This window comes from Desulfofundulus sp. JL263-se (assembly GCF_056316025.1).
On record NZ_CM149993.1, the window covers coordinates 2,395,172 to 2,510,514 of the forward strand.

The following is a 115,343-nucleotide window of genomic DNA, read 5'->3' on the forward strand; positions in this document are numbered from 1 at the left end:
ACAGCGGTGTACCTTGCTCTATTTGCAGGCCGTAAGCGGAAATATGTTCCGGCTCCAGGGAAAGAATTGATTCCAGGCACATCAGCCAGTTTTCCGTAGACTGTCCCGGGATACCGAAAATAAGGTCTACACCAATATTCTTGAATCCCGCTTCCCGGGCCAGCAAAAAAGACTCTTCCGCCTGCCGGAAGGAATGTATCCTGCCCAGTAATAAAAGTTCATCTTCCCGGCAGGACTGGACCCCCAGGCTCAACCTGTTTACCCCTAAATTGATAAGGCAGCTTAACAAATAATCATTTACAGTGCCCGGATTTGCCTCCACGGTTATTTCCGCCCCGTCTTCCGTGTTGAAATACTTAAAGCAGCTCTGCACGATTTTTTCCAGGTAGGCGGCAGGCAAACAGGTGGGGGTTCCACCGCCGATATAAACGGTATTTATCTTACGACCCCGTACCGGCGGCGAGGAAGCTCTGATTTCCATCTCCCGTATAAGCCCTTCCAGGTATGCTGATACATCCTCATACCGGTAAGGATAGGAAATAAAATCACAATATTTACATTTTTTTAAGCAAAAAGGCACGTGAATATATAGCCCGGTCAGCAAGCTTCTCCCTCTTTTTTCTACTTATTTTATCCACACTTTCAATATTTTTTAAAGCACCCTACTTAACAACCTAAATAAAAACAACTATTGCGTTAAAGCAACAGTTGTTTTACATCACTCCTCATCTATACTTAATACGGCCATAAAGGCTTCCTGGGGAATTTCCACGTTACCCACCTGTTTCAGGCGCTTCTTGCCTTCCTTTTGCTTTTCCAGCAACTTGCGCTTGCGGGTTACGTCTCCGCCGTAACATTTGGCCAGCACGTCCTTACGGCGAGCTTTTACTGTTTCCCTGGCAATTACTTTATTGCCAATGGCAGCCTGTATGGGAATATCGAACAGGTGCCTGGGAATCAACTCCCGCAGCTTTGATACAAGAGCCCTGCCCCGCTGGTAAGCCTTATCCCTGTGTACTATACAGGACAGAGCGTCCATGGGCTCACCATTGACAAGCACGTCCAATTTGACAAGCTTTGATTCCCGGTAACCGGCCATCTCGTAATCCAGAGAAGCATACCCCCGGGTACGGGATTTAAGCTGGTCGAAAAAGTCGTAAATGATTTCACTCAAGGGAAGTTCATAAGTCAACACAACCCGGTTAACCCCGAGATATTCCATATTTTTAAAAGTCCCCCGGCGGTCCTGGCAAAGTTCCATAACCGGGCCCACAAAATCATTGGGTACCATTATGGTTGCTCGTACAAAGGGTTCCTCCAGCCTTTCAATTTTATTTGGCGGCGGCAGGTGAGTGGGGTTTTCAATATACAAAACTTCACCGCCTGTAGTATGCACTTTATAAACAACACTGGGAGCGGTGGTAATTAAATTTAAGCCGTATTCCCTCTCCAGGCGCTCCTGTATAATTTCCATGTGCAGTAATCCCAAAAAACCGCACCTGAACCCGAATCCCAGGGCCTCGGAAGTCTCCGGCTCATATATCAAGGATGCATCGTTCAACTGTAACCGGTCCAGGGCATCCCGCAAATCTTCATAATCTACGGTATCCACGGGATACAATCCACAATAAACCATCGGCGTAGCCCTGCGATAGCCGGGTAGGGGCTCGGAAGCGGGCCTCTTAGCATCGGTAATGGTATCACCCACCCGGGTATCCTTAACATTCTTCATACTTGCCGCCACATAACCCACTTCCCCGGCATACAACTCATCGGCAGGTTTGGCCTCGGGCAAAAAGACTCCCACTTCATTAACCTCAAACTCCTTGCCCGTCTGCATCATTTTTATTTTCATACCGTTTTTCAGCGTTCCCTCTACCACCCGCACGTAGGCAATAACACCCTTGTAACTGTCATAATGGGAATCGAAAATCAATGCCCTTAGGGGAGCAGTGTCATCTCCGGAAGGCGGTGGGATCTTCTTAACAATTTGTTCCAATATTTCTTCTACACCTACACCCGTTTTAGCGGAAGCCAAAACGGCGTCGGAACAGTCAAGTCCAATTACATCCTCTATTTCTCTCTTTACCCTTTCCGGCTCGGCAGCAGGAAGATCTATTTTATTAATTACCGGAATAATCTCCAGGTCATGGTCCAGGGCCATGTATACATTGGCCAGGGTCTGAGCCTCAATACCCTGGGCCGCATCAACCACCAACAGGGCCCCTTCACAGGCGGCAAGGCTGCGGGATACCTCGTAGGTGAAGTCCACGTGTCCGGGGGTGTCGATAAGATTCAAAACATAGTCCCGCCCGTCCTTTGCCCGGTAGTTCAGGCGAACCGCCTGCATTTTTATGGTAATCCCCCGCTCGCGCTCCAGGTCCATCTGGTCCAGTACCTGGTCCGACATCTCCCTTTCCGTCAGCGCCCCCGTATATTCCAAAAGCCTGTCTGCCAGGGTTGATTTACCGTGGTCTATATGGGCAATGATACAAAAATTACGTATCCGCTCTTGCCGTCTTTCCATTGTGTCACCCCCTGTTTGGAGTCAACTCATAATATTATAACACCCGTACATTGAACATGAGAAGAACATTAAAATTTGGCAAAGAAAAGCCTTCCCCACCGGGAAGGTATACCTGTTACCGCTGCCGTTATTGCCCGTCAAGGATCGTCATTGCTTATGTACCGGTGATAATCTTCAATTAACCGACGGTAAACATCACCGGCAATTTCTTTTAAATCAATTCGCTTAAGGCCGCTCAGTTCTTTTCTAAGTGTATCAATTTCAAGCCGGGTTAACGAAAAATTTTCACCCATGAAACTCAGTTTATCGCCTTGTTCATCCACGGTAATTATTTTCAGGGGCTCTTCCGGGTCCACCAGGCGATTATAATTAATTAATGTTGTTTGCAGGCCGTAATTCAACATGCCGAGAAAAAGGCCCAGGCTAATTATTACGGCTGCTTTTGTGGCAGGCATTTTCCATCCCTCCACCCTCCAGCATTCCTATAAATCCCAATTTTTATTCCTTCTGCTCTTCTCCCCAGAGCTCCAGTACCATTGGCCCCAGGACTTCTCCCAGCAATTGAGCCGAGCGTACGGCTTCCCCGGTGGAATTACTAACACTTCCTATTTCCAGTAAAAGGGCCCGGGGATGTAAAAATTGGTTATACCTACCGTCCTTTACCCTGACCCCCAGACACAATCCCGGATATTTTTTATCTATTTCCGCTGTCAGCTTTTTGGCAAATTCGTAATTTTTGCGCCAGCCAGGGAAAGGGGCCCTGGCATCTGAGCCTACAATTATTAACACAGGGGCAACAATTTCACCGTTGATATCAACAATACTCTCCTTCCGGGGCTTTCCTGCATCCCGGTGAATATCAAATACCGCTATAATATTAGGATTTTCATCCAGTAACCGTTTCAAGGTTTCTTTGGATTTTGCATAGGAATAGCTGTAAACATCATCGTGGATGGCATCGGAACGCGCCACCCGAACACCGAATTTTTTTTCCAGCACTTCTTCCAGGGCAGCGGCGGCCTGCACAACCCCACCCCTTTTTCCCTGCAGCCGCTCTACGCCGTCAGTAAGGGCATAGGTTTCACCGGTATGGGTATTATATATGGCCACCAGGCAGTCTTTCGATAACTTCGGCTCTTTTGCCTCCTGCCGCCCAGGGGCGGACGGGGGTGGCAGAACCCTCTTCTTTATAGCCGGAACGGCGGCAGTGGTTTCTTTTATCGCCAGGGCGGGTAATTCCTTTTCTAACAATGCCAGCGGGTTCGGCCTGTCCAATCCTAAAGTAGCAAAAAATTTATGCACTAACAGGTTAGTCAATGGCATTGATGAATAGCTACCAGCCGCTTGAGAGTGATTTAAAAGAGGCACTGTGGAACACATTAAGTTTAAGGCATATTGGCCTTTATCACCCAAAATGTAATGGGATAATTTCTGGGCAGTAACGCCAACATTTACAAATCTTATTAGATGATATCCGCCCACAAAGAGGAAAAATACGAGCAAAAAAAAGACCAAGCCCTGTTTTCGGCCGGCACCGCGCCTCGAAAAGCGCCTTCGGTAATAATACGGAGCAGGATACATAGTCTCTCCCCCAGCAAACTGGTTTGTACATCCTATGCCCCCTTAGCTCCAATTATGAAAAATAATAAGCCCTACCTCGAGGCAGGGCTTCAGATCACCGTACAACTGTAGGTACTATTGCATCTATTACGCCAATTACAAAGGCGGAGATAAGCGCTCCTACAAGGCTGACACTGAGCAGCGAAGGGATAACAAATTGAGCAAGATATATTACCACGGCACCGGTAATGAAACCCACCAGTCCCCTGCCCTGGGGCGATATTTTGTCGCCCAACAGGGTTTCGGCAAGGTAACCTATAACGGCAATAACCACAGCTGCAATCAGTGCGCCCACAAAACCTCCTCGAACCACAAATCCGGGAGCAAGCCAACTTACCAGCATCAATACAAGTGCGGAAACAACGAACCTTACGGCCACTCCAACCCAGTGTAGCAAAAAATTCACCCCCTCCCTTGATAATGTATTTTTAGAATAAACCAAAAAAACCGCCGATATACCGACGGCTCTTGCTTTTTTTTTCAGTGCATGGTAAAATGCACCCTGTTGAGGAGGTGATTTGTTATGCCCAATACCAGGTCCGCTGCAAAACGAGTCCGTGTTACCGCAAGGCGTACTGCGCGAAACAGGAGAATTAAATCCATGGTAAAAACAGCTATTCGCCGTTTTAAAGAAGCTCTCGAGTCCAATGATAAAGAACTGGCCCTGGAAAAATTTAAACGGGCGCAGGCGGTTATCGACAAGGCAGTTACCAAAGGCGTTTTGCACAAAAATAATGCAGCCCGCAAAAAATCTCGCCTGGCAAAGAAACTTAAAGAACTCGCCGGTTAATAAAGAGCCACCCTTGGAGGGTGGTTTTACTATTTAGTACAAAAGTCCATTAGGAGTATTTCAATTGCAGAATAGAAATCCTGCTTGCCCGTTTTAACCTGTTCGTCAACCTGTAACATTCCCCTGAGCAGTCCTATTAATTCTCCCTGTTGAAAATTTTTACTTTGGGCAAGGGCCTTTTTACAAACAAAAGCCGGTACACCCATTCGTTTACTTATCTCCGCACCGGAATACCCGGCTTCGGACAATTCTCTTGCCTGAATTATCAGGCGTACCTGACGGGCCAGCATACCAAGGATGGCTTGGGGAGACTCCTTGCGCAGTAAGAGATAACGGATCCCTTCCAAAGCATCGGTATACTTCTGATTCCCCAGGGCATCCACCACCGCAAATATATTTTCCTCTCCCCTGTCGGCCACCACAAAGCGAACATCTTCCTCTCCGATTAACTGGCGGGAACCAGTATAATCAATTAATTTATTCATTTCATTATAAATATCATGCATCTTTCGCCCGCAGCGATTAAGCAATAACTCCACACCTTGCCGGGAAATCTTTTTCCCCTTTCGCCCGGCCAGCTGGTTTATCCACTTGGCCAGGTCCGTATTTTTAAGCAGCGAAAATTCTATCGCCTCTCCGCTTCGGACTAATTCCTTGAAAATCTTTCTCCGGCGGTCTACGGGCTCTCCGGTTTCAAAAATAAGACAGGTGGTATTAAGGGGGGAAGAAAAATAAATAATCAAGGGCGAGCCTTTTGGGGTGAATTTTTCACCGCCCCCTGGGGAAGGTTTAAAAAAACGGGCCCGCTTGACCACCACTAGGCGCTTTTCTCCCATGACGGGCGGGGCGGAAGCCGCAGCCACAACATCTTCCTCGGACACTTCCAGCCCGTCCAGCAGGTCAAAATTAAATTCAGCCGCTTCCGGTGCTATCAACGTTTTTTTATATTGGTATATCGCCTGCTCGCGCAAATATGATTCAGGCCCGAAAAAAAGGTTTACAGGAGCAATTTTTCCTTTTTTAAGGTTATCCAAAAGCTGCAGATAATATTTCAAAATTTACCCTCTCCGTGAACATTAAAGTTTTTCCTTTACCGATGAAACCTTTGAGTCCATGGAAATTTCCTTGTCCCGGCGGTCGTCAATCCGGATGGTGGTCAGCACCCTGCCGATTCCCTCACTAAAGGGCTGCTCGTGCATTCGCCTCACCACCTGAAGCAAACGGTCCAGGTTCCCTTCCAAAATGGTGCCCATGGGTGTAAGCTGGTATTTGACATCCTTTTCCTCTTCCAGCACCTTGAGGCACCCGGCCACATAATTACTGAGGCCCGGTGAAGAAGTCCCTATGGGTACTATACTTACTTCAATCACTGCCACGGTTTTCGCCCTCCTTTGTTTTTATAGTGTATCACTTTTTTTCTCCCGGTGCCAACTTTGCAAAGGGCAAAATTAAAGGGCAGGTTTCTGAAAAACCTGCCCCAATACTAAACTCTATCTCAGCACCTCAAAGCACCTGCGGTAAATCCACCCCTACCCTTTCAAACGTGCCATTTTATGAAAAACCACCCCATACTGCGGTCAAGGCTTTGAAGTTGGGTAATGTAAAGAAGGGCAAGGGGTAGAACAGGATAACTTTTTTGCAAAAATCTTTAGGCAGGGTTAGCATTTTTCTTTCTACAAGTGATACATTCGGAATTCCTTTGCACGTTCACACTGTAAAACTGCATGGCAAGACCATCATAGGTTAAAATTCTACCGGTTAACAATTCCCCCAGCCCCAGCAGGTATTTAACGACTTCGGTGGCCAGTATGGAACCTATCACCCCCGGCACTGCTCCCAGGACCCCTTCCTCCGCAGTGGTTGGGGCATCACTGCCCGGCTCTTCGGGGAATACGCAGCGCAGGCACGGAGATGATCCGGGTATAATGGTCATGGCCTGTCCCACAAAGCCCAGCACCCCTCCATACATATAGGGAATCCCACAGCGCACGCACGCCTCGTTAATAAGAAAGCGGACAGAAAAGTTATCGGTGCCGTCCACCACGGCCTGGTATTCTTTAACTATATCCAGGTAATTATTTTCATTAAACTTTTCCTGGTAGGTTATTATCTTTACATCGGGATTAAGGACACTGAGTTTTTCTTTGGCCGAAATAACTTTCGGCCTTCCCAGGTCACTGGTGGTGTGAAGAACTTGGCGCTGCAGGTTAGAATATTCCACAGTATCGAAATCAACCAGCCCCAGGGTCCCCACCCCGGCGGCAGCAAGGTAATAGGTAATGGGAGAGCCCAGCCCGCCGGCACCTACCACCAGCACCCTGGAATTCAACAATTTTTGCTGTCCCTCGATTCCAACCCCTTTTAGCAGGATATTTCTGCTATAACGTTTCAACTGTTTTTCGTTTAACAAGTAAATAACCTCCTGTTATGTAGAGCGGTGGGTTTTTAGAGCCCACCGCCGTTAACAGTTTACTTTAGAAATAATTTTTCCAGCAGGTCGGCCACCCCGCTGAAATCTCCGGAATTAAAGCAGGGTACCCCTTCTCCCGCCCCTGCTTCGCCCACCAGAGCTATCAGTTCCTCCCTGGGAGCTGCGGGCTCCCGGCTAATTTCCCGGCGGCGCACCTCGACTTTGGGCTTGTTTTCCGACTTAAATCCTTCTGTGATAATTATGTCCATTTCCAGCATAAGGCGAGCAATTTCATCCAATCCCTCGCTGCATTCCCATTTTTTGAACAAAACAAACCCCGAGGTCCCGGCCAGGGCCACAGCATCTGCACCGGCCCGGGCATGTCTCCAAGTATCCTTGCCCGGCCGGTCCAAGTTAATATCTCCATGGTGATGTTTTACAGTGCCCACCCGGTAACCCCTGCGTTTAAGTTCCCGCACCAGCTGTTCCAAAAAAGTTGTTTTACCGGAATTTGACCACCCCACAATGGAGACCACTGGCGGGATATTTGGAGTCTGCAACCTATTCCACCACCTGAATTTCATCGCCCACCTTTATTGGGCCGCCTTTAAGTACCTTTATAAATATACCTTCCCTGGGCATTACACAATCCCCGGCCTGCTTGTAAATGGCACACCGCTCATGGCATTCCTTGCCGATTTGTGTAACTTCACCCAAGCACCGGGAACCCAACTTTAACTTTGTGCCAACAGGCAGGGAAAGCAGGTCAATGCCCTCCGTGGTTATATTTTCGGCAAAGTCGCCGGGGCCCACATCCAGTCCCTTTTCAATCATTTTTTGAATACTTTCCATGGCCAGAAGGCTCACCTGGCGGTGCCAGTTTCCTGCATGGGCGTCACCTTCCAGTCCCCAGCCGGGAACAAGAACGCCCGACCCCACATTTTTTTTACGCATTCCCTTTTTGGGGCTGATGCATACCGCTTTAATTATTCCCAAGGCTCCTCACCCTCCCTGCGATACTCCCCGCTTTTTCCGCCCGTTTTTCGAACCAGGCGAATGTTATTAATTACCATACCTTTATCCACCGACTTGCACATGTCATATATGGTAAGGGCAGTCACGGAAACTGCCGTCAATGCCTCCATTTCCACCCCGGTCTTGCCGGTTGTGCGCACCCGGCTCTCTATTTCAACGGCATCAGGTTCCCGAAACTTAAAGTCGATATTAACCCCCGTTAAAACAATGGGGTGGGTCATGGGAATGAGGTGTCCCGTCTCCTTTGCCGCCATTATACCGGCAATCCTGGCCACATTTAAGACGTCACCTTTCTCCATTTGACCTTTCTTAATCAACTCCAGGGTTTCCGGCTTCATCAGCACTTCTCCCCTTGCCACGGCTTCCCTTAAGGTTTCTCCCTTGGCACTAATGTCAATCATCCGCGCCCTTCCCCGGTCGTCAAAATGACTCAACTGAGGAAAACCTGGCATTCCGCCGCTCATTTTACTGCTGCCGCTCAAGTTATCAGCCTCCGATTTGCGACATTAATTTCATTTTATCTTTCCATCCACCGGCCATATTATGTCTATCCGGCTTTTTCTTGACCGCCTGGACAAAAAGCCTGCTGAGTTCCAGTAAGGAGGCACCACCTCTTAAGGGCCCCTTTATATCTATTTCCCTCTCACTGTACAAGCACGGGCGAAGCCTTCCGGTAGCCGTAAGCCGCAAGCGGTTGCAAGTGGCACAAAAATGGTCGCTTATGGCGGTTATAAATCCCACGGTACCGGGAGCACCAGGAAATCGGTAGTACCGGGCCGGGCCGGCGCCGGCTGGTTTATTGACTGCCTGAAGTTTTCCCAGGCCGGCCTCAATACGGGCACCGATTTCACCCGCACTGACAAAGCGCTCCCTGGCCCAGGGATCCGACTGTCCAATGGGCATTAGCTCAATAAAACGAATATGCAGCGGGTAGTCCAGGGCCAGTTTGGCCAGGTCCAATACTTCATCGTCGTTGAATCCCCTGACAACCACGGTATTTATCTTTACCGGGTGCAGACCAAGCCTTAAGGCGACATCAATACCCCTTTTAACATCCTCCAACCTTCCAAGCCTGGTAATTTCCCTGTAACGCCTTGGATTCAGGGTATCCAGGCTTATATTCACTCTTTTCAGCCCCGCATCCTTTAATTCCTTCCCCATCTGTTCCAATAATATGCCATTGGTGGTGAGGGCAATGTCATCTATATTATCAATGGCGGCTATGGACTTGACCAGCTTGGTCAACCCTTTGCGAACCAGCGGTTCGCCGCCCGTAAGCCGTATTTTTCGAATCCCGATACCTGCTGCTGCCTTAACCAGGGTTTCAATTTCTTCTATAGTTAAAATTTCCTGGTGGGGTACATGCTTGACCCCCTCCGGGGGCATACAGTAAACACAGCGTAAATTACAACGGTCCGTTACGGATATTCTAAGGTAATTAATGTCCCGTTTAAATGCATCCTGCATATTTATTTCACCTTCTTTAAATTGGCCGGGCCACAACCTTTATGCTTTTCCATGCATAACGAATGTCAAAAAATTAATCCCGAAAAACATTTTTTAAATGACTTTTTCACGGCTGATTGGATGTCATCACGGAAACACCGGTAACACTCCACCAGTCTTACTGCCTCGGGAGTCAAAACAGTTCCCCCTCCGCTTTCCCCACCCGCGCGGCTTACAACCAAAGATACTCCCCATTGTTTTTCAAAAGACCTGATCTTTCCCCACGCCGCGCGATAAGACATGTTCATGGAGTAAGCAGCCCGGGCTATGGAACCATATTTGGCGATAAGGCACAATAGTTCAAACAGCCCGTCACCAAAAGTTATACCACTCTTTTCCAGCCATATTTTGAAACCGGCCTTTACATCCTTAAATATACCTGTACCATCATCTGCCGCGGCTGAAAGAGCGCGCTGCAACTTTTCACCTCCGATGCTCCCTGGATATTAACCGCCTCCCACCGGAGGAAACATGGATACGCGGTCGCCTTCTTGAAGGGTATATTCCAAATCCCGGTGCTGGCCGTTAACTAAAACAGTAAATACATGTTCCTCGGGAATCCCCAGTTTAGCCAGAAGCTTTCTTAAATTTGCACCTTCTTCAATATCTACGAAAAAGGGTTCGCCAAACCGCTTTTGCTCCAGGAATTTTTCCAATCCACTGAAAACCCGTACTTCAACCCGCACAACGTCCACCCCGCACATACTTTTTAAAAAACGGTTGCACGCTGCGGAAACCCGCAGCATGCAACCACTTAATTATTAGAAATTAAATACTTGGTCCAGTTCCTCATCTTTAACGTCAAACTTAGTATCATGGGGCTCAAGCTCTTCAGTGGAGAAGAACTCTGGTAAACGGTCATCAGCCTTGGTAAAGCCCGCTTTTTTGTTAAACTCCCGCTCCACCTTGAGCACCTGCTGTCCCAGTGCCGTTACATCGTCAACGGTTAACTGGGTGCCGTACTGGGCGTTAATCATATCCACTATGGTGGGCAGTCCCTCGGGATTATCCAGAACCGCGAAAGCTACAAACAGGCACAGACCGGTACTGTCAATAGCCGCCGTAGCCACCTGCAAGTTACGGGAAAGCTCCACCTGGCCTTCAGTTCCCAGCGGGTTTACATAACCGCCAACCTTCAAAATGTTGGCCGTTACGGCATACCCGGCCGTATGGTCAGCGCCCATGGGAGTGGTAGCGTAGGTAACGCCATTACCTTTGCAGGCCCGCGGGTCGTAGGCGGGAATACCTTGGCCCTTAACGGCAGGCACCCGGGTTACACCAAACACTTTACCGGCATTGGCGGCACCGCTGCCGATAATCCGGCCCAGGGGAGTTCCCTTTTCCACTTCTTCCAGGGCCTTGATGGCGGCCTCAGCGTCACCGAAGGGAATTACTCCGGCTTCCATTAATACACCCAGGGTACAACCTGTCTCAATGGTATCCAGGCCCACATCGTTGCAGATGTAGTTCAACTTGGCAATAACATCCAGGTCGCCGATTTCCAGGTTGGGCCCGAAAGCCCAGGCAGTTTCGTACTCAATGGGGGCACACACCTTGCCGTCCGGCATGGGATAAACGTTGGAGCAGCGCATTACGCAGCCGGGGTGGCAGGCGTGGGTTGCCTTCCCGCCACGCTGGTTAGCAACTTCAGCCAGCTTTTCACCGCTTACCTCACTGGCCTTGTCAAACCGGCCTATACTGAAGTTACGGGTAGGTAATGCACCTGCTTCATTAATGATATTCATTAGTACATTAGTTCCATAGGACGGGAGTCCTTGTCCACATACCGGGTGATCCAACAGGATTTTGGAAAATTTCTTTGCTGCAGCCTTGAAGGCTTCGGGATCCTTGACGGGAGCATCAAAGGTTTTATCACAGTCAACCACAATGGCTTTAAGTCCCTTGGACCCCATTACAGCGCCAAGCCCGCCCCTGCCGGCATAACGGCTGCTGTTTCCTTCACTATCGTTATTTGTTACACCGGCGGCAGGCATCAACATTTCACCGGCAGGGCCGATAGTAACAACCGCCACTTTCTCACCGTAACGCTCGCGGCAGATTTTAGTTACTTCATAGGTTCCCTTACCGGCGAGGTCGTCAGCAGAGGTTAATTCCGCCCCTTCCTTGAAAACTTTCAGCATAAAAGTTTTCTTTTCCCTGGGCTTACCCTCAATTATAATGGCCTTGATGCCGAGGCTGGCCAGCTTTTGTGACGTAATGCCGCCGGCATTAGCTTCTTTGATACCGCCGGTCAGCGGGCTCTTGCCGCCCACGGAAAGGCGTCCGGAAGAAGGCGCGTTGGTCCCGGACAAAAGCCCCGGGGCAATAACCAGTTTGTTTAGCTCTCCCAGCGGCTCACAGGTGGGGGGTACTTCATCGGCCACAATCTGGGAGGTTAAAGCCCGGCCACCCAAGGCAGTATATTTCTCCGGTACTTCTTCAAATTTTACTTCCTGAGTTGTCATGTTGACCCGCAAAATTTTTGACATTATCCTAACCCTCCTTAAATTACCTTACAAGTATCCAATGTCCCCCTTACTGTATTAAATTACTATAAAAATTTCATTTTTCCTTTTATTTTGAAGTGCAAAATTTATACCAATACTTGAAGGGAATAATGAACCCGTTATGTACTGCATTGACACATCGCCAGTGTTCCGAAACGAGGCAACTGTTCTATTGCAGGACAGGCCTTTATCGGGTAAGCCTAACAGAAATGGGGAGAGAGACCCCCCTCTCCCCGCATACATGAACCCAAAGATACTTATAAGGCCTGGCGGTAAATCTCCTTGACATCCTCAAGGGTAGCCGCCCGCGGATTCGTAAGACTACAGGCATCTTTCATAGCATTTTCCGCCATTACTTCGATGTCTTCTTCTTTGACTCCCAATTCCCTTAGTCCAGTGGGAATACCCACGTCCGCGGAAAGCTGCTTAATGGCTTCTATCGCCACATCAGCAGCAGCCCGGACGCTGAGCCCTTCGGTATTTTCACCCATGAACCTCGCTATATCGGCAAAGCGCTCGGGACAGGCGATAATATTGAATCTGGACACATGGGGAAGCAATATGGCGTTGCAAACCCCGTGAGGAAGGTTATAAAACCCGCCCAGCTGGTGGGCCATGGCATGTACATAACCCAGGCTGGCGTTATTGAAGGCCATACCGGCCAGGAATTCAGCATAAGCCATCTTATCCCGGGCCTCGATATTCTGGCCGTTGGCCACTGCATTACGCAGATTTTGAGAGATAAGCTTAATGGCCATGATGGCGGCGGAATCGGTTACCGGAGTTGAAGCGGTGGAAACGTATGCTTCTATGGCATGGGTAAGAGCATCCATGCCCGTTGCGGCCGTTAATGCCGGGGGCATACCCACCATTAAAAGGGGGTCATTGATTGCCACGTTAGGAGTTACTCTCCAGTCAACTATGGCCATCTTAACTTTGCGGTCGGTGTCGGTGATAATACAGAATCGGGTCATTTCACTAGCCGTTCCTGCAGTGGTATTAACTGCTATAAAAGGAGGCATGGGCTTGGTGGATTTATCGATTCCCTCATAATCCCGGATGTTTCCCCCGTTAGTGGCCACGATTCCAATACCCTTGGCGCAATCGTGAGAACTACCGCCACCCAGGGAAATTATCATGTCACATTCATTTTCCTGGAAAACCTTCAAGCCGTCGTGAACGTTCTTGTCAGTGGGATTAGGCTCCGCACCGGCATAAACTATAACCTTGGCTCCCACTGCTTCTACCTTTGCCTTAATGTCGTCCGCCATACCGCTTTCAGCTAAAAAGGCATCCGTTACCAGTAAAATCCTGCTGCCGCCGAGAACCTTTACCTGGTTGCCAATCTCGTTAGCTGCTTCTATTCCCATGAGGTTAACCGTAGGGATATAATAACCATAAACCTGCTCACGTACCGCCATTAATTATAACCTCCTTAATGTTATAATTTTTTGTAAGGCTGTTTGATTTGGAAGGGAAAGAAAAGGCTGAACTTTCCCTTCATTTTTGTTTATTTGACTATTTTGAAAAGCAATTGCCGTGCCATAATGCCCAAACCCTATATTTATAGGAGGTTAACTGAATGCTGGCAACAAATGTTAAAAAATATCCTTAAATATTTGGACAAAAAATTCATAAAAGTGCGTTTTATCGTGCAAATATAACACATACACCTGTTCCACACCGGAACAAGTGCACCACATGGGAACAAAAAAAGCGCGAAGCACCTATGCACAGCAGGGAACACCGGCAATAAAAAACGCCGGTTTTCTAACCGGCTTAGACTGCCTTTTAAAGCGCCCTTACTTGTTGGGATTGATCCCATAATCTTTCATTTTCCGATAAAGGGTATTACGGCCTATTCCCAGGGACCGGGCGGCATTACTAACATTCCCCCGGTAATACTCAAGGGTTTCTTTTATAACTTTTTTCTCCACTTCCTCCATGGACGGAGGAGACAGACCGGGAAGTCCCCTTTGGCTCATCGACTCTCTAATCTTAGATTCCAGCTGTTTTGCAAGCCGGTACGCAGTTAATATTTCCTCGTCGGAAAGCTCGTTAAGGTATTTTTGCTTGCTCAACATTTCTTCAAGCCAGTAAACAACGTCCCTGTAATTGGATCTGAACCCTCCGGCGGGTATTCCCACCATGTTAATGCTATCATCAGTTTTTCTTACCTCGTTTATTATCTTTTCCGAAAGACATCCCGGCACAATTATATTTCCCTCGGTAAGGACCATAGCCTGGTCAATGGTATTTATCAATTCCCTTATATTCCCTGGCCAGGAATACATCTTAAGTATCTGCATGGCCTCGGGAGATACCTGAAACTGCCTCTCCTCTCCAGCCCGTTTCAAAAAATAGTTAACCAACATGGGAATATCTTCTTTTCTTTCCCTTAAAGGGGGGATTTCCAGACTGACCACATTCAGACGATAAAACAGGTCCTCACGAAATTTTTTTTCTTCTACGGCCTGCTGCAAATCCACGTTGGTGGCAGCAATTATCCTGACATCGGTGGAAATGGGCCTTTCTCCGCCAACCCTGAAAAATTCACCGGTTTCCAAGACCCGGAGTAGTTTCACTTGAATGGCAAGACTGGCCTCTCCTATCTCGTCGAGGAAAAGGGTTCCCCCGTCGGCTATTTCAAATATACCCTTGCGCTGGCTGGATGCCCCGGTAAAAGCCCCCTTCTCGTGACCAAAAAGCTCACTTTCTAGGAGACTTTCCTGGAGAGCACCGCAGTTGATGGGAATAAAAGCATTTTGTGAGCGCTGACTGCAATGGTGAATAAACCTAGCCAGAACTTCTTTGCCGGTGCCGGTTTCCCCCTGGATAAGCACATTAATATTCTTTTTTGCTATCTTGTAGGCTACCATAGCCAGCCTCTTCATCTTTGGGGTTGCCCCTACTTGAAAACCCACCCGGGCTGCTATATCCATCCACTCGGGCCGGCTCCCTTTACCTCCCGAAGCCTGGTGCCTGAATTGCAGGGCCTTTTCAATTAAATCCTCCAGCTGGTCAATATCCTCGAAGGGCTTTTCAATATAATCAAAGGCACCCAGATGTATGGCCTTAACCGCCGTTCGAGTGGTACTATAGCCAGTCATTATTATAACTTCGCAAAAGGGCTGGACCGCCTTAATCTGTTGCAGTAGTTCCAGGCCGTCGGTATCAGGTAATTTTAGATCAACCATGGCAACGTGAAATTCTTCATCATCAATAAGGACAGCGGCCTCCCTGCCGTTGCAGGCCACGCGGACCTTATACCCTTTTCGTTCCAAAAGCCTTCTAAAAAAATTTCCGATTTCGTGTTCATCATCAATTATTAAAATTCTGTACAAATTATCCACCTACTACCACTTCCCTTTTTAACTTTCCGCAGGTAAGATAAGGGAAAAACTGCTGCCTTCTCCGACCTTGCTTTGAACACTGATGGTGCCACCGTGAGCCTCGGCAATACCCAGGCTTACAGAAAGGCCCAGGCCGGTACCTTTGCTGGCTTCCTTGGTTGTAAAAAAAGGATTGAAAATCTTTCCCATATTCTCCGGGGCAATACCTTCCCCGTTATCCACAACTGTTGCATATACGGCCCTTTTACCCTTTAATTCGGTAATACCGGTATATATTTGGATTTTCTTCTCTCCTTCCTTCCCTTCTAATGCATCCCTGGCATTGAGCAAGAAATTAATCAGGACCTGATCCAGTTGGTGCCCATTAGCACGTACGGTAGGCAACCCGGATTCCAGTTCCATTTTCAGCTCCACGTTATTTCTGTTAATTTGATATTTTATAATGCTTAAAACCCTTTTAACCACTTCATTGATGTTTATAGAAGATCTGGGCCTCTCATCCTGCCTGGCAAAGGTAAGCAAATTCTGAATGATTTTTTTACAGCGCAATCCGCAATTAACTATATCTTTAACATAATCGATCTTAGGGTCGCCTTCCTCCAAATCCCGTAATAACATTTGGGCATTGCCAAGTATGGCCGTCATAGGGCTGTTCAGCTCGTGGGCCACTCCCGCAGCCATTTCTCCAATGGCCGCCAGTTTGGCCGACTGCATCAGCTGGGCCTCCATTTTAACGTTTTCCGTAACGTCTTTAATGTGATGAATTACAGCATAAATTTCACCTTTTTCATTAAAAACAGGGTAATAAAACACATCGTAGACCATACCCGTGGGAAGCTGCATACGCTTGTAAGCCGCCTCCCGGGCTGCGCAAACTTCATCCATTAAGCAAGGCCGGCACTTGGTTTCCCGGTTCCACAGGAGGCGGTAACATTTTTTCTCGCCGGCATATTCCTTAACTCCACCGGGAAGCTTATCCAAACGGTCATTACAACGCAAAATATTACAATTCAAATCTATAAGGAAAAAGGGGTCGGTAACTGCTCTGAAGGTCTCCTCCCATTCCTTTTTACCTCGCAGCACCTGTTCATACAACCTGGCATTCTCTATACAAATAGCCAGTTGCCCGGCCAGTTGACGGATAAATTTAATCTCATCATCACCATAAACGTTTTTGTTTTTACTGCCCATGATCAGCACGCCGATAACGTTCCCCTTTACTACCATGGGAGTTACAACCATGGACGTGATATTCATTTTCTTTATGGGCGGGTAGGTCAATTCGCTTCCGTCACCTTCCAAATGATATACTTTGATATCCTTTTGCCTAACCGCTTCCCAGAAGAGAGATTTTTGCGATACGGGCTCTCCTATACAAGCACAGCCCGGAATCATGGCCGTCATGTACAGGTTGTCTCTTTTTAGCAATGCCAGGCCCCAGAAGTCACAATGTATGGCCTGGGGCAGCTTTTCGTGAACCCGGGTAATAACGTCTTCCAGAGACATATCGATATTGATATCCTGTACAATTTGGTAAATTATCTCGAGACGGTGATTCTGCTTGACAACTTCTTCGCTTCTCTTCTTTGCCTCCAGGTAATAGTTGAGCTTGGAAGAATTTACTCCCGTCAAATTTTCTATTAACCTTATCTTTTCATTAAAAAGCCTTTCCGACACGCAAATCCCCCCGACACTTAAAGCGCTTGCCTAAAAATTTCAGCGATATCCTTCTCACTGGCATCCCGCGGGTTTGTTACGATACAAGCGTCATTAAGAGCATTTTTACTTAATCTCTCTACCAATTCCTCCTTAAGGCCCATAGCAGCAAGGCCGTGAGTAATCCCAATGTCCCGCACAAGCCGGCGAACAGCCTTTATGGCCTTTTCCGCACCTTCCCATTTGCTCAAGCCGGTAATATCTTCGCCAAAAAATTCCGCAATCCGGCAATACTTGTCGGCACAGGCTATAAGGTTGAATTCCATAACATAGGGCAACAAAATGGCATTTGTTTCTCCGTGATGCAGATCCAAAAGACCGTCCACCTGGTGGGTCATGGCGTGGGTCGCCCCCAGAATGGCGTTGGAAAAGGCCAGCCCGGCCTGCAGGCTGGCCATGGCCATGGCCGATTTGGCCTCTATATCCGTACTGCATGCCACCGACTCTCGCAAGTTATTAGCTATTAAACGAATAGCATTCTGAGCCTGCACATCCGTCAGCGGGGTAGCCGCCAGAGAAACAAAGGACTCTATAGCGTGACTCAAAGCGTCCACACCAGTTGCCGCAGTCAGCCGGGCATCCTTGGTTTGCAATAAATAGGGATCAATAATGGCAATATCGGGGATCAGGGATTTCGAAATAATGGCCATTTTTATTTTTCGTTTTCGGTCAACTATAATAGCAAACTGGGATACCTCGGATCCCGAACCGGCTGTGGTGGGGACCATCAACATGGGCGGCAGGGGCTTTGTAATTTTGTTTACCCCTTCAAAATCCTGAACATTACCTTTATTGGTAGCAAGCATGGCCACCGCCTTGGCAACGTCTATGGGACTGCCGCCGCCAACGGCCATAACGGCATCACAGCCGGATTCAAGGTATCGTTCCGCGCCTTTCGTCACTTCATTATCTTTGGGATTGCTGGTAATATCGTGCCATACTTCGTATTCCAGCCCGGCTTGACCAATATAAAAAAGCGCTCTTTCCACCCACCCGGCATCCATAACTCCCTGGTCGCTGACCACAAAAACCTTTTTAGCCCCCAGGCGCAGGGCACTCTCACCCACCTGGTTAAGAGCACCCAATCCAAAAATTATTTCCGGCGCTACAAACTTGTTTATAATCATACCAACACCTCAATGGATTTCTTACTATTGTTTAATTTTCACCTTAAATATTTTAGCAAAAATCTTGCCCGGGACGGGGAAGTAAGTTATTGTATTAAGTATACATTTTGCCTGCACCCAAAAAACGTTAAAATTTAACTAAGGATTACCTGCGGAAGAAGAAGTTATTAAGCCGTCATTATAAAGCAAGGAGTGATTATGCTTGTCCAGCCAAAGGGATATGAAAAAGAAAAACCGAATAATTGTAACCGTCCTGGGCCCGGACAAGGTCGGTATAATTGCCGGGGTAGCCCAAATACTGGCCGAAAATAACATTAACATACTGGATATCAGCCAAACCATACTGCAGGAATTTCTGGCCATGGTACTTATTGCCGATATGGAAAAAAGCAAGATAGATTTACTGACCCTTAAGAAAGAGTTAAACACCCTTGGTAAAAAAATCGGCGTTCGCATTGACGCCCAGCATGAAGACGCCTTCAGGTACATGCACAGAATCTAGGAGGAATTTATGCCATGCTGACCATGCAAGAAATAATGGAAACCATAAAAATGGTTCAGGAAGAAAAATTGGATATCCGAACCATTACCATGGGAATAAGCCTCCGGGATTGTTCAGACCCCGATCCTCGGAAGGCCTGCCAAAAAATTTACGATAAAATAACCCGCCTCGCCCAAAACCTGGTGCCGGTGGGTGAAGATATAGCCAGGGAATTCGGCATTCCCATCGTTAACAAGCGCATTTCCGTTACTCCCATTTCTCTGGTGGCCGAATGCGCCCAAGCTGGTGATTATTTCATGTATGCCCGGACACTGGACCGGGCGGCCGAAGAAGTAGGAGTCAACTTCATAGGAGGGTTTTCCGCCCTGGTGCACAAGGGCATGACCGGGGGGGACCGCAAGCTCATCCAATCCATCCCCCGGACCCTGGCTGAAACGGAGCGGGTCTGCGCTTCCGTAAACGTAGCCACCACCAAGGCCGGAATCAACATGGACGCGGTATACCTTATGGGGAAGATCATAAAGGATACGGCACATAGAACCCGGGACAAGGACGGGGTGGGCTGCGCCAAATTGGTTATCTTTGCCAACGTCCCCGAAGACAACCCCTTCATGGCCGGGGCGTTCCACGGCGTAGGAGAACCGGAATCGGTCATTAACGTGGGAATTAGCGGGCCGGGGGTGGTTAAAAGTGCAGTAGAAAAGATTAAAGGGGCCGATTTCGGCACTCTGGCCGAAACCGTTAAAAAAACCGCCTTTAAAATAACCCGCATGGGAGAACTGGTGGGCCGCACGGCAGCATCCCGGCTGGGGGTTCCTTTTGGCATTGTAGACATTTCCCTGGCGCCCACGCCGGCAATGGGAGACAGCGTGGCCGAAATACTGGAAGCAATGGGCCTGGAGCGCTGTGGAACCCATGGAACCACCGCTGCGCTGGCCCTTTTGAATGATGCGGTTAAAAAGGGAGGGGCCATGGCCTCTTCTTACGTAGGCGGGCTCTCCGGAGCCTTTATTCCGGTAAGCGAAGATGCCGGCATGATCAGGGCCGTGGAGGAAGGGGTCCTGGGCCTGGATAAACTTGAAGCCATGACCTGTGTATGCTCCGTGGGCCTGGATATGATTGCCGTGCCCGGTGATACCAGTGCGGAAACCATTGCAGCCATTCTGGCCGACGAAGTGGCCATAGGAGTAATCAACCAAAAAACCACCGCCGTGCGCATCATACCGGCCCCCGGCAAAAAAGTGGGAGATTATGTGGAATTCGGCGGCCTTTTGGGAAGGGCCCCGGTAATGCCGACCCACCCCTTTTCCGCGGACAATTTTGTGCGCCGGGGGGGAAGAATTCCGGCCCCCATTCACAGTTTAAGCAATTAATATATTCACTCGCCCTTGGCAAGGGTAATTACTGCCACTTCAGGGCGGCACATAAAGCGAACCGGTATCCCGCTGGCACCCAGCCCCCTGTTTATATACAAGTACGTACCTTCCCGGAAAAACAGGCCGGCATCGTAATAAGGAAATTTCCCCTGGCCGGGTATATAAAGGGCGCCCACCCACGGCAGGCGTATCTGCCCGCCGTGGGTATGGCCGGCAAGTACCAGGTCCACCCCCCTCCCGGCAACCCGCTTAAATATCCGGGGGTAATGAGATAACATTATTACCGGCCCTTTCACCCGTATCTTATTCCAATCCTTTCTCTTCGTTTTTCCGTCTACACCTACACCTATGACAGTAATGGAACTGTCTCCCACAGTGTAACTAACCTCCAGGCCTTCACCCATTACAATAACATTTCTATCTCTAAGCATCTTTTTCAGTTCCGGGTACATTCCACTGGCCTTTTCATGGTTTCCGGGAACAAAATAAACCGGCGCTAAATCGCCGGCTCTCTCTATCAATTCCATTCCCGGCTCTACTTCCTTCCTGCGGGCGTCCATCAAGTCGCCGGTAAAGGCAACCATGTCCACCCGTGCATCTTCCAAAAGCTTAAAAATCCCTGCTTGACCCTTACCAAACCGGGCACCGTGTAAATCACTGAGATGCAAAATAGAAAAACCCTCCAAAGAAGGAGGTAAGTTTTTAAGGGGTATGGTGACTCTCGTCAATTCCGGAACAAAGGAATACCACATGAAATACCCCACTCCCAAAAGCAATATTACAAATTTAGCGGCACTTACCATAATTTTTTTACCCACCATCTTAGTTATAGTATTCACATCAGCCGTCAATGTTGACTACCTATTTTTTGTTGTTTATACATAAAAATTAAAAAGCACACCGGGGAACACCCCCAATGTGCTTTTAAAATCTATTCTCTGATTTGACCTTCCCCGAAAATGATATATTTGACGGTTGTTAACTCCTTGAGTCCCATGGGCCCCCGGGCGTGCAGCTTCTGCGTGCTTATTCCTATTTCAGCGCCGAATCCGAACATGCCCCCGTCGGTAAACCTGGTGGAGGCATTTATATATACGGCTGCGGCGTCAATTTCCCGCAGGAACCTGCGCCCGTTATGATAGCTGTCGGTAATAATGGTCTCGGAGTGTTTTGTACCGTACTTGTAGATGTGATCTATGGCCTCGTCCAGGCTGTCCACCACCTTGACGGCTATAATCAGGTCCAGGAATTCCGCAGCGTAGTCTTCTTCCGTAGCCGGGTTCACCCATGGAACCACCTTGCGGGTTTCCTCGCATCCCCGGATTTCCACACCGGCCTCCCTGAGCTTTTCCAAAACCTCCGGCAGAAACCGTGCCGCCACGTCCTTGTGCACCAGCAAGGATTCAATGGCATTACATACCCCGGGGCGCTGGCACTTGGCGTTAAATACGACTTCCCGGGCCATGTCCAGGTTAGCTTCGCTGTCCACATAAACGTGGCAGTTACCCACCCCGGTTTCAATAACGGGCACGGTGGCATTCTGAACCACCGTTTGAATAAGCCCGGCTCCCCCCCGGGGAATCAAGACGTCCAGGTACTCGTTCAATTTTAGCATTACATTAACCGCAGCCCGGTCGGTATTTTCAATAAGCTGAATGGCGCCTTTGGGTATCCCGGCCTTCTCGGCGGCCCTGGCAATTACACCAGCAACGGCGCGGTTGGAATTTATGGCCTCGGAGCCGCCCCTCAACACCACGGCATTGCCGGCCTTCAGGCAGAGGCCGGCAGCATCAACGGTGACGTTGGGCCTGGCCTCGTAAATGATGCCCACCACGCCCAGGGGAACCCTCATACGTCCTATTTGCAGCCCATTGGGCCTTGTCCACATGGCCTCCACTTCACCCACCGGATCGGGGAGGGAGCTAACCATTTCCAGGCCCCGGGCCATTTCCTCCACCCGCTCCGGCGTCAAGAGCAGGCGGTCGATAAGTGCCCGGGACAGCCCTTTTTCCTTACCGGCCTCAACATCCCTGGCATTTTCCTTAAGTATGTAGTCCCTTTCTTCCCGCAGGGCGGCGGCTATGGCCAGAAGCGCCTTATTCTTTACATCCGTGGAAAGATAAGACAGTTTCCTGGCGGCCTCCTTGGCCTCTTTGGCTTTGCTGATAACTTCCTTTTCCAATTCCATTGGATTACCCCCCAACTATATATCCAGTACCAGGTTATTGCGGTGTATTACCTCATCAAAATCCTTGTAGCCCAATACACCGGCAATTTCACTGGTTTGCAGCCCCTTAATGGCATCCACTTCCCGCGCGGAATAATTGACAATACCCCGGGCTATTTCTTTATCCCCGTATATAACACTTACGGTGCTGCCCACGCCGAAGTCGCCCTCAACCTTAATCACACCCGATGGAAGAAGGCTTTTTCCGTTTTCCAGCAAGGCCCGGGCGGCCCCCCGGTCAATGAAAATTTTCCCCCGAATGGCAGAACCATAAGCAATCCAGCGCTTTTTATTCCTCAACCTCACCGAAGGCCAAAATGCCGTGCCCAGGGGCTCCCCGGCAAGAATTCTCCTGAGCACGTCCTCCTCCCCGGCCCGAGCGATAATTGTTACCATACCCGAGTGCATGGCAATTCGCGCTGCCTGCAGCTTGGTAACCATGCCCCCGGTGCCCAGGTTGGTGCCGACGCCGCCGGCCAAAGCCTCAATTTCAGGGGTTATTTCCGTTACCTCGGGTATAAGCCGGGCATCCTTATCCGTTCTGGGATCACCGGTAAATAATCCTTCAATGTCGGAAAGCAAAATGAGCAAATCGGCATCCAGCAAACCGGCCACCAAAGCAGCCAGGTTGTCATTATCCCCCAACCTTATTTCATCCACCGCCACTGTGTCGTTTTCATTGATAACCGGGACCACTCCCATTTGCAAAAGGACCAGGAGGGTGTTGCGGGCGTTTAAAAAACGCTTCCGGTCGGCAAAATCTTCCCTGGTAAGTAAAACCTGTCCCACCGTTACCCCGTATTCGCCAAAGAACTTTTCGTACATGTGCAGCAGTATACCCTGACCAACGGCAGCCGCCGCCTGTTTCTCAGGAATATTCCGCGGGCGCCGGGAAAGTCCCAGTTTACCCAAACCCGCCCCGATGGCCCCCGAACTAACCAAAACCACCTCTAAACCTTGATTGTACAAGTCGGAAAGCTGTCGCACCAGTTTTTCTAGCTGGAACAAGTTAAGCCTGCCGGTACTGTGGGTTATGGAACTGGACCCCACTTTCACAACCAGTCTTTTTACTTTGGAAAGATCTCTCTTCTTTGCTGTCATTTGCAGAATACTCCAACTATTAGGGTCATCTTTATTTAATATAGCAAATTTATTCTGTTTTTTCTACATACCTCTTTCCATAAACTCAAATTCGAAATCCCCGATTCTTACCGTGCTGCCTTCCCGGGCCCCGACTTCCCTGAGGGCCTTTTCCAGCCCCATTACTTTTATAATGCGCTGCAGGCGGTGAACGGCCTCTTCATTTTCCAGGTCTGTCATGGCCACGTGCCTTTCAATTTCCTTCCCCCGGACCACGAAAACCCCGTCTTCTTTATCAATGGTAAAGCGGGGCTCATAGCGGTGGGTAATTACCTCTTCCTGCCTTTGCCACGCAGGTAATTCAGGCGGCAATTCCTTGAGCACGGTGGCTATCCTGCGGACCAGGGCATTAAGGCCCTCTCCGGTTACGGCTGAGATGGGGAAAATCTCATATTTTCCCTGTAATTCTCTCTGCAGTAAAACCAGGTTATCCCGGGCCCCCGGAATATCCATTTTATTGGCCGCCACCAGCTGCGGCCTTTGGGCCAATTCCGGGCTGTAAAGCCGGAGCTCGTTATTAATTATGTGAAAATCTTCCAGCGGGTTACGCCCCTCCGAGCCTGCCACGTCAAGCACATGCACCAGCAGCCGGGTACGCTCCGTGTGCCGCAAAAACTGGTGTCCCAGCCCGGCGCCAGTATGGGCACCCTCAATCAAGCCGGGCACATCCGCAACCACAAAACTTGTATCTTCAACCTTAACCACCCCCAGGTTGGGGTGCAGGGTGGTAAAATGATAGTCGGCTATTTTAGGCTTGGCGGCAGAAATGCGTGAAATAATAGTGGATTTGCCCACATTGGGGAAGCCCACCAGGGCCACATCGGCGAGCAATTTCAACTCCAGTTCCAGCCAGCGTTCCACCCCGGGCTCGCCCTTTTCAGCAAAGGAAGGGGCCTTATTTTTGGACGAGGCAAAGCGGGCATTACCCCTGCCTCCCCGCCCCCCGGGGGCAACCACTACTTCCTGGCCGTGCTCAACCAAGTCAGCCAGGATTTCTCCCGTTTGAGCATCTTTGACTATGGTCCCGGTAGGAACCCGTATGATCAAGTCCTCCCCCGACCTGCCATGCATGTTCTTACCCTGGCCGTGCTGGCCCCGCTCGGCCTCATAATGCCTTTTATATTTAAAATCAACCAGGGTGCGGAGGCCGCGGTCCCCTTGCAAAATCACGCTTCCGCCCCTGCCCCCGTCACCGCCCCAGGGTCCGCCTTCGGCCACGTATTTTTCACGGCGGAAGGCTACACACCCGTTGCCGCCGTCGCCACCTTTAACGTAAATTCTTGCACTATCATAAAACATATTTTTTCACCCTTCTTCCAGTATACCTTTAATTAGCTCCTTCAGGTACACGGCGGGGTAAAATTATTTCTAACCTTCCGTTTCTTGATGCGGCATCCACCTTCCAATCCAGCCGCCCGCCGTATTTTGCCAGTTCCCGGTCAATTTCACCCAGGTATTTATCCATTTCTTTAACCTCCGGTGATACATTGAATCTTAACACGCAGCCACAAGTTTTCCCGTTCTCCTTAATATCAATTACCAGGCGGGGATTTTCCCCCGGGATACTGGAATCAATATGGCGAAAAACTTGCTGCAGGCAGACGTACAAGGCCCTGCCTGCCACCTGCCCGGATACCATGCACCCTTCCAAGTCAGATTCCACGTTATATTCGGTCCTCACCTCAATCCCTGCGGCCATTTCCTCGCCAAGGAGAAAGGCACCGGCTACTTCAGGCACTTTCAAGTGTACTACTTTACTTAATCTTTGTAAATTTTGGGTTACCTCCCGTATATATTCCCTGGCGCGGTCAGTTTTATTAAGCTGGAGGTAACCGGAAATAACTTGCAGGTGGTTTAAAAAATCATGGCGCAATATGGATATTACTTTCATCATATCACCGGAATTCAATATAAAACTCCCCCTGGAATCTTAATTTTCACGGGAACAAAAAAGACCAGCCCAGGGCTGGCCTTTCATCCGTGAATTTTAATTAAACAGAGGCGGCAACCTCTTTTACGCTTACCATCTTTTTGTTCTTTCCTCTACGATGGAAAGTTACAATGCCATCTACTTTGGCGAAAAGAGTGTCGTCCCCTCCCCGACCAACATTACGTCCGGGATGAATCTTTGTGCCGCGCTGGCGCACAAGAATACTACCTGCTGTTACAAACTGCCCGTCTTGCCTCTTAATCCCTAGAAACTTAGGGTTTGAATCACGGCCGTTCCTGGAACTACCTACTCCTTTTTTATGAGCCATACCCTCACCTCCCGTTAACGAAGGCTCTGTCTATACCTCAATTTTCTCAACTTCAACTTCAGTAAAGGGCTGACGGTGACCTTTCTTGCGGCGGTAATTTTTCTTGGGTTTATACTTAAATATAATAATCTTTTTACCCTTTCCGTGCCGCTTAACTTTCAAACGCACCTTGGCACCTTCAACCAAAGGAGTGCCAACCTTTAATTGGCCGTCTTTTTTCACCGCCAAAACCTTTTCCACTTCGATGGACCCACCTGGCTCACAATCCACCTTTTCGATAAACAGGGTATCCCCTTCCGAAACCCGGTACTGTTTGCCTCCGGTTTCAATAATAGCGTACATACCCACTAACCCCCTTTTTCAGGACTCGCCGGTACGGGTGAAATTGCTTCCTTATTAAACCCGGCCCGAGCGGTTTCGCAGGTATAAACAAGCCTACATTATGTCATTTTACCGCCATTAGTTATCAATGTCAAGAAAAGAAACAGGGCACACCTTATTTTTTCCTTCGGTACAGGTATCGTACCATCCGTTGAAATTCCCACAACTAAAACCAGGCGCTTAACGATATACTTTCACGAATTAAATTCTAACATAACACAAATCCAAGAACAATATGCACACCACTTGAATCCCGAAAACAATATGGCAAGGATTAAACCTTAAACGGACGGGAATATAACATAATTACCATGGCTAAAAATAGCGGGCTAAGCGGTTTTACATGGCAGATTAACTCATAAGGCATCACGTAATATATGTGCCAGTTCTTCCCGGGAAACCGGGCGCGGGTTGGCCCGGGTTGAGCCGGAAGACAGTGCTTGGGCTGCCAAGGCCGGTATGTCCTCCTCCTTCAGCCCGAGGGCGCCAAGCCGGGAAGGTATACCCAAGCGCCGGTTCAAATCGCGCACCAGTCTTACCAGGGTCCGGGCTTTTTCTGTTTCATTCTCGCCGGGCAGGGCCAAACGCTGGGCTAAAATGGCGTAATTCCTCGCTGCCTCCGGCAAGTTAAAGTCCATCACCGGGGGGAGCAATACGGCACATACCAAACCATGGGGTTTACGACAACGGTGTCCCACCGGGTGCGCCAGCCCGTGCACCGCCCCCAGCCGGGCGTTGGCCAGGGCGATTCCTGCCATAAGGCTGCCCAGGGCCAGGTTTTCCCTGGCTACAAGTTCAGCTATACACCCCCGGCCGAAGCGGATTACCGGCGGGGCCAGGAAAGTAAAGTTCATAGTGCATCACCTAGATAAGGCGGATATTGACAATTTACCGAAAGGGCTTGGGCCAACACTTTGTTTTTATTGGACAAAACCTGGAAAGTAGCTACTTTGCTTACGGCCCCGAAACCCGATAACGGTCAAAGATTTCCACAGTATGGGATGAAACCCTTTTTCTGTAGGTTGAAAAGCGTTAATTTTTAATTAATTTTTTTATCCTTTGCTTTATGATATAAGTACATTTCTTTTTCGATCTTCCTGCAAGCACCATAATTCCTCGCAGTTTGACGTTTATCAAGGTTATTGCATATCTCACTAAATAATTCATTGTTTAGGCTTTTCATTCTGGCGAAAAACTCATCTTTGTTTAAGGAATAAAAAACCCACCGGCCGTCCTTGTCATCCAGAACTATTTTTCCTTCTTTTAAAATCCTGAGATGGTGCGAAACGGAAGGCTGGGACATACCCAGTTCATTCATGATTTCACAAACACACATATCCCGGCGGGACAGCATCATTATTATTTTCAACCGGGTTTCATCGGCAATTATTTTTAAAAAATTAAGTACATCCTTCATAATTTTCACTCCAAATAATGGTAAAACCGGGAGGTTCACTAACCACCTCCCGGTTTTTATTTTATCCTCATTAACTTGTCTCCGGCAATTCGTACTCAAAACATTTCCGCTTAAAGGATAGAGCTACATTTACCAAAAAAATGTTTTATATATTAACCTCAAACCCCACAAACTATTAAATTATATAATAAATTTGCTTATATAATAATATTTTTGATGCTTAATTATCAATTAATCTTTCTTTAATTAAAGTGCTTTATTTAAACTCCCGCTGCGGAAACCTTCCAGGTCCAGGGTAATATAGTTGAAACCCAGTTTTTTAAGCCCTTCCGTCACCGTATTCAGCGTATCCGGGCCCAATATTTCCGGCATTTTAGCCGCGGGTATTTCTATTCGCGCCAAATCCCCGTGGTGCCTCAACCTCATTTCCCCAAAGCCCAGCTCGTTTAATAAATTTTCTCCTTTTTCTATCTGATCAAGCTTTTGTAATGTTATAAGCTGGCCGTAAGGGATACGGGAACAAAGGCAAGGCGACGAAGGCTTATCCCATACCGGCAATCCTTCCTGCCGGGCGAGGCGGCGAATTTCACTCTTTCGCAAACCCACTTCCATTAAGGGGCTTAATATTCCCACCTCGGCTGCAGCCTGCATTCCCGGCCGAAAGTCGTTAAGGTCATCGGCATTGGCCCCATCCATAACCGCCGCTATTCCCAGCTCTTTTGCCTTTTCCTTCAACTTACCCATCATTATCTTCTTACAAATATAACAGCGCTTAGGAGGATTGGACAAAAAGTCACCGTTGTTTAATAAGGAATCATCCTTAAAGATAAGATGTCTCACTTTACAGAAAGCTGCCATTTTTTGTGCCTGGGCTATTTCCCTGCGGGAATGGATTTTGCTGTCAATAGTTACGGCTACCACCCCATCCCCCAAAACATCCCGGGCCACGTGGAGCAAAAATGTACTGTCCACTCCCCCTGAAAAAGCAATTACAGCGCTCCCCTTCTTCTGTAAAAAATACTTCAGCTTTTCCAATTTTTGCTCTGGCGTCAAGTAAAACACCCCCGGGTCAATTATAACTGCTGCCGGCTATTTTAAACAGCAAACTTTCCAAGTGGCTTTAAGCAAATCAACATTATCCCCGGGACCTTTGACCTTATTCACTTTAAAACCCGGGCCTTGGCATAGGTCCTGTGAACCTTATTTACTTCCACGGGCACCACTTTTCCCACCATGGAACCGGCACCTTCTATGTCCAGTATATAGCCGTTTACCCGAGCAATACCGTCGGCAAGGTTACTTATGTGGGGTTCCTCCACCCGCACTTCCAGCACCTGGCCCGGCCTCACTGGAAAGGTGGCAGCCTGGATATCGGCCTGGCTGTGTAAGGGCTTGATGCTCACCGACTCAATGTGGTGACCCACCGAACCCCTAATATAAACGGTTTTCCCAGTTTTATTTTCCAGTTCCCGCAAGTTTGCACCACCGCTGCCTATCAGCCGGGCTGCCACTGCCGGGTTGGCTTCTACCAGGATGGTTTCTGCAGTAGTACGGCTGGCCAATTGCAGTATTTGATTCTTAAATTGAATTCCCAGGGTTTCTTCGGAAAGCACCTTACCCCGCCCCTCACAGTAAGGACAGGGCTTCTGCAGCACCTCGGACAGGCTTGGGCGTACCTTTTTTCGGGTTATTTCCACCAGGCCCAGTTGAGTTCTGCCCAAAATGTTGGTTTTAGTTTTATCTTTTTTAATCTCTTCTTCCAGCCGCTCCAACACCTGCTGCCAGTGTTCTTCCCGGGCCATATCAATAAAGTCCACTATTATGATACCGCCCAGGTTGCGCAGGCGAAGCTGCCGGGCAATTTCCACTGCGGCCTCAAGGTTGGTTTTTAGTACTGTATCTTCCAAATCGATACTGCCCACGTATTTTCCCGTATTAATATCGATGGCGGTAAGGGCCTCGGCCTGGTCGATAACCAGATACCCGCCGCACTTTAACCATATTTTACGCCGGAGTGCCTTCTCCAACTCTTTCTCGATGCCCAGCTCTTCAAAAATATTTTCCCTTTCTTCCCAAAAAACCTTAACTTTTAAGTCGGGATCAACGATATCCAGTAGTTCCATTACTTTTTCATATTCGTACCGGGAATCAATTACCAGGCGGTCAACATCTTCCGTAAAAATGTCCCGCAATATCCGCTGTACCAGTTCCAGGTCACGGTGGAGCAAGTTAGGCACGGGACTATGGGACGAGCGGTGCAATATCTTTTTCCAAAGCCGGGTAAGCGTATTAATATCCTGGAGAAACTCTCCCTCTTCTACGCCTTCCGCTGCGGTACGTACAATGACCCCCATGCCCTCAGGCTTTATCTTGGAGGCCAGGAACCGGAGGCGCTCCCTTTCCTTCTCATCCTCTATGCGCCGGGAAATACCTATATAATCCACAGTGGGCATCAATACCAGGTAGCGCCCGGGAAGGGTAATTTGAGTTGTCACCCGGGCACCTTTGGTACCAATGGGTTCTTTTATAATTTGAACCATAATTTCCTGCCCCTGTTTTACCACATCACAAATATTGGTTTTCAGGTCAAAATTCGCCTGCTCTCCATGTTTCCCGCCGTAGGCATCCTCCACATAAAGAAAAGCATTTTTTTCCAGGCCAATATCCACAAAGGCGGCCTGCATTCCCGGCAGAACATTTTCCACCCGTCCCTTAAAAATATTGCCCACCAGTCTCTGCCTCGCGGCCCGCTCAATGTACATTTCCACCAAGACCTTATTTTCTAACACCGCCACCCTGGTTTCTTCTTCTCCCACATTAATAATTATTTCCTTATACATGTTATCTCTCCCGTCAATATTACCCGCTAATAACCCGACATTATAGGAGCCTGTTACCTGCAGCAAACAGGCCGGTGCGAGTTATCCTAAAATCTTCCACATTAGCGGGCAGGTATCCTTTTACCAGTGCACGTAAAACTTCCTCCGGGCGAACATTTTCCCTGCTTCCTGTTTTTAAGATCATTTTTAAAAGAAGGTCATTCCCGTCAAGCTGCCCTTTTAGATCAATAATACCGGGACGGATATTCTTAACCTTTTCACCTTTTTTAGTCTTTCGCTCTACTTTTATTTCTTTCTGTTCCATAAATCTTTTCAAGTTGCCGGCCACTTCCCTTTCATCCAACTGGACCGGCAGGCGGGCCCGCACAAGGTAGGTAGCCTTTTCCACCAGCGCCATCAGGGAAGGGCCTTCTCCGCTGACTTCCCTCACGTCCAGCACTTCCAGCCCACTGGGGAAAGAAGCATTCAATTTTTCTGCCACCCGGGAAGGCTCCATGGACGTTCTTAATTCCAAATCCAAATACTCGTCACGTCCTTCCACTCCCACTGGAAGCGGAGCGGCAAAACTCATTTTGGGATGGGGATTGAAGCCTTCGGTAAAGGCCAGGGGAAGCCCCGCCCGCCGGGCACTTCTTTCCATGGTACGTAAAAGATCAAGGTGAGAAATATAACGCATAGATCCGGTTTTTTTATAACGAATTCTGTACCGATACAACGGTCTTCCCCCCTACCAGCACCGGCTCTATTTCCAGGGACGGGCAAAGGCCGCACCCCGAACACTTTCCTCCCCGGCAGTCCATCGTGGGAATACCCTGCATGGCCTTTTTATGCTCTCGTACTAAGTACTTTTTACTTACACCGGCATCAATATGGTCCCAGGGCAATATATCCTCATATCGGTAGCGGCGATATGCATACTTCCCCGGCTCCATGCCATTGTCCTTAAAGGCCTGCCGCCACTTTTCAAAGTCAAAACATTCGGACCAGCTGTCAAAACGACATCCCAGGGCCCAGGCCCTCTCCAAGACCGGTGCCATATCCCTGTTGCCCCGGGCCAGATCGGCCTCCAGCAAGCTTACCTCGGCATCATGCCAATTAAATACCAGTCCCTTCCCCCGCAATCTTTCTTTTAAAAATTGTTGCTTCCGGCGCAAACTTTCCAAGGAATCCTGAGGCTCCCACTGAAAGGGGGTATGTGACTTGGGCACAAAGGAGGAAGCGCTCACCGTTACCCGGAGCCGCCCCCTGGCGCGGCTTACAGCCTTCCCTATTTCCAATACCTTCCTGGCCAGCCGGACAATGCCTTCCAGGTCTTCGTCAGTTTCCGTGGGCAGGCCAATCATAAAGTAGAGTTTGATGGAAAACCAGCCGGCCTTAAAGGCCGCAGAAACAGCTTCCATAAGGTCATCTTCCGTAACTCCTTTATTAATTACATCCCGCAGGCGCTGGGTACCAGCCTCCGGGGCGAAGGTTAAACTGGACCGCCGCACCCGCTGTACCTCCTTGGCCAGTTCCACGGAAAAGGCATCAGCCCTTAAAGAAGGAAGGGATACATTAATTCTTTCCGGGCCAAAGCGGTCCACCAGCCGGCTCATAACTTCCCTTATGCGGGAATAGTCGCTGCTGCTCAAAGAAGTGAGGGATATCTCCCCCCAACCCGTGCTGCGCACCAACTCTTCAGCCTGGCGCATAAGGGTTTCGGGCTCCTTTTCCCGCACCGGCCGGTAAATTATACCGGCCTGGCAGAAGCGACACCCCCGTGTACAGCCGCGCATCACTTCCAGCATTATTCGGTCATGCACCACTTCGGTATGGGGAACTATGGGGCGGGTGGGAAAAGATACTCCGTCCATATCCGCCACCGCCCTCTTTCTTACCTTCGGGAGAGCAACCTGGTCGTGCTCAATGTTTTTCACAGTTCCGTCGGGATTATATTCAAATTTATAAAAGGCCGGCACATATATACCACCCATACCGGCCAATTCACTCAAAATTTCCCTCCGGCTGCCGCCCTGCTTCTTTTTATCAATATAAACATCCAGCACATGGTTAATTACTTCTTCTCCCTCTCCAATTATAAAGGCATCGATGAACGGGGCCAAAGGCTCGGGATTAAAGCCGCAGGGGCCGCCGGCTATTACCAGGGGTACGTTCTCCCCCCTGTTATCACTGTGCAAAGGTATACCTGCCAGATCCAACATGTTTAAAATATTGGTAAAACTCATTTCATATTGCAAGGTAAAGCCCACTATATCAAATTCCCGTAAGGGCCTTTTGGATTCCAGGCTAAAGAGGGGCATCCCTACCGCCCGCATTTTCTTCTCCATATCGACCCAGGGGGCAAAAACCCTTTCCATGAGTGCATCCTCACGGTCATTTACCACCTTGTAAAGTATCTGCATGCCCAGGTGGCTCATGCCCACCTCGTAAACATCAGGAAAAGCAAAGGCCATTTTTACTTTGACGCTATCCCAATCCTTTTGCACCGCATTCCACTCGCCGCCCACGTAACGGGCCGGTTTTTCCACTGTAGCCAAAATTTTTTCCAGCAGCTGCTCCATTTTAGCATCCCCCTGCAAAGTTTAAAATGATGAAAACATGTTCCGCAAGGAGCAGTCATCTCTATATATTACCCCCAAATTGCGGAAAAATATTCCTTACAAAAAATTATAAAGGTTATCTTATGCAATTGGAATATTATTGCTTCTTAAGTTGGCCCACCGGCGTCTCAAAGCCACCTTCCATTATTTTGTCCACAATTTCCCACTCCGTAGTCCTGGCTTTAACCTGCCCCTGGGAATCTACTACCATTATAAGGTGATATTTTTGCGGCAAAAACCCCTTAACTATCTTACCCAGGGGCACATTTTCCAGGGCCACCAATACATTTGCAGGCAGCATACCGTTCTTTAAAAGCTCGTCCCTCTTACGAATAAGGTGATTAATGAAGAGATAAGGCGCCATGTTTCTTTCCCTGGTAGCAGCGTAAAAAAGAAAGAGCGCTGTTAAGGAAATATCAACACCGGTGGCCCCCAAGTAAATGCCTATTAATCCAAAAATAATAAGCACAACAGCCCATACCTGCCCGTACCTGGCTGTTAGGCGGGTTGCCTCGCTGAGCCCCAGTTTCCTGGCCAGGCAGGCCCTGTAAACCCTCCCCCCGTCAAGGGGCAGGCCCGGTAACAGATTGAAACCTGCCACCAAAAGATTGCACTGAATAAAAAAAGGTCCCAGGTCACTATGCCAAATGTTGTAATTCTTAAGGGCTACGGCTAATAAAACCATTAAAAAATTACAGGCCGGCCCCGCTGCGGCAACCCTTGCTTCCTTGATCGGCTCCAGGGAAAGTTCCTCCCCCATGCGGGCTACTCCCCCAAAGGGCAAAAGTTCCACCTGGGTTACCGTTATTCCTAATTTTCTGGCCGCCGCAACATGGGCAAACTCGTGCATTAACACAATGCCAAAGGCAACCAGCCCCTTAACCAGCACGCCGGCCGCGAAAAAAAGCGCCAGAAGACCCAAAAAAAAGGGATTAAGGTATACATCCGTTCCCATAAACCGAAATATCTTCATCACAAACCCTCGCTTATTTCCCCATATGCAGGCGGCTTAAGGGATCAACCAGTTCATTCTTTTCCCGCAATTCAAAGTGTAAACTTCCCCCGGGAACGTCACCATTTTCACCCACCTCGGCAATTTCCTGCCCCGCCAGAACCCACTGGCCTTCCTTGGGTGAAATATTCCTGAGACCGGCATACATGCTGTAACAACCGTCTCCGTGACTTAGGAGAATATACTCCCCTAACCGGGCATCTTTGTCAACCTTGACAACCTGTCCGTCCATTACGGCCCGGACGGGAGTTCCAGGCTCGGCCTTTATATCCACTCCCGGGTGAAATCTTTTTAAGCCGTCCAAGGGATCCTCCGACCACCCGAATTCTCTTATAACCTTCCCGGATACTGGTACCCAAAGCTCTTCCGAAAGCATACTTTTGCTGCTGACCGGGCTGGAGGGCCCCACGCCAGGCCACTCATTAAACGTGGGGTTACCCCAGTTGACTATTTGACTGGCAACTCTCACCGCTCCTTGCAACAAAGGCTCAAAATTCCACTCTGTAGTAAGCAGGTAACGCATACTGTTGCGAACTTGCTGGCCTACCGGCAATTGTATTTCCCTTATTGCCAGCAATATTACCAGTATCAGCAAAGTAACCATAGTCCGGGCAACCAGCCTGCGCCAGCTTTTTTGGGTGGAAAGAGGCCTTCGCATTCCCGGATAATAATACCGGTAATAATTTGACCAATAATCATTGTTAGAACCGGAATTACCAGTACCTTTCTTTTTTTGGGGCCATCTTATCCTAAACATCCCGACCCTCCTCTGCAAATATTTCCATTTACAGTATATTGGAGGGCGTGGATAAATATGACAAGCCTCACAACGCGGGGCACTGTTTTAAAAATAGCGTCTAATTATGTTCGGCACCCAGGTTCTCTTTGAGTGACTTTACGTCAACTTCGGTCATCCCATTGACACTTTTATGTAAAGTAAAATCTACGATATCCTTTAACATTACTACCGCCACCCGTTCTTCCTTTTGGAAACCCTCTGCCTCCACCTCCACCGTAAAGGCCCCGGGATTTATATCATTAAAAGCATAACTGCCATCCGGCCCGGTGGTAGTAGTAGCCAGTAGCTTGCCGCTGTCCATGTCCTTAACCTTTACCGTAGCTCCATTTACGGGATTACCCCGGGGAAATTCGGTAACAGTACCTCCCAGTATAACGGGCCCCAGGTACACAACACGAAAGGATACAGTACCTATTACTGAAACCCTGTCCCCCCTGTAACTTACCTTATCCACCCTTACTTCATGGTGTATTGACACAACATCCTTCATGCTGTCCACGTTCCGTAACTTTATAAAGGTAGTGGTATCCACATCCTTATGAACTTTTCTGATGCCCGGCTTTTCAAATTCCTGTGAGACATCCTTCTCCACACTTCCCACTACAAAAATCCTTATACCGGCATCTACGCGCAAGACCGAATCTTCCAACAGCCGGGTGTGGAGAGATTGCATGCGGGCGTAAACTTGAGGATCCATAATTTCTCCGGGTACGGCTAGGAAGCCATACCAGCTAAAATCCTTTTTCACTTCCCGGCGTATCTTTTTAGCACCAGCCACTGCGCTACCCCCTGTTATTTAAAAGCCATATTCTATACTGCGCCAATTTAGGCCGTGAGATACCCACTAAATTTAAAAAAATAAATGTCCCGCATATCGCAGGACATTCTAAAATATTATTTTTTCCTTTCGCATATGAACATTTAAAACCAGGCCCAGGGCCAGCATATTGGCAATCATATTGCTTCCTCCATAACTGAAAAGGGGAAGGGGTAACCCCGTAACAGGCATTATGCCCATGGTCATTCCTATATTTACCAGTATGTGAAAGCCAAACATACTTACTACTCCTACCGCCAGCAACATGCCGAATGTATCCTTGGCTTCTGTGGCTATCTTCAATATGCGGCACAGCAACACAAAATATAAGGATAACAAAAACAGGGCGCCTAAAAATCCAAACTGTTCGGCAAGCACGGAAAAAATGAAGTCCGATTCCGGAATGGGAAGGAATTGGCCCAGGCTCTGAGTGCCCCTTAAAAACCCTTTTCCCAACAACTCTCCGGAGCCAATGGCAATTTGGGACTGAATCATATGATAACCGGCCCCCTGAAAGTCTTTCCAGGGATCCAAAAAAATGGTCAGCCGTTTTAACTGGTAGTCCGCTAATGGAATCCAGGTGCCGAATTTTAAGTGGGCCCATACCAAACCCACTCCCACGGTCAGCCCAAGGCCCATTATACCCGCCAGCAACAGGGGGCGGGCCCCGGCAGCGTAAAGCATGCCAAACACAATAGCAGTGAATACCAGGGATGTGCCCAAATCAGGCTGTTTTAAAACCAAAAGCATGGGAATCCCCACATAAATAAAACAGGGCAAAAGGTCCTGCAAGCGTTCAAGCCTTCCTTCCCGTGACGATAAATAACTGGCTAAATAGATAATCATTAAAATTTTTGCAAATTCTGATGGCTGAAAGGTAAAAGGGCCCAATTGAATCCAGCGCTGCGCTCCCATGGCCGTATGCCCCAGTACCAGAACCGACGCCAGCATGGCCAGATTAAAAAGGTAAATCTTTGTCTGGTACTTCGGCAATTTATCATAGGGAAAATAAATTACTGCCGCCATGAGAATCAAGCCCAGCAAGACCCAGGTACCCTGCTTTTTTACAAGCTGGAAATCTATCAGCAGAAAACGGTCCCAAAGACCCGCCTGCCAAAGGTATTCCAAAATATTTCCATGGATGCCCCTTTGCGCCAGTAAATCTCTTATCCAGGCAGTACTTGTCCCAGCAGTACCCACAACCAGGAGGCCGTAAAAAAGTATACAAAACATGACCGCCATAAGTAAAAAATCCAATTTTTTCAAAAGCTGCTTACGAAACACCCTGGTGCCCCTTTCCAAATCTTAAGGACAAATCAAGATAAACTACATCCAGGTTAGATTATATACCAGCTAACTACCTCAAAAAACCCTTAAATATTGTACTTTTAAGGAAAATCGGACCAAAATAAAAAGGAAATCGCCGAACGATTTCCCTGCTTCACTAAACCATAATTTTAGCCGTTCTCTTCATCTTTTTTACGGGTATATTGGCCACCAGGGCCACTTGATCCTCGTTGTTGTCAAGGGTAACCTCCAGCTGATCCTCTTCAATTTCCATATACTTGGATATTACCTGAATCAGATCATTCTTAAGGACTTGTAAAAGTTCCGGGGAGACACTGGCCCTGTCATGTACCAGCACCAAGCGCAGCCTCTCTTTGGCCACGTTGCCGCTGGAACCGGTATCCTTCCCGAACATCCTGCTTATAAACTCCAGCACTCAGTATCCCTCCTTCCGGAATTATTTCCGGCCGAACATCTTTCGCAACCGGGAAAAAAAACCTTGGTCGTCCAGGTTCAGGAACGGAACATCGTTACCCTTCAGGCGCTGAACTATATTCCTAAAAGCTTGTCCCGATAATGAACGCCGGTCCAATATTACGGGTTCCCCCTTATTGGTCGTCACCACAATCATCTCATCTTCGGGAATGACCCCCAGTAAATCCACGGCCAAAATGTCAATAATATCATCTATACTCATCATGTCACCGGCCCGGACCATTTTCGGGCGCAGGCGATTGATAATCAAAAGGGGCCCGTTTAAGTCCGCGGCCTCCAACAGCCCTATTATACGGTCGGCATCCCGTACCGCAGATACTTCCGGGGTAGTCACCACAATAGCCTTTTCCGCACCGGCTATGGCATTTCTAAAGCCCTGCTCTATACCTGCCGGACAATCTATAATTACAAACTCAAATTCTTCCTTCAAATCAGCACAAAGCTGTTGCATTTCTTCGGGGCTAACGGCAGTTTTATCCTTGGTCTGTGCTGCCGGCAGCAAAAAAAGCCCGTCAAACCGCTTGTCCCGGATTAGTGCCTGCCTTAACCGGCAGTTTCCACCAGTTACGTCTGTTATATCGTAAACTATGCGGTTTTCCAGCCCTAAAACCACGTCCAGGTTACGCAACCCTATATCCGCATCCACCAGGCAAACCCTATGTCCCAGTTCGGCAAGGCCGGCACCTATATTGGCAGTAGTTGTGGTTTTACCTACGCCACCTTTACCAGAAGTAACGACGATTACTTCGCCCATTTTTACCGTTTCCTCCTTATAAGCAAATTATGTCAAGTAACTTTCCCCTGAAAGATGTTACTGGCTTGAAAAGCTTCAATAGTTACAACCCCGTCTTTTATCCGGGCCACCTCCGGTCCCTGGGAAACCTCCTCCTCATCATCCGGGGCCCTGGTTATATGATCAGCTATACGGAGCTGCGTAGGACGTAGCCGGTAGGCAATAACTACGGCGTTCCCGTCCCCTGAAGCCCCAGCATGCACAACTCCACGTAACACACCCATAACAATAATATTACCGGCAGCAATCACTTCCGCGCCGGGGTTAACGTCTCCTAACACCACAACATTTCCGTTATAACGTACTGTTTGGCCGGAACGGATAGTTCTTTGAATTAAAATGGTATTTTCATCTGCAAATTCATCCAGATCAGCTAAGCTTGTCCCCGGAAACTTTACCAGGACACCATCACTGCTGCTCTCAGCCACACCATTCTCCTCCTGCAAAAAGCTAGTGTAAAACTTTCTACAGCTAATAACCAAATCCTGCTAATAAGTGCAAAAAAATAAATAAAAGAATTTCCAGCGGGGAGTAATCTGCCCCAAACGGCCCCTACTGGCCTTGAAGCGCCCCGCTGGAAGGTAATGATTCACTATTCTGGGTGTTACTCACCTGCCCGCCGGCAGAAGATTGCCGGGAGGAATCCGGCGGGGGCCCCGGGTTAACCATTGGCCCGGAAACCTCACCCTGGTTCCCCCCGTTCTGTTCCGGCGGCCCGATTCCGGTGGGCGTGGGGGGATTCACCTGTTGCTGCTCCCTTTCTCCAGCCGTTGGCCCTGGCTGCCCAGGTGCTTGTTCCTGTTGTTGCTGCGGAGGCCTGCGGAATTCACCGGAGGCAGGCCGTCTTTCCGGAGAAGTTATATTATCCTTATCCGCTTTATCCTGTTTCCATTCCTCTCCCCGGCTAATTTTAACGTAAGCGTCCAATATATCCCGGACCACCGGGCCGGCAGTACCGCTACCGGAACCTCCGTATTCCACCACTACCACCACTGCAATTTCAGGCTTTTCAAAGGGCACGTAAGCTGAAAAGAGGGCATGGTTGTCGTGCCCGGCTACCTCAGCTGTTCCTGTTTTGGCCGCGCCCGTAAGGGGAAAACCCGCAAAGATGCCGGCCGCCGTACCGTTTGGCGGCAAAGTGACCATATGCATGCCTTCCTGAATTATTTTTATATTTTCAGGGGATATATTTACCTTTCTTCGCACGACGGGTTTAAAAATTTTTTCCGTGCTACCGTCGGGGCCGATTATTTTTTTAACAATATAAGGTCTATAGAGGGTGCCTCCATTGGCGATTGCTGCCACATAGCTTGCCAGTTGCAGGGGAGAATACCAGTTATCACCCTGGCCTATGGACATATTCAGGGTATCATAAGTCTGCCATTCAAGGTGCCACCTGTACTTGTTGAGAAGTGCTTCTATCTCTTTATCCCGTTCTCTTGCCAGTACTTCCTTTTGCTTATCCGTGGGAGCCGTATTTATCAATCGCTCATACTTCTTGCGTACTTCTACAAACTCTTCGTTATAAAGCATTAAGAAGGCTTTGACATTTTCCCGCTTATATTCCGGGGTGGGTACAACTCCCGCCCGCTCCCCGGGAAGCTCTATTCCTGTTTTTTGTCCCAGCCCGAACTCCCTGGCATAACGGGCAATTTCCCGGTGACCTACGGCTCTCCCGTACTTCCAGAAATAAGTGTCACAGGATACCTGCAGCGCCTTTCTGAGGTCTACCCTGCCGTGTCCCCCCGGCTTCCAGTCACTAAAGCGCGTCGGCCCGAGCATATAATAACCAGGGTCGTTAATGAAATGTTCCGGGTCAACAATATCGTTCTCCAGAATAGCTGCAGCAGTGACCATTTTGAAAACGGAGCCTGGAGGATACAACCTCAGGGCCCTGTTTACCAGGGCCTGGGTTTTACTAATTTTTTCCCATTCCTCCTCCGACAATCTATCCGTAAATATTGACGGATCATAAGTGGGATAACTGGCCATGGCCAGTACAGCGCCGGTTCTTATATCCAAAACCACTGCCGCCCCGGCCTTTGCTTCCCGGTAACCGTTTTGCTGCGCCCTTTTTATCCCATCAGCCAGTGCCTTTTCTGTAGCTTCCTGCAAGCGGCTGTCTATGGTAAGTATAAGGCTACTCCCGGGCACCGGCTTTTTAACACCCCTTACATCTACCGGGCGCCCGCTGGCATCAACCTCTACCTGGCGGGCACCCTTTTCACCCCGCAGGTAACTCTCAAAGGAATTTTCCAAACCATCCTGCCCGTACTTGTCACCCATCCGGTAGCCCTCATCCCTGTGGGCCTCAAGCTGGGCTTCATTCATTTCCCGCACGTATCCCAGCACGTGGGCCAAAAGTTCCCCGCAGGGATAATTGCGTACCGGCTCCTCTTCCACAATAACCCCCGGTAATTCAGTTTGCCGCTCCCGCACTTGTACAACCGTTTCCCATGATACATCCGCGGCCACCTTAACCGGCTCATAGGGGCGGGTTTGTTTTTCCAGCCGGCTGTCTATTTCTTTTAACCAGTAAGAAGCAGGTTTTCCAACTTTTTTATCTCCGGAAAGTATTTGGGCAAGTAACTCTTTGACCTCCTGTTTTTTTTGCTCGCTTACGCCGAAGAAAGAAAGGGAAAGAGTATAAACCGGCTTATTATCCACCAGCAACCGGCCATTACGGTCCCTTATTTCTCCCCGGGGGGCGGTAATGGGAATGATGCGAACCAGGTTGTCCTGGGCCAATACTTGGTATTTCTGGGTTTGCACCAGCTGAAGATAAGCTAGTCTTCCTAAAAGGACCGCAAATATTAAACCTAATATAGCCAGCAACACCGTTATTTTTTGCTTAACAACTTTGCGCTCCACCAATACCCGATCCCCTTTTGAATTTTTCCCAACTACCCGGGGCTAACGATTTTACTTTTCAACTGAGCAAACCCCGTTGTACCGAACGGTAATACCAGCGGTAAAAAACAATCCCCAGCAGCGCATTATAAGTAGAAACCGGTATTATAACCTTAAACAGGGCAATAAGCGGGGACAGCCCCAGGCCGGCCATGGATAACAATATATATGACACCAGCTGTCCCAAAAATGAAATGAACCAAATAAGTCCCATTACAATAATAAGATTTTCTTTAAACAACCTGGATTCGGCATACCCTGCGGCACACCCCGCCACCAAGCCTGACAGGGCACCAACCCCCAAAAAATTGCCGGTTACCACATCTTTCAATAAACCGGCCATAAAACCCAAAAAAGCCCCCTCCCGAATACCACGGAGGAAGCCATTTATTATTATCAAAATCATTATCAAATCCGGCCTTATACCCCAAACCTGAATAAAATTCGTCAGGGTTACCTGTGCCACCAAGACCAGTACTACAAGGCCCGCAAAAGTTAAAAAACGCAAAAATATAACCTCCTACAGCTCATCTTTTATAATTAACACTTCTTCTAATCGATTAAAGTCTACAAAGGGCTTAATTGTAGCCACTTTAAAAAGCCCGGAAGCTTCCTTTTTAACATCCACCACCACGCCGATGGCTATCCCCTTGGGGTATATACTTCCCTGCCCCGACGTCATAACAGTTTCTCCCCTGGCCACCGCCAGGTTGCCGGGTATATGATTCATGCGCAAATAAGCAGAACCGAAACCAAATCCTTCAACTATACCAGGAGCCCTTGTTTTCTGGATCAGGGCTCCCACTCCACTACGGGGGTCGGTAATTAACAGAACCTCCGAGGTGGTCTCGGAAACATTGAGAATCCTTCCTACCAATCCCGCCGGGGCAACTACTGTCATATTGGGCTTTATACCGTCCTCTTTACCCCTGTTTACTACCAGCGTTCCAAACCAGTTATCGGGATTGCGGGCAATTACGGAGGCCACAACGGAGGTATATCGCTTTCCCTCTTTTTGCTGCCAGTTTAAAAGGCGCTTGAGCCTTTTATTTTCCTGTTTTAGTTCCTCCATTGTTCGTAACTGGGCTTCCAAGCGCTGTACCTTTTCTTTTAACTGTTCGTTTTCCCTGACGACTCCCGCCAGGGAAAACGGGTATAAAACCCAGTTCCTGATCCTTTCCCCGGCATCGGTCATTAAATGATAAACAGGAGCAAAACCATCCCGCAGAATTCTTTCCACGGGAGTAAGTTGCTCCCTCGTGCTTCCGGCATATTGTATGGTAGCTAATACCGATAACACTAAAACAATTATTAGAAAAATATTTTTACCCTGCAGAAAACGGGGCAAAGCCAACACACACCTTTATTTAAGCCAACTTTTTGGGCTGAATTAGCACCTTACGCAATACATCTATATTCTCCAATACCCTCCCGGTCCCATAGGCAACGGAAAGCAGCGGATCATCGGCAAGATGAACCGGCATTCCGGTTTGCTCGCTAACCAGCCTGTCCAGTCCCCGTAGCAAAGAACCTCCTCCAGCCATCACTATACCTCTATCCATTATATCCGCCGCCAATTCCGGCGGGGTATGTTCCAAAGTACCTTTAATGGTCTCAAGGATACTGGACACCGGCTCGGAAAGGGCATTATATATTTCTTCAGCGGTTACTTCCACGGTCTTGGGCAAACCACTGACAAGGTCACGCCCCCTCACCTCGAAATTCTCCAGAGTTGCATCCCTGTAGGCAGTTCCAATTTCTATCTTTATTTCTTCCGCAGTGCGCTCCCCAATCATTAAATTATAAGTCTTTTTAACGTGCTGGATTATAGCCTCATCCATTTCATCTCCGGCAATACGTATGGAGCGGCTGATTACTATCCCGCCCAGGGAAATAACAGCCACCTCGGTGGTACCACCGCCGATATCAACGATCATGTTGCCGGTAGGTTCATGTACCGGCAGCCCCGCCCCTATGGCGGCAGCCATTGGCTCCTCAATGAGATAGGCCTCCCTGGCGCCGGCCTGCAAAGCCGCTTCCCGCACTGCCCGCTCCTCAACGGCGGTTACCCCTGAGGGAACAGAAACCACAACGCGGGGGCGTATTAAGAAAGTTCTGCCCCTTAAGGCCTTACTTATAAAGTATTTTATCATACTCTGGGTAACATCGAAATCAGCAATTACACCGTCTCTCATGGGGCGAATAGCCACTATATTTCCGGGGGTGCGCCCTATCATTTGCTTGGCTTCTTCCCCCACGGCCAAAACTTGACCGTTGTCCCTTTGTATAGCCACCACTGACGGCTCACGCAGCACTATTCCTTTACCTTTCACATAAACCAGGGAATTGGCAGTTCCCAGGTCTATACCCATATCTTTGGAAAACAGACCGAAACGCATTTCGCGGCCCCTTCCTTAGCTAAAATAATCCACTGGCAATATCTAAACGAATCCCTTTTCCTTTAAGCTGATAAATTTATTATCACCAATAATAAGGTGATCCAAAATCTCAATACCTAAAATTTTACCGGCCTCCACCAGCCGGCCCGTAACCTCAAGGTCCTCCCTGCTGGGCTCCGGGTCGCCGCTGGGATGATTGTGAACCAGTATGACCGAAGCCGCACTCCGGCGTATGGCAGGCTTAAATAACTCCCGGGGATGCACCGACGACGTATTCAATGTTCCAATAGATATCAATTCCCTAGCTATCACCTGGTTTTTTACATTTAACAACAGTGCTACAAAATGTTCCCTGTCCAGGTAACGCATATCCTCCATAACCAGCGCCGCAGCATCTTCCGGCGACCTGATGGATTTCCGCTCACCGGCCACCGCCATGGCTACCCTTCGCCCCAATTCCAGCGCGGCCCGTATCTGGGCGGCCTTGGCTAAACCTATACCCTTAATTGAACTAAGTTCTTCCATTGAAACCTGGAGCAAATTGCGTAAGTTTTCATATTTGCTCAACAGCAGTGTGGCCAGGTCTATGGCACTCATATCCGACGTCCCGGTACGAAGCATAATGGCCAACAGCTCAATATCCGAAAGGGCCCCGGCGCCTTCTTTCAGCAGGCGCTCCCTGGGCCTGAGCTCACTGGGCATTTCTTTAATTGTACCGTGATAAGTTCGGGATTTTTTCATTAAAGACCTCCAAGTAGCCTGGGCGGCTCTAACATGAGCGCAGGGGGAGCACCGGTCACACCCTTCAGGGTCTACGTTTCCAGAAGCCGGTCACATCTACTCCGAATTCGCCCAGCATCTCCACCAATTTTGCCACGGGAAGGCCCACCACATTGTAATAACAACCTTTAATCCCACTGACAAAAACCGCTCCCAATCCCTGAATACCATAGGCACCGGCCTTATCCATGGGCTCACCGCTATCCACGTAAGCCTCAAGCTCATGCCGGGCAGACTTTCGAAAATGTACCTTCGTGCATTCATGAGCGGTGACGGACCTGCCGGATCCGGCATCTACTAAAGCCAGTCCCGTATATACCTTGTGTACTCTACCCCGTAAGTTCTCTAACATTTGCAGGGCCTCTTTCCGGCTCCTGGGTTTCCCCAGCACTCTGTTATCCAGGACTACCACCGTATCTGAGCCGATAACCAGCCCTTCCTCCAGCTCCCCCGCCACTGCCCTGGCTTTGCGTAGAGCCAGATTTTCCACCAATAGTCCGGGAGGCATATCCCTTTCAATATTCTCATCAACAGGAACGGCCCGTACAGTAAAAGGAATGGCAAGCTGTCTTAACAGCTCTTGTCTGCGGGGTGATGAAGAAGCCAAAATAATTTTTGTCACTGCTAACCTCCTGCCATCAAATGCGGCGGTAAATTAATAATCCCAGTACCATGCCCAGGGCGGTCAGCGGGCCAAGGGTAATATTAAAACCAAAGGTAACCGTGGCAAAATGCAGGTCCAGCACTACCGGAGGATTTATTCCAAAGGAGGCAGAAGTATTTATATACGGTAACATGGATAAAGATTGGGCAACAGCACTACCCGCCATCGCCCCGGCGAGTAAAAGCAATAAAAGTACCCACGGGCTTTTGGAAGATCTACTCATTATTTTTTCCCACACCCATTTTAAAAGATATAATGCCCTCCACAGGCGACACAAATACGGTAATACCTTTTAACAGTCTATCACTTCCACTAACTTGTGACAAGCTATATCCCAAATTTTAGATCAACATGAATAGGCAAGCACGCCATTTACCCCTTCAGCGAACAATTCCTTTTAGCACCGTTGCTACGAAAAGGCCGTAAAAAAGGCCCCCGGTTACCATTAAAATCCTTCCATCCAGGTAATTTCTATAGTGAATGAAAAAATATACCATAATAGATGCCGCCAAGGCCAGGCCGGCACTTATTTTAGCAGCCAGGGTGAGCTCCCAGGGCGTTAGCAATATACCCACCGCCGGGATTACCGAGCTCTGGAACACCATGGCCCCGGTTATGTTCCCCAGGGCAACCGTATCCTTATTTTGGGAAATCCAAATAATAGAATTGAATTTTTCGGGCATTTCCGTGGCCACTGGAGCTATTAACAGTGACATTATAAAGGCCGGTACACCCAATATCATGGACAAATCTTCCACGGCATGGACAAAAAACCCGGCCCCTATTACCATGGCAGCAAAGGCAAGTAACAGCTGAAATATCACCATGAAAGCAGGGGGTTCTTCTTTTTTCCTGGCCAGGTAAAGGGGATCCAGCTGGTGTTCCTCCCCAAATTCCTCTCCGCTGGTCAGTGTTTTATAAGCAAAAATTATATATGCCACCACCAGCACTAGCGCCACGCCCCACTTGAGCCATCCGGGCATAAATGCAGCGCCGATGGCCAGGGTGTAAACAACTATAAAAAACCCCAGATCTCTTTTGATCACCGCCGGGTCCGGCTCAATGCGCGGAAAATTGACGGCCCGCCGGCTGCGAAATAAAAAAATTGAGGCTCCCACTAGGAACATAGCCAGGGTACCTAACATAAAAGGGGCGCCCAGTATGGCGCCAATTCCTATCTCATGGGCGGCCTCCCCGGTGCCCAGCAGTATGGCCGTTAGGGGAATAAGGGTTTCAGGCATGGCAGTGCCCACAGCGGCAAAGATACTGCCCACGGCCCCCTCGGTAAGATTAAGCTTTTTGCCCAGCCACTCCACACTGTTGGTAAAAAAGGCAGCGCCTACAAGTATAATACCGAGACTGGTAAAAAGTATTGCTATATCCTTTAACAAATGATCACCCCGGAATTTCACAAATTTTATTCTAAAATTATAGTTCTTCCGAATAGCGATGTCTAGCCCGTAAAAATTTATGCGTTAGGTAATCGGCAGGTATCTTTACCATTCGAGGTTGGACACCAGGTGTTCCCTGGCCTCGGCCACCATGTAAAAAGAGCCGGTAATACAAACCACGTCACCGGGGCCGGCGGCTTCAAGTCCCTGGCGTACCGCCTCTTTTATTTCCTCCGCCACCCGGACCTCGGAAACCAGAGGCCGAATTTCTTCGGCCAGCTGCTGCCAGTCGCCGGCCCGGGGGCTGTTGGGCCTGGTGACAACAGCCATGCGGGCCCGGGGAGCCAGCTCCGCCGCCACCCGGCCCCGCTCCTTGTCACCCAGCATACCCATCACTAAAACAACTTGTCTCGAGGGGAAGTAGTCGTCCAGGGCTCGACGAAGACTCCTGGCCCCCTCGTAATTGTGGGCGGCATCAATTAGTACCAGGGGCTCTTCCCGCACTATCTCAAGCCGGGCCGGCCACCGGGTGGATTTGAAACCTTCCCGGAGGGCATCACGGGTAATGATGTAGCCCCTCTCACCCAGCAGCTCTAAAACGGCCACCGCCGTAGCTGCATTTTCCAGCTGGTGCCGCCCAAGCAGGGGAAGCCACAAATCCTTGTACTCCCCGCACCGCCCCCGTACATTAAGCTGCTGCCCCTTTAAGGATATTTCCCCGGTCCCCTCCCAGGTAACATCCCGGCCGACCTCTATTAAGGGCGCATTACACCGGGCACAGGTTTCCCGGATTATCCCCAGTACTTCGGGATTTCGGGAGGCGGTTACCACCGGCACCCCTTTTTTGATAATCCCGGCCTTCACCCGGGCTATTTCCGCAACCGTTCTCCCGAGATAATCCATATGGTCCATAGTCACATTAGTTATAACCGAAACCAGCGGTTTCTTAATTACATTGGTGGAATCAATAGCGCCTCCTAAACCTACTTCCAGTACCAGCAGGTCCACCTGCTGCTCGTAAAAATAACAAAAGGCCATGGCCGTGCTGACTTCAAACTCGGTGGGGTGCTCAAAGCCTTCTTTAACCATGGCGTCCAGGTGGGGGCGCAACCTATCTATATAGGCCGCTACATCTTCACGGGCAATATTTTTTCCGTTTATCCGGTATCTTTCCGTATAACAATGTAGATGGGGTGAAGTAAAAATGCCCGCACGATACCCGGCGGCCGCCAGGACCGATGCCAGCATGGCACCCGTAGAACCTTTTCCGTTAGTTCCTCCCACATGTACTATATTAAGCTTATCCTGGGGGTTGCCCAAGCGGCGCATAAGTTCCGTTATCCGGCCCAGCCCGAAATTCATACCGAATTTTGTCAGGTTTTGCAAATAGCTCATTGCCTCTTCAAAATTCAAAATCTTCTCCCCCCGATAGACCGTATAAACTTAATTTCTTTATTAGGAACACTAAATTTTGTTATTCTACATCATTCGGGTAAAATCCTACTGGCACCAAGAACCGGACACCGTCAATGGCGGATAAGTTTCTTGACACTTGCAGGAATATTTAAAATTTTACCGAACATTTTTACTACATTTTGCTATACGGAGGTTTTAGAAGTTTTATGAACCGTTTTATAAATTTACTTATTACATTTATCTCCACCATAAACATCTTCACTGCCTGCACTATCATAGCCGGGTGGCGGCTGGGCAATTATTCTTTCTCGGGATTGATTACCGGGGCCTTAATTGGAATTGCCATTTGCACCTGTGTTTCTTATTTCGCCCTGGCGCCGGTAAGAATCGGTATGCAGCAGCTTCTGGATTGCACCGATAAAGCTATCCAGGGAGACCTTACCGGTAAAATCCTGAAGCGAAACTACCGGTGGGGTGACTTTCACCAGTTGGTTGTAAACGTTAATAAGGTTCTTAAGGGAGTGCACAAGTGGTTTGCCCTTGTACGAGATACCAGTGCTACCCTGGACCGGGCATCGGAGCAAATAATCTCGGGAACCGAACAGGTGAGCAGCGGCAGTCAGAATCAGGCCAACCAGGTTCAGCAGCTTTTAACTTCCATAGAAAGCCTGACCAACTCTGCCCAACACGCCGCCCGGCAGGCAAAACACGCTGCGGAGCTGGCCCGTGACACCGACGCAAGGGCCCGGCAAGGGGGAGAAATCATAAGCCGGCTCTCCGAAAGTATGCGTAGCATAGACCAAAAGATATCTTCTCTGACCCAAAGCGTTCAACAAATAGACCATTTTCTAACCGTCATTCAAAATATTGCCTCCCAAACAAATCTGTTGGCCTTGAACGCTGCCATTGAGGCCGCCCGGGCAGGGGAACACGGCAGGGGATTTACGGTGGTGGCGGAAGAAATTAGAAAACTGGCCGATGAATCGGAAAAGGCAACCCAGGAAGTAGCCCAGCTTACCTCGGATATCCGGGATGCCGTAAAAGAAACGGTTTCCTTCGTCAATGAGGAAGTGGAACTGTCCCAATCAGCCGGACAAGAATTTGCTTCCATTATGCAACTACTGGAGAAAACAACCAAAATGGTGGAAGATATTGCTATCACCGTGGAAAATCAAGCCGAAACAACCTCATCTATGCTTACCGCCACTCAATCCATCTCTGCCGTGGCCCAGGAAGCGGCTGCCAGCTCAGAAGAAACTTCCGCCGTAGCCCAGGAACTGGCCAATACTGCCGAAGAGTTGAGACAGGTGGCCGGGATATGGAAGTTCGAGTAGAAGTTTCAGACCCGGGTTACACTTCCCGGGCCTTGTTTATTGCATCGCGCCAAACATGGCCAGGCGTTCTTTCAAGGTCTCGGCCTTGCCGGAGAGCTCGACCTCTTTACACCTTTCCTTCTCCACAATCTCGGCGGGAGCCTTGGTCAAAAAGGCTTCATTGCCAAGTTTTTTCTGTACCCTGGCCAGGTCCTTCTCCACGGCAGACAATTCCTTTTTCAAGCGGGCTATTTCCTTATCAATATCAATTAAACCTTTTAAGGGAACGTATATATCCACGCCCCTGGCCACGGCCGCTGCCGCCTGCTCCGGCTTTTCATCCAGGGAAGAATAAATCTTGAGCTCGGCATTTGCAAGGCCTTCAATATAATCCCGGCCTTCCTCCAGAGCCTCCCTGATTTCAGCTGAAGCAGAAACCACAAGGGCCTCCGCCTTCCTGCCCGGCGGTACGTTCATTTCACTTCTTATTTGCCTTATGCCCCTGGTAACATCCATGATAGAGTTCATTTTTTCCTCAGCCGCGGTATCCCGTAAACCTTCGTCATAACAGGGCCACTGGGCCAGCATAATGGTCTCTCCCCTGTGGGGCAGGCGCTGCCAGATTTCCTCGGTAATGAAGGGCATGAAGGGGTGTAAAAGTTCCATGGTACCCCGTAGCACCGAAGCAAGTACATACTGGGCGGTTTTCCTGTCTTTAGGGGTGGTTTTTCCGTACAGGCGGGGTTTTACAAGTTCAATATACCAATCACAAACCTCGCTCCAGATAAACTCATATAGTACGCGGGCCGCCTCGCCCAGCTCATATTTTTCCAAATTCCCGGTTACATCACTTACAACCTGCTGGTAGCGGCTCAAAATCCACCGGTCAGCCAGGGTATAACTTTCCTTGTCCGGGACGTAATTCGGGTCGTAATCTTGTAAATTCATGAGGGCAAACCGGGAGGCATTCCAGATTTTGTTGGCAAAATTTCTGGCCCCGTCCAGGCGCTCAAAGTGGAAGCGCAGGTCATTTCCGGGAGTATTTCCGGTCACCAGCATAAACCGGAGGCTGTCCGCACCGTGACTTTCTATAACCTCAATGGGATCCACCCCGTTACCCAGGGATTTGCTCATTTTTCTTCCCAGTGCATCTAGCACCAGCCCGTGAATGAATACTTCTTTGAAGGGCACGTCATTCATGTGGGCCAGACCGCTGAAAATCATTCTGGCCACCCAGAAAAAGATGATATCCCTTCCGGTAACCAGTACCGAAGTGGGGTAGTAATAGGCCAGGTCCATTGTTTTTTCCGGCCACCCGAGGGTGCTGAAGGGCCAGAGGGCTGAGCTGAACCAGGTATCCAGAACATCGGGATCCTGCTTCAGATTATCCGAGCCACAGGCACTGCACTCCTTAACCGGCTCGCGGGAAGCTATGGTCTCACCGCATTCATTACAATACCACACCGGAATGCGGTGTCCCCACCATAGCTGGCGGCTGATACACCAATCCCGTATATTTTCCATCCAGTTCAAATATATACGGGTAAACCTTTCAGGTATAAACCTTATGCGCCCTTCCTTGACGGCCTTTATGGCGGGCTCGGCCAGGGGCTTCATGCGCACAAACCATTGTTTGGATAACATGGGCTCAATAACGTTGTTACACCTGTAACAGTGTCCCACGGCATGATTGTGGTCCTCTATTTTTATGAGCAAATTCCGGGCCTCCAGGTCCTTAACCACCTGTTTGCGGCATTCCCAGCGGTCCATTCCCTCGTACTTGGGCCCGGCTTCTCCGGTCATCTTGGCATCCTTGTCGATTACTATTATTTCGGGCAGATTATGTCTTTTCCCGATCTCGAAGTCATTGGGGTCGTGGGCAGGGGTTATCTTCACCGCACCGGTACCGAATTCCGGATCCACGTACTCATCAGCTATAACAGGGATTTCCCTCCCCACAAGAGGCAAAATAAGGGTTTTCCCCACCAAGTGCTTGTAGCGCCCGTCATCGGGGTGTACCGCCACCGCCACGTCCCCCAGCATGGTTTCCGGCCGGGTGGTGGCAATGGGCACGAAGTCGTTTTCGCTTCCCTTCACCGGATATTTAATGTAATACAAGTGTCCCGGCCTTTCAATGTGTTCCACTTCTATATCGCTAATGGTAGTCCGGCAGTGACAGCACCAGTTTACAATATAATAATCACGGTAAATGAGACCTTGCTCGTACAGGCGAACAAACACTTCCAAAACGGCCCTGGAACACCCCTCATCCATGGTAAAGCGCTCACGGTCCCAATCACAGGACGAGCCCAGGCGGCGGAGTTGGGTGGTAATGCGCCCGCCGTATTTTTCTTTCCATTCCCAGACCCGCTGGAGAAACTTTTCCCGCCCGAGGTCGTACCTGCTGATGCCCTCTTTGGCCAGCTGCTCTTCCACCTTGGCCTGGGTGGCTATACCCGCGTGGTCGGTACCGGGAAGCCACAGGGCATTATACCCCTGCATACGTCTCCAGCGAGTCAAAATATCCTGGAGAGTGTTGTCCAGTGCATGTCCCATATGCAATTGCCCGGTAACATTGGGAGGGGGCATTACTATACAAAAGGGTTCCCGGTTGGGGTCAACCTTTGAGCGAAAATACTTATTTTTCTCCCAGCAGTCATACCATTTCGCCTCCACTTCTTTGGGGTTATAGGTTTTGGGCATGTTAAATGCCGGCAATTAAGTTCACTCCTTTCCATACAAAAAATAAACTCCTCCCGTGCAAGGACGGAGGAGCCCGCGGTACCACCTTACTTTCGGCAAAAATATATTCGCCGACCCTCAAGGGCTGTAACGGGCTAACCCGGCCGGACCTACTGAAACTTTCAGCCCGGCGGCTCCGGAGCGACATGTACAGGAACCGGGCGGGAAACCTTGCAGCCCGGGGATTCCCTCTCTGGGGCCCGGTGAACCTGCACCCTCTCCTTCACTGCCTTTCTAATTGCGACCTGCCTAAAATCTATCTAATATATTAAAGCCTTCCCCCCAAGCTGTCAACTTTCGCGCTTTGGGTTATAAATCTATTGAATAATAGTTTTAAATTTAAAAAAACTAATAAGTACCATAAAAAATGGAGTTGTTCATTTTAATATGGAATGGAAAACACTTTTACGCACCAAATCAATAAAAAATATAATAAAAGAAGCAAGAGATGATAACAACAAAAATACCCTCGCCAGAACCATGGGTGTATTTGACCTGACCGCACTGGGAATTGGAGCCATTATAGGTACCGGTATCTTCGTTCTGACCGGTGTGGCGGCGGCAAGATACGCCGGGCCCGCCGTTGTAATTTCCTTTATCATCTCGGGAATTGTAGCCGGTCTGGCAGCCCTTGCCTATGCAGAGCTTGCGGGAATGGTACCGGTGGCGGGAAGCGCCTATACCTATACTTATGTCTCTATGGGGGAATTGGTGGCCTGGCTCATTGGCTGGAACCTTATCCTGGAATATCTCGTTGCCGCCGGTGCAGTTGCCATTGGCTGGGCCTCATATTTTGTAGATCTTTTAAAGTCCATGGGTATTATACTGCCTAAAGCAATTACTTCATCTCCCTTTACCGGCGGGATAATAAATATACCGGCCATTATAATTGTACTTTTAATTACCTGGGTGGCAATCCGGGGGACAAAGCACAGCGCCGGAGCTACAAAAATCGTCGTGGCTGCCAAGCTGGCAGTTATAGTTCTTTTTATCGCCCTGGGGCTATTCCACATAGACCCCGGTAACTGGGTTCCCTTCATGCCCTTTGGAGTTTCAGGTATAATCCACGGCGCAGCAATTATCTTCTTTGCCTATATCGGGTTCGATGCCGTTGCTACCGCAGCCGAAGAAGTTAAAAGGCCGAAACGGGATTTACCAAGGGGTATTATTGCCTCTTTGGCAATATCAACGACATTATATGTCCTCGTGGCAGGTATTTTGACGGGTATGCTTTCCTATACGCGATTGAACACCCCTTCGCCAATTACCGCCGCTCTTTTAGCAGCGGGCATAAGGTGGGCAACGGCATTTATCTCGGTTGGGGCACTGGCTGGTTTGACAAGCGTCCTTCTAGCAACGATTTTCGCCCAAAGCAGGATATTTTTCGCCATGTCCAGGGATGGACTACTGCCACCGTTCTTTTCTAAACTTCATAATAAATACAAAACTCCTTATCTTGATACTTTAATCGTTGGAATCGCCGTAAGTGTCATCGGAGCTTTTTTGCCGGTAGGAGTCCTTGCCCAGATGGCAAATATCGGAACGCTTTCAGCGTTGGCAGCGGTTTCCATTGGAGTGGTAATACTTAGAAAAACAAGGCCGGATCTCGACAGACCTTTTAAATTGCCTTGGATTCCATATTTTCCACTGCTTTCCACCGCGGCTGTTATTTACCTTGCCGTAAACCTGCCCACCGTAACCTGGATCAGATTTGTGATATGGATAGTACTGGGGCTGGCAGTATATTTCGCATATGGAATAAAGCACAGCCGCTTGGGCAAGCCAGAAGAAAGGCAGCCAGTTTTTATCTTTGGCTACCCGTCACCGAAACCGGAATTTAATTTTGAAATCGGAAAAATAAACGATAAACCCGGTAATGACAATGGCCAGCCGTAACAGCCCCTGCCAGTGAAAAAACTCAAGGAGAGAACCACCGTCAAAACCCGGTTCTCTCCTTTGCTATGAATAAACCTTGCTCCAGAATTTTTTAACTTTATCTTCCCATACGCCTTAACGTGCCAAATCCTTTGACCGGTAAATTCACTCCCACAATTCCCCCCAGGGCCCCGGCCAGGATCAAAAGGAGCAGGCGAACCCAGATTAAAGGATTCTGCAGGACCTCCAGGCTTCCAACACCCACCATGACCAAAAACAGGAGGCCATAAATTAAACCAACGGTGCCACCGTGTAACCACCCCTGCTTGCGTGCGGATAACCCGCCAGTACCGCCGCCCAATAGCGCCCCCGCCAGCATACATACCCCCAATATACCGGAAAGGTGATACCGGGGCTGTTCGGAGAACGTTACCCATAGTGCCAAAATTACGCCGCAAAACAAGGTCACCATTACCGCCCATATCAGGCCTACCGCCACGGCGGACATTTGAATTTGCCGGGAACCCCGCAATTCCGGACGTGACCAGTATAAAAAGGTAAACCTTTTAAACATCACTTAACCCCCTTACTTTTATATCCATAATATGCCAGCTGGACATATTTATACCTAATTTATTCATATGGCATGAAAATATTGCCTAAAAAATAAATATATTACGGATTAATCTAAAGGGGGCCGGTTTTTTTGCTCAAGAAAAAAGTAATAATATTCTTGTTACTTGCTTTATTTTTAGGTGCGGGAGGACTGGAAATAAAAAAAAGATTGCTAACCCCTGAACCCAGGGCCATTAAAATAACCGTGGCCCAACCCGGGCTATCGCTGGACATGATACCCCATTACCTGGCCCTAAAAAAAGGATTTTTTAAAGAATACCTGGCTGATGTAAAGATAAAAACTTACTCCGGAAAGGAGACACCCCAAGAAACCCTGGCCAGAGGAAAAGCAGATATAATAACAATGGAACTGGCCGGTTTTTTATATAACCGGTACCGGAATGCCGACCTGGTAGCCTTTGCTGCATTAACTGCCGGAGAGCCTTCCTTTATAATGGCCCGGGAAAGTATCCCGGACTTTAACTGGAAAGATCTAAAAAACAAAACCATTATTGGTGCCCCCCCGGAAAGCACAGCCGGAATACTGCTGGAAACGATACTGCGCAGAAATGAACTGGCACCTTACCGTAACGTAACCGTTTTTTATAATATCCCGGACGACCTTCGCAAAGGTGCCTTTAAGGCGGAATGCAGCACCTACCTGCAAGCATCCGAACCGCTGGTTTCCAGCCTGGAACTGGAAGGTACGGCCAGAGTAATAGCCTCGCTGGCCGGGGAAAGGATACCCGCACTGGTCTACGTGACCGACAGTAAACATATCACTAAACACCCAGAAAAAATTCAGCGCTTTACAAACGGCATCTATAAAGCCCTGTTATGGATGAAATATCACTCGGAAGTGATCGCAAAGGATATGGCCCCGGAATTTAAACATATTGACCCCGCCATAATGAATTCCGCCGTTAACAGGTATCTACGGGAAAAAATATGGCCGGAAACACCGCTGATAGATGAAAAATCCATGCAAAAATTCCAGAACATGATGCTTACAGCGGGAGAATTACCGGGCACTGTGGAATGCTCCGGAGCGGTGGAAAACAATTTTACCCGCGAGGCCCTGGAGACGGTGGAATACATTCCGCCGGAACAAAAAAAGAAGGGCCTCAAAAAATTATGGCCCTTCTAAATATCTACCCTTTAACCCACCGTTCTATTACTTTCCACACCTGCTCCCGCCCCGCACCGGTTTGGGCGGAAAAAGGTATTAAGATGTCCTCCTTGCTCAGTTGGAGGACATTTTTTATTGTCGCCAAGTGCTTTTGCCACTTGCCGCGGCTGATTTTATCGCTTTTCGTGGCCACAACCGCATAGGGCAGCCCGTAAAAACGGAGCCACCGGCACATTTGTACATCCTGGGCAGTAGGCTTATGGCGGATATCCACGAGGAGAATTATCCCTTTTAACTGCTCCCGCCCCGCCAGGTAACCCTCAATCATGGGCCCCCACCTGGCCCGCACCTTTTCCGGCACCTTGGCGTAACCGTAACCCGGCAGGTCCACCAGATACAAATTACCGTTAATTAAATAAAAGTTTATAGTTTGGGTGCGCCCGGGAGTATTACTGATCCTGGCAAGCTTCTTACGATTAACCAGTCTATTTAAAAGGGAAGATTTTCCCACATTGGAACGCCCGGCCAGGGCCACCTCCGGGCAGCCTTGGGCCGGGCAATTCTTCAAACTGGTACTACTTTTTACGAATTCCGCGGAAACAATTTTCATGGATGATGGTGGATCCTCCCTCAGCCTCAGCCACTGGATTATATGACATTTCTACCGAAACCTCAGGCGGAGAATTTACTTCTGTCCTGCCCCGGGTATCACTTTCCAGTAACCCTACTTTTAAAACCTCATCCATATTTTCAACCGTGACAAATTCCATCTGCTTTTTAACATTAGCAGGAATTTCACCAAGGTCTTTCTTATTATCTTGCGGTAATACAACCGTCTTTATACCTGCCCTGTGTGCGGCCAGTACCTTTTCCTTGACGCCGCCAATGGGTAACACCCTGCCGCGCAGGGTAATCTCCCCGGTCATTGCCACATCGTTCCTGACCTTGCGCCCGGTAAACACCGATGCCAGGGCCAGGGCTATGGTAATACCCGCAGACGGCCCGTCCTTGGGAATAGCCCCCTCCGGGATATGCACGTGAATATCATATTTTTCAAATTCACTATGGTCAATACCTAATTGGTCAGCCCTGCTGCGAATGTAACTGAATGCGGCCCGGGCCGATTCTTTCATAACGTCCCCAAGCTTACCGGTAAGGGTAAGCTTTCCATTACCTTTATACTTAGTGACTTCAATGGCCAGGGTGTCCCCACCCACCTCTGTCCAGGCCAGGCCGGTGGCAATACCCACCTGGGCTTCCTTCTCGGCCATACCAAAGCGATACCGCGGTGTCCCCAGCATTTGAGGAAGGTTCTGCACCGTAACCCTGACCTTTTTAGCCTTCTTAGATACAATCTGCTTGGCAGTCTTACGGCAAATGCCGGCTATTTCCCGCTCAAGGTTACGTACACCGCTTTCACGGGTATATTCCCGGATGATTTTGCGCACAGCATTTTCTGATACGCTAATCATTTTATCAGTTAACCCGTGTTCTTTAATTTGTTTGGGCAATAAGTGCCGCAGGGCAATTTGAACCTTTTCCTCTTCGGTATAACCGGGAATATGAATAATTTCCATCCTGTCCAAAAGGGGCCTGGGAATGTTATGCTGTACGTTGGCAGTAGTGATAAACATTACGTTGCTCAAATCGTAGGGCAACTCAATATAATGATCGCTGAAGCTATTATTCTGCTCGGGATCCAGCACCTCCAACAGTGCCGATGCAGGGTCTCCCCTGAAATCCATGCTCATCTTGTCGATTTCATCCAGCAGGAAGACAGGATTCTTTGAGCCGGCGTTTCGCATGCCCTGGATAATCCGCCCGGGCATAGCTCCTACATAGGTACGGCGGTGTCCGCGTATCTCCGCTTCATCCCTTACACCGCCAAGGGATAATCTTACAAACTTACGGTCCAGGGCCCGGGCAATGGAACGGCCCAAAGAAGTCTTACCTACACCTGGAGGACCTACAAAGCAAAGGATGGGCCCCTTCATCTTCTTAGCCAGCTTACGGATGGCCAAAAATTCCAGGATCCGTTCCTTGACTTTTTTCAAACCGTAATGGTCCTCTTCCAAAATTCTCTCCGCTACATTAATATCCAGGCGGTCCCTGGTTCCCTTAGTCCACGGTAGTGCCAGCAGCCAATCCAGATAATTGCGTACCACCGTGGCCTCGGCTGCCATTGGCGGCATTTTCTCCAGCCGTTCAACTTCCTTGAGGGCTTTTTCTTCAACTTCCTTGGGCAGCTTGGCCTTGGCTATTTTTTCCCGGTATTCCTCGCCCTCAGCAGCCCGGTCATCCTTTTCGCCCAGTTCTTTCTGGATAGCTTTTATTTGTTCCCGGAGATAGTATTCCTTTTGGGTTTTTTCCATCTGTTTGCGCACGCGAACATTAATTTTGCGCTCCAGTTCCACTATCTCCAGTTCCTTAGAAACAACGGCACACAGTTTCTCCAGCCTTTTGACGATATCCATAGCTTCCAGGATTTCCTGTTTTTCATCTAACCGGAGATTAAGGTGGGAAGCCGTAATGTCGGCCAGCCGTCCGGGGTCATCCAAATTAACAATAGAAGCCATTGTTTCCGGTGGGATACGCTTTGAAACCTTGACATATTGTTCAAACTGGTTGACTAAATTGCGCATTAAAGCCTCTATTTTTGCAGTTTTTTCAAACTTTTCTACATATTGAAGCACCCTTACTTTAAAGAAAGGGGTCTCTTCAATATATTCCTCAATTCTGGCCCTGGCGATACCTTCCACTAATACTCTGATTGTTCCGCCGGGCAACTTTAATAACTGCTTTATTTCTGCCACGGTGCCGATAGCGTAAATGTCATCCGGCCCGGGATCGTCGGTCTGGGCCTCCTTTTGCGTGGACAAAACAATCATTTTGTCCTGCATCATCGCCTCTTCTATGGCCTGCACTGACTTTTCCCTACCCACATCCAGGTGGATAACCATGTAGGGAAAAACCAGAATTCCCCTAAGTGGTAACAAAGGTAAAACCCGTTCGACGGAGTTCATGAATGCACCTCCCCTTAATCACGGTCACTGCTACACATCGCTCGGGCGGATACATTAATCATTTTATCATAACGGGGGGGTACGGGGCTATAACAATAAGTACCAGGCATAAAATAAACCCGGCTTTTGCCAGGTATAATTAAGAAATACAGGGAATTTTTCAATTATTTGCGTCTATTAGCTCTTTTTATCTGTGTTTACCAGTGGAAAGGGAAGTCCAGGAATAAAGCTCCCGCCGCCCACCACATCCAAAGAAGGCCTTACTTCTGCCTCCTTATCCCCCGGGGTGGAAATCAGAGATCCTTCAATCACCTCCTCAAGCCTTTCAGCCGGTATAACTTCCACACCTTCTACCTTTTCCAGCAGGGTCTGGTAATTGTCCTTGGGTATGTACACCCTGGTGGCACCCGCATGCCTGGCCGCCTCCACCTTGGCAACCACTCCGCCCACAGGCATTATAAGCCCTCTAATGGATACCTCACCAGTCACGGCTACCTTGTTATCCACCGGTATGCCTTTTATGGCGGAATAAACCGCGGTGGCAATGGCAACTCCCGCAGAAGGCCCGTCCACCGGAACACTGCCGGGAAAATTTACATGCAAATCATAATCCCTTGGGTCCACATCCATGACCCGCCTTAACACGGTGAGCACATTTTCAACCGATCCCCGGGCCATACTTTTGCGCCGGATGGTCTTGGCCCTGCTTCCCAGTTCTTCTTCTTCCACCACACCGGTAACGATTAGTTTCCCCTGGCCGCGGGCCGCGGGCATTGCCCCCACTTCAATTTCCAGCAGAGTTCCCATATTCGGCCCGTAAACCGCCAAGCCGTTCACCAGGCCCACCTGGGGTTTGGAGGGGACTTTTTTCTCAGGCCTTGGCACATACTGGCCGCTGTGGATGACCCATTCAATGTCGGCGGTGGTAATGCTCTTCCTGCCCTCGGTCATGGCAATGCCGGCGGCAATTTGAATGATATTTACCGCTTCCCGGCCGTTGGTGGCATATCTCTTTATAAAATCCAACCCTTTTCCATCTAAAGGGAAACCCACCTTTTGCGCGGCATTCCGGGCAATTATTTCAATTTCTTCCGGCAGTAACTGCCGGAAGAATATTTCCAGGCAGCGGGACCTTATTGCCGGCGGGATTTCTTCCGGAGTTCGGGTGGTGGCTCCCACCAGGCGAAAATCAGCCGGCAGACCGTTTTGGAATATGTCATGGATGTGCTTGGGAATATTTTTATCCTCGGAGCTGTAATAGGCGCTTTCCAGGAGCACCTTTCTGTCTTCCATTATCTTTAACAGCTTATTTATTTGGATAGGGTGCAACTCTCCTATTTCATCGATGAACAACATCCCCCCGTGGGCCTTGGTAACGGCACCCGGCTTCGGCTGGGGAATCCCGGCCATACCCATTGCCCCTGCTCCCTGGTAAATGGGGTCATGGACGGAACCAATAAGGGGGTCCGCTATTCCCCGTTCATCAAACCGGGCGGTGGTAGCATCTACCTCCACGAATTTGGCGTCTTCTTTAAAAGGTGAAAGTTTACTCTTTTTAGCTTCTTCCAGCACTAACCGGGCAGCAGCAGTTTTACCCACCCCCGGAGGGCCGTAAATTATCACGTGCTGGGGGTTGGGCCCGCAAAGGGCGGCTCGCATGGCTCTAAGGCCTTCTTCTTGCCCGATAATCTCATCAAAGCTGGTGGGCCGGGTTCTTTCCGCCAGGGGCTCCGTTAGGGAAATGGCCCGCATGCGCTGTAATTTTTCCATTTCCTTGCGGGATTCCCACTCCAATGCCGATTTGTTACCCTGTTGGGTTTTTAAAAGATTCCAAAAATATAACCCTATAATTACGGCAAAGAATACCTGGATAAAGGTTATAAACCCGGCAATTCCACCGGATAAATCACCCATAAACGATGCCTCCTTGCTTTTTGTCCCATGGTAAAGATTACACCTTTTTTCTATATTATTGCTAACATTTTCAATTTTTATCCGTACTAAACCATTCAGGCATTATATTCGACCGGTTAATAAAAATTATAAATATTAAGTTTACCGGTAAAACCAAACTACAAACCATTTATCAGTAAATTTTGATAATTCAAACAAAATATATTAACAGTCATTTTATTTATTTTTAGGATAGTTATAAGTATACCGGGAGTGTAGGAGGTGATATGCCAAATTTGCAAAGGTAAATTTTTCCTGTTGAGATCCTAAAAAATAAAAAGGAGGGATAGGTATGAGCGGAGAAAACAAAGTTTACCATATCAACGAAACTGCGTCCATAGCCGACCCGGGCCCGTTGGGGCTGGCCTGTTTCGCCCTTACCACTCTTTGCCTCAGCGTGGTTAACGCCGGCATTGTGGACGCAGCAGCCGAAGGAATGGTACTTATGCTCGCCCTTGCCTACGGCGGAACTGCGCAAATACTGGCCGGCATGTGGGAATTTAAGAAAAACAATGTCTTCGGGGCCACCGCCTTCACTTCCTACGGTGCATTCTGGGTATCCTTTGCATTATACGTACTGGGCTCCCACTCCTGGGGATGGATTGAGGCTACACCAGCAGGAACGGCATTATTCCTGATAGCCTGGACCATTTTCACAATATACATGTGGATTGGTAGTTTTGCTCTCAATAATGCGCTGGTCACGGTATTTACCCTGTTAATTATCACTTTCGTGCTACTGGATATAGGTGCCCTGGGAAGTCCCACTGCCCATACTCTTGGCGGTTATTTCGGAATAGCCACAGCTTTCGCTGCCTGGTATACTTCAGCGGCCGGAATCTTAAATACCGTATACAAAAAACAAGTTCTTCCTGTAGGACCCAGGCAATAATAAATAAAATTATAAGTACAAAAGGTGCCCGACCCGTAAGATCGGGCACCTTTTTATACTTGGTCGGATGCCCTAACACCTGAACGCTTTATAATGTAGTCCCAGATAGCCTCCTGGAGCGCTGCAGTTCCAAGATTGGAACAGTGCATCTTTTCTTCAGGCAGGCCCCCTAAGGCGTTAGCTACATCCAAATGGCTTATTTCCGCAGCTTCATCCAGGTTTTTCCCAAGGGCCAATTCCGTTAAAACACTGGTTGTGGCAATGGAGGCGGCACAGCCGAATACTTTGCACTTTACGTCAACTAAACGGTTGTCTTTGACCTTGATATATATCTTTAAATAATCCCCGCAATTCGGGTCTCCTGCTGAACCAATACCATCTGCATCAGGTATTTCTCCAAAATTACGCGGGTTTAAAAAATGTTCCAACATCTTTTCGTGGTACAATCTCCTGTCACCTCGAAAACCTGGTAAGTTCAACTGAATTTTTCGGAGGCTTTAATCTCCTTTCAGCTATAAATTTTAGTACTTCATAAATAACCGGTGCTATCCAATTTAAGCCTGGAGAGCGGGGACTTGCCTTTCTAACGTTTTCGTTAAACCCTCGCTGCATACCCACTCCCCGTTTTATTCCACGGCCTCTTCCCCGGCCCCTTCCATTCCCGGCACCGGGCCCGCCCCGGCAACCGTTAAAGCCACGTGGCACTCTAACACCCCCTTTAAATGTAGGAAAATTACAAAACCCGGTTCTACCTGTATAATATTCTACTTATTAACATATGTCAATAATTCTTTCTTGGAACAATACCGCAAAAAAAAACATCAACTAGCTCCGCCTTTCGGTACCTTTACCATACCCAAAATGACCCTGTAGGGCCCCGGCGTACCCGGCGGAACAAAAGCCACCCGGTCGCCCGGCCTGACCCTTCCCCGGCCCAGACTCCAGGCCACACCGTTGATAAAAACCGCTTCTATCTTGTCCAGCGGCAGGTCCAGCATTTCCGCCAGCTGGGAGGCAGAACATTCCTTATCGAGACGTACCTTTAAGGGGAAAGGCCATTTTCTTTCATCGAAAATTTCTTTTAAAAAAGAAAATCCCCTGACTTCCACTTCACCATCGTTTACAGTTATTTTTTCCATTTCCGTTATCACTCCTGGAAGTCATTATTTGCTATAATTATTTATTAATTGCCTTTAGCTTCCAAAGGATATCTGGGTAAATATTTCTCTGTCATTTCTATATAATTAAATAATTCTTCTTTGGTTCTGGGTATAGGAAGGCCGTTCTTCAGCCACCCTTTCTCCTGCAGATGTAAAAACACATCTAATATCCAGGGAACAGTTAGGTCAGTTTGCCTTAACAATTCTTCATTTCTGAAAACCTGTTCAGGTGCTCCCTCACCGGCCATTATTCCTTTTTTTAAAATGAATACATAATCCGCCCAGAGGTAAGCCAGGTCCACGTCATGGGTAGAAAGAATTACCGTTACGCCTTCCTTGCTAATACGGTCCAACAGTTTCACCATTTGAAGGGTAAGCTTGGGATCAAGTCCGGCGGTTGGCTCGTCCAGAATCATTACCCTGGGATTCATAGCTAAAACCCCGGCTATGGAAACCCGCTTCTTCTGCCCGTAACTAAGAAAATGAACCGGCTTGTCCCGGAGGTCACTTATATCCATAGCCTCCATTGCGGCTTTTACCCGGTGCAGCACCTCTTCCCGGGATAAGCCCAAATTTAAAGGCCCAAAGGAAATTTCCTGCAGCACGTTGGAGGAAAAAATCTGGGTATCCGGATCTTGAAAAACAACGCCTACATTCCGCCTTAGCTGCATAAGGGAGCGGCGGTCATACCGAACCTCTTCACCGTTAAAAAACACCTTACCCTTTCCGGGGCGTAAAATTCCGTTAAAGTGAAGGAATAACGTGGACTTACCTGCACCGTTGGCCCCCAATACGGCAATTTTTTTCCCTTCTTCCACTGCCAGGGTCAAACCATTAAGGGCCCTGGTCCCGTCCGGATAACTGTATTCAATGTCTCGGGCTTCAATTATATATTTGGCCAAAACAATTTACCCCCACCTAAAAGGGATATTAACACCAGTGCCATATCCATTGCTGTTATAAGCAATATATTTTTTCTGGAAATGATGTACTGGGGTTCCAGGACATTTAATTCCCCGCTGTAACACCTGGACATCAGGGTTACGGACAAGGCATTCGCCCGGCTGTAGGCCTTGATAAAAAGATTTGCTATTAACTGGCTTAAAGACGCATATGCCAGCCTCAACGATCGGTACCCCAGGCGGGATGACTGGGCTGTATACATCTGGCCGGCAGTTTTCATAAGAACAAAAATAAACCGGTAAATGAGAGTCATTAGTTCTATAAATATTACCGGAACACGTAGCCTCTTTAAAATTAGTATAATTTCTACCATGGGCGTAGTCAAAGATAAAAAATAAAGGCACGAAACGGCCCCCAGGGACTTAAAAAATAAATTGGCGGCAGTCATAATACTTTGGCCGGTAACCCCCACAGTAAAATTACCGAGACTAACGGCATATAAAAATCCTTCCTCGGCCCTTGTTACGGATATGGCTATAGTCAAAATACCTATCACTAAAAAAGAAATGGGTATAGTTATTAATTTAAAGTAAAAAGCCGGGGGTATTCCGGCGCGGAAAATTACCGCGCCGGCCATCATTAAAATAATAACCAGTGAAGTCAAAATGTCTGAAGCACCAAGGCAGATTATTAAGGTAATAATGGCAAAGGTAAATTTTTCCCCGGGATGAACATTACTTAAACCGTTGCAATAAGAATATTGTTCAATGGGTAGCATAATCCAGTCCCCTTTTAATCCTCCCGTTTTTTACGGCCCTTTAAGTAACCCAAACAATAGCCGACAACTCCCGCTCCCAGGGCCCCCTGGAGAACAAAAAGAAGGCTCTCAATCTCACCGCTGGGCGGCTCCCAGATGCTTTCAAACCATGGTGTATAACTAGGCTCAATTTCATTAATAACTGCCTCGGCCTCACCATCCGCACCTCCAAACTCGGCCCCTTGGAGGTAAATCATTGGGAAAGCGACTAAAATCACTACCAGCGACAAAAGGAGCAGGTTTTTTAAGAAAAGATTGTTCTTTCTGCTTTGGGTATGGTTCATAATCCGGCCTCCTTAGAATTAAGATGGAGGGGCAATTGCCGCATCTCTTCTTTAGCATAGGTGGCAATTATGTTAAATACCAGCACCGTAAGCAGGCCTTCACTTATGGCCAGGGGAACCTGAGTAACGGCAAATACCGTGGCAAACTTGGCAAAGGATGCTGCCACCCCGCCGGCTTTTGCCGGAAAAGCCAGGGCCAGTTGCAGGGAGGTAACAACGTATGTAACGAGATCACCAAGCCCGGCCCCCAGGAACACCGCCAGCCAGGTGGGCACCCCCAGTTTTCGGGCACCTTTATAAACACCGTAGGCCACCAGCGGCCCGGCCACGGCCATGGAAAAAGTGTTGGCTCCCAAAGTGGAAAGCCCCCCGTGGGCCAGCAATAATGCTTGAAACAGAAGAACTATAAATCCCAGTACAGTCATGAGGATTGGCCCGAACATGATGGCGCCCAATCCCACGCCGGTGGGATGGGAACAACTTCCCGTTACTGAAGGAATTTTTAAAGCAGAAAGGACAAAGGCAAAAGCACCAACCAATCCCAGCAATATTTTAGTGCCGGGATTATACGTTGCCCAATTTGTAATAGAGCGAATGCCAAGCACCAAAAAGGGCAGGGTAGCCAGGGCCCAGAATGCCGCCCAGCCCACAGGGAGAAACCCCTCCATAATATGCATGGCAAAAGCAGGCCTGGGTACCGTCATGAACAGGACAAGCATATAAGTACTTAACAAAATAGTTCGCTTAAAGGAAATCATTAAATCACCTTCCTCCATTTTTCCCATTTTCCCTAAGCAAGCGAAATACTTCCTGCCACTTAAACACCGGTCCATTAGCTTTTCTCTTAATTATGACTACCGGTATTTTCAAGGAAAGGGCCGCAGACAACTTGGTATCCGTACCCCCGGCTTTTCCACTGTCCTTGGTGACTACCACTGATGCCCGGTACATTTTAAACAGGACCTTGTTAACTTGTTTGGAAAAAGGTCCCTGCATGGCCACAATATCCTTGGGTTTTATACCCATATCCTGGCATTTTTTAATAACCCTGTGCTCAGGCAACACCCTGACCACCAAACGTATGCCATGCTTTTCTTTAAGCCGCAGAAATGGTTCCAGCCCGTGACTTCCTGTTGTCAAAAATATGTTCTTTCCCAGTTGGGCTGCTTTTTCAGCGGCTTCCTCCATGGAATATACCGTATGAATAAGTTCATTTTCAGTAAAAACCGTTTCTTCACGCCCAATACGGTAAAAGGGTATCCCTGCAATATCGCAAACAGAAACCCAATTGTCACTGGTAGAATTGTAGTTGTCGAATACGGAAGAATGCCTGGCATCAACCACAGCGCGCACATTAATGTTTTTAAGCCACTCACCAGGGTCGGCGGGAATTTTTTCCTCAAACACAACGGCCCCGTCTTCCCGCGCCAATTCTTTTCCGTAACAACTTAAAGCAATAACTCCTACTTCCTGGCCTTCTTTAACTAAATGTTGAACCAATTTACGGCCTTCACTGATACCACCCAAAATCAATATCAAACTTGCTCACCTACCTAAAGAAAAGCCCCCGGATGTACCGGGGACAGATTTTTACCTAAATCTGGCCACATCTAACCACCCCCTAACACCCTGCGGATTAGTGGTAAAGTTAGACAGGCCCGTTCGCTGTTCAAGGTTTTGCGGCCCCAAGTGAGTATCACCTTTTTGGGTAACCTTTCCCGAACAGCGAAAAAAACAAAGGTTCAGGTTTAAGCCACGATTTCTCGAATCATGGCACCTGTCCTTCATATTCAATTGCCCATAAAAAACTAAAATAAAGAAAGGAGTCCTGGCAGTACATTGCCAGGAAGAGAGTACGGGTTAAAAATTTAAAGCACCCCTCTCCACGAAGAGTCAGGGTGCTTTTTAGCACTTTACAGCGTATTTATCCCCTACCAAAATGGTACACTGCCCCTCTCCACGGGAGGACATCACCAGTGCGCTACCCAGGCAGGTCTCCTGACTTATGGTTCATCACCTTCTTCCGCCTTCCCACCCGGTCCACCACTCAAAGGTATTTTGGTAGCTTGCAAGATAATAAACTTGCCTACGGTAATCCGATATCATAATAGTAATACCATTGAGTGCTGGGCTGGACAGTGGCCTTTAGGAAGAGGCTCCCCAATCACAGTGGCCGGACCGTCCAGGATTCTCACCTGGTTCCCTATTATCCCTACCTTTCGGTACGGGCACCTGGGTAGAAAAAATTATTAAATTAATTAGCTGTCTTAATGTTAACACAAATTTACCAATTTGTCCAGTATAAAGTTTAAATAAGCCCACATTCATCGTGGGCTTATTTATGCCGATTCTTCTTTTTTCTTGCGTTCAACGGAGATAACAAGAGGCTTTTCTTTCTTTTCTATAATTTCTTTGGTGATAATACACTTGGTAATATCATTCCGGGACGGAATATCATACATAATGTCCAACATTATTTCTTCCAGAATGGCCCTTAAGCCACGGGCACCTGTGTTGCGGCGCATGGCTTCCCGGGCAATGGCCTCGAGGGCCTCCTGCTGAAACTCCAGATTTACACCATCAAGTTCAAATAATTTTTGATATTGTTTGACGAGAGCATTCCTGGGTTCAGTGAGGATCCTGATCAGTGCCTCTTCATCCAGGGCATCAATGGTAACAATAACCGGCAGGCGTCCGACGAACTCGGGAATAAGACCGTATTTCAATAGATCCTCCGGAAGGATGTGCTTAAGGATCTGCCCGATATTTCGCTCCTTCTTAGGCTTAATGTCAGCCCCAAAACCTATGCCTTTCTTTCCGATACGATTTTCAATGATTTTTTCTATGCCGTCAAAGGCACCACCGCAGATAAACAGAATATTGGTAGTATCAAGCTGGATAAATTCCTGGTGAGGGTGTTTACGGCCGCCCTGAGGCGGAACACTGGCCACCGTCCCTTCCAGTATTTTTAACAGTGCCTGCTGAACACCTTCACCGGAAACGTCTCTGGTTATGGAAGGATTCTCTGACTTACGGGCAATTTTATCAATCTCGTCAATGTAAATAATGCCCTTTTCTGCCTTTTCTACATCATAATCGGCAGCCTGGATAAGTTTGAGCAGGATATTTTCAACATCCTCCCCCACATAACCGGCCTCGGTAAGGGAAGTGGCATCGGCAATGGCAAAAGGAACATTCAGCAGGCGTGCCAAGGTTTGTGCAAGCAACGTTTTACCACAGCCGGTGGGCCCCACCATAACAATATTGCTCTTTTGCAGTTCCACATCATCGATTTTTCCACCCAGGTTTATCCGCTTATAATGGTTATAAACCGCCACTGCCAGGGTTTTTTTGGCATCTTCCTGGCCGATTACATACTGGTCCAGTATTTCCTTAATTTCCCGTGGTTTAGGAATATCACCCAGTTCCAATCCAACATCTTCACCCAGTTCTTCCTCGATAATTTCGTTACATAATTCGATACACTCGTCACAAATGTATACACCGGGCCCGGCAACCAGTTTTTTAACCTGGTCCTGCAACTTACCACAAAAGGAACACTTTAATTGACCTTTTTCATTAAACATAAATTCCACCTCTTTTAGCTTTGCTTACGGACCTGGAGGACCTCATCCACGATGCCGTATTTTTTGGCCTCCTGAGCTGACATAAAGAAATCCCTTTCCGTATCCCGGGCCACAACCTCCACTGGCTGACCTGTATGCTTAGCCAAGAGTTCATTTAAAACAGCCTTCATGCGTAATATTTCTTTGGCATGAATATCAATGTCCGTAGCCTGCCCCTGAACACCTCCCAGGGGCTGGTGAATCATTATGCGGGAGTAGGGCAAGGCAAACCGCTTCCCCTTTGCCCCGGCAGCCAGCAGGAACGAGCCCATGCTCGCAGCCTGCCCCATGCAGATAGTAGAAATAGGCGGCTTAACGTACTGCATGGTATCATATATGGCCATCCCGGCAGTAACAACCCCGCCGGGAGAATTAATATAAAGGTGTATATCCTTCTCCGGGTCTTCAGCTTCTAAAAACAAAAGCTGAGCTATTACCAGATTGGCAACATTATCATCAATGGGACCGCCGATAAAAATAATTCTATCCTTTAAAAGCCGGGAATATATATCATAGGCACGTTCACCCCTATTACTTTGCTCAACTACAATTGGTACGAGGTATGACACATCAATTCCCTCCTTATTGTCCGTTTATTCACTACTCTATTTATAAAACTATTCTTGGGCCGCTTCCTTTGTGTTGTTTTGCACAATATTAGCCTTTTCCATCAAGAAATCGACGGTCTTTTCCCGGCGAATCCTTACCTTCAAATAACCCAGCTGATTTTGTTTTTCTAATATATTACGGAGAGCTTCCGGATCCTGCCGGTATTGTTCTGCCATTTCCTTTATTTTTTCTCCTAAATCATCGTCGGTAACTTCAATACCTTCTTTCTTGGCAATAGCATCTAGAACCAGTGCCGTTTTTTCTGTCCTTTCGGCCTCAGGGCGCATCTTTTCTTTTAACTGCTCCAAACTGGAATCAGTGTGTTTTAAATAATCCTCCAATAACAGCCCCTGGATCATAAGGTGACGCTCCATGTCTTTAACCATTTCTTCTATCTGGTTATCCACCATTTCCTCGGGCAGTTCCACTTCGGCATTTTCCACAGCCTTGGAGACAACTTCCGAACGCATCTGTTGCCTGGCCCTTTCTTCAGCTGCTTGTTTTAAGTTATTCAACACATCCGCCCTTAATTCCTCCAAGGTATCAAACTCACTTACGTCCTTGGCGAACTCATCGTCAAGGGGAGCTAACTCCTTGCGCTTCAATGTTTTAACCGTTACCGTAAACTGCGCCTCTTTACCTGCAAGATCCTTATTATGATAATCCTCGGGGAAGGTAGCGGAAAATTCCTTGGTTTCGCCTATAGACATACCTTCCAATTGTTCTTCAAAACCGGGAATAAACGTACCTGACCCTACTTCCAGGGAATAATCAGTAGCTTGGCCTCCTTCGAACTTCTCCCCTTCCACACGTCCGGTAAAATCAATAGTAACGATATCACCCTTCTGCACATTGCCTTCTTCCACCGTAACCAGTTTGGCGTACCTGTTACGCAGGGCCTCTAGCTCCTTATCCACGTCCTCATCGGTAACGCTGGCGGGAACTTCTGTTACCTCCAACCCTGTGTATTGTCCCAAGTTAACTTCCGGCTTAACCTTTACGGTAGCCTTAAATTTAACCGGCTCGCCCTCTTTCACCTGCACCAGTTCCACTTTGGGCCGGGAAATGGGTTCTACTCCAGTTTGTTTAAGAGCTTCAACATAAGCATCCGGAATTACCATTTCCACAGCTTCATTATATAAGGCTTTTTTCCCCAAATAGTTTTCTATTACCCGCCGGGGTGCTTTTCCGCGCCGAAAACCCGGGATATTAACCTGCTTTACAAGCTTTTTATAAGCCTGGTGCACTGCCTTCTCAAATCTTTCCGCATCTACCTCCACTTCCATAACTACGGTATTTTTCTCTATTCTTTCCGCGGTTGCTTTCATCCCATTGCTCCCCCTTGAAATATATAATCATAAATATAGTGTAACCATCTCCTGTTCAATCTACCTCTATAGTTTTACCTCTATAGTTTATTTTTCTGTAGCTAAAGGATATTTCCTCCAGTAATACACGTATTTTAAGCTCCCCCAAAATAAAAATAATAAATTTATTTTTTTAGGGTAATAAAAATCAATACCTGCAAGCCAAAAACTACTTCACCCAATTGACCTCTTATTTTAACATGATTTTAATTACCGGGCAATACTCTACTTGACTTGATTTCCACCATGTAAATAAGGAAAATTTTTTGGATACTGTATACAAAAAGACTTGACGCTTCCTGTTAAATGTGACATAATTTTTACATAATAACACAATGTTGTTATCACTTACTACTTACACCCTGGACATCCTATCACTGACCTGCCGTCCATGAATGCCGGGAAGGGGGTTGGGTAAAAGAAAAATAGGTTAATTTAAATTTTTTATTTTTATTTAATTTTCCACTGCCGCAAGGGGGGTCGGAATTGACGAACTGGTCTGAGGCCGGCGTTGTGGCACTTACGGGAATAATAATGGTTTTTGGTGTTCTGGGTATTTTACAGGTGGCCGTAACCAGCATGAGTAAAATTTTTGAAGCAAAAGCACGGTCAGTTAAGAAAGATGCCAGGGCCCAGGGATAAATATTTAGAGGAGGTATTACATAAGCATGGACGTAGTTGCACCTATGGTGGGCAAAGTAATTTCAATTGATGTAAAACCGGGCGACCAGGTTAAAGCAAATGATGAGGTTGCTACCATCGAGGCAATGAAAATGTATGTAAAAATTTATGCTCCTGCCGACGGTACTGTTAAGGAAATAAAGGTAAAACCCGGTGACGTTGTTAACCCCGATACCGTGGTCATGACCCTTGAATAATAAGGGGGGAGACAAGAATAAATGTGTCTCCCCTTGTTTCATTACGCTAAAAACATTTTATACATGTTACGCATGGCGAGGAGGTAATTCCCGTGTATGAACAAATACTTGAAAACCTCGCGAGTATGGGAATCTTTTACCTCAACATCGGCAACGTTATAATGTGGGTAATTGCGTTTATCCTTTTCTATTTAGCCATTAAAAAAGGAGTAGAGCCGTTACTTTTAATACCCATTGGGTTTGGTATATTTATTGCTAATTTCCCTTTAACCGGGCTACTGGAAAGTCACGGCTTATTTGAAATCTTCTATAAATACGGAATTTCCAATGAGCTTATTCCACCGCTCATTTTTCTAGGCCTGGGGGCAATGACCGATTTCGGCCCGGTTTTGGCCAACCCCAAAACCTTTTTACTGGGCGCGGCAGCACAGCTGGGCGTTTACGGAGCCTTTATCTTTGCCTTGCTTTTGGGATTCTCCCTGCCCGAGGCGGCTTCCATTGCCATTATCGGCGGTGCCGACGGCCCCACTTCTATATTCCTTTCCAACGCCCTTGCACCCCACCTGACGGGCGCGGTGGCGGTGGCTGCTTATTCCTATATGGCCTTAGTTCCCATTATCATTCCGCCGGTGGCCAGAGCCCTTACCACCCAGGAGGAACGCAAAATTGTAATGACCCAAATGCGCATGGTAAGCAAGACGGAAAAAATTATTTTCCCTATCCTGGCCAGCATTATCATTATCCTGCTGGTGCCAAAGTCCGCACCGCTTATTGCCATGTTCATGCTGGGTAACTTATTCATGGAGTGCGGCGTGGTGGAACGGCTCACCGATGTAAGCCGCAACGCCCTTATGAACATCGTTACCATTCTTTTAGGCCTGGGCGTTGGCTCCAGAATGACAGCTGATACCTTCCTGCGTTTTGACACCATCGGAGTATTTATCCTCGGCATAGTGGCCTTCACTATTGCAACTGCCGGTGGCGTTCTTATAGCCAAGCTAATGAATCTTTTTAGCAAAGATAAGATCAATCCCCTTATCGGTGCAGCCGGGGTTTCGGCGGTTCCCATGGCTGCCAGGATTGTACACATAATGGGTTCAAAGGAAAACCCGCAAAACTACCTGCTTATGCACGCCATGGGCCCCAATGTGGCCGGAGTTATAGGAACGGCAGTATGTGCCGGCGCCTTTATTGCTTCCCTTACTTAATTAGTCAACTGACAAGTATACAATATACTGAATATATGTATACAGCATAGAGGTATACAATATGCAAAAGTTCGTTCCCATCTCACACCAATTCCCGTTCTTTTGTGAAGAACGGGAATTTTTATTAGCACCAAAAATCGACATTTGACTACTTATTTACACATTTGGAGAATATGCTGTCTACGGCAATAACATTGAGAAATACCCTCTCTATTTATCTAAAAATTCTTAGAACTTAATTTGCCAGGACCAAGAAGAAATCATTGGCCAGTGAAATAATGGCACATTCTTTGCATTACAACTTTTAGTGAAGCATTTGGACCCTGGGTATTCTGAAAGTTTTAATCATTCCAATACTTTTGAATTTCCAATAACGTTAGAAAGGAGCGACAATAATGCGGGAGTCAGTAATAGTCAGTGCGGCCCGAACACCCTTTGGGAAACTGGGCGGAGCACTTAAGCCCCTGAAAGCCGTACAGCTTGGCGGCATTGCCATCAAAGAAGCCGTCAACAGGGCCGGAATTGACGGCGCCCTGGTGGATAATGTTATTTTCGGCCAAGTTCTTCAGGGAGGATGCGGGCAAGCGCCTGCCCGGCAGGCTACCAGGGAAGCAGGGTTGCCCTGGGATGTACCCTCTGAAACCATAAACAAAGTTTGTGCCTCAGGCCTCAGGGCCGTCGCCATGGCCGACCAGGCCATTCGCGCCGGGGATGCCAACATCATAGTAGCCGGCGGCATGGAAAGCATGAGTAACGCACCTTATTTCGTTAATGCCCGCTGGAGCTTGCGGATGTTCGACACCAAATTTGTAGACTTGATGGTACATGACGGGCTCTGGTGTGCTTTCTATAACCGTCACATGGCCATTCACGGGGGAGAAGTTGCCCTGGAGTACGGTGTCAGCCGTGAAGAACAGGACCAGTGGGCCCTGGAAAGCCACCGAAAAGCAATAGCCGCTATAGATGCCGGCCGGCTTAAAGATGAAATTGTACCGGTCACCGTTCCGCAAAAGAAAGGTGAGCCGAAGGTGGTGGATACGGACGAAGCACCTCGCAGGGATACAAGTATAGAAGCACTCAGGAAGCTGCCACCTGTTTTTGACAAGAATAATACCGTTACCGCCGGTAACGCACCGGGCGTCAATGACGGTGCCGGCGCCCTGGTAGTCATGTCCAAGGAAAAGGCCGGAGAACTGGGGATAAAACCTCTGGCAACCATCCTAGGACACGCTTCGGTTTCCCAGGATGCCAAGTACATCGCCACCGTACCCGGTCTTTCCATAAATAAACTCTTAAAGCAAAAGGGCTTGACCATTGAACAAATTGACCTCTTCGAAGTTAACGAAGCCTTTGCCGCCGTAACTCTGGTGAGCCATAAAATCGCAGGTTATCCCCTGGAAAAGACCAATGTTAACGGCGGAGCCGTAGCCTTCGGCCACCCCATCGGCGCCAGCGGGGCCCGCATTCTGATGACCTTGATTTATGAACTGCGGCGCCGCGGCGGCGGCTTGGGCATTGCCGCCATCTGCAGCGGTGCGGCTCAAGGTGATGCAATGTTAGTAAAAGTTGAATAGCCGGCATACAAATTTTAACAAAGGAGTTGGATAAATATGCCATACATGTTGACCGAAGAGCAAAAAATGATGCGTGATATGGTAAGAAAGCTGGCTGAAAATGAAATTGCTCCCCGGGCAGTGGAAATAGACCGTACCCATGAATTCCCCCGGGACAATATCAAAAAAATGGGCGAGCTGGGACTCATGGGTGTACCCATTCCAGAGGAATACGGAGGAGCAGGGTGCGACTTCTTGTCCTATATCATCACCATTGAAGAAATTTCCCGGGCCTGTGCATCCACCGGTGTCATTCTGGCCGTGCACACCTCGGTGGGAACCTTGCCCATCCTTTATTTCGGCACTGAAGAACAAAAAAGAAAGTACATTCCCAAACTGGCATCCGGTGAATACCTGGGGGCTTTTGCCCTCACCGAGCCCCACGCCGGCTCCGACCCCTCAAAAATTAAAACTACGGCCAAGCTGGAAGGAGACTATTACATCGTAAACGGCAGCAAAATATTCATCACTAACGGCGGAGAAGCCGATATCTACTGCACTTTCGTGGTTACTGACAAGAGCAAGGGGCATAAGGGCATCACCGCCCTCCTGGTAGAAAAGGACACTCCCGGTTTCTATGTGGGTAAAAAAGAGGAAAAAATGGGCCTGCACGGTTCCTCGACCACAGAATTGATCTTTGACAACGCCAAAGTGCCCAAGGAAAATCTGCTGGGCAAAGAGGGTGAAGGCTTTAAGGTAGCCATGTCCCTTTTGGATGGGGGCCGGATCGGTATTGGCGCCCAAGCCGTCGGCATAGCCCAGGCCGCCCTGGATGCCGCCACGGCCTACGCCAAGGAAAGGGAACAATTCGGCAAGCCCATTGCCCAGCACCAGGCCATCCAGTTCATGCTGGCCGACATGGCTACCCAAGTTGAAGCAGCCCGCCTTTTGGTTTACCGGGCCGCCAGGATGCGGGACATGGGTCTCCCTCACAGTAAAGAAGCATCCATGGCTAAAATGTTCGCCACCGATACGGCAATGAAGGTAACCACCGATGCAGTACAGATTTTCGGCGGCTACGGTTACTGCAAGGAGTACAAGGTGGAACGCTACATGCGGGACGCCAAGATAACCCAAATTTATGAGGGCACCAACCAAATTCAGCGCATGGTTATCGCCAAGCGCATACTGGCTGACTAAAAAAGAGAGCATAGTAAAGGGGGCATAAAAATGTCAAGAATTAACAACAAAAGGATGACAGTGCCCGAGGCAGTGCGAAAATTTATAAAAGACGGAGATATGATAACCTTCAGTGGCTTTACCATTTGGCGCCGCCCCATGGCCGTAGTCTATGAAATAGTTCGTCAAGGGATAAAAGACCTTCACCTCATTGAGGTGAATTCAGGCACCCACAGTGAAGTTCTCATAGGCGCCGGTTGCGTAAAAATCTGGGAATCCTGCTGGATTGGCCACGAACTCTATGGAAAGCTGGGCGCAAATATGGCCCGCAAAGTTAAAAACGGGGAATTAATCGTTGAGGACTACAGCCACGTACACATGGTAATGCGCCTTGCTGCCGGTGCCATGGGTGTACCCTTCCTGCCCACTTATGCTTCCCTGGGCACCGATATCCTGAATCCGGAATACGACGTTTTGGGCAAGAAAGGTTTGCGAGACGGCAGCAATCCCCGCATCCCCGCTAAGAAGTTTAGCTTCGTGGAAGATCCTTTCTTTGGTGAACAAAAGGTTATCAATGTACCTGCTGCAAGACCCAATGTTTGTATTGCCCACGTCCAGCAGGTGGGGGACGAAGGAACCGTAAAAGTGATGGGTCAAAGGTACTCTGACAATGAGGCCATGAAAGCTGCTGACAAGCTTATCGTGGTAGCAGAAGAAATCGTACCGGAAGAAGTTATTCGCCAGGACCCCACAGCAAACCTGATACCCCATTACCTGGTGGATGCCATAATAGAACAACCGTGGGGGGCTCACCCCACCGGGTGTTTCGGTTACTATGAAGTAGACGGTGCCTTTATCCGCGACTTTTATGCCAAAACCAAGACTCAAGAGGGATTTGACGCCTGGGCGGAAGAATGGATATTCGGCGTAGGTGACTTTAACGAGTATTTGTATAAGCTTGGCTTTAACCGCCTGGACAGCCTGCGGGCCAATGCTGCCATGAAATACAGCTTGCGTGTCAAGAGGGGGGCGAGATAAATGCAATGGGAAAACAATCACCAGCCCGCTAAGCCGGGTGAATATAAGACTCTGGACCTGTTGGCGGTAGCCGGAGCCCGGGAAGTTAGGGACGGCGAGGTAGTCTTTGCCGGAACCGGACTCCCCATGCTGGCTGTAACCATGGCCCAGCGTACCACAGCACCACGGGCTTCCATTGTATACGAGGCCGGCTCCATGGACGGGAGGCCAATACACCTGCCGGCATCGGTGGGGGACGCCCGCTGCGAATATAAAGCATCAGTATCCAGCGGCCTTTTCGATGTGTTCAGCCAGCTCCAGCGTGGCGCCATAGACCTGGCCTTCTTGGGGGGAGCGGAAATTGACAAATACGGCAATGTAAACACCACTGCCATTGGAGATTATATGAAGCCCACCGTGCGCTTCACCGGCAGTGGCGGCAACGCTGACATCAACTCCCTGGCCCGCCGTACCGTTTTCATCATGGTACAGGAAAAGCGGCGCTTCAAAGAAGCCGTGGACTATGTTACTTCCCCCGGCTGGAGGGTTAGAGATTGGCCATCCGGGAAGTGGGTAACCCGCCAGGAAGCTTACGGAACCGTATTCCGCGGCGGACCGCATGCCGTAATAACCAATATGGCTGTATTCCGCTTCGATAAAGAGACCGGCTTAATGTATTTGGATACCGTTCACCCCGGATTTACCGTAGACGACGTTAAGGAAAATATGGGCTTTGACATTGATGTATCCCGGTGCAGGGGAGAAACCCCACCGCCCACTTATCATGAATTACATTTGCTTTACAATGTAATCGATCCCGAAGGAATATTTGTCACCTAATATTTCCAAATGATTTTGGGGATAGATTTTTTAAAAAATCTATCCCCTTTTTACTTGGCTGGTTCAATTGATTCAAAGTTAACATAACCCTATTTATAAGTCCTTCTATGCTTTCGATTTTTATATAAGCTTTTTCCAAGCATTCAGCTATTTTTTCCATATTCAAGGCATCTTTGGTCTCCACACCGGCAAACCACCTTGCCTCGTTAAGCAACTCTTCAGCTTCAGCAGCCAGCTTCCCCGCTTTTTCGTAAAACCTGCGCTCTTCCCTTTGCATACAAGCCCCCCTTATTCCTTTGGCATTACTACAATAATATAACCGTGTTTTGGGCTGGATATACATACCTTAATATTCTTTATAAGCATTATCTTATTTTTCTAAACTTCCTATAATTTTACAATAAAATCATTGGCCTGACAGCTTATTAATTAAAGAAAAAATGTTAATACTATATGTAACAAAAATATTTGCAAGGAGTGATAGCCCGTTGACACTAAATGAATATTTACTTAAAGCCAAGGAGCGTTTGCCTGAAGAAGCCATGAGAGTCATGAGGGCCCTTGGCGAAGAAGGCAGCATGAACAAAGAAGGTCTTTCCTTGACCGCAAAGGTTAAAAGGGCAGTTTTGGACCATGTGGTAATGCAGCTTTATGCCCTGGGCCTGATCGAAGTGGAAACCGAAGGTAAAAGTAAAATTTGCAGTCTTACACCGCTGGGAGACGACTTCCTTGAATTAATTGCCAAAGCCGGGTAAGTTTTACCCGGCTTTTTGCTTGATAAGCCAGTTAATGGCTGATTAAAAAATAGTAATTCGTAAAAAATAATATTAATTGTTATCTTAAAGACGCAATAATAAGAAAATTTTTAATTTAAGGACTTATACCGCCTTTATTGCAAAAATATGACCGCACTGGCATAATAACTTAAAAGGTAATTTTAGAGGGTTAAGTGGTCGCTTTTAACCGCTCAGCGGTTAAAAAGGAGGTTGGTGCCCTATGGCACAAAAAGTAAATTATAATTCTCCCAAGGGCATAGTGGTCTTAGAGGGCCCGGTTGCTGATAAAACTATTGAAGCACTGACCATGAACGATAAATTAAGTAACTTTCGACCTCCTGAAAAACAGAAAAAAGCCCTCGCAGAAATCAGCCAATTACCCAAAGGCATGGTCTATATTGCCCGTCACGAAAACGAAATTATAGGTTATATTACCTTTCACGAACCCGACGAATATACAAGGTGGATAAAGCACCCCAGGGTTTTAGAAATGGGGGCCATCGAAATTAGCGAGGACTGGCGCCGGTGCAGAATAGCCCAAAATCTTCTAAAATTTGCTTTTTCCAATCCTGAATTGGAAAACTACATTGTTATTACCATGGAATTCTGCTGGCACTGGGATGTCAGGGAAACGGGACTGGATATCTGGGACTACCAGAGGATGCTCAGCAAATTATTTGGCTCGGTAGGATTAGAAAAGGTACCCACTGACGACCCGGACATTTTGGAACACCCGGCCAATGTACTTATGGCCAGATTTGGTAAGAATGTTTCCCCGGAAGACCGCATGTTATTTGAACAAATGACCTTTGAAGGCAAGTTAAAATTCGTAGTAAGTTAATTATGAAAGCCCTCCGCCACCAGGTGGAGGGCTTTTAAACATTGCTGCTATTTTTATTGCTGGAACACCTCTCCCGGTAAATATTCCGGTGGCTCTTCACCGAACCACTTCTTGTAAATTTGATCAAACTTGCTGTTTTCCTTTAAAAGTTCCAAGGCACTATTAACTTGTTCCAAAATTTCCGGTTTATCCTTGGGTACTGCAATACCATAGTATCTACTGGTCTTTAAATCGCCCACGATTTTCACACCGTCATTACCCTGCTTGATAAAATAAGCAATAACAGGGAAATCATTAATTACGGCATCCACGTTTCCGCTTTTCAATGCCATGAAAGCATCGTTAATGGTATTATAATCAATTACCTTGACATTGGGAATCTTGCGAGCCTCATCGGCGCCGGTAGTTGCAATTTGAACTCCCACTGTCTTACCTTCCAGGTCGTCAAACCCTTTAATATCCTCATTGGCGGCCTGAACCGCCACACACTGGCCGGAACGATAGTAAGGATAAGAAAAATTTACTTTCTCCTTGCGTTTTTCGGTAATGGTTATGGCCGAAATGGCCATCTCTACGCTGGAGCTCTCCAGGGCCGGAATAATATCCTCAAAATCCATACTGCGAATTTCATAATTCCAGCTGTTAACCCCGGCTATGGCTTTAATGAGGTCCATATCAAAACCAATATATTCTCCCGTATTCTCATCCAGAAATGCAAAGGGAGCGCGATCAGTAGCCGAAGCAACTATAAACTTTTGAGATAAAGCAGCTCCCCCATTACCGACCGGCTCACTGGCAGTCTCCGCCGTATCCTTTCCGCTGCAGCCGGTAACGGCCGCCAGGACTATAACGAATAACACTATAAATACCAACCTGAGCCACTTTTTCATTAATGGTTCCCTCCCGTATAAACTCAGAAAAAACAAAAACTCTTTTAACCTCCCTCCCCTTCCAAAGGCACCTTCCTTTTTTTATAACACTTAAATTTTCCATTAGCCCTGCCAAAATCCTCCTGCAATTTATAAAATTGCAACTAATCGAGTAGGAGGGGGTGATTAACCCCCGTCCTCTCACACCACCCAGCATGCGGGTCCGCACTGGGCGGTTCACCAAGCGCTACGAATAAAATGATAACGCTCGGTTAAACTCATGAGGCCCTGGGCCTGCCAGTAGGCAGTGTTCAGGGCATTGTTTAATGGGCCGCCGGTTATGCGCCAGTATCCCTTACGGGTGTTCGCCAGCTGGTGTGCGACCCATTCCGGGAGACCGAGGGCCCGCAATTCCCGGTAACGGGTGCGAACCCGTTTCCATTGTTTCCACAGGCACATGCGCAGGCGCCTTCGTAACCAGCCTTCAATATCCATTAATCTGTTGGACATGTCGGCCAGTGCAAAATATCCTACCCAACCCATCAGGTACTGGTTAATCCGCTGGATGCGTTCTTCCATGCTTATGCTTTTGCTTCGAGAAGTTAGTTCCCGGATTTTGTCCTTCAGCCGCTTGATGGTTTGAGGGGCCAGGCGGATGCGCACTTGCCCCTTGATTTTGTACATGCTAAAACCAAGGAATTTGCGCTTCCATGGACGGTCTACCGCGCTCTTGGTCTCGTTTACTTTGAGTTTTAACCGTTTCTGCAGGTAGGCGGTTATGCTGGCCTTGACCCTTTCTCCGGCCCGGCGGCTGCGAACATAGATGTTGCAGTCGTCAGCATACCTGACAAAGCGGTGTCCCCGCTTCTCCAGCTCTTTGTCCAGGTCATCAAGTATGATGTTGGCCAGTAGCGGGCTTAGAGGCCCACCTTGTGGTGTGCCCTCGTCCGTTACCAGGACCAAACCATTTACCATGACCCCGGATTGCAGGTATAGCCGGATTAGTTTGAGTATGCGCTTATCTTTGACTTTGCGCGCTACCCTGGCCATGAGGATATCGTGGTTCACCTGGTCGAAGAATTTCTCCAGGTCGATGTCCACTACCCATTCATAACCTTCTTGCACATATTGCCGCGCTTTGCGCACGGCATCATGCGCGCGACGCCCGGGCCTGAATCCATAGCTGTTGGGTGAAAATCCAGGGTCGAATATGGGCGTCAGTACCTGCAGAAGTGCCTGCTGGATTAAGCGGTCTATCAAGGTTGGGATTCCCAGAAGTCGCACTCCGCCGCCCGGTTTCGGGATTTCGACCCGGCGCACGGGTTGCGGCCTGTAGGTCCCGGCGAGCAGTTCTTTACGTATGCGCTCCCAGTTCTCTCGCAGATAGGCACGGAAGGATTCAACCGTCACTCCATCTACCCCGGGGGCTCCTTTGTTTTGCTCTACCCTCTTTAGTGCCGCCAGCATGTTGCTTCGCGCAAGCATGGCTTCCAGCAGGTTGTTATCATTTCCTTCGCGGGATGCATCCTCGGGTCGTGCCGGAGACACACTCGGCCCTCCCGCGGTCCCCCGCGGCTTCACCGCTTCCTCCCGCGGGCAGGCTCCGTTTGGAGTTTTCTGCTGTCTTCGCATGTCTCGCGAACTTGCCAAGTTCATCCCTCCACCTGGTGTTCGGTCCTTCCCTGCTTTGACGTCTGAAGCAGGTACTATGACCTCTGCTGACTTCTGCCGGTTCAGCCGGGCCTCTCGACCCGGGTTACCCAGCACTCAAGTTCTGAGTGCTGGGCATATCCGGCAGACCTCCCCGGGTAAGAGCGATAACTTTCCTCCCACACCCGCCGCGTTTACCGCCATACCCCTTGGCAGCATTGGGCTTTGCCTTGTCTTGCAGGCTCGCCCGAATATGACGGCCTCGCCCGCGGTTCGTGGTCCTCGGGTCGGGATTTTGCCTCGGGCTTCCTTCGGATTCCACGTCGCCGTGGACACCCTTGCCGTTGGCTAGCGGTTGGTGCTGCCAACCCCCGCAGGGGACTTTCACCCCCAAGTTATCGCCCATGCCGGGCGCACAAGCACCAAACCTGCCGGGTTCCCCAGCAGGTTTTTTCATAAAAGCTCGGTTCTATAATCCAGCAATTCCACCCCGTTATGAAACTCAATAAAACTAATCACCGCTGATAACACCTTATGTACATGGGCCGATTCATTGCTGACCGTGGAAACACCAATGGTTGAAAATTGCCAGGAATCCTGTTTGCCGACCTCGGCCACCGCTACATTAAACTTGGTCTTTAGCCTGTCCAGCAAACTTTTTAAGACCCTTCTTTTCCCCTTTAAAGATGTTACCTCTCCCATAAAAAGTTCTACAGTTAAAACGCCCACCACCAATAAACCTGACCTCCCGTCATTACCATTGTGCATCAATTCCAAATACCGGAAATCTTTTTTCACCGGCTAATCACAATAAAGGATGTATAAGAATCTATCAATTAATTTTATCCAGGTACATGAAAAAATCCTCTTTAAATTCAATGCCAAACATAAAGAAAGCTGCTATGGTTAAAATAAACTTGAACTCTAACAAAGGGGGGATATATATGAATACCGGCGCATTAATGACCGTCCTTGGTACCATTGAATCCGGAACAGGCCTGGCCTTGCGGGAAAGAAACCCTCTCCTGGGATGGAGCCTCACGGGAATAGGCCTGGCTAAAACAGTTTACGGAATATTGGATATGACCAAGGAACCCCATGAGCGTTAGAGTTCCGGGAAGGGAATAACAGCCCTTCCCGACCTCCAAAAATAAAAAACCGCTCATATGAACGGTTTATGTAATAATATCCAAAACAGGCACCGGGTCGATCAAATGTTTTGCCAGCCAGCCCTGGGCTTCATCCAAGCCCAGGGCCAGCCCGACCAGTTCGGTAAAATAGAAGGAAGGCATTATATCCCGGTCCTTTTTCTGTCTCATTTCCAAATTACTCTGGCAGAGCGGGCAGGCCGTAACAATAGCCGAGGCCCCCGCTTCCCGGGCAGCACCCACCAGCCGGGCCACGGCACCCTCCACCACGCTGGTATTGGTCAAGGAAAGGCTGGCCCCACAACATTCCGTTTTATAGGACCATTTTAGCGACTCCCCGCCTAAAATTGCTACCAGTCTATCCAGCATTTCGGGATGTTCAGCCCTGTCAAAGCCCCTTACTTCAGGGGGGCGCACCATAAGACAGCCGTAGTAGCTAACCACCTTCAACCCCCGGAGCGGCTTAATAACCTTACCGGCAATGTGTTCAAAGCCCACCCCGGTTACCAGGGCCTCAAGCAGCGACAGAATCTTAATTTTTCCTTCATATTTGAATTCGACGATCACTTCCACTTCCCGGCGCACCCCTTCATTATGGCGCAGCAAATAATCAGCCTTGCGAAGACGGCTAAAACACGCGGCACAGGGAACCGCCACGTCCAGGCCCTTCTCCTGGGCCAGAGCAATATTGCGTGCCGGCAGGGCTGCGGCCAGCCTGTGGTCCAAATTATGGGCGGAAGTGGCCCCGCAACAACTCCAATCTTCCAGTTCCACCAGTTCCAGCCCCAGGGCGGCGCACACCGACCGGGAAGAATGGTTGTATTCTTTGGCGGTGGATTCCAGGGAACAACCGGGATAATAGGCCATTTTCATCCTTGTTTACCCCCTTCCCGGGCCTTCTCCACTCTGGTAAAAATTTTACGAATGCCCTTTTTATCTTTGATGCCCCTTGGTAGAAGGGGCAGCTTACCCTTTCTAAACAATTTAAATCCAAGATCCAGGTCAGTAAACATCTGTCCCGTTCTTAGCTTGTATTTGGCCATGAGCAGGCTCTCATGCACACGGCCCCTGGCCTTGACTTCATCCAGAAACATGCGGTGGAAAGTCTCCGTTTGTTTTTCCCCGGCCATACTGCCGGCGGATGACACGGCCCTTAAGGCATCCATTACCTCGGAAATCCTGATGCCATTGGGACAGCGTACACCGCAGGTTTCACAGCCGGAACACAGCCAGATGGCCGAACTTCTTAAAACACGGTCCCTCAAGCCAAAGTAAACCATTCTTATAACCTGACTGGGGGTATAATCAAAATAATCTCCTATGGGGCAGCCGGCAGCGCATTTCTGGCACTGGTAGCAGAGTTCAATGGGCTGCCCGCTTTTTTCTTTGACCTGCGCAAAAAAATCAGGGTCGCTCTGCAAAACCTCTCCACCGTCAATTATTCTCACAGGCTTACCCCCCTACCTCGGCTCCAGCTCATTTTCCCTGTACGTTGTCTGGGGTAGTTCTTCATCGAGGCTCCGCCCGGGAACATAATCAAAAATACCCTGAACTTTCCTGCCCGCCAGCCCAAAGAGCAAGGTAAGCGGCAACTTGCCGGGACAGGCACTTTCACAGTGCCCGCAGCCAACACAGCTGAGTCCCATGTGGTTTACCCTGGTTATGTGGAAAAGCAAGGTGTCAGTGGGCATCTTGATAACGTTTTTTTGCCGGGCCCATTTCAGATAGTCGTCCGGCTCGTGCTTAAGCACGGGCGAGGTAAAAACACATTCCTGGCAGAAACAAATGGGGCAGGCCTGGCGGCAGTTATAGCAGCGCAGGCATCCGGCCAGTTCATCGACCATGGCCGGTAAAGTTCTCGTCCGGGCCGCAAACTCCTCAAACTGCTTTTCTTTGAAAGACTCCCTTTCCCCGCGAATACGTTCAACGGCATCCCCTCTACCTGAAACTTCCCCAGCTTCTTTAAGGCCCAATTTGCCAACTTCGCCAGCCAACAGGTCATCTACTTCTATAATTAATTCCTTAGCAGGATCCAGGCCGACCCAGCCAATGGATATTTGGGCATGTTCCGCCGCTATGTGCCCGCACATGGCGCAGGCGGGCCGGATATCCCTGTCTCCGGCAGAAGTTTCTCCCCTGGCAGCAGCAGTAAGCCATTCATCAAGGTTCCAATTTCCATTGGCAACCAGGCTGCGATAATCCCCGGGCTCAAAAGTGCCCACGCAGTCCACGCCGACTATCACCAAATTATCCAGGGAAGCCTGCTGCAGCTTAACCAGTTCCACCAGCGCCCTGGTTTCACAGGAGCGCAAAACAACACCTATTTTCTCCCCCGGGTCCTTAACGGTAAGACTGGAAACTATCCTGGCAGCGTTTACCATGGCCACCGGTGCCAGGGGATTAATGCTATGCAAACCTTCCGGGCTTTTTACCAGTGTGGCTACCACGGTACTGCCGGATTTTACCTCCTGGGGCACGAGCAGGGAATCTATTACTCCCTTTTCCATCAGCCCCCGGAAAAAGGAAGCCAGGGCTCCATTGATATTCTGTTTTCCCGTTTCCACTGTATAAGTCCTCATTTAAACCTTAAAACCTCCTGCATTAAATTTCCCACAACTTGCGGGTGGGATTGGGCCCCAGTTCTTTTAGCTTTTTCACCATCTCGGCAACGGTCTGGGCAAATAACTTCCCCTCCGAGGCACTGATAAAGCGGAACCAAACCCGCTCGGGATTAATACCGAAGGCCTCAAGGGAGGATTTTAATATTGCTATCCGGCGGCGGGCCTTGTAATTGCCACTACCATAGTGGCAGTCACCGGCATGTCACCCGCCCACCAGCACACCGTCCGCCCCGTCCAGGAGAGGTCGCAGAATATACAGCGGGTCCACGGCCCCCGAACACATTACTCTCACCAGGCGGATATTGGGCGGGTATTGGATCCTTGAAGTACCGGCCAGGTCGGCGCCGGCATAACTGCACCAGTTGCATACCAGGCCGATTATTTGCGGCTCAAAGCCCTCTTCCGGATTAAGCGCCTTTTCAGTTTTTTCTTTAATGTATTCTTGTACCGGAAGCTTGTCATCTTTTTTTAAGGGCATGCTCATGGGAAACCATCTCCTTACGTTATTCTCTAAGAAATTGCCGCCTTCATCATTGCCAGCAGCTGTCCCTTTTCAAAGCCTCTCTGCTGGCTCGCCCCGCCGGGACAGGCCGCCACGCAGGCGCCGCAGCCCTGGCACAGCGCCTCCGTTACACCGGCCACGCCCGTATTTTCATCGATATACCGGGCATCGTAGCTGCAGGCCTTTACACAAAGCCCGCACCCTATGCAGGCCTCCTCATCCACGTAAGCGGTAATGGCCACATTTTCCAAACGGTCCTTGGAAAGCAGGGTTACTGCCCTCATGGCCGCGGCGTTGGCCTGGACAATTGCCTCGCCCACCAGTTTGGGCGAGTGGGCCAGACCGCACAGGTAAAGTCCCTCGGCGGCAAAATCCACCGGGCGCAGTTTCATGTGCGCTTCCAGTAAAAATCCCTCGTCGTTAAGGGCCACTTTAAACAGCTGGCCTAACTTTTCGTTATCTTCGTTGGGCTGCACGCCGGTACTGAGAACCAGCAAATCGGCATCAATGGCCAGTGTATATCCCAGGACGTGATCTTTAACTTTAACCTCTATACCCCTGCTTCCGGCGGTTACCTCGGGTTTTTCCTCCGGCTCATAGCGGACGAAGACAACACCTTTTTGCCTTGCTTCGGTGTAATATTTTTCCCTGATTCCGTACACGCGCACATCCCTGTAAAGGACATAAACATTGGCACCGGGGTTCATCTCTTTTATCTTCAGGGCATTTTTAACGGCCTGGGTACAGCATATCCTGCTGCAGTAGGGTCTTTTTTCATCCCGCGAGCCTACACACTGGATCATAACCACATTTTTAATACCGCCTGCTTCACCCCGGCTCAACCGGTTCTCCAGCTCGGTCTGGGTTACCACATTGGGGCTTTCCCCGTACAGGTATTCGGCAGGCCTTGCCTCCCGGGCGCCGGTGGCCAGGATGGCGCAGCCGTGCACAATTTCCTTCATATCACCGGCCACATTAATTTTGGTCCTGTAATTACCCGGGTACCCCCTCACTTCCGCCACCGTACTGCCGGTAAATACATGAATTTTGGGGTTGTTTTGCACCCGGCCCAGCATATCTTCCAGTAAAGCGGCGGGATCTTGCCCATCAATGGAATAGCGGATGTTTCTCAGCCACCCGCCCAGCTCGGAAGATTTCTCCACCAGGAACACTTCAAACCCCTGTTCCGCCAGGGAAAGGGAGGCAGCCATGCCGGCAACCCCGCCCCCCACCACCAGCGCGCTGCGGTTAATATCCGTATACGTTGTGGGAATGGGCTCCAGCATGCGGGCCCGGGCCACCGCCATGCGCACCAGGTCTTTTGCCTTTTCCGTTGCCGCCTCCCCCTGCTTCCTGTGCACCCACGAGGAATGTTCACGGATATTAACGTGTTCATATAAATACGGGTTGAAGCCTGCTTCCTTCAGGGCATTTTGGAACAGCGGGGCATGGGTCCTGGGGGTGCACGAGGCAACAACCACCCGGTTCAATTTTTGGAACTTTATACGCTTTTTAATTTTATCCAGGCTATCCTGGGCGCAGGCAAAGAGAAACTCCTCGGCAAAGGCTACGTCCTTTAAGGTCCTGGCGTATTTCACCACTTCGGAAACATTAATTACACTGCCTATGTTAATTCCGCAATTGCAGACAAATACCCCCACCCGGGGCTGTTCACCTGTAACGTCCCTTTCCGGAACTTCAGGCTTGCTCTTGATACAGGTGCCCCGGACATCACCCAGGAGGCGGGAAACATAGCCTGCAGCCGCGCTGGCCTCCACAACGGCTTCGGGGATATCCTTCGGACCGGCAAATGTACCTGCCGCAAATACACCGGGGCGGCTGGTAGTGCAGATTTCAGCCCCTTGAGCACAAAAACCGAATTCATCAAGATTAACCCCGACCACCCGTGCCAGTTCCTCAGTTCCTTCCGACGGCTTTATCCCCACACGAAAGGACCACCAGGTCGAACTCCTCCTCCAGCATTTTGCCGGAAGGAGTGCGGTATCTGAGCAGCAGGTTTTTGCTCTGCTGCAGCTCCTTTACCGAGGAAACCATACATTTTACATACCGTATTCCGTATTCCTTTCGGGCCCGCTCGTAGTACTGCTCAAACCCTTTACCGAAGGCCCGCACGTCAATACAGAATATAGAGGCCTCAAGGCCGGGAACGTGCTCCCGGGCCACCATGGCTTCCTTGGTGGCATACATACAGCAAACACCTGAACAATAATTCCTGTTCTTGCCCGGCTCCCGGGAGCCGACACACTGGATAAAGGCAACCTTTTTGGGCTCTTTCCCGTCAGAGGGCCTTACCAGGTGACCCTGGTGGGGGCCGGAGGCACTGAGAAGCCTTTCAAACTGCAGGCTGGTTACCACATTTTCGTAAATTCCGTAGCCGAATTCACCCCGCAGCCCCGCGTCAAAAATTTCGAAGCCCGGGGCAAGGATTACCGCTCCCACCTGAATGTCCACCATTTCTTCTTCCATCTGGTGATTAATGGCCTTGCGGGCGCATTTTTCCTCGCAGGCCCCGCATTCAATGCAGTTTTCCTTATCGATGACGTAGGCATTGGGATAGGCCTGGGCATAGGGCTTGTAAATAGCCTTGCTCTGGTCAAGCCCCTGGTTAAACTTGTTTTCCACCGTTTGCGGGCAAACGGTTTCGCAGCGGCCGCAGCTGACGCACAGGTCCGTGTCTACGTAGCGCGGGTGTTTTTTTATGGTAGCCAGGAAATTTCCCGGCCCGCCTTCCAGTTTCACCAGCTCGGACATGGTCATAACTTCAATATTCATGTGCCCCCCCACATCCACCACCCGGGGTGAGAGGATACACATGGAACAATCATTGGTGGGAAAAGTTTTGTCCAGCATGGGCATGGTTCCGGCTATACTGGGCTTGCGTTCAACCAGATAAACCTTAAAGCCCGCTTCGGCCAGATCCAAAGCCGACTGCATACCGCTGATGCCGGATCCCACCACTAAAACCGCTCCTACCTTCTTTTCGAGCATCTCGTTAACTTGCGCACTCATACTTTCACCCCTACTTCAAGGCCGCCTTAAGGGCCGCCATCATTTGGGACTTTTCAAAGCCTTTCTGCTGGGTGGCACCGTTGGGGCAGGCCACCACGCAGGCCCCGCACCCCTGGCATAACGCTTCCTCGACCCTGGCCACCCCGCTAACCGGGTCCACTTCCCGGGCACCGAAATTACATGCCCTCACGCACATTCCGCAGCCCACACAGCGCTTCTTATTTACCGTGGCGGTTATAGCTACGTTCTCCAGCTTATCCTTGGATAACAGGGTGGCCGCGCGCATGGCCGCAGCATTGGCCTGGAGAATGGCTTCGCCCGCCAACTTGGGTGCGTGAGCCAGTCCGCATAAATAAAGGCCTTCCGCGGCAAAGTCCACCGGGCGAAGCTTCATGTGGGCCTCCAACAGGAAACCGTCGGCATCCAGGGGCACTTTAAAGAGCTGGCTAAGCCTCGGGTTATCTTCACCGGGCGCTATCCCGGTACTGAGCACCAGAAGATCGGGGCTCAGGGTGATATATTCGCCCAGTACGTGATCCCTGACCGTCACCTGCAGACTGTCACCCTCGGCGGTTACACCGGGCTTATCCGTTTCACTGTAGCGAATAAAGATTATGCCCTTCTTCCTGGCCCCGGTATAATATTTCTCCATGAGCCCGTAGGACCGGATGTCGCGGTATAGTATGAATATGCTGGCGCTGGGGTTTACTTCCTTGAGCTTCAATGCGTTTTTAAGGGCATGGGAACAGCAAACCCTGCTGCAGTAAGGCCTTTTATCGTCTCTTGAGCCCACGCACTGAATCATTACCACATTTTTGAGACTTGAGCCGCCGCCTGACGCCAGCCTCCGTTCAAACTCTGTCTGGGTGATCACCCGGGAGTGCTGCCCGTAAAGGTACTCCCTTGTTGTGGCCTCCCGGGCCCCGGTAGCCAGTATGGCGGCGCCGTGTACAAGTTCCCGTTCTTTACCGTTTACGTTAATTACAGTCCGGTAATTGCCGGGATACCCGCCGGTATCCTTTATTTCAGCGCCGGTAAGAATTGTAATTTTAGCATGGGAATTAACCTTATCAATCAGTTGACTTAATTCTTTTTGCGGGTCGGACCCTTCCAGCGTATATTGGATGTTTTTCATATGGCCGCCCAGCTCTTGTTCTTTCTCCACCAGGCAGACCTCAAAGCCCTGCTCGGCCAGGGACAATGCCGCGGACATGCCTGCAACGCCACCCCCCACCACCAGGCAGGTGTGGTTCACTTCGGTATATGTTGGTGTTACCGGCTTTAACAAAGCTGCTTTGGCCACCGCCATCCTTATCAGGTCCTTTGCCTTTTCCGTTGCTTCCCGCCGGTTTTCCCGGTGTACCCAGGAAGAATGCTCCCTTATGTTCACATGCTCGTACAGGTAGGGGTTTAACCCTGCTTCCCGCAGCGCGCTTTGGAAAAGGGGCGCATGGGTGCGGGGAGTGCAGGAGGCCACCACTACCCTGGTGAGGTCACGCTCTGTAATAATGTTTTTTATTTTTTCTATACTATCCTGGGAGCAGGTGAAAAGGAACTCCTGGGCGCAAACTACGTTTTTCAAGCTCCGGACATATTCAACCACTTCGGGAACTTTAAGCACGCTGCCTATATTGATGCCGCAGTTGCAAACAAATACGCCTATACGGGGCGGCCTTTTGCTTACGTCTTTTTCCGGCGGGTATTTCTTTGCCCTGGCAAGGGTCCCCCGGACCCCGGACAACAGACGGGAGGCATATCCCGCCGCCGCACTGGCCTCAACCACTGTTTCTGGAATGTCCTTGGGGCCGGCAAATATACCGCTGGCAAATATCCCTGGGCGGCTGGTAACACCCCGGGAAAATTCCCCGGTCTTGCAAAAGCCGAATTCATCCAATTCCACACCCGCGGCTCCGGCCAGTTCAGCAGAACCGCAGGGCGGCTTAAAGCCCACGGAAAGAACCACCAGGTCGAAATCCTCCCGGTAGATGGTGCCGTCCTCGCCGGCATACCTGATGGTGAGGTTATCATTGCCGTCCGGGGATGGACTGACCTCAAATATGCGGCTCTTTACAAACCGGACCCCGTGCTCATCCCAGGCCCGGTTGAAATATCTTTCAAAGTCCTTGCCGTAGGAACGCATATCCATCAGAAAGATGGTGGTTTCCAGGTGTTCGGAACTGTGTTCCTTGGCTATGACTGCTTCTTTGATGGCATACATGCAGCATACGGAAGAACAGTAATCGTGGTTTATACGCACATTCCTTGACCCCACACACTGGACCCAGGCTATTTTGCGGGGCTCCTTGCCGTCGGAAGGCCGGATCATGTGCCCCTGGTAGGGGCCCGAGGCGCTTAAAATGCGCTCAAATTCTATGCTGGTTATTACATTGGGATATTTTTTATAACCCAGGTATTCCAGCTCGGAGGGGTCATAAATATCGCCGCCGGGGCTTAGTATTACGGCACCCACTTCAATCTCTACTTCTTCGTCTTTCATATCGTGATTTATGGCTTTGGGAAGGCAGGCCTTCGTGCATTCCCCACACTCGGAGCACACACCGCAGTTCAGGCAGCGCCCAGCCTCTTTAAGGGCATCTTCCTCCGTAATTCCCAGGGAGACTTCCGCAAAACCTTTTATTCGCTCCTCCGGGACGGCGCAGGCGGGCTCCACCCTGGAGATTTTAAGGTTACCGGCCTTGTGCCCGGGGAATTCCGCTTCCTTCCGGCCCGCTCTTTCGTCGTCCTCTACAGGGGCCATTTCTTCTCCCTGTAGAAAGCGGTGAATGCTGCGGGCAGCTTTTTTACCCGCCCCTATGGCATCGATAACGGTGGCGGGCCCGGTTACCACATCCCCCGCGGCAAATACTCCGGGCATATTGGTGGCAAAAGTTTCCGGATCTACAACAATAGTATCTCTCTTCGTTTTTTCCAGGTCAGAAGCAATACCCGAAAGGTCGGGCCTTTGACCCACGGCCAGTATGACAGTATCAACGGGAATAACAAACTCACTGCCTTCCACGGGCACGGGACGGCGCCGCCCACTGGCATCCTTTTCTCCCAATTCATTGCGAATACATTCCAGCCCGGTAACCTTCCCGTTCTCCCCCAATATCCTTTTGGGGCCGGTGAGCATCCGGAATTTTATACCCTCTTCCCGGGCCTCGCGAATCTCTTCTTCCGCAGCGGTGATTTCGGCTTCGGAGCGGCGGTAAACAACGGTAACTTCTCCGGCACCCAGGCGCAGCGCCGTTCTGGCAGCGTCCATGGCCGTATTACCACCGCCGATAACGGCAACACGCTTACCTACCCCGACCTTTTCGCCCAGATTCACATTTCTTAAGAAATCCACACCAGAAATTACACCGCCCAGTTCCTCACCGGGAATGTTAAGGGAAATGCCCTTGTGGGCTCCCAGGGCCAGAAATACAGCACTGTATCCCTGCTTTTTCAGGTCTTCCACGGTAAAGTCGCGGCCCAGTTTACTGTTGGTTTTAATTTCAACGCCTATTTTTTGCAGTAAACTTATCTCCAGGTCCACAATTTCTCTGGGCAGCCGGTATTCGGGAATGCCTACCCGGAGCATGCCTCCGGCCACCGGCAGGGCTTCAAAAACAGTAACACCATAACCGAGCCTGGCCAGGTGGTAGGCGGCTGAAAGTCCCGCCGGGCCGGAACCCACTATGGCCACCCTTGCGTCCTCGGGCGCCTGTATTTCCGGTAGGGGCAGGGATTTCAGGTCCCGGTAGGCCATGTCAGCCACAAACCTTTTCAATTCCCGGATGCTGACGGGGCTGTCAACAGTGCCCCTGTGACACCGGGACTCACACGGGTGGGTACATACCCTGCCGCAAACGGCAGGCAACGGGTTATTTTCGTATATTAAGCGCCATGAATCAAGGTACTTACCTACCTTCGCCAGCTGCACATACCCCTGGACATTAACTCCCGCCGGACAGGCCGCCCTGCAGGGCGCAACCCCCTTTTTCTCTATGGCGTAGGCAGAAGGCATTGCCTGGGCGTACAGTTTATAGACGGCCTTCCTGCTGCCCAGCCCCCCGTCAAACTCACTGGGCAGTTCCACGGGACATACTGCGGCGCACTCGCCGCAGCCGGTACATTTATCGATATCCACATATCTCGCCTTTTTGTGTAAATACACTTTAAAATTACCGGGTTCTCCGGATACACTTTTTATTTTCGCCCCGGTTAAAATATCAATATTTAGGTGCCTTCCCACGTCCACTAATTTTGGGGAAACTATGCACATGGCACAGTCATTGGTGGGAAAGGTCTTATCCAGCCTGGACATGGTGCCGCCAATGGCGGGCTTTTCCTCCACCAGGTAAACTTTAAACCCGGACTCCGCAAGGTCCAGGGCGGATTGCATGCCGCTGATGCCGCCGCCCACCACCATCACGGATCCCTTCATGTGGTTTTCACTTTTACTCATTAAAAATTCCTCCTTGCTTAAAATCGGCGAACCGCATGGCAAAAAGAAAAACCTGAAAAACCGGCCTTTCGCTTTCTTTATTTTCAATTATGCTAGCGAAATTTTACGCAGCTATTATTATTTTTCGTAAATTATATTAAGTTTAAGGTGGATAAGTCAACCTTTAAAAAATTGAAAACTTACTTTTAAAATATTTTAAATTAATTTAAAATAATATTTTAATATTTTGTCTCAAAGCTGACAGATTTTAGAATAGTTCCATAACATAATAAGTACCACCAGCCCGATCATACTTCCACTCTTAAGTATCTACACAATTTTTATGCCCGTAAAATCGAGTAGGAGGGGGTGATTAACCCCCGTCCTCTCACACCACCCAGCATGCGGGTCCGCACTGGGCGGTTCACCAAGCGCTACGAATAAAATGATAACGCTCGGTTAAACTCATGAGGCCCTGGGCCTGCCAGTAGGCAGTGTTCAGGGCATTGTTTAATGGGCCGCCGGTTATGCGCCAGTATCCCTTACGGGTGTTCGCCAGCTGGTGTGCGACCCATTCCGGGAGACCGAGGGCCCGCAATTCCCGGTAACGGGTGCGAACCCGTTTCCATTGTTTCCACAGGCACATGCGCAGGCGCCTTCGTAACCAGCCTTCAATATCCATTAATCTGTTGGACATGTCGGCCAGTGCAAAATATCCTACCCAACCCATCAGGTACTGGTTAATCCGCTGGATGCGTTCTTCCATGCTTATGCTTTTGCTTCGAGAAGTTAGTTCCCGGATTTTGTCCTTCAGCCGCTTGATGGTTTGAGGGGCCAGGCGGATGCGCACTTGCCCCTTGATTTTGTACATGCTAAAACCAAGGAATTTGCGCTTCCATGGACGGTCTACCGCGCTCTTGGTCTCGTTTACTTTGAGTTTTAACCGTTTCTGCAGGTAGGCGGTTATGCTGGCCTTGACCCTTTCTCCGGCCCGGCGGCTGCGAACATAGATGTTGCAGTCGTCAGCATACCTGACAAAGCGGTGTCCCCGCTTCTCCAGCTCTTTGTCCAGGTCATCAAGTATGATGTTGGCCAGTAGCGGGCTTAGAGGCCCACCTTGTGGTGTGCCCTCGTCCGTTACCAGGACCAAACCATTTACCATGACCCCGGATTGCAGGTATAGCCGGATTAGTTTGAGTATGCGCTTATCTTTGACTTTGCGCGCTACCCTGGCCATGAGGATATCGTGGTTCACCTGGTCGAAGAATTTCTCCAGGTCGATGTCCACTACCCATTCATAACCTTCTTGCACATATTGCCGCGCTTTGCGCACGGCATCATGCGCGCGACGCCCGGGCCTGAATCCATAGCTGTTGGGTGAAAATCCAGGGTCGAATATGGGCGTCAGTACCTGCAGAAGTGCCTGCTGGATTAAGCGGTCTATCAAGGTTGGGATTCCCAGAAGTCGCACTCCGCCGCCCGGTTTCGGGATTTCGACCCGGCGCACGGGTTGCGGCCTGTAGGTCCCGGCGAGCAGTTCTTTACGTATGCGCTCCCAGTTCTCTCGCAGATAGGCACGGAAGGATTCAACCGTCACTCCATCTACCCCGGGGGCTCCTTTGTTTTGCTCTACCCTCTTTAGTGCCGCCAGCATGTTGCTTCGCGCAAGCATGGCTTCCAGCAGGTTGTTATCATTTCCTTCGCGGGATGCATCCTCGGGTCGTGCCGGAGACACACTCGGCCCTCCCGCGGTCCCCCGCGGCTTCACCGCTTCCTCCCGCGGGCAGGCTCCGTTTGGAGTTTTCTGCTGTCTTCGCATGTCTCGCGAACTTGCCAAGTTCATCCCTCCACCTGGTGTTCGGTCCTTCCCTGCTTTGACGTCTGAAGCAGGTACTATGACCTCTGCTGACTTCTGCCGGTTCAGCCGGGCCTCTCGACCCGGGTTACCCAGCACTCAAGTTCTGAGTGCTGGGCATATCCGGCAGACCTCCCCGGGTAAGAGCGATAACTTTCCTCCCACACCCGCCGCGTTTACCGCCATACCCCTTGGCAGCATTGGGCTTTGCCTTGTCTTGCAGGCTCGCCCGAATATGACGGCCTCGCCCGCGGTTCGTGGTCCTCGGGTCGGGATTTTGCCTCGGGCTTCCTTCGGATTCCACGTCGCCGTGGACACCCTTGCCGTTGGCTAGCGGTTGGTGCTGCCAACCCCCGCAGGGGACTTTCACCCCCAAGTTATCGCCCATGCCGGGCGCACAAGGAGAAAGGCCCGGAATCCTCGGGCCTTTCTTTCGACTTCCTTATTAAATTTAACCGATTAACCACTAATCTTGCCACGGTAATCAGGCAGCAAAATCGGCGCAACCTTTTCGCCCAACCCTTTTTCCTGAAGTTCTTCATTATAGCGCTTAACATGGTCCAGGGTCAATTTGCCCAGCTTAACACTTTTAACCTTTTCAGCAGCATTCATGCCGGCCCGGCGGCCGAAGACAATGATATCCAAAAGGGAATTGCCCATCAAGCGGTTACGCCCGTGCACCCCGCCGGAGGCCTCACCGGCTACGTAAAGGTTGGGAATTTCCGTTTCAGCCCGGTCATTAATTAATATACCGCCGTTTTGATAATGAAGGGTTGGATAAATAAGAATAGGCTGCTCAGCCATGTTAATGCCGAAACGCTCAAATTGACGGTACATGGCCGGTAATTCTTTTTCTATCGTCCCCTTGCCGTGGATTATCTCAATCATTGGTGAATCGAGCCATACACCGTAACCACTGGGAACGGGAATTCCCTTTTTACGATCCCTGCATTCCCGGATAATGGCCGAAGAAACCGCGTCCCTTGTCTCCAGCGGGTAAATAAATTGCTCACCGTCTATGTTAACCAGCTGAGCGCCCAATCCACGAACCTTCTCCGTCACCAGCTGGCCCACGATTTGCTCCGGGAAAGCCACTCCCGTGGGGTGAAACTGGGTAGCGTCCAGAAAAACCAGCTTGGCCCCAGCCCGGTAGGCCATTACCAGCCCGTCCGCCGTGGCGCCGTAATGGTTGGTAGTAGGTGAATTATTGATATGCAGGCGGCCCGAGCCCCCGGTGGCAATAATAACTGCTTTGGCCCTGACAACCAAATACTGTTGAGTTTCTAAATTGTACAGAACGGCACCGGCACACTGGCCCTGATCATCCTTAATTAACTCCACTGCCGGTGAAAATTCAATTACCTTAATGCCCCTGTTACGGGCCTCATCCCGCAGCGTACGCATTATTTCCGCACCGGTATAATCGTGGGCGAAGTGCATGCGCTTGCGGGAAGTCCCCCCACCATGGATGGTATTCATGGTACCGTCGGGATACTTGCTGAACATGCACCCCAGGCTCTCCAGCCACTGGATACAAATGGGGGCATCTGTCACCAGGGCCCTGACCAATTCGGGAATATTATGGAATCCGCCGCCTCCCATAACATCCAGGTAGTGAATGGCCGGCGAGTCATTTTCCTTGTCTGCAGCCTGAATGCCCCCTTCGGCCATCATTGTGTTGGCATCGCCGTGGCGTAACTTTGTGACCAGCAAAACATCGGCCCCACCCTCGTGAGCCATCAAAGCAGCGGAAGTACCGGCCCCGCCGCCGCCGATGACCAGCACGTCCACATCATAATCAATATTTTCCAGAGATATATCATCCGGGTCAATCACGGAACGGCTTTCTAAAAGGTCAACGTGCTCATGAGGCATCTTGTCTCCTTCATTGGGGCCAATCTTTACCGGCCTCATGGCCCCCTCCATGTAATCAGGATGGTAAGAGCGCAACAGTTCATTCTTTTGTTCTGCTGTTAAGCGGGGGAAAGATTCTTTTAAACGCTTTTCTCTAGTTTGCTCAACTTTTTTAATTAATTCCAGCATTTCAGCCGTATACATTTAGCTTGTCACCCTCCCTAATTGGTTATCACGGGCAGCTTTATTGTTCAATATCCCGGGCATCGTACAGCTTTTGCAGTTCTTCTTTGCTCATCTGCATGAGCTTACTTATTTCTTCGTCAAACTTCCCGGCCTTAATTTCCTCTACTCGCTTGGCCAAGTGCTCAGCACGGGGAGCTATATGGCGCCCGTAAAGCCTGCGGCACAAAATACCTATATTGTACTGAACGAGCTCGGCCGGACAACGGGATGCGCACAACCCGCACATAATGCAATCAAAGGACATGTGGGCCGCCTTTTCGATGTCCCCCCGCTGGGCTGCCGCTATATAATCCATAACCGATAACCCTTGTGGACAAATTCTGGTGCACTGGTTACATCCAAGACAACGTGTCATTTCAGGATAATGCTGAAGCAGTGTAGCCAGTGTGGGAGTTAATTCTTCCAGGTTGTAAGTCGCCTTGTTGGCCGGGTAGAAGGGAATCTGGGTTAGATGCATTCCGTCTTCCACCATGGTTTGGCAGGCCAGTCCGACTTTCAGCCGGAAATCACCGGGCTTCCTGTAAACGGTACCACAGGCCCCGCAAAATCCGCCCCGGCACCCGCAACCCCGGATGAACCGGTAGCCGGCATATTCCATGGCCTTCATTATGGTTACACCATAGGGCACTTTATATTGCTTACCCATAATGTATATGCTGACAGTTTTTTTCTCTTCAGCCATAGGCTTGCCTCCTTTAATGCAATATTATAGGCCCTGTAGCAAAGGTTTTGGGTCAACATAATGCTGATCAAACCCCAGCTTTTCAGCCGGTACATCCAAAGCCACGCCCAGAAGTTGGGTAAAATACAGTACGGGTATTTGAGAGAAGTCGCCGTCTTCTTTCGCAATTTTTTCCTGTATCCAGTCGAGGTTAAACTGGCAGAGGGGGCAGCTGGTAATTATCGCCTGAGCTCCCTCGGCCTTCGCCCCGTCAAGGATCTCCCTTACCCTCTTGACCACCAGTTCATATGTTTTCAACAGCTGGTACGAGCCGCAACACTTCGTTTTATAAGGAAAGTCTATTGGCTCAACACCCAGCGCCAGTGCCATTTCATCCATAACCGTGGGATTTTCAGCCTCTCCAAACCCCATTTCCGCAGCGGGCCGGGAAAGCATGCAGCCGTAGTAACAGGCCACCTTAATCCCCTTTAGTTTACCGTTAACCTTGTTCCTCAAGGAATCAAATCCCACATCATCCCTGAGCAGTTCCAGGGGGTGAACCAGCCTGGTTTCCCCGGCATAATTTTCTTCCAGGTAGTTATTCAACTTCATTCTAACCTCTTCATTGTTTTTGATAGCATAATTTACCCGCTTTAACACGTTATAACAAAAGGAACATACGGTAACCAGCCGGCCGTCCTCTTGTTTAGCTGCATTGGCTAAAATACGGGCCGCCGCCACCATGCCCATATAGTTATCCTGGGCCAGCGGGAATACCGTGCCACAGCAAGTCCACTCGGACAACTCGGCCAATTCCAGGCCCAGGGCGGCCAGCGATTCCCGGGTGGAACTATCTAACCCCTTGGCCTTGGTATACAAGGTGCATCCTGGAAAGTACGGTATGCTCATTCTACCCCTCCTTTACGCGCTAAGCTTGCGGAACCCACTGGTCAAGGCCATTTGGGGAACTTCTGTAAGTAATTCCGGCGGAATCTTTTCCGGAGACAAAACTTCGTTTCCTTTTCGCAAGTTAATTACCCGCAGGGCCTCCATTACGCGGGCAATATCTATACCCCTCGGGCAGCGGGCGGTACAAGTGAGGCAAGTAGTACACATCCAGATTGAAGGGGACTCCAAAACCTTCCCCATACCCAGCTGCAGCATGCGCATTACCTGCCTGGGCAGCTCTTCCATCATGCCCATCCCCGTACAACTGGCACTGCAGGTTCCGCACTGCATGCAAAGGTAGGGATTTTGTTCACTAATTTCTCTAACTTTGCCTACTAATTCATCCATGGTCATAGCATCTACCCCTTTATTAACTAATTGGTTTATTAGACGTTCAGGCGGTACCGCTAGGTTGATTTCAGTTTCGCCATTATGCTCCCCTCCTTTGAGTAATCCATATTTTAAGTACTCGCAAGAATTATGCCCGTTATAAAAGCAGACCCTCCACGTTAAATTGCTACCAGGGAAAAAACAGGACGATAAGCCCACTTCTCCGGATAACCGGCAAAAGTTTATCTAAAAAAATTCTAGTTTTTAGATTATAAAAATTTATCTATTTTTAAATTTTATTGTTTTTATAACTATTCTCCAATAGCTTACATTTCCCTTCCTGCCAGCCGTCAAAAATGTCACCTTCCCGACAAGCCGGCAATCAAAAAAGCCTCCGGGTAAAATCCCGAAGGCACAATCTATAATTTAAATTTTAAATAATACCTCAAAAATATTTTTCAAATATAACATTAAGCCGCCCAAAATAAACACCAGCACTACGATTCCTTGAATAAGTAAAATTAACAGGGCTATACGGCGCTGGGAAGGAGTCATAGGGAGCCATATTTTTTCCATTACTCGCCGCATAAACCTGTGGTAAAAAGTATCTTTCTCATAAAGCCGCAGGTACTGGACAATACTCCTGACCCACATTAAATGGTCCCGCGACAGCCGGTCAACATGCCCCGGCCTTATGTTTTCAGACAAATGGTAAATTTCCCTTATAATAAGGCGCGAGCCATTTTCCCGGGGCTGAATATCAAAAATAACATTTCTTTTTTCTTCCTGAAAAGCCCACACAATCCGCCGTCCTTCCCGGTATTCTTCAATGATTATTTCATCGCCGGCATCCTGCCCCGAAACGTCGTCTACCAGATCCAGCTTATACCTGGCTCCTTCGGCAAAAGGACCGCGGCTTAATTTTTTCACCCCTCTAACTTCAAAAAAGGGCGCTAAAAGCATAAGTAATCTAACATCCTTAAGAAATTTAAATACCCGCCGGGGAGAAAGGTTCAGATCCGCACCCCTTTCAAACTCATACGTACCCATATTTAAATCCCCTTTACTTATTGCTGTTTGACAATTAAAAGCGGTATTTCAACTGCTTTTTCCAGCTTGCCGGGCAAGTTTCCCGACTTAAACTTATCCAGCCCGTGTAATTGCTTTCCTCCCACCACTATAAGGTCGTAGGGGGTTTCTTGTAACTCCTTTATGATTTCTTCCAGGGGGGGGCCGTGCCGGGCTTTAGCCGTGTAGTCTATTCCCGCAGCCTGCGCGCTCCGGCGGAAGTCCTCTAAAATCCGGGCAGCCCGGTCTCGCAAAAGGTTGTCAACATAAGCCACATATTCCCTTCGCCCCTGGGCATAAATTTCATGATGAAATTGTTTAAGATAAGGGTCTTCAACATGTAGGGCCGTCAGGTGCGCTTTTGTGGCCCTGGCCAGGAATATGGCATATTCCTCGGCCCGCCGGGAATGTTCCTCGCCGTCAAGGCATACCAAAATTTTCCCTATCAATGCCCCTTCCCCCAACATCATATCGTCCAATCCGAAAAACACAGCAGGGGAGGACACCCTCCCCTGCACGTAATTATTCCACCGCCGGCCACCGGTTATCCGCCAATAACGGTGAGCAGCTCGGAGCCGACGAGATAAACGGCAATAAGTCCCAGAGCGGCCTTGGCCACAGCGGCACCGAAGCCAATGGCAAAGGCCGTGCCGCCTGCCTTCTTCAGGTCTTCAATGGAAATCATTAGTCCAATGCCTGCAAAGCCGACGGCAAAGAACCACTTAAACATATTATTTATAGCCCAGAATGCAGAGCCTTCTACATCAGGGCCGCCAAAGACACTGAGTTTTGCACTGTTCAATGCCACCAGGGCGAAAAATCCCAGGATGAACACCGGGAATTTATCTTTGAAAAGCTGCCACTTGTCAACATTTGCTGCTGCTTGCTCGGTAACGGCTGAAACGGCAGCCTTGCCGCGTTCATACACGTTGGCGGCCTGTCCGCGGATAACGTAGAACCACAGGGCAAATAATACCACTACGGGAATAAACATAATCCGGGCAGCATTAATCAGCACCGCGGTATCCCGGGCCCCGGGGCCATACCACTCGGCAGCGGCAATGAGCTGCGCCGTGTTAAGAATAGCAATGGCCACCCAGGCGCCGAACTGGGACTCTGACAGACCCAGGGCCTTGCCAATATACGGGAAAATAAAGAGCATCAAGGTGCCGAAGAGCAAAATGGTACCAATGGCATAGGCCAAGTCACGGGGCTTGGAACGTACCACCGGGGCCGTGGCGATTATTGCCGAAACACCGCAAATGCCGGTACCTGCCGCCATAATGCCGCCCAGCCCATCGGGCGCACCGAATTTACGGGATAATACCATAACAAAGGCAGCGGTGCCAAAAATGAAAACTGTAGTAAGAATAAGGCCCACACCACCGACCTTCACTACGTCAGACCACACATAGTGCACACCCAGGAGAATAATACCTGGCTTGATAATCGGGCGCGCAGCCATAATTCCCCGAATCCAGGACTTGGGCACCCCAACCGTATTTCTAATTATGATACCGCCCAGCAGCAGAATAGCAACATACTTAAACTGTGCACTGACGTACAAGAAGGTGGCCCATTCCACACCTTGCTTGTGCAATACTTTTAAAGTATGGCTCAGGTTCATGGCCAGCCAGGCAAAGATTATGCAAGCTATCAGACCGGGAATGGCATCACGCCAGTCCGGAGAAATGAGGCTTTTAACCTTTTGCCCCATGAGTTTCCCCCCTCATAAATTATTAAAACATTTACATCCAGTACAAAGTTTCTTTAAAGAAATGTGTCACCTGCTCGGGGAAAGCCCAGCAAAGCAGAAAAGTTACTAATGCCAGGATAATGGCCCAGATATCTTCCACCCTCTCAGCGGAAAAGGTATCAGCGGCCTTGGCGTCAAGATCGATATCCGGGTTTCTGTTTTCCTGTGCCATGCATTTACCCCCCTTCAAAATTTTTTATAATTTACTGGCCAATTAATTAAAAAACTAATGATAATAATTGGGATAAAAATTAGTGATAGTACTTGAGATCATCTTATAATTTTAAGCATTGAAATCAATACAGATGGGCCATTCTGGTTCTTTTGTCGACCTAACATGACCAATTTCATCATCATTTATGAACATTTTTGGTCATTATATTGACATCTAGAATTTACATTGAGGAGTTTGTGAGTTTTTGTAGAAATATTTTTATAAACGGGTCAAGGTGATATTATGCTGAATAACAGTTTCCACAAGTGGTTACCGGTACTCTTGTTAAGCATTATTTTGCTTCCCCTTTTGCACCTTTTTGACTCCTATACCATACCCCAGAAGGTTCGAAACCTTACCCGGGACGTAGAAATTTTAAGCTTAAGTTACGAACTGTCCCTTGATATTTCGCACTTAATATCCAGCAGCCGGGCATACATTTTGGATTCCGGCGAACAGCACCTTGATGAATTTTACGGGCTCAGCAATAAAGCCATAAGAAAAGAGCTCTACCTTTATACCAAGGTCAGCCCTTCGGAAAAAGAAAACATCGGTGAACTAATTGAACTGCACAAAAAGTATGTTTCCTTTGTGGAGAATGAGGTTGTTCCCGTAATTCAGGCGGGAAAACGGGCAAAGTATATTGAAACCTTACGGGACCGGCACGACAACCTCAGCGCCGAACTGCAGGAAAAGGCAATCTCCGTAAAAGCTTTAAGAAAAGAAAAAATAAGTGAGGATTCCAATACCATCATTTCCCTGGAAAAAGAAAAAAGAACTTTTTCCTTTATGTTAATATTATTTTCACTGGTATTATTAATAGTTGGTACCCGAAAATTTCTTTTGCCCTTATTGGCCCAATTCAGCCGCCTTGAACAATTGATAGCCCATATAAAAAGCGCCACCATAATCACCGACCATAAAGGGTATATAAAAAACGCAAATAAGGCCGCGGAGAAACTTTTTGATATTTCTGTAGATGCAATAAAGGAAAAGACATTGAACGAAATGGTAAGCCTCTTTCCATATACTCAAAATGTAACTCAGCCCCTTTTTAATGTTATCCTGGAAAAAAAAGAAATTCCGGATTACCAAACCTTATATACCCGGTCCGGGCAAAAGGTTTTTTTGACAATAGATTATTACCCCTTATTTTTATATAAAAAAATAGCAGGGGCTGCATTAATAGCCCGTCCCGTGGAAATACACCGGGATAAACGCTATTTATTTGAAGCCATTGAAGCCGAGCGCAAGAAAATTTCCATTGAAATCCACGACTGGATCGGAAGAAATATGTCTCCAATCATACATTCACTGGATTATATCTTAAATCTCGGAACTGAAAAACTACCACCAGATGTCAATGCCCAACTGGTAAAGCTCAGAAAACACTGCCAAAATGCAGCCAACGACATGCGCAGTATAATGAATGATATTCATCCTTATCTGATTGACAAGGTTGGATTGATACCCGCCCTGGAATCTTATGTGCGACATTTTGAACAGACCCACGACATAAAGGTTTACCTGTTCTACCAGAATCGCCCCCTCGAACTGAAAAAGACAGCGGAAATCGTAATTTACCGGATAATCCAGGAAGCCCTTACCAATGTGGCCAAGCATAGCAGCGCTGATGAAGTGGATATATACTTCACATTGGAAAATGACGCCTTAAAAATTGAAATTGTAGATAATGGAGAGGCTCCTCAGGAAATGGGAAACGGGAAAGGATTGTGGGGCATGAAGGAGCGGGCGAACCTGATTGGCGGCGACCTAGTTTACAACTTCACTGAAAATGGCTTTGCCGTAACACTTACCGTGCCGGTAACAACGGAGGGACAAACCAGTGGAAAAAATTAAAATAATGTTAGTAGAAGACCATAATATTGTAAGGGAAGGCCTGAAAAGGCTCATAGAAATGGAGCCCGGCATGACGGTTGTAGCTGAAGCGGGCTCCTGCAGGGAAACCATGGAAAACATTAGGGATGACATCGATATAATACTTCTTGATATCAAGCTTCCCGACGGGGACGGCCTTGAACTGTGCAAGGAAATCACAAAAAGGCTGTCCCGCGTAAAATATATTGCCCTCACTACTTACGACGACCCCATGTTCGTTAAGAAAGCCATAGAACACGGGGTTCACGGCTTTATCCCCAAACACGCATCTTTCGATGAAATTAAATCGGCCATAACAATTACCTTAAAAAACGGCCGCTACCTTTACCCCGGACTGGATACAGATAAATTGTTCAACCTCTCCCAAACGGGATTAAACGATATGGAAATTCAAATATTGCAGCTTATCGCCCAGGGAGAAAATCAAAAATCCGCCGCCGACAAGTTATTTATAAGTCTTTCAACATTAAGGAGAAGAATAAAGGGAATATGTACTAAATTAGGAGTTAAAACCATCGAAGAAGCCCTGACTACCGCAGCCAAAAAAGGCTTAATAGAATGACGGGAGGCAACTCATGAAGGAAATTTTCGGAGCAAAGAAAACCGTACCCCTGGTAATAATAATCCTCCTATTAAGCTTCATCACCTTGTTTTTAATTGTAGAATTTCGTTTTTTAAAGAAAAACCTCGAAGAATATGAAGTGGGAATTCAGCGCATAGCCCTAAACAAAACCCTCGGGTTTATGGATGAAATCAAACTATTTACGGAAAACTGGGCACAAAAAATCGAACTTCAAGAAAATATCCGGAATAAAGAAATATTAAATGAGATTGCCGGTTCGGACAAAAGAGTCGTTAATGTATATTTATTAAATTACCGGGGCTACGCGGTTCAATCGCTTTCCGGCGCAAAAAATTACCTTATCCCCGATAAAACTCTCTACAAAAAGTTAAAACAAAAAGGGAATGTATTTATATCCGCCACTCAGGAAGACAAAATCGAAAGGACATTACTTGCAACTACACCGCTTTTAAATACCCAAAACAAGTTAACTGGCTTTTTAGTTATTGAATTTAACATAAATGAATTCAAAGAAGAAATATTTCGGGAATTCATGCAGCCGAATTATAAAGTGGCCATATTTGATAATAAAGGCCGGCCTGTTATATGGCCGTTTTCCGAGGAGGAATTGGAAAAATTTAACTTCAAATACAAAGAATTTAAAAGCAGTGATTTAAAATATAAAATAAGTAAAAATACCCTGGAGGATACATCCCTGGAATTATATATTTTCTCCAAAGATGAGAACTTTGATACTTACCGAATTTTAACTATAATGTTTCTCCTGTTCGCCCTGTATTTTTGCATCTATCAATTTTTAGTGGAATTATGGCAGGCCAACAGCACCAAATCATACTTTGAAAATATTGATTTTGACATTTTAAACCACTTAAAGGAAGGTATAATTTTTTCCAATAAATTTAACCGGGTGATTTTTGCCAATAAAGCCGCCCACGATTTTTTCCCGGAAAAAGAAATTGTTTTAAAAAAATCCAACCTTAAAGAAATATTAGGCCAGGTAGGTGAAAGCAACAAAAAGTTTACCCTGAAAAAATCAGATAAATCCCTGGAAATTATACGCTCCCCCATTTTTAAAAACGGCAAAATGCTGGGGTCTCTGGTAGTAATAAGTGAAAACACCGAAAAGGAAAAACTGTACGCCCTTGTTTTTATTAAGACTATTGAACTTCTAAAAGACGGAGCGATATTTGTCGACAAAAATAACGAAATTAACGCAGCAAATATAATGGCCCAATATTACCTGGGCAAATTGGAAAAAGGCATGAATATAAGTAACGTAAACTCCGAACTGTCTGCTGCAATTTACAATAATATCGGCTCAAATTCCTTGAATAGGGTTAAGTTATCTTTAAACAACATTCTTTGTGAGCTTCTTGCCGTATATGATAAAAACGGCTCTTACACCGGTACCCTGGTATTTTTAAAGAATACACAAGACTACGAGTTATAATTAAGGCCTTGATACGGGGCCTTCCTCAGAAAGAAGGAGATCTTCTGGTTAAAGAAATTGTGCTGCTGGCCAATGGATATCCGGCTATTGACAAATCTATAACTTTGGCCCTGCATTTGGCTGCAAGCGCCGGGGCAGGATTAACCGCTTTATACGTAATTGACAGCAGGTGGGATGATATCCTGGGAGATGAATGGATCAGCAATTACCAAACACGCAGGGATTTTTACCGTTATTTTGAACAAGGATTAAAGAAGCAGGCCGAAACAGCGCTGGGCTATATTGCCGCAAGGGGAGCCGGTTGTAATATACCGGTACGCACATTAATTGAAAAAGAAATCCCGGAAAAAATAATTATCTCAGCTGCTTCCCGGCTTGGATGCGAAGGGTTGTTGGTATTACCGCTCCCGCCTAAAAATGCCGAAGGCACCCTTAATATCAATCCCGGAAAGCTCATAAAAAAGATAACCTGCCCGGTGCTGGCAATCCCGGAATTTAAAAAAGCACCAGGACAATAAGCAGTATCAGGGCAGAAATGGCAAGAGCCGCATAGTCCTCCAGCCGCTCGGTTTCAAACAATGAATGGTCCCCATCGCCCGACTGCTCCAGGCCTTTCCCGGGGGAATATTTTTCATCGGGCATTTGGACAACTCCTTTATCAAGGTTCTTCAGAAATAAATAACAGCACTACAATCAAAGCCCCCACGGCCTTCACCACGGCGGCAACAGCTCCCACAACCAGGGGCTTGCCGCCCGCTTTGCGCAGTTCCGCCAGGGATATCTGCATCCCCAGGCCGGCCAGGCCAATGGCAAAAAACCAGCTGTAAAGGTTACGGATAAATAAAAGCTCGGGAGACGGGGGAGAAGTCTCGCCAAACAAGCCAAAAGAAGTAAGAAAAACCATAATCAAAAAACCAATTACAAATACAGGAAACTTGCTCCAAAGGCCAATATTGATTTCATAGTCATATTCGTATTCCTTCCCGCGCAGGTTATAAACCGCTAAAAAAAGAACTATAAAAGGAAGAAAAATTACCCTGACTAAATTATAAATCTCACCTGTCTTTAAGCTAACGGAAGCATGGTAAGCCGTACCGGGATCAAAAACCAGAGAGGCCGCCAGGACCTGCCCCGAATTCAGTATGCCGGTACCGGCCCAGACACCGAACTGGTGGGGACTTAGCCCAATCAAGGTGCCTACGGTGGGAAAAGTAAGTAGAAAAATTAAACCCAAGGAAAGAATGGTGGCTATGGAATAGGCCACATCGGACGTTTTAGCCCGCACAGCCGGGGCCGTAGCCACTATAGCCGAAACGCCGCAAACGGCGGTCCCGGCAGCCAGTACCGAGGCGGATGTCTGGCTCATCCCCTTTTTCTGTCCAAGATATAACGTTAAAAACAAGGTAGAAAACACGAATATTAAAATTATCATTATGGCCTTCGTTCCCAGGTTGGCTAGGTCAACAATACTATACAGCGACCCGAGAAGGATTACCCCCACCTTGATAAACAGGCGGGAAGTTTTTATACCCGCCCCGGCCCATCCGGGAACCCCCACGGTATTTCTAATAAACATCCCAAGTATTATGGAAATAAGTATGTAATTCAGGTGCAGCACATCAACCAGGATTTTGCTTAAAAAGGGGTTTTCTCTAAAATAAGCCTCCAGTCCCGGCCACTGGGGAAAGCCGAAATCCGCCCCTCCCCTGGCCAAAACGGCAATGGCCAGCATAAGAAGAATGCCCGGTATCGCTTTTAAAGGCTTATTGGACACAGCTGGATCTCTCCGTTACAGCGAAAAGTTCGAGAATTTGTGGAAATTCGTTGAATATATCTTACCACACCTTCTCGAAAATTTCCCCTTTAACTCCACTTCTTTATAAATTCATATTCCCTTTCCTCTTCTTCACTATTTTTTTATTTTATAAAAATGAAATATGATCAATTGCAATCTCTAACGAGGGGAGGGTAAAAGTGATGGATATTCTCGAAGGCTATGAACAAATTAATTTTACAGAAATGGGCCTGGAACAAGTAAATCTCAAAAATTTGGGTCGTTATTGAATTTAAAGAAAAGCTGCTGGAAGCCCGGACTGAAATTTTGGCCTGCAGAAAAAAATGCTGGCATTCACTGCTTTGAGCTGTATAACCAGCCGGGTGCCGTATTTTTATGGTAGCCCGGCTTTATAGCTCTTGCTAACGGAATTTGAGAATTGTATTGTTTTATTTGCCTGACTGGTCCAATATAAAGTGAGAATTATTTTTGATTCAAATTGAGAATTATACTTTTGGGGCAATAATAAAGCCAACCCAGCGAACTGGACGAGTATTAAAAATTGTTTGTTACAGAGCATATAAGCGAAGTTCATTGACACTTCCTTTATTCGGGTTTAATTGTTATTATGTTCCTGGTGAGCCCTTAAGGTTTACCTAGGTGGCGGTGCCACCGCAAGGGTAGCCTTGGTAGCCGGAGTGCACAACTGAGCAAAACTATTAAGATAAAGTGAGTGGGATGCCCATCAGGTAAGGTCTAGCCAACCGCCAGTAACCGAGTTTTGGAACCTGCCGGGTAACCGGCCAGGTTTAAGCGCAGAAAGCAAGATAGCAAGCCGAAAGCCATGGGCCGAAGGGATTGAAGCCCCGAAATCTGTCATTATTTTATATTTAATTGAAGGAGTGTAATAATGAGTATCCCCAAAATACCAAAACTGCGAATAGGTGATTTGGAGGTTAATATCCCAATTATTCAAGGAGGAATGGGTGTTGGCATTTCTTTATCAGGCTTAGCCTCGTCCGTTGCAAATGAGGGTGGTATTGGAGTTATTGCTGCTGCTGGAATTGGTATGCTTGAGCCTGATTTTAACACAAATTCCAAGGAAGCAAACAAAAGAGCCTTACGGAAAGAAATAAGAAAGGCAAGAAAGATGACAAAGGGTATGATTGGTGTAAATATAATGGTAGCCCTTTCAGATTTTGATGATCTTATATCGGTTGCAGTGGATGAAGGTGTGGATTTAGTTTTTCTTGGGGCAGGACTCCCACTAAGGAACTCAAAAACATTGCTGCTGAATAGGTTGAGAAAAGTTGCAACCAAGATTGTTCCTATAGTGTCTTCTGCAAGAGCGGCTAAAATTATATTTCAATATTGGGCAAAAAACTATAATTATGTACCTGATGCTGTAGTTGTTGAAGGTCCGTTAGCTGGTGGACACCTCGGATTTAAAAGAGAGCAAATCAATAATCCTGACTTTGCATTGGAAAAGATACTGCCGGAAGTAATCTCTGTGATAAAGCCCTATGAGCAGCACTTTAATAAAAGTATTCCAGTAATTGCTGCAGGAGGCATATTTACAGGTGCGGACATTCATAAATTTATCCAGTTAGGGGCTCAGGGGGTGCAGATGGCAACCAGGTTTGTTGCAACTCACGAGTGTGATGCTTTCATAGAATTTAAGGAAACATACGTGAAATGCAAAAAAGAGGATCTGATCATAATTGACAGTCCTGTTGGATTGCCGGGAAGAGCCATACGGAATAAGTTTCTTGAAGAAATATCAACAAAAGTCAAAAAACCTTTTAAATGTCTCTGGAAATGTCTAAAAACCTGTGATTTTAAAAATGCGCCATACTGCATTACTCTTGCATTAACCAATGCCAAAAAGGGAAACCTTGGAGAAGGATTTGCTTTTGCGGGAGCTAACGCTTATCGGATAGATAAAATCATTTCTGTTAAAGAACTTATCGACACTTTATTGGAAGAATATATGAGGGCGGCATCTACATAAACCGCATTACCTAACACAGCATACATATATGCTGCAGGCTTACGCCTTTGCTCTTCGGACACTGCTCCTTTGCATTGTTTCTGAAAAATCAAGTAGATTCCAGTTTCGCGGAGGAGCGGCGGCCTTGACATCCACCCCGCATGTGGTATTTCATTTAATGCCGACGGGGCGGCTCCGGGGAATATGCCAGCACATTACCTCATACCCCGCCGGTCCATCCATTGTACCACATGCGGGGGCCCCGGCCGTCAAGGCTACCCTTCGGCGCCGCCTGCTAACATGGATTTTAGCCTCAAAGGCTCTCCAAGGAATATATTTTAAATTGCGTGATGGCAACCAAACTGTGTATTTTTTAATTGCCAAATTCGTTATTTTATACTTGCCAAACAGATTACGTGGTAAGCTGGGAAATCGATCAAACTCTGGAACTACCTTTCGTAATTGAGGCTGTAGAGAGCGCCCTGGCCCGAAACAAACCGGAGATAATGAACAGCGACCAGGGAAGCCAGTTTACCAGCCCGCAATATATAAAGCTCCTATAAAAGAAGCCGGTGTCCGCATCAGCATGGACGGGAAAGGCAGGGCCACTGATAATATCTTTACAGAGCGCCTCTGGCGCAGCCTCAAGTACGAAGAAGTATATCTCAAAGAATACACCAGCCCCAAGGAAGCCCGTAGGGAGATAAACCATTATCTGGAATTTTATAATTATTCAAGGCCGCATCAATCATTGGACTATCAAACTCCAGCTGAAATTTACTTTCAACAGAAAAATAACACTTTCAGGGAGGTGGCATGTGCCAGGGAAAATATTACAGATCTGGGAGGAGAAATTGGTTTTCACCTTTAAAAATAAGAGTTAATCACCATGAACAAACATATGTTTGTAGCTTAAATTTTTAAAATTTGTGTCTTGACAATGGGGTCCACTTAGACAAACACAAAAAATTCCGAAAACAATCGAAAGGAGGAAACTGTTTCAATTCCTTATAGGTAGGCTACAAACTGACTGGGGAGCGATAGGCGAGCTGATCGTCTATGAGTTTCAATTCCTTATAGGTAGGCTACAAACGGCCCAGTAGTTACGGTAGCTGCCGCCCCGAAGCCAGGTTTCAATTCCTTATAGGTAGGCTACAAACGGGATAAAGCCGTGCATTTTTGCAGTTTCCAGTTCGTGTTTCAATTCCTTATAGGTAGGCTACAAACCAGGCGGTCACGAACAGACTTCTGAGCCTGCTCTTTGTTTCAATTCCTTATAGGTAGGCTACAAACAACTTCCGGGATGCCAGGGAGTGCCGTCCTCCTGGCAGGTTTCAATTCCTTATAGGTAGGCTACAAACAAATATCAGTTTTACCTACACGATAATTGACGGCGAGTTTCAATTCCTTATAGGTAGGCTACAAACCAAGCTGAAGATGATAAGCCGGCAATACCAGACCTGTTTCAATTCCTTATAGGTAGGCTACAAACTCCTCGGGGTCATCCGGGCCGGCATTCCCCTACTGGCGTTTCAATTCCTTATAGGTAGGCTACAAACTATATGTCTTATTCTTGAGTATTTCATAGATTTGGCTGTTTCAATTCCTTATAGGTAGGCTACAAACATACACACTCGAAGCCGGAGTAAACAGAACCAGCGAGGTTTCAATTCCTTATAGGTAGGCTACAAACAGGCCAGGACCTGGGCGGGGTCATACTTGCGACCAAGTTTCAATTCCTTATAGGTAGGCTACAAACACCCTGGACGTGGAAGAAGTTCTGAGTAGGGTTGTAGTTTCAATTCCTTATAGGTAGGCTACAAACGCGGCGGCAACAAGAGCGGGCGGAGGCGGAAGAACAAGTTTCAATTCCTTATAGGTAGGCTACAAACTTGTGGTTTATGCGGGGTTCGACAGTATTAGACATGTTTCAATTCCTTATAGGTAGGCTACAAACCAGCATGGCCCGGATGAGCGGGGGCAGTGTAATTCTGTTTCAATTCCTTATAGGTAGGCTACAAACGTCCTAATTGTGGCATTGGGTTGAAAGTGGATTTGAGGTTTCAATTCCTTATAGGTAGGCTACAAACTGTTCTTATTGGAGTAACGGTAGTTGCCCAGAAAGGTTTCAATTCCTTATAGGTAGGCTACAAACGAATCGGACGCGGAAAAGGCAGGTATACCGATACAGGAGTTTCAATTCCTTATAGGTAGGCTACAAACTTCCACTTAGTGAACGAACTTTGGCCAGGATTGAGACGTTTCAATTCCTTATAGGTAGGCTACAAACCGAAAGTGGCGGCCAGGAAGATGCGGGAGCTGGAGACGTTTCAATTCCTTATAGGTAGGCTACAAACTATCGCCGGCCTGGACTGGGACTTTACCTGGACCAGGTTTCAATTCCTTATAGGTAGGCTACAAACATGATGACGTTTGGGTGCGCTACTACAAAACCCTGAAGTTTCAATTCCTTATAGGTAGGCTACAAACGAAACCCTGGCTGCAGCTCAAACTCCGGCTGCGGGTTGACCCCCTAAAATTGGACAATTAGTCTTACATACTTCCAGTTTTTAAAAAAACTCGTGAAATTGCATTAAGCGGCGGCCTTGACTGCCACCCTGCACGTGGTTGGAAAGAAACCGCCGACGGGGCGGCTCCGGGGAACATGTAATCATGAGGTATCGTACATCCCGTCGATCAAAAAATTATACCACGCGCGGGGATCCCGGCTGTCAAGGCTTCCCTTCGGCGCCGCTTAAAACCTCAAGGGCTCACCAAGGAACATGCTGTTTTTATACTTTAACCGGCTTCAGTTCCAATTGTTTTTCCCGCAGCATCTCGTAGCATTCTGCCGGTGCCAGGTAATTTGTAGCTGAGTGAATGCGAACCTTGTTATAGAACTGAATGTAGTTGCACTGTTTCTGAAAAATCAAGTAGATTCCCATAACAAAACACTAAACTAGGCAGGCAAACCCCTTCCAGTTTCCCGGAGGAGCGGCGGCCTTGACATCCACCCCGCATGTGGTATTTCATTTAATGCCGACGGGGCGGCTCCGGGGAATATGCCAGCACATTACCTCATACCCCGCCGGTCCATCCATTGTACCACATGCGGGGGTCCCGGCTGTCAAGGCTACCCTTGCGGCGCCGCCTGCTAACATGGGTTTTTACCTCAGGGGCTCACCAGGGAATATGCCTTTGACTAGGCCGCCGAAAGGGAGCGCATTTTTTGATATCTCTGCCTGTTCAATTCTTTCCTGCGCTCACAGGCCATTTGCAGCTGTTCTTTATACCTCTTTTTAATGGCCTTATCCCGGCCTGTGTACCTCTCGTAAGGTGTCACAAAACCAATACCCTGGTGCAGCCTCTCATGGTTGTAAAAATGAATAAATGATTCAATGTCTTGCCTGGCAGCCAAAAGGTTAGGGTATGTTTCCTTGAGGTAAACGCACTCGTACTTAAGGGTTTTGTGGAAAACCTCTATCCGCCCGTTGCTCTCCGGGTGCCGGTAGGCGGTGCGTATATGCCTGATGCCCAGGTCTTTGAGGAACTTCTTAAAGCTCTTGGACACCAGCTGGGTGCCGTTGTCGGAGACAAGTAATGGCTTGTTTTCTGACGTTATGAGGCCTTCCTTGGCTAGGGCCCCGTCCACTGTCTTTTTCACGTCGCCGGTGGTCATAGTGGCGCGCAGCTCTGCATTTACAATATACCGGCTGTAGCTGTCCAGCACGGATATGAGGTAGCCGTATCCACCGGCTATTGGAATGTAGGTGATATCAATCCTCCATACCTGGTTGGGACCGTCAGCTTTTATCTCGCGCTTTTGGACAGGCTTTTTCGGCGGATTGTAGGCCGCTATCAAGTTGGCCTCTTTTAAAACCCGGTATACGCTGGACGAGGATACATGAGCTATGTTCTTGCGGCGCAGGTCGTAAGCCAACTTGCGGTGGCGATATTCCGTCTTTAAAGCGTATTTGATGATTTTGTCTTTTTCCTCGGGCAGCAGGGCATGGGGGCGCAGGGGCTTTTTGCCGGCCACCGGGCTGCCTTCTTCCATACGCTTGCGCCAGCGGTAGCAGCGGTCGGGGTTAAGCCCCAGTACCCGGCATGTCCTGGCTGCCGGCCAGGGGGTATTTTCAATGATTTCTATTAGTTCTTGCTGCTGTTCAGGAGATATCCAATGCCCTTTCAGGTCATGAGGCAAGCCTAGATCCCGTTTTTTTTAAGCAGCTGGTTCTCTATGGTCAGTTCAAGGAGGGCTTTTTCAAGACGTTCTTTTTCCTCTTTGAGGCTTTTTATTTCAGGGTCGTTCTTTTTCTTTCCATTTTCTTTGAGGCTAGCAATGGCACCGTCCATTACCTTTTCCCGCCAGCGGTAGTAGTCCGAGTGGTAGATCCCGTAGCGGCGGCATATTTCGGCTACCGAGGTGTCACCTCTCATGCCTTCAAGGACGATCTCGAGTTTTTCCTGCGGGGTGAATTTGCGCTTCTTTTTACCCATGGTTTGGTTCCACCTTCCTTAGTATTGTTTTATCAAAAGGAAGGAGGCCTGTCCAATTTAGTGTCCATTTTTTGGGATCTACGTCACCCGTTGTGAAACATTATAGTAGTTGCTAACAACTTGATACGCTTCAGCATAGCTGGAAAATTCATACCGGGATAAGCATTCCTCCTCTAAGATTGCGTGAAAGGCTTCGATGTGAGCGTTTAAATTAGGCGTTTTAAAGGGTGTCCTCTCATGCTCTATATTCAACTCTAAGCATGTCCCTTCAAAGAGGTTGCTGATAAATTGCGGGCCGTTGTCGGACCGAATAACCGGCTTTTGCTTGGACGTAAAAAGCTGCCGTTTTAACAGTGCTCTTTTCAGGGTGATTGCAGCATCTCTTGCCTCACATGATAACCCTATATGATAGTCAACAATGCAACGGTCAAATACGTCTATAATGGGCATAATGAAAAAGAACCTGTTCTCGCCGGCAATATAACCATATTTCACGTCAACTTCCCACAACTGGTTGGAAACGGTAACGATCCGGTTGCGGGCCAGCTTTTTGGGGTGCTTTCTTTTCACTTTCCTCTGCGGTCGCAGTATTTTTAGTTCTTTGCAGAGGCGGTAAACTTTTTTCTTATTAATTAGCAAGTTATATTTTTTACGCAGGCAATGGGTTAATTTTACATACCCGTAGGCGACACCTTCAGCGACAATAAGCTCACAAAGCCATTCCTTAACCTGTTCATTGCTAATTATTTTATTATTTTTTGTTAAGGTATGCCGGGATTTAGGACGGCCACCCGAACGAGTTTCTGACCTGGGTTTGCGATGTAGGTTATAGTAATAGGTGGAACGGCTAATACCAATAATTTTTAAAACCAGTGAAACTTTGTAACCCTTCTGTATCCATTTTTTAGTAACCGCTATTTTATCGGCAAGTGTGGGTTTGTTTTTTTTAATAAATCACGCAAAATGGCAATTTCCAGGTCTTTTTCGCCCAATAACTTCTTTAGCTTTTCGTTTTCTTGCATTATTGTTTTATATTCTTTTGAGGAAGGGTTGTTTCCGTTGTTTTGTAGCTGTCCTTTTTCAGGGTAAAGGGTACCGTATTTTTTATAGGTTCTTACCCACCGGTTGACAAGGGAGGAGGAAATGTCGTGCCGCCGGGCTACGATGGATCCGTTTCCCGTTTCCATAACTTCTTTGACTATTTGCATTTTCATTTCCGGTGTATATTTTCTTCTTGTCATTGAATGCAGCCCCCTATAACTTTAAATTTT

General features: G+C 48.5%; 114 protein-coding genes, 2 pseudogenes, 1 CRISPR repeat array, 1 riboswitch and 1 other annotated feature (1 of these 119 cut by a window edge). Of the genes and pseudogenes, 23 read left to right on the forward strand and 93 right to left on the reverse strand.

Annotated elements, in window-relative coordinates; all coding sequences use genetic code 11:
- The 5 genes from hemW to ACX4JR_RS12445 form a co-directional block, all read right to left on the reverse strand.
- Positions 1–604, reverse strand: partial view of a radical SAM family heme chaperone HemW gene (gene hemW / locus ACX4JR_RS12425; RefSeq protein WP_476058354.1) — the 5' portion only. Its footprint begins 533 nt before the window's first position; the window shows 604 of its 1,137 coding nt (coding positions 1–604); it begins with the start codon at positions 602–604; its stop codon lies beyond the left edge, outside the window.
- Between the two features lie 114 nt (positions 605–718).
- Entirely contained in the window at positions 719–2,527 is a 1,809-nt protein-coding gene (lepA, locus tag ACX4JR_RS12430; RefSeq protein ID WP_476058355.1) for a translation elongation factor 4, read from the reverse strand.
- A gap of 137 nt (positions 2,528–2,664) precedes the next feature.
- Complete coding sequence (locus tag ACX4JR_RS12435) at positions 2,665–2,982, reverse strand: hypothetical protein (protein ID WP_476058356.1); 318 nt, start codon at positions 2,980–2,982, stop codon at positions 2,665–2,667.
- Positions 2,983–3,025: 43 nt separating this feature from the next.
- The gene (gene spoIIP / locus ACX4JR_RS12440) at positions 3,026–3,844 is read right to left on the reverse strand and encodes a stage II sporulation protein P (RefSeq protein WP_476058357.1); all 819 of its coding nucleotides are present in this window, start codon (positions 3,842–3,844) and stop codon (positions 3,026–3,028) included.
- Between the two features lie 358 nt (positions 3,845–4,202).
- Positions 4,203–4,544 (reverse strand): phage holin family protein, encoded by a 342-nt coding sequence (locus tag ACX4JR_RS12445; RefSeq protein WP_476058358.1) that lies wholly within the window; start codon positions 4,542–4,544, stop codon positions 4,203–4,205.
- Positions 4,545–4,670: 126 nt separating this feature from the next.
- Here ACX4JR_RS12445 and rpsT point away from each other — a divergent pair, with 126 nt between their 5' ends.
- Entirely contained in the window at positions 4,671–4,937 is a 267-nt protein-coding gene (gene rpsT / locus ACX4JR_RS12450) for a 30S ribosomal protein S20 (protein ID WP_476058359.1), read from the forward strand.
- A gap of 29 nt (positions 4,938–4,966) precedes the next feature.
- On the opposite strand, the gene holA is transcribed toward rpsT, so the two are convergent.
- From holA to ACX4JR_RS12520, 14 genes are all read right to left on the reverse strand, one after another.
- Entirely contained in the window at positions 4,967–5,992 is a 1,026-nt protein-coding gene (gene holA / locus ACX4JR_RS12455; RefSeq protein WP_476058360.1) for a DNA polymerase III subunit delta, read from the reverse strand.
- Between the two features lie 21 nt (positions 5,993–6,013).
- A complete protein-coding gene (locus ACX4JR_RS12460; protein ID WP_476058361.1) occupies positions 6,014–6,313 on the reverse strand; it encodes an MTH1187 family thiamine-binding protein in 300 nt (99 codons plus the stop codon).
- A gap of 272 nt (positions 6,314–6,585) precedes the next feature.
- Positions 6,586–7,347 carry a HesA/MoeB/ThiF family protein gene (locus tag ACX4JR_RS12465; RefSeq protein WP_476058362.1) on the reverse strand — a complete coding sequence of 254 codons (762 nt, stop codon included), beginning with the start codon at positions 7,345–7,347 and terminating at the stop codon, positions 6,586–6,588.
- Between the two features lie 59 nt (positions 7,348–7,406).
- A complete protein-coding gene (gene mobB / locus ACX4JR_RS12470; RefSeq protein WP_476058363.1) occupies positions 7,407–7,907 on the reverse strand; it encodes a molybdopterin-guanine dinucleotide biosynthesis protein B in 501 nt (166 codons plus the stop codon).
- 1 nt (position 7,908) lies between these two features.
- Positions 7,909–8,343 (reverse strand): MOSC domain-containing protein, encoded by a 435-nt coding sequence (locus tag ACX4JR_RS12475; RefSeq protein WP_476058364.1) that lies wholly within the window; start codon positions 8,341–8,343, stop codon positions 7,909–7,911.
- On the reverse strand, positions 8,334–8,834 hold the full coding sequence (gene moaC, locus ACX4JR_RS12480; protein WP_476060555.1) for a cyclic pyranopterin monophosphate synthase MoaC: 501 nt from the start codon (positions 8,832–8,834) through the stop codon (positions 8,334–8,336). Before moaC ends, ACX4JR_RS12475 begins: the two co-directional genes overlap by 10 nt.
- A gap of 34 nt (positions 8,835–8,868) precedes the next feature.
- Positions 8,869–9,849 (reverse strand): GTP 3',8-cyclase MoaA, encoded by a 981-nt coding sequence (gene moaA, locus ACX4JR_RS12485; protein WP_476058365.1) that lies wholly within the window; start codon positions 9,847–9,849, stop codon positions 8,869–8,871.
- 65 nt (positions 9,850–9,914) lie between these two features.
- The gene (locus ACX4JR_RS12490; RefSeq protein WP_476058366.1) at positions 9,915–10,307 is read right to left on the reverse strand and encodes a winged helix-turn-helix domain-containing protein; all 393 of its coding nucleotides are present in this window, start codon (positions 10,305–10,307) and stop codon (positions 9,915–9,917) included.
- Between the two features lie 27 nt (positions 10,308–10,334).
- Positions 10,335–10,592, reverse strand: a complete 258-nt coding sequence (locus ACX4JR_RS12495; protein WP_476058367.1) for a MoaD/ThiS family protein — start codon at positions 10,590–10,592, stop codon at positions 10,335–10,337.
- Between the two features lie 57 nt (positions 10,593–10,649).
- Positions 10,650–12,377: an aldehyde ferredoxin oxidoreductase family protein gene (locus ACX4JR_RS12500; RefSeq protein WP_476058368.1), complete on the reverse strand. Its 1,728-nt coding sequence runs from the start codon at positions 12,375–12,377 to the stop codon at positions 10,650–10,652.
- A 275-nt stretch (positions 12,378–12,652) separates the two neighbouring features.
- Complete coding sequence (locus ACX4JR_RS12505; protein WP_476058369.1) at positions 12,653–13,816, reverse strand: iron-containing alcohol dehydrogenase; 1,164 nt, start codon at positions 13,814–13,816, stop codon at positions 12,653–12,655.
- 381 nt (positions 13,817–14,197) lie between these two features.
- Positions 14,198–15,748: a sigma-54-dependent transcriptional regulator gene (locus ACX4JR_RS12510; RefSeq protein WP_476058370.1), complete on the reverse strand. Its 1,551-nt coding sequence runs from the start codon at positions 15,746–15,748 to the stop codon at positions 14,198–14,200.
- Positions 15,749–15,766: 18 nt separating this feature from the next.
- The gene (locus ACX4JR_RS12515; RefSeq protein ID WP_476058371.1) at positions 15,767–17,425 is read right to left on the reverse strand and encodes a GAF domain-containing sensor histidine kinase; all 1,659 of its coding nucleotides are present in this window, start codon (positions 17,423–17,425) and stop codon (positions 15,767–15,769) included.
- A gap of 17 nt (positions 17,426–17,442) precedes the next feature.
- The gene (locus tag ACX4JR_RS12520; protein WP_476058372.1) at positions 17,443–18,591 is read right to left on the reverse strand and encodes an iron-containing alcohol dehydrogenase; all 1,149 of its coding nucleotides are present in this window, start codon (positions 18,589–18,591) and stop codon (positions 17,443–17,445) included.
- Positions 18,592–18,811: 220 nt separating this feature from the next.
- On the opposite strand from ACX4JR_RS12520, the gene ACX4JR_RS12525 reads away from it, so the two are divergent.
- Both ACX4JR_RS12525 and ACX4JR_RS12530 read left to right on the forward strand, forming a co-directional pair.
- Entirely contained in the window at positions 18,812–19,093 is a 282-nt protein-coding gene (locus tag ACX4JR_RS12525) for an ACT domain-containing protein (RefSeq protein ID WP_476060556.1), read from the forward strand.
- 14 nt (positions 19,094–19,107) lie between these two features.
- Positions 19,108–20,466 carry a DUF711 family protein gene (locus tag ACX4JR_RS12530; protein ID WP_476058373.1) on the forward strand — a complete coding sequence of 453 codons (1,359 nt, stop codon included), beginning with the start codon at positions 19,108–19,110 and terminating at the stop codon, positions 20,464–20,466.
- Positions 20,467–20,471: 5 nt separating this feature from the next.
- Here the strand turns inward: ACX4JR_RS12530 and ACX4JR_RS12535 are convergent, their stop codons facing one another.
- From ACX4JR_RS12535 to ACX4JR_RS12675, 29 genes are all read right to left on the reverse strand, one after another.
- Entirely contained in the window at positions 20,472–21,320 is an 849-nt protein-coding gene (locus tag ACX4JR_RS12535; protein ID WP_476058374.1) for a metallophosphoesterase, read from the reverse strand.
- Between the two features lie 80 nt (positions 21,321–21,400).
- Positions 21,401–22,657, reverse strand: coding sequence for a glutamate-5-semialdehyde dehydrogenase (locus tag ACX4JR_RS12540; protein WP_476058375.1), 1,257 nt, complete (start codon positions 22,655–22,657; stop codon positions 21,401–21,403).
- A gap of 15 nt (positions 22,658–22,672) precedes the next feature.
- Entirely contained in the window at positions 22,673–23,797 is a 1,125-nt protein-coding gene (gene proB, locus ACX4JR_RS12545) for a glutamate 5-kinase (protein ID WP_476058376.1), read from the reverse strand.
- Positions 23,798–23,860: 63 nt separating this feature from the next.
- Positions 23,861–25,135: a GTPase ObgE gene (obgE, locus tag ACX4JR_RS12550; RefSeq protein ID WP_476058377.1), complete on the reverse strand. Its 1,275-nt coding sequence runs from the start codon at positions 25,133–25,135 to the stop codon at positions 23,861–23,863.
- Positions 25,136–25,163: 28 nt separating this feature from the next.
- Complete coding sequence (locus ACX4JR_RS12555; protein ID WP_476058378.1) at positions 25,164–25,745, reverse strand: Spo0B domain-containing protein; 582 nt, start codon at positions 25,743–25,745, stop codon at positions 25,164–25,166.
- 82 nt (positions 25,746–25,827) lie between these two features.
- Positions 25,828–26,094 (reverse strand): 50S ribosomal protein L27, encoded by a 267-nt coding sequence (gene rpmA, locus ACX4JR_RS12560; RefSeq protein ID WP_476058379.1) that lies wholly within the window; start codon positions 26,092–26,094, stop codon positions 25,828–25,830.
- Positions 26,095–26,124: 30 nt separating this feature from the next.
- Entirely contained in the window at positions 26,125–26,436 is a 312-nt protein-coding gene (gene rplU, locus ACX4JR_RS12565; RefSeq protein ID WP_476058380.1) for a 50S ribosomal protein L21, read from the reverse strand.
- 395 nt (positions 26,437–26,831) lie between these two features.
- Entirely contained in the window at positions 26,832–27,329 is a 498-nt protein-coding gene (locus ACX4JR_RS12570) for an iron-containing alcohol dehydrogenase family protein (RefSeq protein ID WP_476058381.1), read from the reverse strand.
- A 185-nt stretch (positions 27,330–27,514) separates the two neighbouring features.
- The gene (locus ACX4JR_RS12575) at positions 27,515–27,892 is read right to left on the reverse strand and encodes an ArsR/SmtB family transcription factor (protein ID WP_476058382.1); all 378 of its coding nucleotides are present in this window, start codon (positions 27,890–27,892) and stop codon (positions 27,515–27,517) included.
- Positions 27,893–28,138: 246 nt separating this feature from the next.
- Positions 28,139–28,945, reverse strand: coding sequence for an ATP-dependent sacrificial sulfur transferase LarE (gene larE, locus ACX4JR_RS12580; RefSeq protein WP_476058383.1), 807 nt, complete (start codon positions 28,943–28,945; stop codon positions 28,139–28,141).
- A gap of 107 nt (positions 28,946–29,052) precedes the next feature.
- Entirely contained in the window at positions 29,053–30,732 is a 1,680-nt protein-coding gene (locus ACX4JR_RS12585; RefSeq protein WP_476058384.1) for an Rne/Rng family ribonuclease, read from the reverse strand.
- Between the two features lie 40 nt (positions 30,733–30,772).
- The gene (locus ACX4JR_RS12590; RefSeq protein WP_476058385.1) at positions 30,773–31,447 is read right to left on the reverse strand and encodes a TIGR03936 family radical SAM-associated protein; all 675 of its coding nucleotides are present in this window, start codon (positions 31,445–31,447) and stop codon (positions 30,773–30,775) included.
- The gene (locus ACX4JR_RS12595; protein WP_476058386.1) at positions 31,422–33,293 is read right to left on the reverse strand and encodes a TIGR03960 family B12-binding radical SAM protein; all 1,872 of its coding nucleotides are present in this window, start codon (positions 33,291–33,293) and stop codon (positions 31,422–31,424) included. The genes ACX4JR_RS12590 and ACX4JR_RS12595 overlap by 26 nt, the downstream gene beginning before the upstream one ends.
- Positions 33,294–33,429: 136 nt before the next feature.
- Positions 33,430–34,305, reverse strand: coding sequence for a M50 family metallopeptidase (locus ACX4JR_RS12600; RefSeq protein ID WP_476058387.1), 876 nt, complete (start codon positions 34,303–34,305; stop codon positions 33,430–33,432).
- A gap of 13 nt (positions 34,306–34,318) precedes the next feature.
- Complete coding sequence (locus ACX4JR_RS12605) at positions 34,319–35,101, reverse strand: murein hydrolase activator EnvC family protein (protein ID WP_476058388.1); 783 nt, start codon at positions 35,099–35,101, stop codon at positions 34,319–34,321.
- Positions 35,102–35,201: 100 nt separating this feature from the next.
- Positions 35,202–35,921, reverse strand: a complete 720-nt coding sequence (locus ACX4JR_RS12610) for a carboxypeptidase-like regulatory domain-containing protein (protein WP_476058389.1) — start codon at positions 35,919–35,921, stop codon at positions 35,202–35,204.
- A 108-nt stretch (positions 35,922–36,029) separates the two neighbouring features.
- A complete protein-coding gene (rodA, locus tag ACX4JR_RS12615) occupies positions 36,030–37,193 on the reverse strand; it encodes a rod shape-determining protein RodA (protein WP_476058390.1) in 1,164 nt (387 codons plus the stop codon).
- A 211-nt stretch (positions 37,194–37,404) separates the two neighbouring features.
- On the reverse strand, positions 37,405–37,683 hold the full coding sequence (minE, locus tag ACX4JR_RS12620; RefSeq protein ID WP_476058391.1) for a cell division topological specificity factor MinE: 279 nt from the start codon (positions 37,681–37,683) through the stop codon (positions 37,405–37,407).
- Between the two features lie 21 nt (positions 37,684–37,704).
- Positions 37,705–38,496, reverse strand: coding sequence for a septum site-determining protein MinD (gene minD, locus ACX4JR_RS12625; RefSeq protein ID WP_476058392.1), 792 nt, complete (start codon positions 38,494–38,496; stop codon positions 37,705–37,707).
- Between the two features lie 32 nt (positions 38,497–38,528).
- On the reverse strand, positions 38,529–38,963 hold the full coding sequence (gene minC / locus ACX4JR_RS12630) for a septum site-determining protein MinC (protein WP_476058393.1): 435 nt from the start codon (positions 38,961–38,963) through the stop codon (positions 38,529–38,531).
- A 124-nt stretch (positions 38,964–39,087) separates the two neighbouring features.
- Positions 39,088–41,406 carry a penicillin-binding protein 2 gene (mrdA, locus tag ACX4JR_RS12635; protein WP_476060557.1) on the reverse strand — a complete coding sequence of 773 codons (2,319 nt, stop codon included), beginning with the start codon at positions 41,404–41,406 and terminating at the stop codon, positions 39,088–39,090.
- Positions 41,407–41,464: 58 nt separating this feature from the next.
- Positions 41,465–41,953 (reverse strand): rod shape-determining protein MreD, encoded by a 489-nt coding sequence (gene mreD, locus ACX4JR_RS12640; RefSeq protein WP_476058394.1) that lies wholly within the window; start codon positions 41,951–41,953, stop codon positions 41,465–41,467.
- 12 nt (positions 41,954–41,965) lie between these two features.
- Entirely contained in the window at positions 41,966–42,745 is a 780-nt protein-coding gene (gene mreC / locus ACX4JR_RS12645; RefSeq protein ID WP_476058395.1) for a rod shape-determining protein MreC, read from the reverse strand.
- A gap of 67 nt (positions 42,746–42,812) precedes the next feature.
- Positions 42,813–43,844, reverse strand: a complete 1,032-nt coding sequence (locus ACX4JR_RS12650) for a rod shape-determining protein (RefSeq protein WP_476058396.1) — start codon at positions 43,842–43,844, stop codon at positions 42,813–42,815.
- Between the two features lie 42 nt (positions 43,845–43,886).
- On the reverse strand, positions 43,887–44,585 hold the full coding sequence (gene radC / locus ACX4JR_RS12655; RefSeq protein ID WP_476058397.1) for a RadC family protein: 699 nt from the start codon (positions 44,583–44,585) through the stop codon (positions 43,887–43,889).
- 64 nt (positions 44,586–44,649) lie between these two features.
- Positions 44,650–45,246, reverse strand: coding sequence for a Maf family protein (locus ACX4JR_RS12660; protein WP_476058398.1), 597 nt, complete (start codon positions 45,244–45,246; stop codon positions 44,650–44,652).
- 16 nt (positions 45,247–45,262) lie between these two features.
- Positions 45,263–45,511: a DUF4321 domain-containing protein gene (locus ACX4JR_RS12665; RefSeq protein ID WP_476058399.1), complete on the reverse strand. Its 249-nt coding sequence runs from the start codon at positions 45,509–45,511 to the stop codon at positions 45,263–45,265.
- A gap of 157 nt (positions 45,512–45,668) precedes the next feature.
- Positions 45,669–46,679 (reverse strand): sodium:calcium antiporter, encoded by a 1,011-nt coding sequence (locus tag ACX4JR_RS12670; RefSeq protein WP_476058400.1) that lies wholly within the window; start codon positions 46,677–46,679, stop codon positions 45,669–45,671.
- 105 nt (positions 46,680–46,784) lie between these two features.
- Entirely contained in the window at positions 46,785–48,092 is a 1,308-nt protein-coding gene (locus ACX4JR_RS12675) for a bifunctional folylpolyglutamate synthase/dihydrofolate synthase (RefSeq protein ID WP_476058401.1), read from the reverse strand.
- Positions 48,093–48,301: 209 nt separating this feature from the next.
- Here ACX4JR_RS12675 and ACX4JR_RS12680 point away from each other — a divergent pair, with 209 nt between their 5' ends.
- The gene (locus tag ACX4JR_RS12680) at positions 48,302–49,429 is read left to right on the forward strand and encodes a methyl-accepting chemotaxis protein (RefSeq protein ID WP_476058402.1); all 1,128 of its coding nucleotides are present in this window, start codon (positions 48,302–48,304) and stop codon (positions 49,427–49,429) included.
- Between the two features lie 36 nt (positions 49,430–49,465).
- Here the strand turns inward: ACX4JR_RS12680 and ACX4JR_RS12685 are convergent, their stop codons facing one another.
- Positions 49,466–52,111, reverse strand: coding sequence for a valine--tRNA ligase (locus ACX4JR_RS12685; RefSeq protein ID WP_476060558.1), 2,646 nt, complete (start codon positions 52,109–52,111; stop codon positions 49,466–49,468).
- 56 nt (positions 52,112–52,167) lie between these two features.
- Positions 52,168–52,386, reverse strand: a binding site (T-box leader).
- 151 nt (positions 52,387–52,537) lie between these two features.
- Here ACX4JR_RS12685 and ACX4JR_RS12690 point away from each other — a divergent pair.
- Positions 52,538–54,046 carry an amino acid permease gene (locus tag ACX4JR_RS12690; protein WP_476058403.1) on the forward strand — a complete coding sequence of 503 codons (1,509 nt, stop codon included), beginning with the start codon at positions 52,538–52,540 and terminating at the stop codon, positions 54,044–54,046.
- Between the two features lie 97 nt (positions 54,047–54,143).
- Here the strand turns inward: ACX4JR_RS12690 and ACX4JR_RS12695 are convergent, their stop codons facing one another.
- Entirely contained in the window at positions 54,144–54,599 is a 456-nt protein-coding gene (locus ACX4JR_RS12695; protein ID WP_476058404.1) for a TIGR04086 family membrane protein, read from the reverse strand.
- A 132-nt stretch (positions 54,600–54,731) separates the two neighbouring features.
- Here ACX4JR_RS12695 and ACX4JR_RS12700 point away from each other — a divergent pair, with 132 nt between their 5' ends.
- Positions 54,732–55,787, forward strand: a complete 1,056-nt coding sequence (locus ACX4JR_RS12700; protein ID WP_476058405.1) for an ABC transporter substrate-binding protein — start codon at positions 54,732–54,734, stop codon at positions 55,785–55,787.
- A 4-nt stretch (positions 55,788–55,791) separates the two neighbouring features.
- On the opposite strand, the gene yihA is transcribed toward ACX4JR_RS12700, so the two are convergent.
- The 3 genes from yihA to lonB form a co-directional block, all read right to left on the reverse strand.
- Entirely contained in the window at positions 55,792–56,379 is a 588-nt protein-coding gene (yihA, locus tag ACX4JR_RS12705; protein WP_476058406.1) for a ribosome biogenesis GTP-binding protein YihA/YsxC, read from the reverse strand.
- Positions 56,345–58,792, reverse strand: a complete 2,448-nt coding sequence (gene lon, locus ACX4JR_RS12710; RefSeq protein ID WP_476058407.1) for an endopeptidase La — start codon at positions 58,790–58,792, stop codon at positions 56,345–56,347. The genes yihA and lon overlap by 35 nt, the downstream gene beginning before the upstream one ends.
- A gap of 177 nt (positions 58,793–58,969) precedes the next feature.
- Positions 58,970–60,706, reverse strand: coding sequence for an ATP-dependent protease LonB (gene lonB / locus ACX4JR_RS12715; RefSeq protein WP_476058408.1), 1,737 nt, complete (start codon positions 60,704–60,706; stop codon positions 58,970–58,972).
- A gap of 331 nt (positions 60,707–61,037) precedes the next feature.
- Here lonB and ACX4JR_RS12720 point away from each other — a divergent pair, with 331 nt between their 5' ends.
- Complete coding sequence (locus ACX4JR_RS12720; protein WP_476058409.1) at positions 61,038–61,637, forward strand: acetate uptake transporter; 600 nt, start codon at positions 61,038–61,040, stop codon at positions 61,635–61,637.
- A 53-nt stretch (positions 61,638–61,690) separates the two neighbouring features.
- Here the strand turns inward: ACX4JR_RS12720 and ACX4JR_RS12725 are convergent, their stop codons facing one another.
- The 10 genes from ACX4JR_RS12725 to tig form a co-directional block, all read right to left on the reverse strand.
- Positions 61,691–62,083 (reverse strand): iron-sulfur cluster assembly scaffold protein, encoded by a 393-nt coding sequence (locus tag ACX4JR_RS12725; RefSeq protein ID WP_476058410.1) that lies wholly within the window; start codon positions 62,081–62,083, stop codon positions 61,691–61,693.
- A gap of 375 nt (positions 62,084–62,458) precedes the next feature.
- The gene (locus ACX4JR_RS12730; RefSeq protein WP_476058411.1) at positions 62,459–62,776 is read right to left on the reverse strand and encodes a MoaD/ThiS family protein; all 318 of its coding nucleotides are present in this window, start codon (positions 62,774–62,776) and stop codon (positions 62,459–62,461) included.
- Between the two features lie 44 nt (positions 62,777–62,820).
- Positions 62,821–63,699 (reverse strand): energy-coupling factor ABC transporter ATP-binding protein, encoded by an 879-nt coding sequence (locus tag ACX4JR_RS12735; protein WP_476058412.1) that lies wholly within the window; start codon positions 63,697–63,699, stop codon positions 62,821–62,823.
- Complete coding sequence (gene cbiQ, locus ACX4JR_RS12740; RefSeq protein ID WP_476058413.1) at positions 63,684–64,478, reverse strand: cobalt ECF transporter T component CbiQ; 795 nt, start codon at positions 64,476–64,478, stop codon at positions 63,684–63,686. Before cbiQ ends, ACX4JR_RS12735 begins: the two co-directional genes overlap by 16 nt.
- A gap of 14 nt (positions 64,479–64,492) precedes the next feature.
- Positions 64,493–64,801 carry an energy-coupling factor ABC transporter substrate-binding protein gene (locus ACX4JR_RS12745; RefSeq protein ID WP_476058414.1) on the reverse strand — a complete coding sequence of 103 codons (309 nt, stop codon included), beginning with the start codon at positions 64,799–64,801 and terminating at the stop codon, positions 64,493–64,495.
- Positions 64,798–65,577 carry an energy-coupling factor ABC transporter permease gene (locus tag ACX4JR_RS12750; protein WP_476060559.1) on the reverse strand — a complete coding sequence of 260 codons (780 nt, stop codon included), beginning with the start codon at positions 65,575–65,577 and terminating at the stop codon, positions 64,798–64,800. The genes ACX4JR_RS12745 and ACX4JR_RS12750 overlap by 4 nt, the downstream gene beginning before the upstream one ends.
- Positions 65,564–66,340, reverse strand: a complete 777-nt coding sequence (gene cobK, locus ACX4JR_RS12755; protein ID WP_476058415.1) for a precorrin-6A reductase — start codon at positions 66,338–66,340, stop codon at positions 65,564–65,566. Before cobK ends, ACX4JR_RS12750 begins: the two co-directional genes overlap by 14 nt.
- Before the next feature lie 432 nt (positions 66,341–66,772).
- A riboswitch (cobalamin riboswitch) is annotated at positions 66,773–67,052 on the reverse strand.
- Positions 67,053–67,140: 88 nt separating this feature from the next.
- Positions 67,141–68,388, reverse strand: a complete 1,248-nt coding sequence (gene clpX, locus ACX4JR_RS12760; protein WP_476058416.1) for an ATP-dependent Clp protease ATP-binding subunit ClpX — start codon at positions 68,386–68,388, stop codon at positions 67,141–67,143.
- A 14-nt stretch (positions 68,389–68,402) separates the two neighbouring features.
- Positions 68,403–68,996, reverse strand: a complete 594-nt coding sequence (gene clpP / locus ACX4JR_RS12765) for an ATP-dependent Clp endopeptidase proteolytic subunit ClpP (RefSeq protein ID WP_476058417.1) — start codon at positions 68,994–68,996, stop codon at positions 68,403–68,405.
- Positions 68,997–69,044: 48 nt separating this feature from the next.
- On the reverse strand, positions 69,045–70,364 hold the full coding sequence (gene tig / locus ACX4JR_RS12770; RefSeq protein ID WP_476058418.1) for a trigger factor: 1,320 nt from the start codon (positions 70,362–70,364) through the stop codon (positions 69,045–69,047).
- A gap of 525 nt (positions 70,365–70,889) precedes the next feature.
- Here tig and ACX4JR_RS12775 point away from each other — a divergent pair.
- The 7 genes from ACX4JR_RS12775 (at position 70,890) to ACX4JR_RS12805 (ending at position 77,078) form a co-directional block, all read left to right on the forward strand.
- Positions 70,890–71,045 (forward strand): hypothetical protein, encoded by a 156-nt coding sequence (locus ACX4JR_RS12775; protein WP_476058419.1) that lies wholly within the window; start codon positions 70,890–70,892, stop codon positions 71,043–71,045.
- Between the two features lie 26 nt (positions 71,046–71,071).
- A complete protein-coding gene (locus tag ACX4JR_RS12780) occupies positions 71,072–71,281 on the forward strand; it encodes a biotin/lipoyl-containing protein (RefSeq protein WP_476058420.1) in 210 nt (69 codons plus the stop codon).
- 125 nt (positions 71,282–71,406) lie between these two features.
- A complete protein-coding gene (locus tag ACX4JR_RS12785; protein WP_476060560.1) occupies positions 71,407–72,489 on the forward strand; it encodes a sodium ion-translocating decarboxylase subunit beta in 1,083 nt (360 codons plus the stop codon).
- 395 nt (positions 72,490–72,884) lie between these two features.
- Positions 72,885–74,063, forward strand: a complete 1,179-nt coding sequence (locus ACX4JR_RS12790; RefSeq protein WP_476058421.1) for an acetyl-CoA C-acetyltransferase — start codon at positions 72,885–72,887, stop codon at positions 74,061–74,063.
- A gap of 36 nt (positions 74,064–74,099) precedes the next feature.
- Positions 74,100–75,242 carry an acyl-CoA dehydrogenase gene (locus ACX4JR_RS12795; RefSeq protein WP_476058422.1) on the forward strand — a complete coding sequence of 381 codons (1,143 nt, stop codon included), beginning with the start codon at positions 74,100–74,102 and terminating at the stop codon, positions 75,240–75,242.
- Between the two features lie 30 nt (positions 75,243–75,272).
- Positions 75,273–76,259, forward strand: coding sequence for a CoA transferase subunit A (locus tag ACX4JR_RS12800; RefSeq protein ID WP_476058423.1), 987 nt, complete (start codon positions 75,273–75,275; stop codon positions 76,257–76,259).
- On the forward strand, positions 76,260–77,078 hold the full coding sequence (locus ACX4JR_RS12805; RefSeq protein WP_476058424.1) for a CoA-transferase subunit beta: 819 nt from the start codon (positions 76,260–76,262) through the stop codon (positions 77,076–77,078).
- On the opposite strand, the gene ACX4JR_RS12810 is transcribed toward ACX4JR_RS12805, so the two are convergent.
- On the reverse strand, positions 77,071–77,355 hold the full coding sequence (locus ACX4JR_RS12810; protein ID WP_476058425.1) for a hypothetical protein: 285 nt from the start codon (positions 77,353–77,355) through the stop codon (positions 77,071–77,073). The two genes, ACX4JR_RS12805 and ACX4JR_RS12810, sit on opposite strands and share 8 nt — an antisense overlap.
- A 265-nt stretch (positions 77,356–77,620) precedes the next feature.
- Here ACX4JR_RS12810 and ACX4JR_RS12815 point away from each other — a divergent pair, with 265 nt between their 5' ends.
- Together ACX4JR_RS12815 and ACX4JR_RS12820 are read left to right on the forward strand one after the other, a co-directional pair.
- The gene (locus tag ACX4JR_RS12815; RefSeq protein WP_476060561.1) at positions 77,621–77,833 is read left to right on the forward strand and encodes a transcriptional regulator; all 213 of its coding nucleotides are present in this window, start codon (positions 77,621–77,623) and stop codon (positions 77,831–77,833) included.
- Between the two features lie 241 nt (positions 77,834–78,074).
- Entirely contained in the window at positions 78,075–78,695 is a 621-nt protein-coding gene (locus tag ACX4JR_RS12820; RefSeq protein ID WP_476058426.1) for a GNAT family N-acetyltransferase, read from the forward strand.
- A gap of 53 nt (positions 78,696–78,748) precedes the next feature.
- Here ACX4JR_RS12820 and ACX4JR_RS12825 read toward each other — a convergent pair whose 3' ends face one another.
- The 4 genes from ACX4JR_RS12825 to ACX4JR_RS12840 all read right to left on the reverse strand — a co-directional run bounded on the left by ACX4JR_RS12825 (position 78,749) and on the right by ACX4JR_RS12840 (position 81,946).
- The gene (locus ACX4JR_RS12825; RefSeq protein ID WP_476058427.1) at positions 78,749–79,585 is read right to left on the reverse strand and encodes a basic amino acid ABC transporter substrate-binding protein; all 837 of its coding nucleotides are present in this window, start codon (positions 79,583–79,585) and stop codon (positions 78,749–78,751) included.
- 216 nt (positions 79,586–79,801) lie between these two features.
- Positions 79,802–81,058 carry a group II intron reverse transcriptase/maturase gene (gene ltrA / locus ACX4JR_RS12830; RefSeq protein ID WP_476060484.1) on the reverse strand — a complete coding sequence of 419 codons (1,257 nt, stop codon included), beginning with the start codon at positions 81,056–81,058 and terminating at the stop codon, positions 79,802–79,804.
- 262 nt (positions 81,059–81,320) lie between these two features.
- A complete protein-coding gene (locus ACX4JR_RS12835) occupies positions 81,321–81,671 on the reverse strand; it encodes a hypothetical protein (protein WP_476058428.1) in 351 nt (116 codons plus the stop codon).
- The gene (locus tag ACX4JR_RS12840) at positions 81,668–81,946 is read right to left on the reverse strand and encodes a DUF503 domain-containing protein (protein ID WP_476060562.1); all 279 of its coding nucleotides are present in this window, start codon (positions 81,944–81,946) and stop codon (positions 81,668–81,670) included. Before ACX4JR_RS12840 ends, ACX4JR_RS12835 begins: the two co-directional genes overlap by 4 nt.
- A 212-nt stretch (positions 81,947–82,158) precedes the next feature.
- Here ACX4JR_RS12840 and ACX4JR_RS12845 point away from each other — a divergent pair, with 212 nt between their 5' ends.
- A complete protein-coding gene (locus tag ACX4JR_RS12845) occupies positions 82,159–82,323 on the forward strand; it encodes an asparagine synthase (RefSeq protein WP_476058429.1) in 165 nt (54 codons plus the stop codon).
- A 66-nt stretch (positions 82,324–82,389) separates the two neighbouring features.
- Here the strand turns inward: ACX4JR_RS12845 and ACX4JR_RS12850 are convergent, their stop codons facing one another.
- The 17 genes from ACX4JR_RS12850 to ACX4JR_RS12930 form a co-directional block, all read right to left on the reverse strand.
- On the reverse strand, positions 82,390–83,235 hold the full coding sequence (locus ACX4JR_RS12850) for a CoB--CoM heterodisulfide reductase iron-sulfur subunit B family protein (protein ID WP_476058430.1): 846 nt from the start codon (positions 83,233–83,235) through the stop codon (positions 82,390–82,392).
- The gene (locus ACX4JR_RS12855; RefSeq protein ID WP_476058431.1) at positions 83,232–83,810 is read right to left on the reverse strand and encodes a 4Fe-4S dicluster domain-containing protein; all 579 of its coding nucleotides are present in this window, start codon (positions 83,808–83,810) and stop codon (positions 83,232–83,234) included. Before ACX4JR_RS12855 ends, ACX4JR_RS12850 begins: the two co-directional genes overlap by 4 nt.
- Positions 83,811–83,822: 12 nt before the next feature.
- Positions 83,823–84,941 carry a Coenzyme F420 hydrogenase/dehydrogenase, beta subunit C-terminal domain gene (locus tag ACX4JR_RS12860; protein WP_476058432.1) on the reverse strand — a complete coding sequence of 373 codons (1,119 nt, stop codon included), beginning with the start codon at positions 84,939–84,941 and terminating at the stop codon, positions 83,823–83,825.
- Between the two features lie 22 nt (positions 84,942–84,963).
- Complete coding sequence (locus ACX4JR_RS12865; protein WP_476060563.1) at positions 84,964–85,419, reverse strand: hydrogenase iron-sulfur subunit; 456 nt, start codon at positions 85,417–85,419, stop codon at positions 84,964–84,966.
- Between the two features lie 74 nt (positions 85,420–85,493).
- Positions 85,494–87,431, reverse strand: coding sequence for a CoB--CoM heterodisulfide reductase iron-sulfur subunit A family protein (locus ACX4JR_RS12870; RefSeq protein WP_476058433.1), 1,938 nt, complete (start codon positions 87,429–87,431; stop codon positions 85,494–85,496).
- Positions 87,403–88,515, reverse strand: coding sequence for an FAD-dependent oxidoreductase (locus ACX4JR_RS12875; RefSeq protein WP_476058434.1), 1,113 nt, complete (start codon positions 88,513–88,515; stop codon positions 87,403–87,405). Before ACX4JR_RS12875 ends, ACX4JR_RS12870 begins: the two co-directional genes overlap by 29 nt.
- Before the next feature lie 10 nt (positions 88,516–88,525).
- The gene (locus ACX4JR_RS12880; protein WP_476058435.1) at positions 88,526–92,965 is read right to left on the reverse strand and encodes an NAD(P)-binding protein; all 4,440 of its coding nucleotides are present in this window, start codon (positions 92,963–92,965) and stop codon (positions 88,526–88,528) included.
- A 403-nt stretch (positions 92,966–93,368) separates the two neighbouring features.
- Complete coding sequence (gene ltrA, locus ACX4JR_RS12885) at positions 93,369–94,625, reverse strand: group II intron reverse transcriptase/maturase (RefSeq protein ID WP_476060484.1); 1,257 nt, start codon at positions 94,623–94,625, stop codon at positions 93,369–93,371.
- A gap of 262 nt (positions 94,626–94,887) precedes the next feature.
- Positions 94,888–95,187 (reverse strand): hypothetical protein, encoded by a 300-nt coding sequence (locus ACX4JR_RS12890; RefSeq protein WP_476058436.1) that lies wholly within the window; start codon positions 95,185–95,187, stop codon positions 94,888–94,890.
- Between the two features lie 71 nt (positions 95,188–95,258).
- Positions 95,259–96,857, reverse strand: coding sequence for an FAD-binding protein (locus tag ACX4JR_RS12895; RefSeq protein ID WP_476058437.1), 1,599 nt, complete (start codon positions 96,855–96,857; stop codon positions 95,259–95,261).
- 40 nt (positions 96,858–96,897) lie between these two features.
- Positions 96,898–97,581 (reverse strand): 4Fe-4S dicluster domain-containing protein, encoded by a 684-nt coding sequence (locus ACX4JR_RS12900; protein WP_476058438.1) that lies wholly within the window; start codon positions 97,579–97,581, stop codon positions 96,898–96,900.
- A 24-nt stretch (positions 97,582–97,605) separates the two neighbouring features.
- Positions 97,606–98,469, reverse strand: coding sequence for a CoB--CoM heterodisulfide reductase iron-sulfur subunit B family protein (locus ACX4JR_RS12905; RefSeq protein ID WP_476058439.1), 864 nt, complete (start codon positions 98,467–98,469; stop codon positions 97,606–97,608).
- A 12-nt stretch (positions 98,470–98,481) separates the two neighbouring features.
- Positions 98,482–98,862: a 4Fe-4S dicluster domain-containing protein gene (locus ACX4JR_RS12910; RefSeq protein WP_476058440.1), complete on the reverse strand. Its 381-nt coding sequence runs from the start codon at positions 98,860–98,862 to the stop codon at positions 98,482–98,484.
- A 402-nt stretch (positions 98,863–99,264) separates the two neighbouring features.
- Positions 99,265–99,888 (reverse strand): SRPBCC family protein, encoded by a 624-nt coding sequence (locus tag ACX4JR_RS12915; RefSeq protein ID WP_476058441.1) that lies wholly within the window; start codon positions 99,886–99,888, stop codon positions 99,265–99,267.
- Positions 99,889–99,905: 17 nt separating this feature from the next.
- Positions 99,906–100,397, reverse strand: a complete 492-nt coding sequence (locus ACX4JR_RS12920) for a universal stress protein (RefSeq protein WP_476058442.1) — start codon at positions 100,395–100,397, stop codon at positions 99,906–99,908.
- 53 nt (positions 100,398–100,450) lie between these two features.
- Complete coding sequence (locus tag ACX4JR_RS12925) at positions 100,451–101,623, reverse strand: YeiH family protein (RefSeq protein WP_476058443.1); 1,173 nt, start codon at positions 101,621–101,623, stop codon at positions 100,451–100,453.
- Positions 101,624–101,654: 31 nt separating this feature from the next.
- Complete coding sequence (locus ACX4JR_RS12930; RefSeq protein WP_476058444.1) at positions 101,655–101,834, reverse strand: hypothetical protein; 180 nt, start codon at positions 101,832–101,834, stop codon at positions 101,655–101,657.
- 285 nt (positions 101,835–102,119) lie between these two features.
- Here ACX4JR_RS12930 and ACX4JR_RS12935 point away from each other — a divergent pair, with 285 nt between their 5' ends.
- From ACX4JR_RS12935 to ACX4JR_RS12950, 4 genes are read left to right on the forward strand one after another with little or no spacing between them, the layout of a single operon-like run.
- Positions 102,120–103,736, forward strand: a complete 1,617-nt coding sequence (locus ACX4JR_RS12935) for a sensor histidine kinase (RefSeq protein WP_476058445.1) — start codon at positions 102,120–102,122, stop codon at positions 103,734–103,736.
- Positions 103,723–104,337 (forward strand): response regulator, encoded by a 615-nt coding sequence (locus ACX4JR_RS12940; RefSeq protein WP_476058446.1) that lies wholly within the window; start codon positions 103,723–103,725, stop codon positions 104,335–104,337. The genes ACX4JR_RS12935 and ACX4JR_RS12940 overlap by 14 nt, the downstream gene beginning before the upstream one ends.
- A 13-nt stretch (positions 104,338–104,350) precedes the next feature.
- Positions 104,351–105,808 carry a cache domain-containing protein gene (locus ACX4JR_RS12945; protein ID WP_476058447.1) on the forward strand — a complete coding sequence of 486 codons (1,458 nt, stop codon included), beginning with the start codon at positions 104,351–104,353 and terminating at the stop codon, positions 105,806–105,808.
- Between the two features lie 8 nt (positions 105,809–105,816).
- A complete protein-coding gene (locus ACX4JR_RS12950) occupies positions 105,817–106,326 on the forward strand; it encodes a universal stress protein (protein WP_476058448.1) in 510 nt (169 codons plus the stop codon).
- On the opposite strand, the gene ACX4JR_RS12955 is transcribed toward ACX4JR_RS12950, so the two are convergent.
- Both ACX4JR_RS12955 and ACX4JR_RS12960 read right to left on the reverse strand, forming a co-directional pair.
- The gene (locus ACX4JR_RS12955; RefSeq protein ID WP_476058449.1) at positions 106,304–106,450 is read right to left on the reverse strand and encodes a hypothetical protein; all 147 of its coding nucleotides are present in this window, start codon (positions 106,448–106,450) and stop codon (positions 106,304–106,306) included. The genes ACX4JR_RS12950 and ACX4JR_RS12955 overlap by 23 nt on opposite strands.
- Before the next feature lie 16 nt (positions 106,451–106,466).
- A complete protein-coding gene (locus ACX4JR_RS12960; protein ID WP_476058450.1) occupies positions 106,467–107,582 on the reverse strand; it encodes a YeiH family protein in 1,116 nt (371 codons plus the stop codon).
- Between the two features lie 910 nt (positions 107,583–108,492).
- Here ACX4JR_RS12960 and ACX4JR_RS12965 point away from each other — a divergent pair.
- Both ACX4JR_RS12965 and ACX4JR_RS12970 read left to right on the forward strand, forming a co-directional pair.
- On the forward strand, positions 108,493–109,593 hold the full coding sequence (locus ACX4JR_RS12965; RefSeq protein ID WP_476058451.1) for an NAD(P)H-dependent flavin oxidoreductase: 1,101 nt from the start codon (positions 108,493–108,495) through the stop codon (positions 109,591–109,593).
- 392 nt (positions 109,594–109,985) lie between these two features.
- Positions 109,986–110,443 (forward strand): annotated as a pseudogene (locus ACX4JR_RS12970) (transposase); the annotation flags it as partial.
- A 126-nt stretch (positions 110,444–110,569) separates the two neighbouring features.
- Positions 110,570–112,062: direct repeats of the CRISPR family, unit length 30 nt; unit sequence GTTTCAATTCCTTATAGGTAGGCTACAAAC.
- 302 nt (positions 112,063–112,364) lie between these two features.
- Here the strand turns inward: ACX4JR_RS12970 and ACX4JR_RS12975 are convergent.
- The 6 genes and pseudogenes from ACX4JR_RS12975 to ACX4JR_RS13000 all read right to left on the reverse strand — a co-directional run bounded on the left by ACX4JR_RS12975 (position 112,365) and on the right by ACX4JR_RS13000 (position 115,313).
- Positions 112,365–112,517 carry a helix-turn-helix domain-containing protein gene (locus ACX4JR_RS12975; RefSeq protein WP_476058452.1) on the reverse strand — a complete coding sequence of 51 codons (153 nt, stop codon included), beginning with the start codon at positions 112,515–112,517 and terminating at the stop codon, positions 112,365–112,367.
- 257 nt (positions 112,518–112,774) lie between these two features.
- Complete coding sequence (locus ACX4JR_RS12980; protein ID WP_476057866.1) at positions 112,775–113,776, reverse strand: IS3 family transposase; 1,002 nt, start codon at positions 113,774–113,776, stop codon at positions 112,775–112,777.
- Between the two features lie 2 nt (positions 113,777–113,778).
- On the reverse strand, positions 113,779–114,072 hold the full coding sequence (locus ACX4JR_RS12985) for a transposase (RefSeq protein ID WP_476057865.1): 294 nt from the start codon (positions 114,070–114,072) through the stop codon (positions 113,779–113,781).
- A gap of 78 nt (positions 114,073–114,150) precedes the next feature.
- Positions 114,151–114,642 carry a transposase gene (locus tag ACX4JR_RS12990; RefSeq protein ID WP_476058453.1) on the reverse strand — a complete coding sequence of 164 codons (492 nt, stop codon included), beginning with the start codon at positions 114,640–114,642 and terminating at the stop codon, positions 114,151–114,153.
- Positions 114,643–114,654: 12 nt separating this feature from the next.
- Positions 114,655–115,023 (reverse strand): annotated as a pseudogene (locus tag ACX4JR_RS12995) (IS3 family transposase); the annotation flags it as partial.
- Positions 114,987–115,313, reverse strand: coding sequence for a transposase (locus tag ACX4JR_RS13000; RefSeq protein ID WP_476058454.1), 327 nt, complete (start codon positions 115,311–115,313; stop codon positions 114,987–114,989). The gene ACX4JR_RS13000 and the pseudogene ACX4JR_RS12995, both read right to left, overlap by 37 nt.
- Between the last annotated feature and the right edge of the window lie 30 nt (positions 115,314–115,343).

Bases quoted from the DNA above. Each gene is read 5' to 3' on its own strand.
- lepA (WP_476058355.1), bottom strand. From the start codon at position 2,527: ATGGAAAGACGGCAAGAGCGGATACGTAATTTTTGTATCATTGCCCAT.
- ACX4JR_RS12435 (WP_476058356.1), bottom strand. From the start codon at position 2,982: ATGCCTGCCACAAAAGCAGCCGTAATAATTAGCCTGGGCCTTTTTCTC.
- rpsT (WP_476058359.1), top strand. From the start codon at position 4,671: ATGCCCAATACCAGGTCCGCTGCAAAACGAGTCCGTGTTACCGCAAGG.
- moaC (WP_476060555.1), bottom strand. From the start codon at position 8,834: ATGCCAGGTTTTCCTCAGTTGAGTCATTTTGACGACCGGGGAAGGGCG.
- moaA (WP_476058365.1), bottom strand. From the start codon at position 9,849: ATGCAGGATGCATTTAAACGGGACATTAATTACCTTAGAATATCCGTA.
- ACX4JR_RS12495 (WP_476058367.1), bottom strand. From the start codon at position 10,592: ATGTGCGGGGTGGACGTTGTGCGGGTTGAAGTACGGGTTTTCAGTGGA.
- ACX4JR_RS12500 (WP_476058368.1), bottom strand. From the start codon at position 12,377: ATGTCAAAAATTTTGCGGGTCAACATGACAACTCAGGAAGTAAAATTT.
- ACX4JR_RS12505 (WP_476058369.1), bottom strand. From the start codon at position 13,816: ATGGCGGTACGTGAGCAGGTTTATGGTTATTATATCCCTACGGTTAAC.
- ACX4JR_RS12520 (WP_476058372.1), bottom strand. From the start codon at position 18,591: ATGATTATAAACAAGTTTGTAGCGCCGGAAATAATTTTTGGATTGGGT.
- ACX4JR_RS12525 (WP_476060556.1), top strand. From the start codon at position 18,812: ATGAAAAAGAAAAACCGAATAATTGTAACCGTCCTGGGCCCGGACAAG.
- ACX4JR_RS12530 (WP_476058373.1), top strand. From the start codon at position 19,108: ATGCTGACCATGCAAGAAATAATGGAAACCATAAAAATGGTTCAGGAA.
- ACX4JR_RS12540 (WP_476058375.1), bottom strand. From the start codon at position 22,657: ATGGAATTGGAAAAGGAAGTTATCAGCAAAGCCAAAGAGGCCAAGGAG.
- proB (WP_476058376.1), bottom strand. From the start codon at position 23,797: ATGACAGCAAAGAAGAGAGATCTTTCCAAAGTAAAAAGACTGGTTGTG.
- obgE (WP_476058377.1), bottom strand. From the start codon at position 25,135: ATGTTTTATGATAGTGCAAGAATTTACGTTAAAGGTGGCGACGGCGGC.
- rpmA (WP_476058379.1), bottom strand. From the start codon at position 26,094: ATGGCTCATAAAAAAGGAGTAGGTAGTTCCAGGAACGGCCGTGATTCA.
- rplU (WP_476058380.1), bottom strand. From the start codon at position 26,436: ATGTACGCTATTATTGAAACCGGAGGCAAACAGTACCGGGTTTCGGAA.
- ACX4JR_RS12570 (WP_476058381.1), bottom strand. From the start codon at position 27,329: ATGAACTTTACTTTCCTGGCCCCGCCGGTAATCCGCTTCGGCCGGGGG.
- ACX4JR_RS12575 (WP_476058382.1), bottom strand. From the start codon at position 27,892: ATGAAGGATGTACTTAATTTTTTAAAAATAATTGCCGATGAAACCCGG.
- ACX4JR_RS12585 (WP_476058384.1), bottom strand. From the start codon at position 30,732: ATGTATAAGGAAATAATTATTAATGTGGGAGAAGAAGAAACCAGGGTG.
- ACX4JR_RS12595 (WP_476058386.1), bottom strand. From the start codon at position 33,293: ATGGAGCAGCTGCTGGAAAAAATTTTGGCTACAGTGGAAAAACCGGCC.
- ACX4JR_RS12600 (WP_476058387.1), bottom strand. From the start codon at position 34,305: ATGAAGATATTTCGGTTTATGGGAACGGATGTATACCTTAATCCCTTT.
- ACX4JR_RS12605 (WP_476058388.1), bottom strand. From the start codon at position 35,101: ATGTTTAGGATAAGATGGCCCCAAAAAAAGAAAGGTACTGGTAATTCC.
- rodA (WP_476058390.1), bottom strand. From the start codon at position 37,193: ATGTTTTGTATACTTTTTTACGGCCTCCTGGTTGTGGGTACTGCTGGG.
- minD (WP_476058392.1), bottom strand. From the start codon at position 38,496: ATGGGCGAAGTAATCGTCGTTACTTCTGGTAAAGGTGGCGTAGGTAAA.
- ACX4JR_RS12650 (WP_476058396.1), bottom strand. From the start codon at position 43,844: ATGCGTTTCGGTCTGTTTTCCAAAGATATGGGTATAGACCTGGGAACT.
- radC (WP_476058397.1), bottom strand. From the start codon at position 44,585: ATGAAAAAATCCCGAACTTATCACGGTACAATTAAAGAAATGCCCAGT.
- ACX4JR_RS12665 (WP_476058399.1), bottom strand. From the start codon at position 45,511: ATGAGTAGATCTTCCAAAAGCCCGTGGGTACTTTTATTGCTTTTACTC.
- ACX4JR_RS12680 (WP_476058402.1), top strand. From the start codon at position 48,302: ATGAACCGTTTTATAAATTTACTTATTACATTTATCTCCACCATAAAC.
- ACX4JR_RS12685 (WP_476060558.1), bottom strand. From the start codon at position 52,111: ATGCCCAAAACCTATAACCCCAAAGAAGTGGAGGCGAAATGGTATGAC.
- ACX4JR_RS12690 (WP_476058403.1), top strand. From the start codon at position 52,538: ATGGAATGGAAAACACTTTTACGCACCAAATCAATAAAAAATATAATA.
- ACX4JR_RS12695 (WP_476058404.1), bottom strand. From the start codon at position 54,599: ATGTTTAAAAGGTTTACCTTTTTATACTGGTCACGTCCGGAATTGCGG.
- yihA (WP_476058406.1), bottom strand. From the start codon at position 56,379: ATGAAAATTGTTTCCGCGGAATTCGTAAAAAGTAGTACCAGTTTGAAG.
- lon (WP_476058407.1), bottom strand. From the start codon at position 58,792: ATGAACTCCGTCGAACGGGTTTTACCTTTGTTACCACTTAGGGGAATT.
- lonB (WP_476058408.1), bottom strand. From the start codon at position 60,706: ATGGGTGATTTATCCGGTGGAATTGCCGGGTTTATAACCTTTATCCAG.
- ACX4JR_RS12720 (WP_476058409.1), top strand. From the start codon at position 61,038: ATGAGCGGAGAAAACAAAGTTTACCATATCAACGAAACTGCGTCCATA.
- ACX4JR_RS12730 (WP_476058411.1), bottom strand. From the start codon at position 62,776: ATGGAAAAAATAACTGTAAACGATGGTGAAGTGGAAGTCAGGGGATTT.
- cbiQ (WP_476058413.1), bottom strand. From the start codon at position 64,478: ATGCTACCCATTGAACAATATTCTTATTGCAACGGTTTAAGTAATGTT.
- ACX4JR_RS12745 (WP_476058414.1), bottom strand. From the start codon at position 64,801: ATGAACCATACCCAAAGCAGAAAGAACAATCTTTTCTTAAAAAACCTG.
- ACX4JR_RS12750 (WP_476060559.1), bottom strand. From the start codon at position 65,577: ATGGAGGAAGGTGATTTAATGATTTCCTTTAAGCGAACTATTTTGTTA.
- clpX (WP_476058416.1), bottom strand. From the start codon at position 68,388: ATGTTTAATGAAAAAGGTCAATTAAAGTGTTCCTTTTGTGGTAAGTTG.
- tig (WP_476058418.1), bottom strand. From the start codon at position 70,364: ATGAAAGCAACCGCGGAAAGAATAGAGAAAAATACCGTAGTTATGGAA.
- ACX4JR_RS12780 (WP_476058420.1), top strand. From the start codon at position 71,072: ATGGACGTAGTTGCACCTATGGTGGGCAAAGTAATTTCAATTGATGTA.
- ACX4JR_RS12785 (WP_476060560.1), top strand. From the start codon at position 71,407: ATGGGAATCTTTTACCTCAACATCGGCAACGTTATAATGTGGGTAATT.
- ACX4JR_RS12790 (WP_476058421.1), top strand. From the start codon at position 72,885: ATGCGGGAGTCAGTAATAGTCAGTGCGGCCCGAACACCCTTTGGGAAA.
- ACX4JR_RS12795 (WP_476058422.1), top strand. From the start codon at position 74,100: ATGCCATACATGTTGACCGAAGAGCAAAAAATGATGCGTGATATGGTA.
- ACX4JR_RS12800 (WP_476058423.1), top strand. From the start codon at position 75,273: ATGTCAAGAATTAACAACAAAAGGATGACAGTGCCCGAGGCAGTGCGA.
- ACX4JR_RS12805 (WP_476058424.1), top strand. From the start codon at position 76,260: ATGCAATGGGAAAACAATCACCAGCCCGCTAAGCCGGGTGAATATAAG.
- ACX4JR_RS12810 (WP_476058425.1), bottom strand. From the start codon at position 77,355: ATGCAAAGGGAAGAGCGCAGGTTTTACGAAAAAGCGGGGAAGCTGGCT.
- ACX4JR_RS12815 (WP_476060561.1), top strand. From the start codon at position 77,621: ATGAGAGTCATGAGGGCCCTTGGCGAAGAAGGCAGCATGAACAAAGAA.
- ACX4JR_RS12820 (WP_476058426.1), top strand. From the start codon at position 78,075: ATGGCACAAAAAGTAAATTATAATTCTCCCAAGGGCATAGTGGTCTTA.
- ACX4JR_RS12825 (WP_476058427.1), bottom strand. From the start codon at position 79,585: ATGAAAAAGTGGCTCAGGTTGGTATTTATAGTGTTATTCGTTATAGTC.
- ACX4JR_RS12835 (WP_476058428.1), bottom strand. From the start codon at position 81,671: ATGAAAAAACCTGCTGGGGAACCCGGCAGGTTTGGTGCTTGTGCGCCC.
- ACX4JR_RS12845 (WP_476058429.1), top strand. From the start codon at position 82,159: ATGAATACCGGCGCATTAATGACCGTCCTTGGTACCATTGAATCCGGA.
- ACX4JR_RS12850 (WP_476058430.1), bottom strand. From the start codon at position 83,235: ATGAAAATGGCCTATTATCCCGGTTGTTCCCTGGAATCCACCGCCAAA.
- ACX4JR_RS12860 (WP_476058432.1), bottom strand. From the start codon at position 84,941: ATGAGGACTTATACAGTGGAAACGGGAAAACAGAATATCAATGGAGCC.
- ACX4JR_RS12875 (WP_476058434.1), bottom strand. From the start codon at position 88,515: ATGAGTGCGCAAGTTAACGAGATGCTCGAAAAGAAGGTAGGAGCGGTT.
- ACX4JR_RS12880 (WP_476058435.1), bottom strand. From the start codon at position 92,965: ATGAGTAAAAGTGAAAACCACATGAAGGGATCCGTGATGGTGGTGGGC.
- ACX4JR_RS12890 (WP_476058436.1), bottom strand. From the start codon at position 95,187: ATGGGCGATAACTTGGGGGTGAAAGTCCCCTGCGGGGGTTGGCAGCAC.
- ACX4JR_RS12895 (WP_476058437.1), bottom strand. From the start codon at position 96,857: ATGTATACGGCTGAAATGCTGGAATTAATTAAAAAAGTTGAGCAAACT.
- ACX4JR_RS12900 (WP_476058438.1), bottom strand. From the start codon at position 97,581: ATGGCTGAAGAGAAAAAAACTGTCAGCATATACATTATGGGTAAGCAA.
- ACX4JR_RS12905 (WP_476058439.1), bottom strand. From the start codon at position 98,469: ATGAGCATACCGTACTTTCCAGGATGCACCTTGTATACCAAGGCCAAG.
- ACX4JR_RS12910 (WP_476058440.1), bottom strand. From the start codon at position 98,862: ATGACCATGGATGAATTAGTAGGCAAAGTTAGAGAAATTAGTGAACAA.
- ACX4JR_RS12915 (WP_476058441.1), bottom strand. From the start codon at position 99,888: ATGGGTACGTATGAGTTTGAAAGGGGTGCGGATCTGAACCTTTCTCCC.
- ACX4JR_RS12925 (WP_476058443.1), bottom strand. From the start codon at position 101,623: ATGGGGCAAAAGGTTAAAAGCCTCATTTCTCCGGACTGGCGTGATGCC.
- ACX4JR_RS12930 (WP_476058444.1), bottom strand. From the start codon at position 101,834: ATGGCACAGGAAAACAGAAACCCGGATATCGATCTTGACGCCAAGGCC.
- ACX4JR_RS12935 (WP_476058445.1), top strand. From the start codon at position 102,120: ATGCTGAATAACAGTTTCCACAAGTGGTTACCGGTACTCTTGTTAAGC.
- ACX4JR_RS12945 (WP_476058447.1), top strand. From the start codon at position 104,351: ATGAAGGAAATTTTCGGAGCAAAGAAAACCGTACCCCTGGTAATAATA.
- ACX4JR_RS12955 (WP_476058449.1), bottom strand. From the start codon at position 106,450: ATGCCCGATGAAAAATATTCCCCCGGGAAAGGCCTGGAGCAGTCGGGC.
- ACX4JR_RS12965 (WP_476058451.1), top strand. From the start codon at position 108,493: ATGAGTATCCCCAAAATACCAAAACTGCGAATAGGTGATTTGGAGGTT.
- ACX4JR_RS12975 (WP_476058452.1), bottom strand. From the start codon at position 112,517: ATGGGAATCTACTTGATTTTTCAGAAACAGTGCAACTACATTCAGTTC.
- ACX4JR_RS12985 (WP_476057865.1), bottom strand. From the start codon at position 114,072: ATGGGTAAAAAGAAGCGCAAATTCACCCCGCAGGAAAAACTCGAGATC.
- ACX4JR_RS13000 (WP_476058454.1), bottom strand. From the start codon at position 115,313: ATGACAAGAAGAAAATATACACCGGAAATGAAAATGCAAATAGTCAAA.